This window comes from Alteribacter aurantiacus DSM 18675 (assembly GCF_000429705.1).
In the GTDB taxonomy this organism is placed as follows: Bacteria; Bacillota; Bacilli; order Bacillales; family Salisediminibacteriaceae; genus Alteribacter; species Alteribacter aurantiacus.
The window spans coordinates 862,385-977,727 of the sequence record NZ_KE386941.1; the positions used below are offsets into that span (position 1 = coordinate 862,385).

The following is a 115,343-nucleotide window of genomic DNA, read 5'->3' on the forward strand; positions in this document are numbered from 1 at the left end:
GACGCAACACCACTCACTTTAGGTCAAGAAATGAGTGGGTGGGTTCATATGCTGAAAAAGAGTGAGCAAATGATTAAAGAGAGTACTGAACACATGCGAGCTCTTGCCATTGGTGGAACAGCTGTAGGTACAGGGATTAACGCACATTCTAAATTCGGTGACATGGTTGCAAGTGAGATCAGTTCCATAACAGGTCATGAATTCTATTCCTCTGAAAATAAATTTCATGCCCTCACCAGTCATGACGAAATCACCTATGCTCACGGGGCCTTAAAAGCGCTGGCCGCAGACCTCATGAAAATTGCCAATGATGTACGTTGGTTATCAAGTGGTCCGCGATCTGGAATTGGAGAATTGACTATACCTGCCAATGAACCGGGAAGCTCTATTATGCCAGGTAAAGTTAATCCGACTCAAAGTGAAGCCCTTACGATGGTCGTATCTCAAGTTTTTGGCAACGATGCTGCGATTGGGTTTGCCTCTAGCCAAGGAAACTTTGAATTAAACGTGTTTAAACCGGTTATCATCTATAACTTTCTTCAATCTGTAAGGTTATTGTCCGATGCGATGAACTCCTTTACAGACAATTGTCTAGTAGGGATTGAAGCAAATGAAGATGTCATTGAAAACCACGTTAAAAATTCGTTAATGCTTGTAACGGCATTAAATCCCCATATCGGCTATGAAAAGGCCGCTAAAATAGCGAAAAAAGCATTTGAAGAAGGTACTACGTTAAAAGAATCGGCAACAGAACTCGGGTTTCTGACAGAGGAAGAATTCGATAGTATGGTAAAACCGGAAAATATGATTGGACCAAATAAATAAAATCTTTTAAAAAGAGACGTCCAATAGGTTGTTGGACGTCTCTTTACCTGTCACCCCTGATATACTAGTAAAGATTTAGACTTATATAGAAGGAGTATGTTTATGCGCGTATTCGATTTACATTGCGACGCTCTTCTGAAATTGTGGGAGAATCCGGGTAGGACTTATGTAAATAATTCAGATTTCCATACAAACATGGAGAGGCTTGTTCGTGGTGACGTGAAGGTACAGCTCTACGCGGTTTTTGTTGAGCCTGAGATCCCGAGCGATCTGAAGTTTCAAGTAGCCATGGATCAAATTGATTTATTTTACACAAGAGTTTTGACGCAAAAAGGAGTTAGACACATAAAAGAATGGTCCGATTTAACGGAATTAGAACCGAATGAAATTGGGGCTATGCTTACTTTAGAAGGGGCCGATGCCTTTGGTAACGATCTAGGGAAGTTAAGGACGTTATACAGACTCGGCGTAAAGTCGTTGGGACTCACGTGGAATAACGCAAACCTTTGCGCTGACGGGGTTGGAGAGCCCCGTAACGGAGGATTGACGGAATTGGGGTTTGAGGTGGTTCGTTTAAACAATGAGTATAAGGTTTGGACAGATGTATCTCATTTAACTGAACCTGGTTTTTGGGATGTAATGAAAGTAGCAAAATACCCTGTGGCGACCCATTCAAATGCCAAAACTTTATGTAGTCACAGAAGAAATTTGACCGATGAACAAGCTCAAGCGTTGTTTCAAAGAGATGGTCTCCTAGGTGTAGTGTTTCATCCCCCTTTTATTAAAGATGACGCGGACTCCTGTGATATTGATGATTTAGTGAAACATATTGACCATTTTTGTGAGCTTGGAGGAAAGGATCATATTGCTTTTGGATCTGATTTTGATGGGATCGACCGAGTCGTTACTCGTTTAACCCATTCAGGAGAGTACCAAAATCTTATTGAAGAATTGCTAAAACGCTATAGTGAAGAAGAGGTTAAGGGGTTTGCATACAAGAACGTCCTCAATCATTTACCCATCTAACTTCCGTTAAACATGGCTATTTTTAAATAGGTTGTTGGTTTTAAAAAAGAGTATTATCCTCTTATCATTTTATAAAGCTCCGCTTCACCCCATTCGCTCCCTTTCTGCGGCGGTGTCGGCGGAGCCTTCTCGGGTAAGCCTTTGCGAAGTCTTGCTTGGCCCCAAAGCCGCAGGAGTGTCGCTGTTAGTGTTCAGCTACGCATAACAAAAGGACACAACACAACGTATGACATTACGTTATTTGCAAAGAAGTATACTCACTTTTTAAAATAAATGTAATATGGAGCACAAAGCGTCCGTTTGTTGTGTAATATACAACAATCTATAAAATTCAAATTGGTGTACCAGTTTACCCGGGAGGAGATTCTTCCCGGGCTTTTTTACGATTTATTCCACAATGGTTAAAGTGATCTGGGATGAATATAGTCTTTTTCCGATACGTTTATGGTTTGTTTGTTTAAACGGATCATATTCCACTCGGACCAGGGTCTGAAAATTGATGATTGTTCCATATAGCGATTAGGGTATAACTCCAATAAGTAAGCCAAAAAGCCAATTGCCTTTTTAACGTCTCTTGGATAGATGTCGTACTCTGAAGAAGAATAAGTTCTTGCTTCCTCTAGCATGGTGAAAAAAGAATGTTTTTCACTAAAAGTAGCTTCAGATTTAAAATAACCCCAAATATGCTCGAGTGTGTTTATGACGTCCTTATGTGAAAACGGCATACCTTTCTTCGTTTTAATGGTTTGATATACGTTAAAATAATCACTTACCGTTTGTGCTTCTTTGAGCATTTTTTGAATCTCTTTATAGTGACCATATCCTTTAGCCATCAATTCGTATTTATTGACTGACCAAAGTAGTTCCGTCACTTTTTTTACATGATGTTCGATTTGAATCACCTCGTAAAATATTCTACTAGATAGGAAATGATAAAGGAAATAGATCCTAATTGAAGCATAGACATGATGAGAGGGGTATCTTACATGCGTACATTCACAAAGCCCAGAATCGTCGTAAGCAAATGTCTTGAGTTCGAGGCTTGCCGATACGATGGTGCAAAGATTAAAAGCAATGCGGTTAGTCAGCTCTTTGACAACGCAGAACTTATTCCTGTTTGTCCTGAAGTAGAAATTGGTTTACCTACGCCACGGGAATCCATACGAATTGTCGAATCAAATGGAGAAGAGCGGCTTGTTTTGCCTTCAGAAAAAAAAGACCTTACCAATCAAATGAATCAGTTCTCCGATCTCTTTTTAAGTGAATTGAGTGAAGTGGATGGTTTTATACTTAAAGGACGGTCTCCGAGCTGTGGTATTTTTGATACAAAAGTGTACGCAGGAATAGAAAAGTCTCCTGTAGTGAAGAAAAGTGCTGGTTTATTTGCCAAAAAGGTAAGTGAACACTTTCCCGATTCGGTTATTGAAGATGATGGGAGGCTCCGTAACTTCTCCATTCGAGAGCACTTTTTAACAAGTGTGTTTACCCTTAGCGAATTTCGGGACATAAAGAAATCAAAGAGCTTGGAAGCATTAAATCATTTCCATGCAAGAAATAAATACCTTTTTTTATCCTACCACCCCGGCCTATTAAAAGAGATGGGAAAAAGTATTGCCAATCACGATGGTAAAAAAGTGGAGGAAATCTATTTTTACTACGAAAGAACATTGCTAAATATGATGAAGAAAAAGCCGAAATTCACAAGTCATATCAACGTATGTCAACATATACTAAGCTTCTTTAAGAAAGAATTAACGCCACTTGAAAAAGAGCATTTTATTACATTACTCGATCAGTATAAGGATAAACGTATCCCGTTAAGTAGTATTACAAGCTTATTAAAGTCTTGGGTCTTGAGATTCGACCAAGCTTATCTGTTTAATCAGACTTATTTCGAACCTTATCCGGAAAGCCTTGTTGAAATAACGGATTCAGGAAAGGGACGAAGCTACTAAACATACTTTTGGACGAAGACCGTTATGATTGATATACTACTTAACAACGAACATGAGATGAGGTGGTCACGCATATGAAAAAAGCAACGTTTGCGGGAGGGTGTTTCTGGTGTATGGTATCACCATTTGATGAACAACCAGGGATTGAGAAGATCGTGGCTGGTTATACGGGAGGGAAAACAGAAAACCCTACCTACAGAGAAGTTTGTACAAATACAACCGGACATTTGGAGGCTGTACAAATCACTTACGACCCGGACGTATTTAAATATGAAAAACTACTTGAACTCTATTGGTCCCAAATTGATCCAACTGATCCCGGCGGACAATTTCACGATCGGGGAGAATCATATAAAACCGCTATTTTTTTTCATGATGATGAGCAAAAAAAGCTAGCAGAGCAGTCACGTGAAAAGCTTGCTGCAAGTGGTAAATTTAAAAAGCCGATTTGTACGGAGATAAGACCGGCTTCTGTCTTTTTTGAAGCGGAAGAGTATCACCAAGATTACTATAAGAAAAACCCGACTCATTACAATATGTACAGAAAAGGAAGCGGTCGCGCGGATTTTCTAAACACTCACTGGAGGTAGATTCTAAAGATGACAAATCGAGCGAAAAAAGATAAAGGGACATTAACAGATATGCAATATAAGGTTACACAAGAAAACGGGACGGAACCTCCTTTTAAAAACGAATTTTGGGATCGGTTTGAAGAGGGCATTTATGTTGATATCATTTCAGGCGAACCGCTGTTTAGCTCTACTGATAAGTATGACGCTGGCTGTGGATGGCCAAGTTTCACTAAGCCGATCGACAAGTCTCAAGTTAAGGAACACGCCGATTTTTCACATGGCATGAGAAGAACAGAAGTAAGAAGTGATGAAGGAGACTCGCACCTTGGTCATGTTTTTACAGATGGACCTAAACCTGGTGGACTAAGATATTGTATTAACTCGGCAGCTCTTCGCTTTATACCTTATGAAAAGCTTGAAGAAGAAGGATATGGAGAGTACAAAAAACTATTCAATTAAAAAAAGTGCGGCGCGATTACAAAATCGTGTCGCACTTTTTAGTTGAAAACCAAAGAATTTAGATATGTGGCTAAAACTACTAATGTTAGCCATGCCTTCTGAACCTATTTAACGTCTGTACCAGCTCTTGTTTTCTTGGAAGTGCCAAATCACCAGGATGTTGACCTTTAAATGTACCTAGCACATCAAGACCTTTATGATCAATTTCTTCATATAAATGGTCAATGGCACGCATGACTGTTGTGTCGTTCTCTTTAAAAGTTGTAGATAACCGCTTGAGCATGACTGCCAGAGCCCGAGTCTGACTTTGATCAATGATTTGTTCCACATGGGACAGATCAATAGGTGTGCGATTAAAGAGGATCGTCTCTTTTCCTTTGGCATCCACCTTTTGCTTATGACCAAGCTTATTTACAAATGAAGGTCTATCAAATCGGCGTGGTTTCGGCAAAGATATGGGAGTGGGCGTTTGGTGCAATCTGTTGTTTTTTAATTCTCCGGCAATCTCTTTAGCTTGCTTCGTTTTATCAAAAGGCTTGTAATGGTCCATCTGAATAACATGGTCTGCAGCTTCAAAATAATCACCGGAACCCCCGATCGCAAGGATCGTAGAAATGTTTAAGGTGTCCGACAGCTGTTTTACATGATCCAAATAAGGAGTAATCGGCTCGTTTGCCACAAGTTTTTGCATTCTTGCGTCACGAATCATGAAGTTTGTGGCACTCGTATCCTCGTCCATTAACATCAGTGTGCATTTCATTTCTAAAGCTTCCACAATGGACGCTGCTTGTGACGTACTTCCACTTGCATCGTCTGTGGAGAAAGACTGAGTATCTTTATTAAATGGAAGGTTGGTAATGAAAGGTGTTATATCTACGTCGTGTACACTTCTTCCATCTTCCGCTTTTATTTTAACGGCGCTTTGTTCGGTCAATACATATTCCCGTCCGTCCTCTAAAATGTGATTGTAAACGCCTCTTTCAATCGCCTTTAACAATGTGCTTTTCCCGTGATAACCGCCACCTGCAATGAGAGTGATCCCTTGGGGTATTGCCATACCGGTGATGGTGCTACCATCAGGTAAGTGAACTGTGTGTTCAAACGCATCTGGAGAATGAAAAGGGACTGCATCTTTTAAAGGTTTATTACTTACCCCGCTTTCCCTTGGAAGGATAGATCCATTAGCAATGAAAGAAACAATGTTATGTTTTTTCATGTCTTTTCTGATCGCTTCTTGATTGTCTGCAAGGATCACGTAGTCTTTTACTTTAGTGTTAGTAATCTTTTCTAACGCATTAGTTACAATTACAGGTACAGTGTGGGTTAAGAGAGTTGCCGCGTCTTTTCCTCTGATTCTTCTACCATTAGCAGGTAGACCAATACTTAACCGAATGTCGATTTGATGAGGATTGACATTGACCGCTGTTCGATCAAGAACTTCTTGACCAGGTGAGTCAATGACAACCAAACCTCCTTTTCCGGTTCCCATTCTTGGTACTTGTTTTTTCTTAATTTCCTTGTTCACAAAGCGAGCGATCATATCTTCCACAGCTATTTTACGAACGTCGGTCGATAAACAGTCGGTCGATCGTTTTTCATGAGAAAAAGGAACAACTACCCTGACTTTAGAAGGGGAAGCAAACGGATCTCCTTGAACGTAATCAATATGTAAAGTGAAATCTCTTTCTTTATAAGATCCTTGAATGGACTTTAGCATTTTATAGCTCTTCCCATCCATTTGTGTAAGCTTTTTTCTAAGTTCATCCATTGGCATGAATAGCACACTCCTTTAAAACGGTACTAATTAACATTAAATCATAAGTGGTTAAATTAACAAAATCCTCTCCGAAGTTAAAAGGCTCCCTGATAAAAAGAATAATTATCCAGTGTAAAGGAGACATTATGGTTGTAAAAAATGAAAAGGAGATTGATCATCATGAAAAAATGGGTTGTATTAAGCTTCGCGTTTATGATTGCTTTATTATCAATGGGTGCAAGCGTGACACAAGGAGAAGCAAGTGAGGGATTTGTAAGAGCAATCCACGCGTCTCCGGATGCTCCAGCAGTCGACATCTATGTAAATAAAGATAAGGTTTTAGAAAGTGTAACGTTTAAAGATGTGAGTGACTACTTGCCGCTACAAGAAGGTGCTTACAACGTTCGCATTTTTCCAGAGGGGGCAAATCCTAAAAAAGATGAAGCCGTCATTGAAAAAAATGTAGAAGTTAAAGCAGGGCAAGCATATACGCTGGCTGCTGTCGGTCCTCTTAATCAATTGGATTTGGTAGCAGTAGGAGATGCTTTGGAGCCAGTAGAAGGTAAAGTAAAAGTAAGAGCAGCGCATTTTTCACCGGATGCTCCAGCAGTCGATATTGTTGCCGCACCGGATACAATCTTGTTTGAGAATGTAAGCTTCCCTCAGGTGAGTGATTATCTTGAAGTGGATGCAGGAACAGTAAACCTAGAAGTAAGACCGACTGGATCTGAAGATACTGTATTCCAAGTACCAAACGTAGGTCTTGAAGAAGGATCTGTATACTCTGCATTTGCTGTAGGTCAGCTCGAAGGAGAGCCGGCATTCGATATTATTCTTGTGAAAGATGCCATACAATAAACGTTTTTAGAGGTTAGGACAAATAGAATGTGTTTTGTAAAGAATCCAAACAATGAACGAGCGTTGCGTATGAAATGTGATCTCGAAAGCGAAGGGGAGGCCCTCGTAGTTCGCGTAACGAGGAGGGTAGCCCAGCTAGCGGGGTATATTTCAACAGTCATACGAATAGGATCGCGAATTGTTTGTACGGATTCTCTTACTTAAAACACGTTTGTCCTAGCCTCATTTTATTTTGGGTTCCTCTTAATAAATGAGACCTTCTCCTAAAACTCCAATGGTTTCGTTATGAACCAACAATTGATCTTAGAATGAAAAACCGCACAAAACGACAAAATAAAGGTCTGTAGTTGGTTTGTTACGCAAATGTCATCGGAAATTCGTTGTTTTGTGTCGAGAATATGTTTATCATAAAAGTAATAATGAAGAGACAAAGGTGATAGCACCATGAAAGCCAGCACTTATTTCATAATAATGATCCTACTTTTCCTAGTTTTACTTCCTAAATATTATATCGCAGCAGAGCCTAACCTTTTGCATAGTGAAGCTGCTGTTGTTATTGATCGCCAAACAGGGGAGATCCTTTACGAAAAAAATGCGGAACAAACCATGTATCCGGCAAGCATAACAAAAATCATTACTGCTATTGTTGCTCTTGAAGAAGCTGAATTGTCAGAAGATGTGAGCGTCAGTTTCGATGCCGTAAATGTTATAGGCACTCGAGTATATTTATTGGAAGGTGAAGTCTTATCATTGGAGCAGCTACTGTTAGGTGTGATGGTAAGTTCGGGGAACGACGCAGCTATTGCTATTGCAGAGCACGTGGACGGTTCAGTCGACGCTTTCTCTACACGAATGAACAAATTCGTTCAAGAAAAAGTAGGTGTGGACAATTCGAACTTCACAAACCCTCACGGATTATTCGAAGAAGAGCATGTAACCACGGCACTAGATATGGCTAAGATTGCAGCTTACGCTATGAACAATGAAGATTTCAGAACGATTGTAGGGACAAAAAGTTTGGATTGGAAAGGGGAAGGTTGGGAAACAACGCTTTTCAATCATCATGATCTTATGAGACAAAACGAACATATTACAGGTGTCAAAAATGGATTTGTCCAGCGTTCTGGATATACATTAGTGACGTCTGCTTTTGATGGGGATACGGAAGTAGTAGTAGTTACGTTGAATTCTCCTAACAGGCATCTTGCATACGAGGATACAAATAAATTAATTGATTATAGTTTGGGAAAGTTTGAAACAAAGACAATTAATCTTACCGGAGAAGATTTATTAATCGATTACATTTTACCAGATGAACTTTTTGTCACTTCATACAAAGGGGAAACAATCGAATATGAAGTCATGGATGAAGGCATTATTAAGGTTACAGGGGAAGAGAAAAGGGAAATTGCAAACGTTGATTTAGAGAAACGATATTTAACCAACCTTCCTTCTTACATTATTCCTTCTCATAAAGAATCAAAGGTTGCGAAAAAGTCGGTTCCAATCGGATACGAACGATTTGCAAGGTGGTTTATCTTGAGTGGATTTACTAAGTGGAGTATAGAGTAATTGAGGATGACGAGCAATCTGTTATCCTCTTTTTTTGCTCTAACACAAAATAGAAGAACGAGGTTAGGAATTAAAGTAAGTGTTCAAGGCGGAATCCGAACCATTTGCTAGCAGAGTGGATGAGATATACGCTCCTGCGGGAAGAAAAGCGAAGGTGAGACCCAGCAGTGACGAGCGTTAACATCTTGAGCGTCAAGTTGCTACGACGCAGACGTCTCGAAGCATATGCATGTAGAGGAAGAAGCACGCTCTTCGAAGGCATTGAAAAGTTAAAGATCAAACTTTTTCAGTGCCTTCGTCGTGCACGAGGAGGCTCAACCGCCTCCTGGGGAAAGTGAAGTATATTTCAGAAGCGGCTTGTTTCCACCGCATACCTTTGTTCGGATTTCCATTCATAACCATACTTATGCCACAGCCTCGATGAGGTAGAGCGTCTTTGTCACTGAGAAGTGAAAAAATGGAGTTAAGAGTAATCCTCCTTTACTGAATTTATTCAGTGCAAAACTGTTATAGAAACATGACTAACCTTATCCTTACATTTCCTTTAATTGAGAAAGCATTCGTTTGTACTCTTCTTCGTTTATAAACATAGCTCCGGTCCAATTTTGTTCAATCCATTGCCTCAATTCATATGAGGAATTAAACACTTCTCCCGATGTATCCGATTTTCGGATCATATATCTCCCGTTGTCCTCATCGCAAGTTACTTCACAAGGGTATGCACTATCTTCACTATGTAACTGGAAATCCATATGTTCATTCGCCTCCATCTTATATCTATGTTTAGTCTAATACTTAAACGTAAGACTTCTTTATTGTTATAGGATCACCAGAAAAATCAGGTTTACACAAATGTGTTAAATAATTCAATGTCCCGTGCTGAAGATCCAAAGGTTACATGATATTGAGACATATAGTGATTGAACGTAGCGTTTGCCTTTATCACTTTGGATGAGTGAAAAGTATATCTTGCGGACTTTCTTTTCGTTTCTGAAATAATGGAAGTAAATTGGAAATTATTTGTTTACATAAGAACGTAGCGGTAAGGGGTTTTTCTTATTATAATAATAAGAGAAGTCGAATTTTTCCGATAAAGATGTGGAGGGCTGTTCACCATGAGATGGGCTAAGCGTATTTTACAAAACTTAGTACTTCTAAGCTCGTTAGCATTAGCTGTTGTTTTGATCTCTGTAGCAGTTGCTGTTTATCTGTGGCAGTCCACTGATGCAGGGCGATTACCTGCTAAAACGGCTGTCGTTTTGCATGCCATTAATAATAATTTGGTTACGCTTGATATTGATATACGACCTCCACGAATTGTAAGTGGAGGTGGGGGAGGAAGTCCTTTACTCCGTGAAGACTTATACGTTCCTGTAGTGGGAGACGTTCAAGTTCCTGTAAGAATTTATCGCCCTAAAGGGGAAGGACCTTATCCGATTGTGATGTATTATCATGGTGGTGCCTTTATGGAAGGGTATGGAAGTATTGAGACACATGATAACATCGTTCGTTCGTTGGCCACAAGAACAAATAGTGTAGTCATTAGTGTTGGGTATCGTGTCGCACCTGAACACATCTTCCCGGCTGCGGTTGAAGATAGCTACGCGGCACTAAAATGGGCGCAAAAAAATGCAGATACCTTTAACGGTGATCCTAATACAATTAGTGTTGCAGGAGATAGTGCCGGAGGGAATATTGCTACAGTAATGACATTAATGGCAAGAGATCGCCAAGGACCGGATCTTACTTCCCAAGTGTTATTCTATCCTCTCACAACGTTTCAAGATGTGGAGCTTCGTTCACGGGAAGTGTACGATAGTGGCTATTACTTGTTATCCCGGCAAGTCATGTATCGGGCGAGAGATTTGTATACACCTGAGGAAATGATGTGGGGCAACCCCTATACTTCGCCACTCCAAGCGGATAATTTAGAAGATTTACCGCCCACACTCATTATCACAGCTGAGTTTGACCCTCTCCGTGATGAAGGGGAAGCATATGCAAAACGGTTGGCTGATTCGGGTGTCCATGTAAGAGCAACGAGGTATCGCGGTGTGATGCACGGGTTTGTCTCTTTCTATGAAGTGATGCAAAGCGGAAGGTATGGTTTACAAGAGGCATCTAGCTTTTTAAGGCAGGCTCACGGGGGAGTACTCCAAGAAAGTCCGTACCAACTGCAAGTTCGACAATCTCCGCAAGGTATTGATCGTATGAGAGAGCAGGCTGAAGCGTTTGCGATTGCTGCTTATTTATTGGGCAGAACAGGAGCAAACCTTTTAAATCCTTAAGGACATATTGAGAGTAGGAGAGATAAGATGAGATCAGCCTTTTTTGCGAGACTCTTGGCCATTGGACAAGCCTTATTCACGGTCGGTTACTTTAGTTACATGTTTTATATCGCTTTTTCATGGGGATTTACCCCACGAATTATTCAAATCCTTGTAACAGATAGTATTTACTTGTTTTTTTTAATTAGTTCAGTCGGCTTGTTCCTATTCAAATCGTGGGGATGGTGGGTGACTGTCATCCTTTATGGAAAGCTACTTTTAAGTAAAGTCATTGGTGCGGGTAGCGAATGGTTTTTACTTCTCACAGGTACGATTGCGGAGCGATGGCAGTGGGGAATGTTTTTTGCTGATTTTTTTATTATGCTATTGTACGTACTGGTTCTTGTCGTTCTTTTTACAAAGCAAAGAGAGAAGTTTAAGATCGAGGACAGAGGTGTGAGGTTGGCGGTTCTTGTTTGTGTCGGTGTGGTTCTTTTGTATTCGCTCTACTTTATCGCCGCGCTGTGGTTGATCATTCAACTAGGGGTGTAAATAAAAGGATGGCCGCTTAGGTGCTGAAACACCTAAGCGGCCATCCTTTTTTAAATTGCATTTAAAATAAGTTGAAGGTTGAATGGAACCTTTTTTCACAAACGTCATGTTCAGTTGTTAAGGAACTTGTATGTGCAGGCGGATACTGTTAGACTTTTTTAATAATGAACGATGTTTATTCAAGTATCGTGTGATTAAAGGGGATGCAAGAAGATGGAACATAAATTAAACACCCGTGTGAAAAACATTCAAATTTCAGGAATCAGGCAGTTCTTTAACAGAGTTGCAGCGTTTCCTGATGCCGTACAACTCACGTTAGGTCAACCTGATTTCAGTACACCTGAACACATTAAGGAAGCTGCAAAAACGGCAATAGATCATAATTATACTCGGTATACAAAAAACCAAGGTGATGATGAACTTGTAGAAGCTGCTGCTGCCTTTGTGAAAAAGAAATATGAGCTTAACTACAACCCTAAAGACGAAGTGATTACAACAGTCGGTGCATCCGAAGCCATTGATATTACGATGAGGACCATCCTTGAAGAGGGGGATGAAGTAATCTTGCCAGGGCCTGTTTATCCGGCCTATGAACCGATTATTCGCTTGTGCGGAGCTGTACCTGTATATGTAGATACGACTGACTCTGGTTTTAAGATAACGCCTGATAAATTAAAGCAGGCTTTGTCTGAGAAGACGAAAGCGGTGATGCTTCCATACCCCTCGAACCCGACAGGCGTGACATTAACACGAGAAGAGCTCGACAAGTTAGGTATTGTACTGAAAGAAAAAGAGATATTTATCATTGCTGACGAGATTTATTCAGAGCTTAATTTCGAAGGGAAGCATTATTCTATTGCCAATGTTCATGGTATGAAAGAAAAGACGATCGTGATCAATGGGGTTTCAAAGTCTCACTCCATGACAGGATGGCGGATTGGTTTTGTGTTCGGTCCAAAACCAATTGTAAAACACATCTTAAAGGTTCATCAATATAATGTGAGTTGCCCGTCTTCCATTTCGCAAAAAGCAGCTACACAGGCTTTGACTGTAGGAATGAATGATGCAACTCCAATGAAAAACGAATACATGAAGCGCCGTGATTATATGTATAAGAGGCTAAAGGAAATTGGACTTGATGTTGAATACCCAAAGGGAGCTTTTTATATTTTTCCGTCTATAAAAAAGTCGGGCATGAGTTCTTTTGAATTTGCCATAAACTTACTCGAAGAAAATCAATTGGCAGTTGTACCGGGAAACGCTTTTTCGGATTATGGTGAAGGGTACATTAGACTCTCATATGCGTATTCAATGGACAACCTTGAAGAAGCCTTAAACCGGTTGGAGCTTTTTTGGCATAAACATACGTAATTGAAATGAGGGGAAACGATGATACACAATCGATTGTTTGTATACGGTACGTTAAGAAAAGGTGCAGTGAATGATCATTTTCTTAAAGATGTTACGCGAATAAATGAACAAGCATGGGTCAAAGGAGAACTATTTGACACAGAATTAGGCTACCCCGCCTATTCTATAGAAGGAGATGGGCGTGTCTACGGGGAGCTGTACGACATCCCAGATCAGCTTTGGGATAAGTTACACGTACTTGAAGGATACGACGGGAGTAAGAACAGCTTATTTATCCCCGAGGAAGTAACTGTAACGACGGATACCGATCAAAAACAAGCATTCGTTTATGTAGCAGGAGATCCTTCCTTGTTGAAAAAGAAAATTTCACAATCTGATTGGATGCGTTTCTTATTTGAGGAGAAACTCGGTGAGACGTTTTATTATTTTGCATTCGGTTCTTGTATGGACAAGGAAAGAATGGAACAAGCGAATGCGGATCATTATTTTCATGAGATAACCGGAGCATGTCTCCCGGGCTATGAGCTTCGTTTTACGATCGCTTCACGAGTTGACGGAATGGGTAGAGCGGATATTGTAGAAGATGGAGGATATTCCGAAGGTCTTCTTTACCGAGTCAATCGAACGGGCCTTGATTATTTGTATAAAAGAGAAGGCGTGTTTACTGGTATGTATCGCCCAGCGGTGATTTCCGTTGAAGGGTTGGACAACAACCACTACACAAATGTACTCACGTTTTTAGTTTTGGATAAAAAAGAAGAAATGGCTCCACCAGATCATTATGCCAATGAAATTCTAAGGGGAGGCAATGGGTGGTTGACTGAAACGTACTTGGATCGTTTGAAGTTGAAAATTCAAAAGCTACAAGAAACAGAAGTATCCAACACCAACAAGACAAATGAGGTGTAACCAATGTGCGGAAGGTTTACGCTATACGCAGATCCTGATTTCTTAAAGGAACAATTCGATCTTGAAAACGAAGAGGTCCTAAAAGAGATAGAGCCAAGGTATAACATAGCACCAAGTCAAGACATTCTCACGATTGTTCGTGGTAAAAAACAAAATCGAGCAGGCTATATGAAGTGGGGCCTTGTCCCTTCTTGGGCTAAGGATCCGAGTATTGGTTACAAAATGATTAACGCTCGTTCAGAAACCGCCCATGAAAAACCAAGCTTTAAACACCTGTTGAAGAAAAGGCGTTGCCTCATATGTGCAAGCGGGTTTTACGAATGGAAGAAAATTGACGGCGAAAAGCACCCTTATTATATTCAGCTTCCTTCTCAACAGCTTATGGTTTTTGCCGGACTGTGGGATCGTTATGTAACAAGTGATCAGACCTTAATCACATGCACAATCCTAACTACTAAAAGCAACGCTGTGATGAACCCTATTCATCACAGGATGCCAGTAATGTTAAGTGGCTCAGAACAAGAGGATTGGCTTTTGGGGAAAAAACCGGTTGAATTGTTTGAAACCAAACCGGAATCACTCGCCATTTCGCCTGTGTCTCAGTATGTGAATTCACCAAAACATGAAGGAGAGCGGTGCGTGGAGAGCATTTAGTTTACATGCTTTTTGATCTCGGTAATTAAAATCTTCAGGTTCGTACTGTTCGTTTTTTTATAGTCATTAGGAAAATGAAAGGGGCGATGTTTCTCACGGGACATCGCTTCTTTCATTGTGAAAATAGAAGGAGAAAGGTCTTTTTCTACCTCATCCCACATTAACGGATAAGATACGAGCCCCTCATTAACTGCACGAAGGGAATAAGGGGCGATAATGGTCTTGCCTCTCCCGTGTTGCAAGTAATCGATATACAAACGATTGTGACGATTCTTCTTTAGCCTTTCAACGGTTCTTGTATACGGATCCATCTCAACAAGCATGGAAGCTAAGAATGACAAAAACCGATTTGATTCCTCATATGATAAAGAGCCTTTTTCAATTGGAATAAAAACTTGCAACCCTTTTCTTCCCGTTGTTTTAACAAACGAATGAAGGTGCCACCTTTTAAATATTTCTCTCACGTCCAATGCCGTTCTTAGAGCAAGGTCAAATGACATTTTGTCTGGAGGATCAAGATCTAAAAAGAGCTCATGCAACTGGCCATGTATGTCTTCAGGTGGAATGTGGAATTCCAATGCACTTTGATTGCCTAACCATAAAAGGGTCTCTAAATCATGTACAACAATCGCCTGATGGCCTTCCCAAACTGCCGTCTTGACGAATTTGGGACGTGAAGCAGGGGCATTTTTTTGATAAAAGGACGCTTCTTCAATTCCTTCAGGGTAGCGAATGACAGTTAAAGGCCGATTTCTTAACATAGGCAAGATGGCTTTTGACATGACTTGCAAATAATAAAGGTAATCTCTTTTGGTTATTCCTACTTCTTGGATCAGTAATTTATCTGTGTTCGTAAACGTCACTTGCCTCGGTAAAGGTTCTAAATCATGGATCAGTTGATCGTGTGTAATCGCAAGAGGATCCTCTTGAAGCAAAAACTTCGTAAATCTCGGTTCTCGTAACTCGTTTCCTGTGAGACCTAAACAGCTTAACTCGCAACAAAGTGGCTCAACTAAACAATAGTGTCCATTCTTTTTAGTGCTGTTTTTACGGATAATTGTCTTTAACACATCACGCTCGTCATTTTTAAGCCCATGTAAAAAAGATCCAAGTGAAATAAGCTCTTGGTCATTATAGACACCAATAGAGAAGTATCCATTCTTTTTTTCTCCAGTAATAAGTACTCTGATCACTTTGAGGTTTTTATATTTCAACCACGTTTTGCTTCGTTCAGGAACCCACTGGCTCTGTAGCTTCTTTAAAATGATACCTTCACCGTTATGTAAAGTCACAAGGTCCCATACTGTTTCAAATGAAGAAAATGAAGGAACGAACTGGATGGGAATAGGGTCGTCTTGATCTGGCTTTAAAGGCCACTCTAGGTCTTTGAAAACTTGTTGTAGCATTTCCTTTCGCTCTGAATACTGCTTCATTCTTACATCCTTTCCCCTTAAGGTAAGGAGATCGAAAGCAAGAAAGGTAGCTGGGAATGCTTTGATATGATTTTGAATAGATACCGGGCTCTTTAATCTTCCACGTTTTTGACATGCTGAAAAATCGGCTCTGTAACCACTTTCAAGCATCACTAATTCGCCATCAAGTTGTAATGGTAAATGTGAAAAGTCCGCTTGCTCTGTTAAAAAACGCACGATTTCGGGGAAATGATCATTTAAAAGATGACCATTGCGGCTAACCAGTTGAACGCCTGATTTTTTTACAAACAACACACATCGAAAACCATCATATTTCACCTCGTAATTCCAGCTTTGTTTAAAGTCCGGGAGAGATTCAACTCGTGTAGGTAGCATTATTTTCATTTTTTTCACATCCTTTACCCAGTATTATCTACTCATAACCTTTACGATTTTTGCCGACATTAATACTAAAACCGTTGGTAAATAAGGGAGAGGATTAAATGCATACGATATGGAAAGGGACGATCAGTTTTGGCCTTGTGAATATTCCGGTCAAACTCCACGCAGCCACTGAAAACAAAGACGTTTCCCTAAGGCAACTTCATAAAGAGTGCCACACGCCCATTAGATATGACAAGGTATGTCCAAATTGCGAGAAAGAAGTGGGAAAAGACGACATTGTAAAAGGATTTGAATACTCAAAAGACCAATACGTCATCATTGAAGAAGATGAATTAAAGCAAATTCAAAAGGCTCAAGCGGAACGTTCGGTGGAAATTCTCGATTTTGTAGACTTAAAGGAGATCGACCCGATCTATTTTGACAAGAGCTATTACCTCTCTCCGAATGAAGGAGGAGCAAAAGCCTATGTGTTATTGCGACAGGCGTTGGAGGAATCGGGAAAAATTGGGATTGCGAAAATCATGATTCGTGCAAAAGAGCATTTAGCCGTGTTAAGGGTTTATGAAAACACATTACTTATGGAAACGATTCATTTTCCGGAGGAAGTACGAGCATCAGATCAAGTGCCGGGTATACCCGAGGAAAACGATCTTTCAAAAAAAGAAGTAAGCACGGCAAAGATGTTAATCGAGCAATTGACTACTACATTCGAGCCAGGTAAATACACAGATGAATATCGAGAACAGTTCTTAAAGCTCATTGAAGAGAAAAGAAATGGTGAAGAAATGGTTACTGCCAAAGAGCCGAAGTTGGATACATCTAATGTGACCAACTTGATGGATGCCTTGCAAGAATCCATTGAAAAAACAAAGAAAGCCAAAAAGAAAAAGCCAGCAACGAAAAAAAGAACAACGCAGCAAAAAAAGAAAAATGCGTAACCTTAACCGCTTCGTTAGCGGTTTTCTTTTTTAAAAATGGGGAAAAGCAATATTGCTTACTCGGTTCATTGTATGGAATTGGAAAACTCACTATTTCACAAATGACATAAGATCCCTCTTATTTTTTACAATAAAAGACAAATTATATCGGTATTTGATCAAAAATGAAGAATTTATTAAGAAAAATTCTAAAAAATCTACAATTTCTTTTGAGGATTATTTCCTATAGTGATAAAATAACGATGTAAGCGTTTCACACGCTTTAAAGCACTACTACTTTTTTTATCCTTCTAACCATTTACATATTACATGTACAAAAATTCGGTTGTACAAATGGAGGTACTGGATTCATGAGCTCAAAATACGTTCAATTGGATGAAGGCTGGTCCCAATTTCACGGACCAAACCTTGGATATTTGCTGGAGATGTATGAGCTTTATAAAGAAGATGCAGATTCAGTAGATGAAGAATTAACACTTTTCTTTGAAAAATGGGGTGGCCCACCAGAAACTGAAAATACTCCTACACAGTCAGGTACGGGTGGCGATATCCATGCAGCCATTAAAGCTGCGAAACTCACTGACCACATTCGTAGAAATGGTCATTTAATGGCCGACATCTCGCCGGTTGAAAAGCGCGAGACGAAAAATTTGTTTGATCTAAAGAATTACCATTTAACTGAAGAAGCCCTTAGGGCAATCCCAGCACACTTATTAACTCCACATGCACCGAAATCCGTAGAGAACGGTCTTGATGCGGTTAACCACTTGAAAAAAGTGTACAGTTCGGCTTTGGCGTTTGAATTTAATCAAGTGCATGACTTGGAAGAGCGTGAGTGGCTTTACAAAATGGTAGAGTCGGAAGAATACCGTCCGACGTTTACGGAAGACATGAGGAAAGACCTTCTAAAACGACTCAATCATGTAGAAGGGTTTGAACACTTCCTTCACAAGACTTTTGTTGGACAAAAGCGCTTCTCAATCGAAGGTCTGGATTCTATGGTACCGATGCTTGACGATGCGGTTAAAGAATCGGTTACGGACGGTGCTAAAAATGTCATGATCGGGATGGCTCACAGAGGGCGTTTGAACGTGCTCGCACATGTTCTTGGAAAACCGTATGAAATCATCTTTTCTGAGTTTGTGGACGCACCAAATAAGGAACTTGTTCCATCAGAAGGTTCAGTAGGGATTAACTACGGTTGGACCGGAGATGTGAAATATCACCTTGGGGCAGATCGTGAAGTAGAAGAGCAAGAAGAAAAAGCAACGGTTTCCCTTGCGAATAACCCAAGTCACTTAGAGTTTGTCGATCCTGTGGTTGAAGGGTTTGCTCGAGCTGCCCAAGATGATCGTAGCGAGCCTGGTTACCCTAAACAGGACAAGTCTAAAGCAATGGCAATTTTGGTTCACGGAGATGCAGCTTTCCCTGGCCAAGGAATTGTTGCTGAAACATTAAACCTGTCCCAACTTACAGGCTATGCTACTGGCGGAACGATTCACGTCATTGCCAACAATAAGATCGGTTTTACAACGTCTAGTCACGATTCCAGATCCACTAACTATGCAAGTGATTTGGCAAAAGGTTTTGAAGTACCTGTTATTCATGTTAACGCCGATCACCCAGAGGCTTGTGTTGCAGCGATGCACCTTGCTTATGAATACCGTAAGCGTTTTGAAAAGGATGTATTGATCGACTTGATCGGTTATCGTAGGTACGGACACAACGAAATGGATGAACCGGCAGCAACCCAACCACAAATGTACAAAGAAATCCGTAAGCATAAAACCGCATATGAACTTTATGCAGAACGCTTACATGAAAAAGGAATTATCGAAAGCGAAGACGGGAAGAAAATGCGCCAAGAGCTTTTAGATGATTTGCAGTCTCAATATGAAGCGATCAAAGCAAATAAACGAGACCGTGCAGGCGAGATGAACCCACCTGAGAAGGTTGTTCAATCCCTTGATAATATCGATACAAAAGTAGATTTAAAGACCCTTAAGCAAATAAATGAAGAATTACTTAAGTTTCCTGAAGGATTCAATGTGTTTCCGAAGCTAAAGAAAATTCTTCAGCGAAGAGAAACGGCATTGGATGGGGATGGAGCAGTAGACTGGGCACTTGCGGAGACCCTTGCATTTGCTACTATTCTTCATGACGGAAATCCAATCCGCCTTACCGGTCAAGACTCCGAACGAGGAACATTCTCACAAAGACATATTGTGTTGACAGATAGCGAAACAAATGAAAAATATTCGCCCCTTCACACGATGCATCACGCGAACGCTTCTTTCGCTGTTTATAACAGCCCGCTATCAGAAGCGGCAGTCGTAGGCTTTGATTACGGTTATTCCGTACAAGCGCCGGAAACCCTTACGATTTGGGAAGCACAATACGGAGACTTTTCTAACGGAGCTCAAGTCATTTTTGATCAATTCGTGTCAGCTGGTCGAGCCAAATGGGGCCAAAAGTCTGGACTCGTCTTGCTCTTACCTCACGGCTATGAAGGACAAGGACCTGAACACTCTAGTGGAAGAGTGGAGCGGTTCCTTCAACTTGCAGCTGAAAATAACTGGCATGTAACGAACGTGACAAGTGCGGCTCAGTATTTTCACCTTCTTCGTCGTCAGGCAAGCATCTTAGGTAAAGACGAAGTGAGACCACTCGTCGTTATGACACCGAAGAGCCTTCTTCGTCATAGCAAAGTCATCTCAACTAGTGAAGAAGTGGCAAACGGCAAGTTCCACTCCATTCTTGAACAACCGGGTCTTGCTAGAAATCCGGAAAATGTGAAAAGAATTGTGTTTGCTACAGGGAAATTAACCATTGATTTGGCTGAAGCGGCTGAAGAATTGGAAGACAAAGATACGGTCCACGTGGTCAGAGTAGAAGAGATCTATCCTTTCCCAAGAGAGGCCGTAGCTGAACTTAAAGAGAAGTATCCTAACGCTAAAGAATGGGTTTGGGCTCAAGAAGAACCGAGCAATATGGGTGCTTGGCACTATGTATTCCCACACCTTAAACACTTGGCAGAAGGCCATGCTGAAGTGAAATATATTGGACGTCGACGTCGATCGGCTCCTGCAGAAGGCGATCCAAAAGCGCACAAACAAGACCAGAAAAAAATCGTAGAAGATGCGTTGTCGTTAAATAGCGAAGGGAGAGAAGAAGAATGATCGAAATCAAAGTTCCTGAACTAGCAGAATCCGTAACAGAAGGTACAGTAGCACAGTGGTTAAAACAACCAGGGGATCAAGTAAACAAAGGGGACGATATCGTAGAACTGGAAACGGATAAAGTCAACGTGGAAATTAGCGCTGATGAGTCCGGTACGCTTAAAGAAGCTCTCTTTGAAGAAGGGGATACAGTTAAAGTAGGGGATGTTATCGCCATGATCGAAGAAGCCGGTGGTGCATCTGCTTCTGAAACAAAAGAAGAGCCAAAAGCTCAAAATGAAGATTCTCAAAGTAAGAGTGAACCTAAAGGGCAAGCTTCTACATCCGAAGAGTCAGCATCTGACTCTACTGGTCGTCCGATTGCATCTCCATCTGCACGCAAGTATGCTCGTGAAAAAGGAATCGACCTTAGTGAGATTTCGGCACGTGACCCACTTGGTCGTATCCGTAAGGAAGATATCGAAGAACACGAATCCAAGCAGAAAAAAGCCGAGTCTAAGCCAGCTCCAGCAAAGCAGGAAAAGCCAAAAGATGATCCAGCGAAGCCGGTTGAGCGTGTTAAAATGTCCAGACGCCGTCAAACGATTGCAAAGCGTCTAGTTGAAGCTCAACAAACGGCTGCGATGCTAACCACGTTTAATGAAATTGATATGACGAACATTATGGAACTTCGTAAACGCCGCAAGGATCAGTTCTATGATAATAACGGAGTAAAGCTTGGTTTTATGTCATTCTTTACGAAAGCTGTTATCGGTGCGTTGAAGAAATATCCACTCTTAAATGCTGAAATTCAAGGTGACGAAATCGTCATGAAAAAGTTCTATGATATCGGAATGGCGGTATCTACAGACGACGGTCTTGTTGTACCGGTCGTACGTGACGCAGATCGCCTCGATTTTGCTGGAATTGAAAAAGAAATCGGCAACCTGGCCGGAAAGGCGAAAGAGAAGAAACTCACTCTAGGTGATCTTCAAGGAGGAAGTTTCACCATTACTAATGGTGGTATCTTCGGATCCCTTTGGTCTACACCAATTTTAAACACACCACAAGTTGGTATCTTAGGTATGCACAAGATCCAGATGCGCCCAGTAGCCATCGACGACGATACATTTGAGAATCGTCCAATGATGTATGTTGCTCTTTCCTACGATCACCGTATCGTTGACGGAAAAGAAGCGGTTGGGTTCTTAGTAAAAGTAAAAGAGTTAATTGAAGATCCAGAATCTCTTCTTTTAGAAGGATAATTTATATTATTGAGAGTCCGCTTTTATTAAAATAGCGGACTCTTTTTATACTCTTAAGGGTAAAGTATAAAAAACATTAAGGGCGTTTATGAGGTGACGTGATGGAAAAAACAAGAGTGATTGTAGTAGGTGGTGGAATCGGTGGACTGACAGCCGCTGCTTATTTATCAATGGAAGAAAAATGTGATGTGACGTTACTTGAAGCATCTCTTGAATGGGGAGGGTGTGCAGGAAAGTTCTCAAGAGGAGCATATACTTTTCCTGTTGGCGCTACACTTGGCTTAGGATTTGAAGCTGGGGGCATACACGATCAAATTCTAAACGATTTAAACATAGAAATAGATTGTGTTCTCTTAAATGAAGTAATGACGGTTAACATAGGCGAAAAGAAGATTGTCTATTTTAAAGAAAGAGATCAGTTCCTCGTGGAAATGGAGAAGCATTTTCCGGAAGATATAGAAAACATCCGAGCTTTCTTTAAGCACTGTTGGAAGATGGCTTCCCCAATCTATGAAATGACACGCCATTTTCCGGTGTTACCACCTGTTACACCTAGCGAGTGGCTTCGTCTCCTCGCTTTGGCCCGCCCAAATCAATTGAAGTTAATTCCTTCTTTTAACCAAAGCTTGCAAGGTGTATTAAAGAAATATGACCTGGATAAAAATAAACTCTTTGTCCACTTTATTGACGGTTTAATTATTGACAGCTTGCAGGCGACTAGTAAGCATGCTTCTTTTCTAATGGCGGCTATTGCCCTTGACGTTTATCATCGAGGGGCTTTTTATTTGAAAGGCGGTTTATATAAAGTAGCTGATGCCATGGTAAAAAAGGTTGTTGAAAATGGTGGAACTGTGAAAAGGGGACGACGAGTGGTATCTGTAAGTAAAAAGGATGGTCGATGGCTAGTTGTCGATCAGCGAGATCGAGAGTATGTAGGGGATCATGTGATCCTCAACACTCCTCTTGAGAGTCTTGGAGAATTACTTGATCCATCTTTATACCATAAGCTTCCAAGAAAAACGAAAGTAGAAAAAGGAGAGCAGTGGGGAGCTTTCACCTTGTATCTCTCGGTTAAGGAAGAGGTGTTTCCTGAATATTTCCCTTTGTTTTCACAAGTCGTACCAGATCCATTAAAACCGGTTACAGAAGGGCACCACCTATTCGTATCTGTTTCTTCCGATGAGGATCGTTTAAGGGCGCCTAAAGGATTTAGGACAATGACAGTCTCTACTCATACAAACCTTAGTAGGTGGGGAGAACAGGAGTCATATGATCAATTAAAAGAAGAGATGACAAATTTCATATTGTTGCAGTTAGAGACCGTATTACCTAATGTAAGAAAAGGGATTACTCAACTATACCCTGGTGCACCAAAAGCGTGGGAGCAATTTACAAATCGCCCGAGCGGTGGGGTAGGCGGATATCCACAAACAGTCAAATCTAGCCTGTTTTACGACAAATCTCACCGTTCGAACATAAAGGGTTTGTGGTTTTGTGGTGACACCGTTTTTCCAGGGGCAGGGACGATGGCTGTGTCCAGCTCAGGATTTCATGTGGCAAGGTCAATAAAAACGGACTTAAAATTAAAGTGAATAATCAGAATTTAAACGATTGTTTAAATAGTGGCCAGCAACTTCATGAAAACTACGTTCAACATGTTTGTGCGATTACTTAATATGAAAGCACCTGGGTTGATACATGAAAATGAGTATGCCCCTTGGGCAGTAAGTTTTGTCTTTGATTATGAAAAATGATGGGGCGTGTTGTTATGCGGGCCTTATATTGTATCAAGAATATATTCATTTAAAGGAAAGTGGACTCACCTTGAAAACCTCATGGTATGAAATATAGTTTGTGTTAAATTACTCGTTCCTTAACCCCTTAACCATTAAAATCAGAATGAATCATGGGTGATGTGGCAGGCGTCGAACTGAAGAAGTGCCTTGGTAGGTGGTGCAATTCATTCTCTCGCCATGTTTACGGAAGAATGATTCGTGGAAAAAGGACAAAGAATATAGATAAAGGAGTGTTAGAATGTCTAAAAAAATGCTTATGATTGTAACGAGTGCAGACAAAATCAATTCAGATAACAAAACTGGCATTTGGGTATCGGAGTTCGTTGAACCGTATTTGGCTTTTGTTGAAGCAGGGTACGACGTAACCGTAGCCAGCCCTAAAGGAGGCAAAGCGCCCCTTGATCCGAATAGCGCTGAAGACGAGCAGCTAAAAGAATGGGAAGAGCCCCTCAAACGTTTGGAAGAAACAACACAACTTCAGCAGGTTTCCAAAGAAGCCTACGATGGCGTGTTTTTACCAGGAGGGCATGGAACGATGTTTGATTTCCCTGATGACCCTTCCTTAAAATCCATACTCAGCCATTTTGCTGATCATGATTTGCCGATCGGAGCAGTCTGCCACGGACCTGCAGGATTTGTAAATGTGACCAAATCGGATGGAACATCCCTAGTTGAAGGGAAGAGAGTAACGGCATTTACCAATGAGGAAGAAGAGTCAACCGAACTTGATAAGCACATGCCATTTTTACTTGAAACAAGTCTACGAGAAAAAGGAGCTCAATTTGAAATGGGGTCCATGTGGTCTGACTTTGTAATCGTTGATGGCAATTTGGTAACAGGCCAAAACCCTCAATCTAGTTTAACAGCGGCAAAAGCTTTTGTGGATGTTGTGGAAACAAGACGTAAAGCGGTATACGAATAAACGCAAACAACCAGGCTCATTGAGCCTGGTTGTTTGCGTTTTCCGCCATTTTTCTAAAGCGAATTTCATCTTCAACTAGTCCGCAGCTGCCACATTGAACACGTTTATCCGGACCTTGATAAGCCAAATGAAACGGTGCTTGCCTCTCAACTTCTTCATAAGAGCCTTCTTCTCCATTCCACATTACGGATGTAACGACTTGATCGATGACATTAAACCTTGTTTTCGCCTTACATGACGGACACATATACGTTTGTTGCATACACAACTCCCTTTCAACATGTTATGCAAATAGTATAACCATAAAGCTGTGATTTCATCTTTCTTGTACTTACAGGTAAAAGGGTTGTATGGTACATTTATAGTTCTTGTACCGACTAAAGAGGGAGCCTCTAGAAAAGAAAGGAATCAACACCATGAGATACGATACACATTTGGCAATGACTATGGCAGTTGGTAGTGGCTTAAGTTACTTTCAACAGGACACGACCTTTACCGCCCTTTATATAGGTGGACTTGTTTTAGGAAGCTTACTTCCTGATATTGATGAACCAAGTTCTTTCATTGGAAGGAGGCTACCTTTTTTCTCCAGACCAGTGAAGCGTTTGTTCGGACATCGGGGAATCACACACTCAGTACTCTCGTGGCTTCTTTTGGTATATGTATTATCCTCATATACAAATTTGTTTGTCCTAGGGCTAGTTACTGGTTATGGGGTCCACCTTTTAGGAGACTTATTTTCAAAGAGAAGTATCCCTTTATTGGCTCCATTAAGTGGGTTTCGACTAAAAATGCCGATCACATACAAGTCTTCAGGATTGTTTGAAAATACGGTTTTATTTATCAGTGTCATCGTGACCATTTACTATTTTTTTCAAGGCTCATTACTAGAAGAGTTATTAAAGAATATAGGTATTTAATCCACTAGTTCGTCGTGGTATGATAAAAGGAAGAACGTATGATCGTATATTTGTAATGATAGGGGGAGTACGCCTGATGTCACCGGAATTCTTCGAACAGTTAAAAGCCATTATGAAAAGCCACCCCATTGAGGAAAAAGTGTTAGTTGTTCCTTCAAAACGAGATGGTCGTTTGGCAATTGATGCTTTAGCGAAAAATGGTACGCCTGTCGTTAATGTACATACAAAAACAATTGAGGACCTTGTAAAAGAAAGTGTTCTTTGGAAGGTTGAAAGAGACAATAAACACGAGATTCCAGAAGAAGTCGGGAGACAGATGGTCTTTCAGATTATGAAAAGCTTAAAGGATGGGGGAGCTTTTAAGTATTTTAGCAAAATCAAACTAACCCCTTCTTTAAGTGAGGCCGTTTTTAAGGGGATTCTGGATATTAAACGGAATGTTTTAAACGTAAAAGATCTTTCGCCAACGTGCTTTCAGCATAAAGATAAAGGTCAGGACTTCTTGCAGATCTTATCACGGTATGAAATGGAAAAAGAAGAAAAAGGCTATGTGGATCGAGCAGACCTTATTCAAAAAGCTCTATACTCGGAAGAAAAAGCGGATAGTAACATTATATTCATATACTTTCCCCATGACGCTTATCAGGCACTTACAGCTTCGTTTTTAACTCGTTATGTGAAAGAGGCCAAGCTTTATCGTCCACAGTTTTCGAATGTTGCGAACAGTGAGCAAAACAGACAGATGCTAAGCGTTGAAAGGGATATCCAATCCCAAACAATTGAAGAAAAAATAACCACAAATAAACCGATGACAACCCTTGGTGTTGCCTTTAGTGCTGAAGATGAAATCAATCAAGTACTTGCTCATTTGAAGCGAAATTCCATCCCATTGGATCAAGCAGCAATCTATTATCCAGCCTCTAACCCCTATCATCATTTACTGTTTCAACTCAAAGAGAAAGAAGGCATCGGTATAACTTTCGCTGAAGGTGTGCCTATATCATACTATCCTTCGGGGAAAGCACTTTTTGCTCTATTGAATTGGATTAGGTCCGACTTTACTTTACTTGAACTTGAACGATTACTAGAAGAGAGGCTGATTTACGAAGCAGAGGGCATGTCTGCTAAACAGATGGTCACAGCTTTGAAACAATATGGAGTCCATAAGGGGCTCCACTCCTATAAAAGAGTGACGGAACGTATGGTGGAAAAAGGGAAAAGGGACTCTCTCACCGACTGGTTAACCTCTCTTCTATCATTAATCCCCATCCAGGGGAGATATGAATCTGTTGATTACAGTGAATTTTTACAATCACTAACAATGTTTTTGAAGAGTTGGGTCAGACACTCAGGTCAAGAAGACGCCTCTTGCCGATCGCACATCGAACTTATGGTTGATCAAATTGCACCTCATATGCGCATGCACGTGAAGGGGAGTGAAGCAGTTACTCAAGCAGAGTATTGGCTATCAAAGATGAACGCGACAGCTTCCATGCCAAAGCCCGGACATTTGCATGTAACACCAGTAAGAACGAGTTTATATTATCATTTTGATCATGTATTTGTAGTGGGTATGACAAGTAAAAATGTACCTGGTACACAGAAAGAAGACCCGATTTTACTCGACCAAGAGCGAATGGCTATTCATCCGCATATGATGACATCTGTAGAACATATGAAACGTCAATCGTGGAAAACAGTGACGTTAACGACTTCTCTTAGTGGGGAGACGTTCTTTTCGTACCCGCTGATGGATATCGCCGGGAACAGAAAATCAAGCCCAGCGTATGCCTTTATCCAATTGTATCGTGTTTTGTACAACAAGCGTGATGCGACAGGGGAGCAAGTGGAGTCCGATCTCGGAAAAGAAGTAGCTATTGTGAGTCTGGCGAGCACGGAGATAAGCGAAATGTCTTGGTGGTCGGACAAGCTCTTCGGTGGAATGGCACTAGATAGTCGTTTTTACAAAAGCGATCTTTTTGCTCATTTGTTGCAAGGAGAGGTGGCAGACAATAAGAGAAGAACCAATGATTTTACGGCCTATGATGGTCATTTAAGAGGGCTTACAAGTCACTTAAGTCCCCTGAAAAACGAAAACATGGTTATGAGTGCCAGTAAGCTGGAAACCCTTGCTCAATGCCCTTACAAGTATTTCTTAAAACACGTTTTGGAAATTGAGGTCGAAGATGAGGTTGAAGAAGATCGGTACGTATGGCTTGATCCAGCTACAAAGGGAACCCTTCTTCATACAATCTTTGAACGATTCTACCAGAATCTCTATGACAGAGGAAAAACATTTGAAGTCGATGGTACATTTGAATGGATTGAACCCATTGCTAGAGAAGCTATTGAAGAAGTAAGAGTCGTTTTACCGCCTCCAAACGAAGTGATCTACGAACTGGAAACAAAGGATATTTTAGATGCTTGCTTTATCTTCCTTAGACTGGAAGAGACATTCTCTCAGAATCGCAAACCGGTTTATTTTGAATACGAATTTGGTTTTAAAGATCAATATACCGTTAAAATTCCTATTGAAGATAAAGGGCAATTAGAGGTCAGAGGAAAAATTGACCGGGTTGATCAATTACCAGATGGTACGTATAGTACAGTCGATTATAAAAGTGGAAGCACTTTCGGTTTTGACGAAGATCGCTATTATAACGGGGGAAGAAAGGTTCAACACAGCTTATATGCCTACGCATTTGAGCTTTTAAATCATGGGAAGCTCGTGTCCTCCTCTCACTATCTGTTTCCGACTAAAAAAGGTCAGGGCGAGCAAGTGGTTCGTGATTTCGGTAGAGAGAGAAAAGAAGAACTTGTAACCATTGTTAAGCATCTTTCTGCTTTTCTTGAAGAAGGTCAATTTCCTTTCACAGATGACCCTGATGATTGTAAGTTCTGTGACTTCAAACCGGTTTGTATGAGGCACGACTATGAAGAAGAGCTGGTTAAAGAGAAACTAACAAGTGACCGTACAGAAGGAGCCAAGCTTTTAAGGGAGGTACGCAAGCATGACTAACCTTATCGACCAACACCAACGAGATCTGATCAACCACGATTTAGACCGGAACTTCCTTGTGGAAGCGGGGGCAGGGTCCGGCAAAACGCGGAGCCTGGTTACCAGAATGACAAACCTTATTGTATCAGGGAAGTACCAGATTCATGAAATCGTGGCTATTACGTTTACTCGTAAAGCGGCAGATGAGCTCAAGGAACGGTTTCAGGCATCGTTGGAACAAACGGCCAATGAGCCATCGGAAAACTTGGAAAAAGAGAGAGTTGTAAAGGCGTTGGAGCATTTTGACCAATGCTTCTTAGGGACGGTACATTCCTTTTGCTCTAAGTTACTAAGAGAAAGGCCCGTTGAAGCAGGGCTGGACTTCGATTTTAAAGAATTGGACGATGTGGAAGACGATAAGCTTCTCGATCAAGCGTGGGAAAGGCATCTCATTACGACTCGCCTCCATGAACCGGAAAAGCTGACTGAGTTTCACGGGATTGGTATTGATGTAAAAGAACTTAGAAATGCTTTGAAAACCGTAAAAGACTATGAAGATGTGAAGTGGTTTACAAAAGGAAAAGATAAGCCTGATATTGAGCATGTGTTTAAAGAGCTGGTCCACCTCATAGAATACGCCAAGCGCTCGTTACCAGACCAAAAACCTCCTAAAGGCTACGATGCTCTTCAGAAAAAGCTAAGAGAAGTGATGAAGGTTCTCTCGTATTATGACATGGCTCAAGAGCGAAACAAAATTGCGATGTTTAAACTCTTTTCAAGTAAGTTGACAATTGTACAAAATCGTTGGTCTTCCAAAGATGATGCAAAAGACATTTTGGAAAAGGCTCAAAGCTTTCAAGAACTTGCCAAAACATTTTTGGATGAGTGGGCAGAATATTGTCATCAACTCATTATTCCCTTTATTCGACCTGCACTCAGCGCGTATAAAGAGCTTAAAGCCGACCTTTCTCAGCTGAATTTTCAAGATTTGCTTTTGTTAACAGCGAAACTGCTACGGGATAACCCTGACATCAGACGTTACTTCAAGAATAAATACCGTTGTCTTTTAGTAGATGAATTTCAAGATACAGACCCGGTGCAAGCGGAAATGATGCTTTTTTTAACCGGAGATCAAGTTGAAGAAAGGGACTGGACGAAGCAAGTACCTAAACCGGGTTCTTTGTTCGTTGTAGGAGACCCTAAGCAATCGATTTATCGATTTAGACGTGCTGATATTGATATCTATCAAAAAGTGAAGGAAATGATTTCTCAAACAGGTGGAGAGACGCTGGACTTGGTCATGAATTTTAGAACCACAAGCCGAATTACAGAACGAATTAACCCGGTTTTTAAAGAGGCTTTACCTGAGAAAGAGAATTCATATCAGGCTGCCTATCGCCCACTCGTCTCTTATAAGCAGGATCAAGAAGATGAAGATATGCTTGGTATATACTCACTCACTGTACCAGATGGGAACAAAGGTACTGTTATGGATGAAGAAGCCCATCGAATTGCAGCGTACATTTCCGATAAAGTAAATAGGGGAATTGCTAATCCGAGCGATTTTATGATTCTTACTCGTTACAACGAAGGTGTATCAGAATACACAAAAGTGTTACAAAAATTCAACCTTCCTGTAATGACTTCGGGAGAATTTACCCTAGATCAAGACCGGTTATTGTCTAGTTTTTCTCACCTTTTGATGTATATAGCCAAGCCGTCAAGCTCGTTTTACTTTACTGCAGTGTTAAGAGGACCTTTTTTTGGAATTAGCGATGAGCTTCTCTTTAAATTTAAAGAAGAAGGTGGAAGCTTCCATGCATACTCAAAAATCCCGAATACACTTACTGGAGAAGAGCAACAGCTTCTTGTTTATGCTTTTGAGAAAATAAGACGTTATTTAAAGTGGTCAAAAGAAAAAATTCCAACTGCGACCATTTCACTTATCGCAGAAGATGTATGCTTATTAGGAAAGTATATGATGGACAAACGGACAAAACGTGAGGTCGTTCATTATTATCAAATAGTCGAAAAAGTACGGGATAAAGAAATGCAGGGGAGTATACTCTTTGGTGACTCTGCAAGAGCCTTTGCAGAACTTGTTACTGAATCAACGCATGAAGAGATGCTGTTACCTGAAGATGCACAGGCTGTAAGGGTGATGAATGTTCATAAATCTAAAGGATTAGAAGCTCCTTATGTATTTTTAGTACACCCGAAAAAATGGACAGATGCGGGAAAATTCGTAGATAAGCATATTCAACGCTCATCTTCAGGTTCAATTGGTTACTTTACATTCAATCGCGCCATCGGACCTCATAATCGTAAAGAGCGAATGGCACAACCGATTGGTTGGGAAGAAAAGCATGCAGAAGAGACCACCTATTTAAAGGCAGAGGAGGACCGATTGTTATACGTGGCTGCTACAAGGGCAGAGCGTATGCTTGTGGTCGGCCGGACAGACAAAGAGAAAAATACTGCAAATCCATGGACAAGCCTTCATAATGGAATCACCCAGCTAAAGGAATTAGAGCTACCGGAATCTTTTGAGGCACCAGCGCTTCACGACAACATAAAAGAGGTTATTCCATACGATTTGTTTGCCTCCTTTAAAAAAGAAAAAGCAGATTGGCTCGTCCATGCAAAAAAAGAGACGTTTACCTATGCAACGCCTTCAAAGAAGGAAGCGAACGGACTAGAGTTGGAAAGAAGCGCAGGTGGGGGGAAGGAGTGGGGAAGCTTTGTCCATGACCTTTTCGAAGAGCGTATTAAACATGGACAACAAGCACTGGATAAAATTCCTCACTTATTAAAAAAATACAGTATAGATTCAAAACGAGAAGGTGAAGCCAGAGAGCTCGTGGATGACTTTGCAAAGAGCACCTTGTTTAGTCGCATCTCTCAGGCTGATCACGTTCTAACGGAGGTACCTTTTACTTATCAAGAGAATGCAACTATCCATAACGGGATTATTGACCTTGTATTCAAAGAAGGTGCGGAATGGGTCATTGTGGACTATAAGACGGACCGATTGAAGAAAGAGGAAGATTTGTCCGACCTTACAAAAATATATGAAAGCCAGTTAGACTCGTATGTGGAAGCTTGGACGAGATTAACAAAGGAGTCGGTAAAAGAAGCGACCCTCCACTTTGTTTATTATCAATAAATAAAGATGAATTCTTAGGTTTTCACTATTACGCCCGGTAGGAGAAAACACCACTCTACCGGGCTGTTTTTAAGTGCGGGAGCTGTGGAGCTGACGGAGGGCACTGAAAACGATCGATCTTTACCATTTTTCATGCCTTCAAACCCTGTTGTTCCTTACATGATAACAAATTTCTTTTCGGGATCTGTTTTATGATCTTTATAGTAAGATACCATTGGACGAAGAGTTTCATTAAAAGGTGGAATTTCAATGCCAGAAGAAGAGAGATCTTCACTGGCTTGTGTCGTATCGTATTGTGCTTTGCACACAAGGTAAGCCAATGCTTCTTTCTCAACACCAACCCATTGCCTCAGCTTCCTAAAGGTTAAGAAATAAGTGACGGGGCGTAGAGGAACTTTTCCTAATGGCCTTCTTCCCAGGTATTCGACCATTAGCATTCGGTATATCTCCTTCATTGGAAGAGGTGCGGGATCTGTAAGGTGGTAGGTCTTTCCCTCTCCGATCTCTGCATGACTTAAGTAAGCTGTTGCTTTTATAACATAATCCACTGGGACAAAGTTCCCGTCAGCCTCTCCAGATCCTAAGTATGGAATAACAGGAAGAAAAGAGAGCCGATCGAACATATTTAAGATGAAGTATGGGCCATCGAATTTGGTGGTAGCTCCAGTTTCAGAGTTCCCTCGAACTATACCGGGTCTTATTATAGTAGTGGGAACAGTATCTTTGAGATCATTAACTAAGAGTTCTGCTTCAAACTTCGTACTCTCATAATGATTTTTAAATTCTTGATTTTTATCCAGTTCACTTTCATAAATAATCCCTTCACGCTTGCCGGAAACATAAGCTGTGCTAAAATATACATATCGTTTTAGGTCCGATAATGATTTCACCCATTCATTTACATGTTTTGTTCCCAACACATTTACTAGGTAAGCTGTTTCAAATGGAACAGCTAAGTCATAAATAGCGGCGAGATGAAAAACATAATCGATGTGATGAAGCTCTTGCTTTTCTTTGAAAAGAGAAGGTGTTGTGATGTCTCCAGTGATGACCTCATAATGAACGTGATCAAAGGTGATCTGTTTTAAATCACTAATGGTCTTCTGAGCAGCTTCAAATTGGGATTCCAAAACGAGGAAGTAAAACGTTTTTTGTTCATCGGATGGACTAAGAGCAATTTCTTTGACTAATTCCTTAGCAATAAAGCCGGGAAAACCTGTGAAGAAATATGTTTTCATTGATGTGTGCCTCCTTTGGCATGAGGATAACATATGATATTTTTTCGTGAAATCTTTTATTGTAGTAAAAAAGTATGACTAATATTCTCTGAAAAGGGTGAATTGTTTGATTAACATAATTTATACTAGGTATTTTATATCTAATTCTTTGAAGCCAGCTAGTAAGCCTTGGGATTTGGTGTATAATGTTGTTAACTATCTAAACATTCAGATTCAGGTGGTAAAATGATTGGAGACAGAATTAAATTACTTAGAAATGAAGTGGACATGACCGTCGAAGAACTTGCTGACGGAATCTTATCTCCAAAGTACATACAGGACATTGAAAATAATGTTCGTCATGTTCCTGACGATATCCTGCCTGAGTTAGCAGCTCGGCTCGGTACATCAGTAGATTCTCTTCTTGGGATCGAAAAGGAGACTAATATTCGAAAGGCAAATGAATTGCTTGATTCAGCTTTTCGATATACGTACCGAGATTTGCTCGAACTCGCCAAAGAAAACATAGACAGAGCGAAGGAACTCGAGGATCATTTTTCTTTAGAGTTAAAAACCAAATTAACAATTTTAGAGTGTCAAGTATTTATTAAAGAACGTAAGAAAAAAGAAGCGATTGAAAAGATTAAGAGTATTAATGAAGAAACTGTAAAAGCGTTTAATGATTTATATTTTATTTATCTTCGTGTTTATGGAGCTCTTTATTTTCAGGAAGAAGAATTCTGGAAAGCAATTATGAGTTTCCATGAAGCTATTAATGTGAAGGTTAATTTTGAGAAATACCCATTCGAAGTGGGGATTTGTTATTTTAACTTGGGAATTACTTATGCCTTCATAGGAAATCTCAGTTGGGGTGAACAACACCTGAAAAAAGCAGAGAGTATTTTTCAAGATATTGGTGAGATCAAACAATTAACAGACACCTATATCAACTTAGGTAACATCTACTTTCAAAGAGATGATTTTGAAGATGCATTAGACATTTACAAAAAAGCACAAAATCTACTTATATATAATAGTGATCTAAAGACGTCTTCATACATCTTTCATAACATTGGACTTGTATATCTTCATCTGAAAAATTACAAAAAATCAATAGAGTATGGCAATAGGGCATTAGCACTTAAAAGAAAAGTAAACGCCTTCCCGAATGATTTAATAAACACTATAGAACTTCTCGCGAGGTGTAACCTCGAATGTAAAAACTTTGATTTAGCTGAAATTTTCACAAAAGAAGTGATATCTTTTATACCCAAAGTTTCAAATTCCTTAATAAGAGGAACTTGTTATTTAACCGTTGGATTATATCATAAAGCGGTCGGGGATATTGATAAATATATACAAAACACAAAGCAAGCCCAAGAGGTTTATAAAAATGCAGAGCTATATTTTAACGCTGCTAGAACAGCATATGAATTAGGAGAAGAACTGAACGACCAGGATCTCCTGGTTGAATCTGCTAGGTTGTACCATAAATACCATATAAAATTAAAAGAAAAATAAGGAGGAAGAGCAATGAAAAAAATAATTGCATTCGCTTTGATTACAGCGGCACTAACTGTAGGTACGTTAGACGTAAGTCTAGCAAACCCTGACTGGGTTATCCCGTTCTCCACATCAAGTTCAAGTTCTTTAATGTAATTAAACCAGGATGAGCGCTTATGCTCATCCTTTTTCTTTTTCTGTTGAAGTTGGATTAGTCTGTAATTCGGACTAACTAGTTAAAAAGAACAGTTCAGTTCATTCCTGTTTTTACATGTACTGAAACATAACCACACTTGATATACTGTACTATCTTTAGGTAGACAGGCAGGTGGTTACGATTACGGATTTTCTTATAGGAAGCGCGATTGCAGCGGGAGCCACAGGAATAGGAGCACTGCCTGCACTGATTTTTAAAAGAGGGACCCACAGGTTTAGGGATGTTTTGCTGGCTCTTTGTGCAGGTGTCATGATGGCTGCGGCAGTATTTGAACTCATTCCAAATGCGTTAGTTTTATCCGACTTTATCATGGTTACACTCGGGTTATTAGCCGGAGTGGTAACACTGACATTACTTGAAACAACCGTGCCTCACCATCATTTGGAACATGGTTACGGAGTGAAAGTGAACAAAAAGACAATCTTGGTTGTTTCTGCTATAGCCCTTCATAATATGCCAGAAGGATTGTCGGTGGGAGTTAGTTATGGTAGCGGTGTCGAAGGGTTAGGTCCTTTAATTGCTTTAGCAATTGGGTTGCAAAATATGCCGGAAGGGTTTTTGATTGCCCTGTTTTTAATACAGCAAAGAGTGAGGCTTGCTGTAGCCTTTTTAATCGCTTTATTGACAGGTGTGTTGGAATTTCTTTCGTCACTCATCGGCTACTTTCTGACAAACTTTGTTGAAGGAGTTGTACCATTTGGTTTAGCTTTTGCTGCAGGGTCCATGCTCTATATCATATACAAAGAATTAATACCAGAGAGCCATGGTGATGGAAATGCCCTTGCTGCTACGTATTCCTTTATTTTAGGATTACTTGCCATGCTGTTTCTTATTTCAATGTTTTGATTTGATAACATACCACAATCATGGTATGTTTTTTTGTATTGGCATTAAAAAGTGATGAATAAGGGAATAAAACGAATAGGTCGGGCTTTAGAAGGAGTTATCAATGTGGAAAAAACTTTTACTTAGAATGTCTATTCTTATAATTGTAGTTTTTCTTTTGTATACGTTAAATCAATCGTTCTTCCAGATCGATCCTGATTCAATTCAAAGCTGGATCCTTTCATTCGGAGTGCTGGCGCCTCTTTTTTACATTTTAATTTTTATGTTGAGACCACTTACATTGTTTCCTGCATCCATTTTGGCAGTAGCAGGAGGACTTGCCTTTGGACCATGGCTTGCTCCGTTGTTCACGTATGTGGGCTCCATGCTTGGTGCGACTTTTTCATTTTGGCTGGCAAGAAAATTAGGTAAACGTATGGCAAATAAAGAATGGAGAGGGAGAGCGGAGGCATTACAGGAGCGTGTGGAGAAACATGGTTTCTTTTACGTCCTCGTCCTCCGAATACTACCTGTTGTGAACTTTGATTTAGTGAGTTATCTTTCGGGAATCTCACGTATAGATTTTAGGACATATATTGGAGCGACCATGTGCGGAATCATTCCGGGTACATTTGCCTTCACATTTTTAGGGGCCAGCTTTGGCGGGGATTGGCGAATAATTGTGGTAACGATTTGCACATTTATCATCGCTTTTCTTGTTCCTATTTATGTTAGAAGTAGGCTCGGCAAAAGAAACATTACACTTGATCCTGATTTGGAGCCTGCTGAAAATAAATAATAACTCATCCATCACAAAACCCCGAATGAGATCAACTCTCCTCGGGGTTTTAGATGTTGGTCAATGCTGTTCCTGAAGCTGATCTAAAGGGACGGTCATTTCTTCATTAGGGTCTTTTGCATTAAAGATTCTGGCTGTGTTTTGTTCCGAATCAACATGCTGAATCCAGATTCTCGTTCCATTGAAAAAAACGTTATGTTCTTTCGCGGAATCAACAATATCTTGTGCTCTTAATGCATCCATTTTTATCACCTCCGCTTTATGTTCATTATCTGATGATGGGCTTTCGTTTATACTGCCTTTCCAAACGTTTACCTCCTTTTAGAATGGGGAATTATTTAAAAAGCTAAAGGTGGTGGATGGTTTGGATTACGACGTTCTCATTATAGGTGGCGGAGTCGGGGGGCTTACACTGGCTTCCAAATTGGCTCGTTGCGGTATAAAGCACTTAGTGGTGGAAAAAGAAGTAAAAGGCGGCTTGATTTATAAAGGGGAACTTCTGCAGCCAAAAAGTTTGCAAATTCTTGATGGTGTAGATGTTTTAACCGAATTGGAAGCCCATTCCTATCAGCTTGATAAGATACACACCTATGAGGTGGAACTGAGAAAGGGATCATCTCCAAAGACCCTGTATCACAGTCGGTTAAACTATGATTGGCTTCCAACTAAATACAACCACGCAAGAATGGCACCTCACGAAAAAATTCGGGACTTATTATTGAATAAAGCAAAGGAATACAGCGCTTTCGATTATTGGAAGCCGGCTTCCTTTGTTAGGATGAAACAAGCGGATAGCAAAGAGCAAATAGCGATCATAAAGAAGGACGGAAGAGAAATTGAAGTAAAGGCAAAAGTCATCGTTGGTGCAGAAGGAAGAATTTCGCCAATACGAAAGGAAATGGACTCAACATTACATTCAATGCAGTACAATCATCATTTTCTTACAGTAACATTTCCGAGACCACCAACACTTACTGAAGCTACGATTATGGCTACTAGAACTCACTTCGTTGGTTTGTTCCCGCTTCCAGATAATCAAGTGAGGTCTGTATACATGATTGAACCGGGCAGGTATAAAGAAATGAGAAAAGCAGGTCTTGATCCCGTGTTTCAAGCTTACTACGACTTTATGCCGGAAATGGAAGGGTACGTCGATCAAATAAAGAAGTGGAAAGACATTCAGTTGATGATTCCCATCAGACACAATACTTCACACTATACTGAAAAAGGAATGGCCATTTTAGGAGATGCAGCTCATAGTGTCCATCCAATGGCTGGGGAAGGTATGAATATGGCCATTCAAGATGCGGACGTATTGGGTGAACTTTTATGTTGGATGTTTACAAATAATCGAACAGAGTATGAAAACCTCCTTTGGTATGAAAGAGTGCGTAAGCCAAGATCGGAGTTTGTGTCAAGTCTAAGTCACCAAAGCGCTCTAGTTTATTCATTTCCATATAAACCATGGCAAAGAATACGAATGAAGGCATTGCGGCATTTGGAACATCACCCTAGACTCCACTTTAAACATTTGCTTAATATATCCGGGATGGGGATGTGGAAAATGAATGTACTTGATTGGGCGAGGCATATTGGGTTCCCGCCTGGTGAAAGCTTTCGTTATAAATTGGAAGAGGAACGTATGATTGATCATTTCTTCAAAAGAGAAGAAGATTATCCATGGGAAAAAATCTAATGAGAACAGACTGCCAAACGAATTGGCAGTCTGTTTTAGTAACAATTCTTAATGTGTGTGGAGTCGTCAATCAGCAAAGGGATCTTTCCTGTAACTTAACCTTCGCAGTTTATATGTTAACCAAACCTCATTCTCTATGAGTTACCCAAAATTCGAAAAAAATCCTAATGACAAGTAGTAATATTGGATTATTGTGAAAATAAAAGCCGTTATGATAAAATTAGAACATACGTTCGGAACAGGAGGACGCGAAAACTGCAAGAAGATCAGTCCTTGCAGCGCATTTAACGCTTGATTAACGCATAAGCGATCGTTGTACAGAGAAGTAAGGAACCGTATAAAAAGGATACCCAGATCCATCTCGTGTCACCTTCAAGTAAAGGAAGGAGGACTATGGTTATTCCATTAATGATAAGCAGTCTCATGAGCCATTTTTTCGTAATCACTTGTAAGAAAATAAAGAAAAGACCAATCGAGACTGCAACAACGATGGTGGATGTCAAAAAGTAAGGGTACTTATGAAGATCAGTTGCTGAATACATTAACACTCCGATACCTGAGAGTAGTAAAACAGAAAAAACAAAGCGATCGAGGTTCATGAATCAAACCTCCTTATATGGTCTTGTTTCTTGGTGCGATTTAGCCATTTAGCATTGGAAAAGGAATAAAGTAATAGTGCAATCCAAATGATACTGAACGCTACGAAGTGAACCGATTGAAATGTCTCTTGATAAGAGAATACGCCTAAAAAAAGCATGATGGTTGGTGCAATATATTGAAGAATGCCGATCATGGATAAGGGTATTTTCTTCGCACCTATTCCAAATAAGAGGAGGGGCACAGCGGTCACAGCGCCGGCACCTACAAGGAAGAGGACAGAGGATGGTTGTTCGGTCGTATAAAAAGCAGATTGTAAATAGTCATGTTGGAAAAAAAGATAAATCATGGCTACAGGCGTCAGTAATAGCGTTTCTAAAGTAAGTCCCGTAAACGCTCCAATTTGCGTCAGTTTTTTTACGAGTCCGTAAAAAGCAAAGCTCAAAGCTAGTAAGATAGCAATTGTGGGGATGCCTTCGAATGAAAAGGTTAAAATTAATACTCCTGCAGTAGCAAGGGCAAAGGAAATCTTTTGCCAAACATTCACTTTTTCTTTTAAGAAAACAACTCCTAAAAAAACACTAACGAGAGGATTGATATAATACCCAAGGCTTGCTTCAATAATTCTGTCATTGGCAACTGCCCAAATATACAGCAGCCAGTTTGTAGAGATAAAGAGACTAGCTAAGAGTAATCCAAAAATGATTTTAGGGTGACTACCTAAGTATCGAATATCTAAGAGAAGTTCCGATCCCTTTTTCATGATGAAAATCACAATGAACATAAAAAGGAGAGACCAGATGATACGGTGAGCCAATATCTCCATTGGGGGGACATGATTTAAGTATTTCCAGTAGATGGGGAGGAATCCCCACAATATGTAAGCTCCCGTTCCTGCAAATATTCCGATCATCGTTTGTTTGTCTATGGTCTTGTTGTTCATGTTTTTCCTCTATTCAACAGTTTTCATTTAGTGTATATCGAAATGTATTCCTTTGTAAATGATATTAATGTTACTTATGTAAAGTAGAGCATAGAAACTCATCTTCATAATTAAAGGTGTCCATGGAATGATAAAGACGTACGAAATCGTAATTCTGACTATTGAAGAATAGCACCTGTACAGGTATAGTTGATGTAAATACAACAACTATTAATTTGTTGATGTTTTTTTATCAACTAATAATAAGTTGATAGAGTAATGATTCTGAGGTGATGAATAATGAGAGCAGCCTTATGCTTTGCAATAGATATTAAACAGTCATCTAAATGTGATAAGCAACAACTCACAAACACACTGAACAAGGCGAAAGAACAGTTGAATAGTAAATACGAAAAAGGGTTGATCATTCCTTTTGACATTAGAGGTGGCGATGAGTTAATAGGCGCGATTACTTCGTTTTCTCAAGGGAGAGGTGTGATCGAATGCATAAGCCAGATAGTGGAGGAAAATGGTTTATCTTGTTATATGGGTGTAGGGATCGGTTATATTGAAAATAATGAAACGTCCATTCATACAGTCAATGGTAGTGCTGTTTTAGAAGCGATTTCAGCAAGAGATTTGGAACTGAAAAGCGGTGGAGAAGAGGGGAAACTATGGCAACAAAACAATGGACAGTCAATCTTTTTTTCCTCAAAAGAAGCTCCGTATTCTTCATTAAATAGTTTGTTTTTGTCCATTTCAGAAAAAAAACTTGCGTGGACTAAAAAACAAAAAGAAGTGATTCGTCTCCTTGAGGAAAATCCAACATTTACATTTGAAAGAGCGGGAAAAGAACTGGGCTATAAATCTCCCAAATCAAACGTTAGTTACTTGTTAGCTCGTTCTCAATATCTTAGAGTGAAAGCAATGGAGAAAAGTTTTGATGATTTAATGATCTTTATAGGAAATGTATTAAAAGAAAGGAGGGGGTAAGGTGTGGTTATGGATCTTATTTGGTCATTTTCTTTGTGACTTTATGTTGCAGAGTAATCGCCTTATTGAATTTAAAAAGAAGAATCCAGCAAAGGGGCTTCTTGCTCACAGTTTCATTCATGCTGGTGTAGCTATCATTATTATAGGTGTTTATTGGACAATCCATGGGGGGACCATTGGGATTCTGCTTTTAGGGGCGGTTATGATTGCCGGGTCTCATTTTGTCATTGATTTCATCAAGATGGCCCTAGTAACGAAGAATACATCAACCCCTTATCAAACAGGCTTGTTTTTAGGGGATCAAGCTTTACACATCATTGCAATTATTTTTATTCTACATGTTCTTGGATTAGAGTCCTTTTCATTTTCAGCAACGTATGAAAGTGCTGTTCAATTTACAGCTGGGACTTATGAGTGGAAGACAATGGATCGGGTAATGGCTCTAGGGTCCATTCTTATTGTCGGAACGTATGGAGCGGGTTATTTTTTAGGCATTTTACTTAAAGATTACGCTCCGAAAGACGACATACAAAAAAATCATTATACAATCTCAAATGAAAAAACGGAAGTACGAACGAGGTATTTACCAAATGGAGAAAAGGAGTCAGAGATGGTGACAGTAAAAACAGAGCACCTATTTAAAGACTCTCCACAAAAAATTGGACGCTACATTGGAATGTTAGAGCGTTTTTTAATCATCTTTTTACTTTTGGTGCAATTACCACACGGGCTAGCATTTTTGGCTGCTTTGAAGTCTCTTACTCGATTCAAACAATTCGACAATAAACAGTTTGCGGAATATTACTTAATTGGTACATTTTCAAGCTCATTAATCGGCTTTATACTTGGTGTATGTGCATTGGCGGTTATCAGATAAGAAAGGATGGGGAAAGATTGATCACTTTTACCCATTCTTTTTTGTATTAGGTAAAGTGAGTGGAGTCAGGTACGAAGAGGCTACTTTATTAAGTAGAAGTAGTTTTTAAGTTTACATAATATAATTACAGTATACAAAAAAGAGGATGGGACTCATTTAAGTGTTTAAAGTAAATTCGAACAACGTCCTACTAGAGGGGAGTCTATCTCAGTAGCGGCTTTTTTGCGCCGGTAGTATGTTCGGATACACTTTTATAAAAAACACTTTGTCCCAGCCTCTTTCATTTATTTTGTAGCTTTTGTTAAAGTAACATACTCATCGTAGGTCATCTCTTTATCAAAGACACCTTCTTCTTTGATCTCGATAATTCTGTTAGCGATCGATTGGTTGAACTGGTGGTCATGGGAAGTGAAGATCATGGCACCTTTAAAGTTGATCAAACCATTGTTTAACGCTGTGATGGATTCCAAGTCAAGGTGGTTCGTTGGATCATCAAACAAAAGAACGTTTGAACTTGATAACATCATTTTTGAAAGCATACAACGAACTTTTTCGCCTCCGGATAACACACTTGCTTTTTTCTTGGCTTCTTCGCCGGAGAAAAGCATACGACCCAAGAAACCACGAATAAATGTTTCGGTTTGGTCTTCGGGAGAATAGTCGCGAAGCCAGTCAACAAGGTTTTTGTCGTTTCCTTCAAAATACTTGGAGTTATCTTTCGGGAAGTATGCTTGAGAAGTGGTAATTCCCCATTTATATTCACCACTATCAGGCTCCATTTCCCCCATAAGGATCTTCATTAGAGTCGTATTGGCAATTTCGTTATCACCGACCAATGCGATTTTATCCTCACGGTTCATAATAAAGCTGACGTTATTAAGAACTTTTACACCATCGATGGTCTTTGTGAGTCCTTTAACTTGTAGTACATCATTCCCGATTTCCCGTTCAGGTTTAAACGCTACGTAAGGGTATTTTCTTGAAGACGGTTTAATGTCGTCAAGCTCAATTTTTTCAAGGCTCTTTTTACGTGACGTGGCCTGTTTCGACTTCGAGGCATTCGCACTGAAACGAGCGATGAAATTCTGAAGTTCCTTAACTTTTTCTTCCTTTTTCTTGTTTTGCTCTTGTTGTAGCTTAAGAGCCAATTGACTTGACTCATACCAAAAATCATAATTACCAACATAGATTTCAATTTTACCAAAGTCCAAATCAGCAATGTGAGTACAAACTTTATTCAAGAAGTGACGGTCGTGGGAGACAACGATAACCGTGTTCTCAAAGTTAATTAGAAACTCCTCAAGCCATTGAATCGCTTTTATGTCCAAGTGGTTTGTTGGCTCATCAAGTAAAAGAACATCAGGGTTACCGAACAGCGCTTGAGCGAGAAGGACTTTCACTTTTTCTCCACCAGTAAGCTCAGCCATTTTCTTTTGATGAAGGTCGTCTGTTATACCCAATCCGGAAAGGAGAACAGCAGCATCGGATTCCGCTTCCCAACCATTAAGCTCACCGAATTCTCCTTCAAGTTCGGCAGCACGCATGCCATCTTCATCTGAGAAGTCTTCCTTCATATAAATGGCATCTTTTTCTTTCATTACTTCATAAAGTCTTGCGTGTCCCATCATGACAACATCAAGAACAGTGTCTTCTTCGTATTCGAAGTGGTTTTGTTTAAGCACTGCCATACGGTGGTTCGGAGGTAAACTCACATCACCCGTTTGTGCTTCGATCTCACCTGAAAGGATTTTAATAAATGTCGATTTCCCTGCACCATTTGCTCCAATTAAACCGTAGCAGTTGCCAGGGGTGAATTTAATATTTACATCTTCAAAAAGCTTGCGTCCACCAAAACGCAAACTAACGTTTGATACATTAATCATGTTTTCCTCATCCTTCACTAAACAAAGTCTAGAAAAGTATAACATTTTACGAAGAGAAAAGCGATTCGTGTATATAAAAGTAGCTGCTTTTTAAATGAAAAGTTGCTTTAGAATATTAATGGGTAAAGTAGTATCATCTGAGATAGGAGTATGTTAGAAGCAAGGTCCACAGGAATTAGTCTTCAGATATAATCCAATGAGCGTTGCCAATAAAGGATGAGTATATATAGAGTAGAATAAGAAAAAAAGAAGAGTAAGAAAAAACTGCATCATCCATATTTTCATTGTTCCTCTTTTGAAGTAAGATGGAGGACAAAGGTTCAGCATTAATCCAATAATTGTGATAGAATTGACAAAGTGCAACAAATGAAGCGTTTTCATGCGTGTTATAGAACGTATATAAACCAACAGCAAGGGGTCATGCAAGTGATTTCAAACTATCCTACTCATAAACAATATTCACCTTACCTGACATTATTAAAGGACGAATGGGCTGCGTTGAGTCCTGGCTCAGTTCAGCCTCTAACTGCACAGGAAGTAAAAGACCTGCAAGGAATTAACGAGAATATATCTATGGAAGAAGTATCGAGTGTTTATCTTCCATTATCAAGACTCATACATCTGTATACGACAGCTTCTCAGGACTTACATTCTGTAACAAATTTGTTCCTACATAAAAAAACAAATAAAGTGCCTTATATAATTGGAATGGCTGGGAGTGTAGCCGTCGGAAAGAGCACAACGGCGAGGCTTATACAAGCGCTTTTATCAAGATGGCCAAACCATCCCAAAGTTGAATTGGTTACCACAGACGGTTTTTTGCACCCCAATCGAGTTCTTGAAGAGAGGGGAATCATGAATAGAAAAGGATTCCCTGAAAGTTACGATACGTCCAAATTAATAAATTTCTTAGCAGACCTCAAATCAGGGAAAGAACAAGTGAGTGCCCCCGTTTACTCTCACCTCGTGTATGATATCGTCGAAGGTGAAGAGCAAACCGTTACGAGCCCTGATATTGTCATTGTAGAAGGAATAAATGTATTACAGGTAGCTCATGACGGAAGAGAAATACCGGAAGTGTTTGTTTCGGATTTCTTCGACTTTTCTATTTATGTGGACGCAAAAGAAGAAGATATCTTCAAATGGTATATTGAGCGGTTTAAAACGTTACGAACGACAGCCTTTAAAAACCCTAACTCTTATTTTAAGAGGTATGCAGAATTAAGCGATGAAGAAGCGACGCAAGTGGCAACAAAGATATGGAAAGATATAAATGAAGTGAACTTGTACAATAATATTTTACCAACGAAACACAGGGCCGACTTAATTCTTCGAAAAGGGGATAACCACTCAGTAGAAAGACTTCACCTTCGTAAGATTTAATACTTTTGAATAAAAGGATCACTTGAGACGATTGTTATGGGCAATAATTCCCGTAATAATCGTCTTTTTAGGTTGAATTACAAAAAAAAGGGTAAGTAATAATTAATCACATTGCCATTAGATGTACTAACTTCGACAATATAGAATAGCAGTTCCGGTTTATACCTGGTACGTAACGTACCTATATTGAATCGTGTAGATCAACTCTGAGGAGGAGCAAGCATGAATAAGCAAAAACTGGAAAGTCTAAAAACAACACTGGAAGTCGTTTGTGGCAAATGGAAAGGTGTCATCCTTTTGGAACTTGTAGGGCGTACACTGAGATTTAGTGAATTAAAAAGTGAATTAAATGAAGCGTCTCACCAAACATTAATCAAGCAGCTTAAAGAACTAGAAGCGGATGGACTTATTGAAAGAAAAGCGTATCCTGTAGTTCCTCCAAAGGTGGAGTATTCTCTCACTCCATATGGACGAGAAGTGGAAGGGATGCTCGAAGATATGGTTCAGTGGGGGGCGATGCATCGTTCGAAAGAAAAGCATAAAGAATCTTCATAGATGTTCGTTCTAACTAATTTTATGCGAGAAGTGGAAGATGATGATGTTGTTTATGCACTTTGTAGTTATGTAGAAAGTAGTAGCGCTCTTTCTATATTCCAGCACACGTATATGAAGGACATTTATACTTCAACCTTAATTCTATTGATGAGGAAAATGATGGAAAATCATCATTTTTTTCGAATACAGCCTTTAAAAAAGAGAGTGTGAACCTACCTTACTAAGGTTCACACTCTCTTTTTATGTGACAAGACGATCATTCAAAAGTTAATGAGGTAAGAAAACGAGCTGGATTGCAAAGAGAATGGCGAAGATGAGCACCAGAGGGTGAACTTCTTTTCTCTTACCACTAAAGATTTTCATAATTGGATAAGTGATAAAGCCTAGAGCAATACCTGTTGCAATACTAGAAGTAAGAGGCATGCTGAGAATGACCAAAAATGCCGGGAAAGCTTCATCAAATTCATTCCATTTAATATGACTAACAGCTCCGACCATTAAGCTTCCTACAATGATTAACGTTGGAGCCGTAATCGCAGCAATTCCGGATACTGCACCAACAACTGGTGAGAAGAACGCAGTAATAATAAATAAAACGGCAACAGTAAGGGTAGTTAACCCTGTTCGACCGCCAGCTGCAACACCAGCACTTGATTCAATATAAGCCGTTGTTGGGCTTGTACCAAAGACCGAGCCCACGGTCTTTGCTACACTGTCAGCCAAAAGAGCCTGTCGTGCTTTTGGCATTTTATTTCCTTTCATAATACCGGCCTGTTGTGCAACGCCGATCATCGTGCCTGTTGTATCAAAGATAGTTACAAGTAAGAAAGAAAACACAACTGCATATAAACCATATTGAATGACGTTAACAAGTGCATCTAAAGGTGACCCAAAAATAAACCACTCAGGGTTTGATGGGATGGACGCCACGCCTTCTGTAAAGGAAAGCATCCCAAATAAATACGCCGCTACACCGGTAATCACCATTCCTAAGAACAATGCGGCACTGATTTTAAGTGACATTAAGATAATCGTTACTGTTAGTCCGAAAAGAGCCAGCATCACTTGGGGGCTTTGCAGATCGCCGAGGCTCACGAGATTCTCTGGGTGAGGGACAATCAGGCCAGTCAATCGCATTCCAATAAATGCAATAAATAATCCGATACCGGCTGTAATACCGTGCTTCAAGTTGCTAGGAATTGCTTCAATCAGTTTTTCTCTGAAACTTGTAAGTGAAAGGATAATGAATAAGATACCGGAGATAAAAACAGCTCCAAAAGCAACCTCATACCCGACAGCTTCATTAGCACCAACGACAGAGTAGGCAAAATACGCATTCAACCCCATTCCAGGTGCGATGGCGATAGGAAAGTTTGCCGCAAAAGCCATCCATAATGTTCCCACAACTGCAGCGATAATGGTTGCTAAAAAGACTTGCTCAAACGGTACTCCTGCATCGGCTAAGATAATCGGATTAACAACTACGATATAAACCATTGTTAAGAAAGTGGTCATTCCCGCTAATAACTCTGTTTTTACACTAGTTTTATGTTCTTCTAATTGAAATAAACGAGATAACATGTACTGCCTCCTAAATACGAACATTTTTGAAACACGAAATCTATAGTATTCGTTTTTGACAGTTAATGCAACTCCTTTCACAAATGTTGTACAAAGGGTAGATCTAAAGAATGATACGAATATAATACAAATATATATAGGGTGACGGGAAATAATTTCGAGACTTTGCTTTTTTTACTTCGGGAAATAATCCGATCATATATACAGCCGTTCTTTTTAGAGAATGAAATTATATTGAAAAAATATAGAGGGGAGTTCTGTATAAAGAACATAAATTTATATGCGAAGATATTGGGGTGTATGGAATAGATATAGTAAGGAGTATGGGAAGGGAGGGTCGGATGTGAGTGTGTATTTGGATTATTTAACGTCTTATGCAGTAGAGCAAGAGAGGGATTTACTACAACTCTTGAGGGCGGAGTCTCCGACATATCGAAAAGAGTTGGTAGACAAATGTAGCGGCATACTTATGAAAATGTTTGAAAAGCACTTAGGGGCAACGTCTGTGGTTTATCCCCAACTCAAGCGGGGGGATCATTTTAGAGTGAAGGTGGGTAAAGGGCGTAAACGAATCCTTATTTTAGTACATGTGGACACGGTTTGGGATCAAGGTAGGTTAGTGACATATAAAAAGGATGGAAAAATCTTTGGGCCTGGTGCAATGGATATGAAGGGTGGTATTGTTCAAGGAATATGGGCTGTGAAGGCATTAAAGGCTTGTGGAGGTTTGCAGGGAAAAGAAGTTGTGTTTTTGTGCACGAGTGATGAAGAGGTAGGGAGCCAAACATCAAAAAGCATTATTGAATCAGAAGCAAAAAAAAGTCAAGTTGTTTTAGTGCTTGAACCTCCTGTGTCAGAAACAGGTGCAATAAAGACATCCAGAAGTGGCATTGGTCTTTATGATTACTATATAAAGGGGAGGGGGGCTCATGCCGGAATTGATCACGAAAAAGGGGTTAGTGCAGTAAAAGAGCTCGCCCACCAGATTCTAAAGCTTGAAGAATTGACTGACTATCGAAGAGGAACCACAGTTAATGTGGGTGTGGTTTCAGGGGGGAGTCGTTTGAATGTGATTCCTGATACCGCACGTGCAAGGATAGATTTCAGGGTTAAATCAAACCAGGAAGCAAACCGGTTGATAAGAATTATAGAAAAACCGGTGCCGGTTACTGAAGGGATTTCAATATCGGTTAAGGGTCATTTAAATAGACCTCCAATGGAAAAAACAGACTCTACAGCTATTTTATTTGAGCGAGTAAAAGAAGCAGGGAGAAAGGTCGGACTATTGCTTGAAGAATCCCATGTTGGGGGTGGTAGTGATGGCAACTTCACTGCTGCTTTGGGTATTCCGACGATTGATGGGTTAGGGTGTTTTGGAGACGGTGCTCATGCGTTACATGAACACATCTTTCTCGATCAAATGATTGTTAGAACAGCGATGCTTTCACATTTGATCGGAGATTTATAAGAACAGGCTGCCTGAATAGTCAGACAGCCTGTTTGTTTAATAGAGTCATCGAAATCTCGTTACTTAAGGGGAGGGGTTATTCTTTCTACTTTGTGTACGAGAGAACCTACATAGTCGACGGCGTCTTTTATCGAATCGGGGTTTGATAAATCGACACCTGCATGAGTAAGGAGCTCTAAAGGTGTTTTCGTACCTCCGGCTTTTAGGACTTCAAGCCATTTGTCTACTGCAGGTTTCCCTTCGTTCTTTATATTTTGGGCCACAAGGGTGGACGCTGTTAGGCCTGCTGAATACGTATAAGGATACAACCCCATATAATAGTGAGGTTGCCTCATCCAAGTTAGGGCAGCGCCATCATCGAGTGTGACCACATCTCCCCAAAAGCCCTTTAATACCTCGAGCTTGGCATTTGACAAGGACTCGGCAGTGAGGGCTTCACCAGACTCGGCCATTTGGTAAACTCTTCTCTGGAATACGCCTTCTAAAAGGTGAGTGACAAAATTGTGATAATACGTTCCTAAAAGCTGTAAAGTAATCCAGCGCTCCATTCGTGGATCATTTGTGGATTTAATTAAATGATCGGCCAACAGTAATTCGTTTAACGTTGAAGGAGCCTCTACGAAATAAGTAGAAGGTCTTACGTTGGAGATGGACTGATATTTATTCGCTAAATAAAAATGTCCTGCGTGACCGAGCTCGTGGGTGAGTATCAGTGTTCCGCGCATCATATTTGTCCAGGTCAAAAGGATATAAGGGTGAGAGCCGTACGGGCTTGAACAAAAAGCGCCAGTCATCTTCCCGTCATTTTGAGCTCTGTCGACCCATCTTTTAGTGAGTGCTTTCTTCATAATCGCCATGTATTCCGGGCCCATAACTTCAAGAGATTCAAGAATCATTTCGCAAGCTTTGTCGTAGGACACTTCCGGGTTGAAGTCGGGATCTAGAGGAGCTTTTAAATCGCAAAATTTCAGCTCGTCCAACCCAAGCTCTTCTTTCTTTAGCTTCATTAAGCGTTGCATATGAGGGGCTAAATTGTTATAGATAATGTCAAGTTGGTTATTGTACATTTCTACAGTAACATCCTGTGGTGCCAGTAACATTTGAGTTACAGATTCATAACCTCTAATTTTAGCGGTTGTAACCTGTTTAGTTACTTCTTGGGCGTAAGTGGCAGCGTATGTGTTTTGATAGGCTTGAAGTCCTTTAGTGAACGAGTGGTAGGCGTTTCTCCTCGTATCTTTATTCGGGCTCAATTCGAATTGATCTTCATATAAAGCAAAAGACATGGATTGTTCATTGTTATCCCCATCAACGAAATCCTCAAACGTCATGTCACTCGACTTGCTTTGTGAATAAATGGAGTATGGAGCGTTGTGTACAGCTGTTAATGAAGCAAGTACTTTTTCTGTTTCTGGCGAAAGTGTGTATTCTTTTTGTTTCATAAGATCGTACAACCCTTTTTTATATGTAGCTAAATGAGGCTCCGATTGTATAAAGGCTTCGATTGTTTCGGTTGAAAGTTGGAGAATCTCCGAATCGACGAAACTCAACTCCGCTTGAATCTCAGCTAGTTTATTGGAAACTTTGGCATAATTTCCTTGGTTTTTAGGATTTGAACCGTCTTCGGCCAGTTTTAGGCTAGCATAAGTAGCTACTTTATAAGCCTTTTCGATAAAAGAATCTCTGGCTTGTAAGCATAAAAGGAGTGTTTTTGGATTTTCTATTAGATGCCCTTTAAATCTACTTATTTCTTGTCCTTCTTCTTCAAGTCTTTTAAGCTCGTTGTTCCAATGTGTATCATCTTGAAATAGATCGGTTAGATCCCACGTTTCACCTACGTGAACCTGATCTCTTGACTTTGTCTTTCTTTTTGTAGCTTCCATTATAATATATCCCCTTTCTTGATCTGTTGTTATTGTTCTATATTATACATAAAAATAAAGTGAATTATAAGAGAATTGTGAATAATAGATCGCTTAAATGAGTAATTGTTGAAAGTCACATCAAATAATCTTATTATAGTAGAATGGTGATTTTTAAAAGTTTGATATTGGGGGAAACGGAATTGGGACATACAATAACCAAAGATTTGTCGTTGGAAGTGATTATTCAAGCGATGGATTACACAAGGGCAGGAGTCATTATTACTGATCCCGACATGGAAGACAATCCGATTGTTTATGCGAATCGTGCATTTGAAGCAATATCAGGCTATGAGCCAAAAGAATTTTTAGGGAAAAACTGTAGGCTATTACAAGGTCCGGAAACATCAACGGATACGATAGCGGAGATGAAACGTGCAATAGATTTAAAACAACAAATCACCGTTACGATAAAGAATTATCGAAAAAATGGGGAAACCTTCTGGAATGAATTACATATTGACCCAGTCTATGTTGAAAAAGAAGCGAAGTATTATTTTATCGGAGTTCAAAAAGACATATCCGAGTACAAAGAATCAAAGGAAAAACTTCAATCTTACTTGGAGGAAGTGTCGAGATTATCTACTCCGATTGTACCTATTGAAGACGGGGTATCCGTACTTCCGCTAATTGGTAATGTAGATGAAGGGAGATTGGAGATCATTTTGCAAAATATTACTTCTGCTGTATCGCAATCGAAAGATCATACATTAATTCTTGACCTTTCAGGGCTTACAGACCTTAATGAACATGTTATTCGCGGAGTATTTAATTTAAATGACCTTCTACGCCTATTAGGCACTCAATTGCTCATAACCGGTATTTCATCTCGCTTGGCTATAAAAGCAACCCAGCTACAAATTGACCTTTCTTCAATCAGGACTTACGCAACGGTGAAAGAAGCAATTACACACCGGTAATCGTTTTGGACTTGATCTGTGAGCCACAAAACTAAGAAATGATGTTTCGTACTTACTAGTGGTAGTATCTGATAAGGTGTACCTGTTACGTTAATATCTTAAAAGGCGCTGAAAAGGTTTTTTCCTTTTTGGGGCCTTTTATTTAGGTCTATTGTACGCGAAAAAAAGCGAGGGGTCTTTCAAGTGCCTTTGTTTAATACTCATATTGTTTATTCGTATTCCTGTTAACGTAGATGTTAGGGCTTCGTTTTTGATAATCGTTAAATATGTATTGACACCGATTTAAATACTGTCATATACTAATGAAGATAATTCCGAGTAAGATGATAAGAATTAAACGTTTTTTGTATTTGGAGGTCTGTATATGGAGCGAGTGAGCATAAAGAATGTAGAGAAAACGTTTGTGAACGATGACAAAGAAAAAAAATCATTTACTGTTTTCGATGACATTAGTCTGGATGTGCAACCAGGTGAATTTGTATCCCTGCTTGGACCTTCCGGATGTGGGAAGTCCACATTATTAAATATTGTTGCAGGTCTTGATAAGGCTACAGAAGGGGAAGTGAAGGTCGGTGACAATATCGTATCGGAACCAGGTTCCGATCGTGGAGTGGTTTTCCAAGAGGCGGCATTGATGCCGTGGCTTAGTGTCGTTGAGAATGTGAAGTTTGCCCTAAGAAAGAAGATGGATAAAGATGCGGCACAAGCGGAAGCGGAAAAGTACCTTAAGCTTGTACATTTAAGCAAATTCATGGATTCTTATCCGCATGAATTATCCGGGGGAATGAAGCAAAGGGTTGCTATTGCGCGAGCATTAGCCATGAATCCCAAGATTTTATTAATGGATGAACCCTTTGGGGCACTCGACGAACAAACGCGATCGATGCTACACAAAGAAGTCCAATATATCTGGGAAGAAACGAAAAAGACGATCCTTTTTGTTACACATAATATAAGAGAAGCGATTCTCTTGTCTGATCGCATTGTGTTAATGGGCACTAGGCCTGGTGGGATTCGGAAAATCTATCCGGTTGATTTACCCCGTCCTAGGACGCCTGCTTCTGAAGAATTTATAAAACTTGAACAAGATATCATGTCCATTTTGGGCGGTGAAATAGAGAAAGTAATGAGGGAGGAGATGGGAGATGACTTCAACAGCCAGAAGGCTTCTCTTCTTTACGGCACTAATCGTAACATGGGAGATCATATTTAGAGTAAACTTACAAACGAATTTTTGGGCGACAACGTTGTTTCCTTCTCCGATTGGAGCAGTTGAACAATTATACCGAGGTTTCTTTGAAACAGGGATCCTTCGAGTTGCCCTTTTTGAAAGTATTCAAAGAATAACGGTAGGCTTCATTTTAGCTGTCATTATCGGTGGTGTTTTAGGCATTCTTCTTGCTACATCCAAACTTGCTGATGAAACGCTTGGCTCGCTCGTAATCGCTTTGCAGCCTGTGCCAAGTATTGTATGGCTTCCAATCGCCTTAATGATGTTTCAAGGTGGTGGAGGTGCCATTTTATTCGTAGTTGTCCTCGGTGGAACGTGGGCGATGACCCTGAACATGCGAATGGGTATTAAAAATGTTCAGCCTATCTTAATTCGCGCAGCTAGAACAATGGGCTACAAAAAAACAGAGCTAGTATGGAAAGTGATGTTACCCGCTTCCATTCCGTCCGCATTAACAGGCGCCAGATTAGCGTGGGCATTTGGGTGGCGTGCATTGATGGCTGCAGAATTGATTGGTCGTGGAGGACTTGGTCGTACGTTAATGGATGCTCGTGACTTTTATAATATGGACCTTGTTGTTGCAATCATGTTTATCATATCTGCAATCGGTTTAACGGTAGAATACTTTGTGTTCAGCAAAGTAGAGAAACGAGTGTTATCGAGATGGGGTCTAAACGCAAATCAATCATAAGTAATTGAAGGGGGAACTGAAATGAAGAAAACGTTAGGACTGCTAACCGGTGCTGCTGTATTGGTTTTAGCAGCTTGTGGAGGCGGAGGGAGCTCAGCTTCAGATGAGGTAAACATTGGGTACTTTCCAAACTTGGATCACGCTGCTGCGATCGTAGGAAAAGAAAAAGGTTATTTTGAAGAAGAAATGACCGGGTCTGAAGTTGATTTCGTAAACTTCCCGAATGGAAATGATTTTATTGATGCATTGAGTACCGGAAATATTGATATGGGGTATGTTGGACCTGGACCTGCGATCAATTACTTCTTGCAAGGGGGGGACGTTGTGGTTATCGGAGCTGCTGCAAATGGGGCAACGTTAATCGTGTCTCGTGAAGACTCGGGTATTCACACGTTGGAAGACCTTGATGGCCATTCATTCTGTACTCCTGGTAATGGATGCACCCACAACGTACAGTTGGAAATTATGTTAGAAGGGATTGGGCTTAAATCTAATCGTCTAGGTGGAACGGTAGAACACCAATCCAGAGTGGCTCCGGCAAATATGGTGGCGATGTTTGAACAAGGTGATATTGATGCTGCTGCAGCGCCGGAACCGTGGGGCACGCTACTTGTTGAAGAGCATAATGCAAACGTGGTTGTTGAGTGGGATGACGTGTTCCTTGGTGAAGAGCTTGCAAGTGTTGTCATTGTAACTACAAACGAATTTTTGGAAAATAATCCGGAAAAAGTGGAGCAGGCCTTGACTGCTCATAAACGAGCTGTTGATTACACAGTAGAAGATCCGGACGACACCCTAAAAACGATTAATGATTCATTATATAATTTGACTCAAACGAGACTTCCGGAAACAGTACTTGAAAATGCTTGGGAACGTATGGTTGTTACAACCGAAACCCACGCAGATGCTCTTCAATTTTGGGCGACAGCCTCTTATGAATTGAACTTTATTGAAGATGAGCCCGATTTGGATGGCTTTGTAGACACTTCGATCCTGGATCGGATTGTAGAAGAATAGTTGTTTAAAAAACCGTCACTCTGTGGCGGTTTTTTAAACAAAACCGCTGTTTTTGGAAGAAGCATTGCTTTTATACAAAGAAAAGTTAAAGGGGAAGGGCAGTGAAACAAACATTAAATAAAACATAAATAACCCCCCATAAAAAATATCTTTATATTCTGACATTAAACGACTGTTTAATTTTTTAAAAAGGGTGTTTATTGGACGACGAGATCGGCTTTTGTATGATAAACTGATAACGTGCTAAATGATACTATGATGTTAGGTGATTATAATGACTTCACGATATGAAACAGCAACGTTTGCAGGCGGTTGCTTTTGGTGTATGGTTAAACCTTTTGATGAACTACCGGGGATTATCGATGTTCAATCCGGTTATACGGGAGGACATGTGGAAAACCCTAGCTATACACAAGTAAAAGAAGGAGAAACAGGGCATTACGAAGCTATTCAAATAACCTATGACCCTGAAGTTTTCTCTTATGACTGCCTATTAAATTTATATTGGCCACAAATTGATCCGACAGATAGTGATGGCCAGTTTATTGACCGTGGGCCTCAATATCGAACTGCTATTTTTTATCATAGCTCGAAACAAAAAAGAGCAGCAGAAAAATCAAAAAGAGTATTGGAAGAAAAGGGTCCTTTTAAAGAACCTATTGTAACTAAAATCCTTCCTGCATATGATTTTTATCCTGCTGAAGAAGAACACCAAAAGTTCTATAAGAAAAATCCGGCCAAATATAAGCTTGAAAGAGTAAGTTCCGGAAGAGATGCCTTTATTGATAAACATTGGAAGTGAGTGGTTTTATTTTAATCTCTTTGAGGAATAGTAAAGATATCTTTCTCAAGGAGTGGTTGAAACATGAATGAACATGCACTAAAAGATCGGATTCAAACGTTACTTGACAACCATAAAGTGGGGACACTGGCAACGGTTAGAAACAATCGTCCCAATTCCAGGTACATGACATTTTTTAATGATGGATTAATGCTATACACACCTACTAATAAAGAGACTCATAAAGCCGAGGATATTCGGGAAAACCCTTATGTACACATTCTTCTCGGATACGACGGGGAAGGGTATGAGGATCCTTATTTGGAGATTGAAGGAAAAGTTGAAATTAAAGACGATCAAGCCATGAAGGAAAAAGTATGGCATGAAAAAATGTCAAAATGGTTTGATGGACCAAGCGATCCTGAGTTTGTCCTTTTGCAAATCTCGCCGTCCGCGATCAGGCTGATGAATGATGGTGAAGAAACACCTCAAACACTGGAATTGTAAGCTAGACGTGATATGAAGACGGAAAGCGTATAATGTGTGCTTCAACGGTAGGAGAAACACTCCTGCCGTTTTTATTTTTTCTAAAAAAAGGTGAACCAGTAATGTGCGCCTAGCCCCAAACACGTTTCTTTCTTTGATGTAGTCGTTTTGTCTATTCATTTTCTGATATGACTTACAAAAGCGAGTGTGCAAATTTCCATCATGCAAGTGTATACTCATTGTTAACATTTAATGATTCAGATAAGGGAACAAGGAGTTTTAGTCGCTTATGGAAAATATGTACTGTAGGAGGTGCTTTTCCATGAAGGACTGGTTTGGTGATATTTATAAAAAACATGAGGGAAAAGGGGATTTTGACTACCTTGAAGGGAAAGGTAAGCCGTTAAAAAGAGAGGTTCTTGAAGGGGACGTATTGGATCGTACGTTTAAGAGTGCAAACGTCGTTCCTGACTGGATTGAAAGAAGAAGAAAGGTCATGAAAGAAATGGAGACTCTTATTGCATTGAAGGATCACATGGAACCCGATGATTACTCCCATAGAATTGAACAAATCAACGACTTAATCAGAAAATACAATAAAAAATGTCCGCCCGTCATGCAACGGGGGCTAATCAGTCCGAACAATCTTGAACAGCGTTACCGTAGTTGGCAATAAGTGAAGGATGAACCAAAAAACAAATAAAAAAGGGCCTTGATCGCGTAGGCGATGGAGCTTGACGGAGAAAAGGAATGTCCCTAAATGATTCGAAAAATATATTTAATGGGTTTTATAAATGACAAAAGCCGGAACCAAAAGAGAAAGGGTCCCGGCCAAATATGAATGCACTGAAAAAGTTAAAGATCGAACTTTTTCAGTGCATTCATATAAAATGAGGTGTTTTAATTTCCGGAGAATCGTACCTTTACCTTAACGAGGTCGTTGATTTCTCCATCCTTAGCACTTCTTGTATACACCCACAGTTCTCCCGTCTCACTTCTTGGGCGCTCATCAAAAGGGACACTTACCATAAAAGGACCGTATGCTGGACCTGCTAAGGCTGCAGTTGTATAACGTTCTCTTGAGATAATACGATCAGTGTCGTCTTTAACCGAATATAAGACATTTGCTTCGAAGGCACGTGCCAAACCGGTAATAAGACTTCCATCACTAAAGAGGCTTCCAGGCCTTGGTTCAAAAACGACGATATTCTTTGATGAAGGAGTAGGTACAATCAAATGCGTTCCTTCATAAATCAGATCAGGTGAAATGCTCATGCGATAACGATTAGCATTTAAAATTGTTTGTAACGAGACCCCCAACGAGCCGGCAATAGAAGAAAGAGAATCACCTTCTTCAATTTCATAAATGACAGCCGGAATGATCACTTGTTGAAATGGATAAACAAAATGAGGGTTTTGTATGGTGTCATTCATGCCTGCTAAAAGATCCGCTCTAGCATGAATGAGACGACCGATGGAGTATAATGTTTCACCTTGCACGATTGCGTACAAGGTTACACTGCGATCGAGATCCTTTTTCGGGATGACCAGTTGACTACCGGGATAGATGAGGTAGTTCTCCGTAAAAGGGGGGTATAGAGCATTCGCTTTTACAATCAAATCTACATCACTCTCATACCTAACGGCTAAAGAATAGAGTGTATCTCCATGTTGAACCGTATGAATAATATGAGTGCCTTCTAAAATAGCCATTTTAACCACCTCCTATCTACATAAATATGCCCCAAGCTTTCTTAATAGACTGGTTCGGAATTTCAATTCTTAAGATTTTCCAGCAAAGCTTTTAATACATTTCACGGTATTAGAGGTTTAAAAAATGCGAAATAAGTAAACATATACTCTGTGTAGATTAAATACGAGGAGTGAGATAATAATGTCAGAAGTCATGTTTACATCTAAAGCAACAGCAAAAGGTGGAAGAGAAGGGCATGTGAAGTCCGTTAGTGGCGTTTTGGATCATAATTTAGTTATGCCTAAAGGAAATAATGCCACAACGGAAGGGACAAACCCTGAAGAACTGTTTGCGGCAGGTTATGCTGCGTGTTTTGATGGCGCATTAAACCTCATTGCTTCAAACGCCGATAAAGAAATCGAATCGGACATTACAGCAGAAGTAAGTTTAATGAAAGATCAATCAGATGACGGCTTCAAGCTAGGGGTCACTCTTCAAGTTAATATTCAAGGCGTTACCCAAGAAGATGCTGAAGAATTGGCTCATAAAGCCCATGATTTTTGTCCATACTCCAAAGCTACGAGAAACAATATTGATGTGTCGTTGAATGTAACCGGAAGAGAATAACTAAACAAACCCTCCTGAACATACACATTTAAAAAACGTGTGTTCAGGAGGGTTTTTATGTACCAACATATTGTTAAAGCAGGAGAAACGCTATTTTCGATCTCGGAAGATTACCGAACTCCCTACCAAGTCATACTACAAGCAAACCAATTACCAAATCCGAACCTTATTTTCGTAGGACAGGCGATCATCATTCCTGGAATTCCTGATCCTGACCAAATCCCATACTCCATTCTTGTGTCTATTTCGAATCGGACTTTAACGTTATATGAAAACAATAGAGTTGTAGCTGTTTATCCAATAGCTGTAGGTAGAATGCTGTTTGACACACCTATTGGAGACTTTATTATTGTTAATCGCGAACCCAATCCAGGTGGCCCTTTTGGTGCACTTTGGCTATCTCTTTCTAAAAAGAGTTATGGTATTCATGGCACCAATGACCCTTCTTCAATCGGGCAGGCTGTCTCTAGAGGGTGCGTAAGAATGTTTAACAATGATGTTTTGGAGCTTGGATCGATTGTTCCTAATGGTACGAGGGTGAGCATAAGACCATAGAAAGAAATAAAGCTAAGGTGAGTAGGAGCACTCCTGTAAGGGTATAGAAAACTAATAATGTTTACCGGGAGTGTTCCTTATGACTGAATATGTAGAAGTAGAACCGATGCTAAAGCAAATAAAGACCACAAAAGAACTTTCAGAGCTTGGTTTTCATTGCTTAAGCCATTTATATGATCATGGTGATGAAGAGGAAGAGTTTGATGAAGGGCGTTTTTCTCATTGTTGGATTTGGACAAATGGATTCTTAAGAATCGTTGTCAAAGATTTAGACGATGAAAATTGCGAAATTGTAGGAGAGTTTACGGAGGAGACGATCCAAGATATTATTCGAAATCAATGGAAACGAGCCGACGAAAAACGTCTTGTTAATACGAGCGATTTTTCTGAATTGGATGAAGGGGAATTTATGAAAGTGTCCGTCGTGTTTCGTTTAGGGAGAAAGTATAAAATCGAGACGAAAGTAGAAGTTAGCCATTATGATGACAAAACGACCGCGATTGACATTGCAAAAGTCATGCTTTCATCCGACTTAGGACTCAATATTGATTTCATTTGCGAGTCATTGAATATCAACTCGTATGATGAGCGATATGTCAAAGTACAAAAGCTTGAAAAATCAACCATGTAACCCTGAAGCCGTTCAAAATTCGGCTTCTATTGTTTTTTTACGCTGATTTCGTAAGGATTGTTGCATATATATAAGAAAAGTTGAAGAAGAAGGACTTGAGACTCCTGTGGTCATGGGGGCAATGGAAGATACGAGGGATCACATCACAAATAAGCTTCGAGGCAGACGTCTAAAAGCATAGGCAGCAGAGGAAGAAGCACGTTTGTGCCTATTGAGGCTTTCTAGCACCGCCACGGAAAGCGAAGGGCTCGTACTTCAACCACCATTCTAGTGTGATAAAGCAGGGATAGGAAGGTTTATGTCGAATGGAATAGGGAGACGTTACAAAAGAAGGAGCGATCACAATGCAGATTAAATCTCACTACCTACAAAAAAGAAATGTTAAAACAGTTGATGAAACAATGAATGTTAAGGAAACACTGGATTTTATACAAAAGACAGGCTTCCGCTGTGTACCTGTATTATCAGGTGACGGTAAATACCTAGGAAACATTTATAAAACCCACTTATATGAACACCTATACAGAGATTCTCTTGATCCGAATGAACCGGTCACCTCTTTGTTATCAGATAAAGATAAAGCAATTAATGAGAAAGCGTCCTTTTTCAGTGTTTTCTTTACGATTCGCCAAGTTCCATATTTAGCTGTTATCGGTGAAGACAATGAATTTAAAGGCATCCTTACTCACGGTAAGATTTTGGATATCCTTGAGAATGCTTGGGCCGTGGGACATAGTAGCTATGCCATCACGTTATCATTGGAGGAGTACAAAGGGTCCCTTCATGATATTGTAACCACACTCACGAAAGTAACGGATATAAGGAGCTTCATCACACTTGATAGTGATCGTACGTTTATGCGCCGATGTGTCGTCACTTTGCCGAGCGAAACAACGGAACAAGAGCTAGAAAAAATTGTTCGACATATCGAAAACAATCACTTCAGAGTGATACACATTGAAAATGAAAAATCCTATGCGGCAGAAAGTAAGTAAAAACAAGTTGCACGAGATACAAGCGTCTGATAGCTGGCGTGAAATAAACTTGGATCTGTTCGTTGGAGCTAAACGTGAAAAAAGCTCCACCAAAGAAGTTGAGATGGACATTGCTGAACATTGAAAAAGCTGAGAGAAGTGGATTTCCACTTTTCTCAGCTTTTTATGTTTGTTTATGTGAAGGAATTTACGTAAAATTGGCAAATGATTTGATTAATCTCATGCTTTACATTCTAGTTTAATGTCTTCGAGCAATGACTCGTCTGTTAAAATACGTAACCCGGTCAAGGCCATTGCTTTTGCTCCTGTATACATACCTTCAAAGCCGCTTCTACTTAGGCTAGCGTCTCTAAACTCTCTTGTATGGCCTATAATAGGGGTTTCACTAATCTTAATATAAGGATGAATGGAAGGAACCTTATGACTTACATTCCCCATGTCCAAGGATCCTCCGCCTACTTTTTCTTTAATTTCTTTTTTATCGACACCAAGCTCAAGTAAGCTTTCTGTGAATGCATCTGATAACGCGTTGTTTGTGATCATGTTGTCATAGGAGTACTCGTAATTGGAGATTGAAAGCTGAGCCCCTGTTGCGAGAGCTGCTCCTTTTGCACAGTTTTTAACTTTTTCCACCACTTGATTAACGGAATCTCGGGTAGACGCGCGAACGTAAAAGTGGGCTACCGCATAATCCGGCACCACATTGGCAGCTTTGCCTCCTTCGGGAATGACACCGTGAATTCGAACATCTGGCGTAACATGCTGTCTTAACGCATTGATTCCGTTAAAAGTTTGAATCACCGCATCAAGAGCATTGATCCCTTCTTCCGGAGCCGCTGCTGCATGGGCGGTTTTTCCTGTAAAAGCGAATTCAATTGCATCCATTGCAAGTGAACTACCACTTTCCCGATAGTTGCTACTTGGGTGACACATGATGGCTGCATCCAAATGGTCAAAAATCCCTTGTTCGGCCATTGTTACTTTGGCTCCTCGCGTTTCTTCGGCAGGGGTTCCATAAACATAAACAGCACCGCCTGTGCGGCTTACTTCTTTACTTAAAGCGATTCCTGCAGCCATCCCCATCGTTCCGATTAAATTATGTCCGCAGGCATGACCGATCTCAGGAAGGGCGTCGTATTCACTCATAAAGGCAATGCGAGGACCCGGTTTTCCACTATCATAAACAGCTTCAAAGGCGGTAGGCTGATCAACGATATTTGCTTTAACTTGAAATCCGTATTCTTTTAGAGTTTTTGTTAAGATCTCACAAGCTTTGAATTCCTCATTACCAAGCTCAGGGTTTTTTCCTATGTACTGACTGATTTCGTACATATGTTCTTTAAAATCTTCAAAATGACTTAAAAGTGTCGTGCTCATTTGTAAAATCCCCTCTCATAAAACAACCATTATCATTATTTTTCTTCGTAATAACATTACGAACATAAGTACATATGTTGTACATTTTATAATGCTAACCACCAAAAGAAAAGGAGTGAGGCGCAAGGGAGAAAAATAAATAAAAAAGTATGAACCTTATGCAAGATTCATACCAAAAAAGGGGTCAGACCCCGCACAATGACATTAGAGAAGGCATTGAAAAAGTTAAAGATCGAACTTTTTCAGTGCCTTCTTTACATGGCGGGGGTCCAATATATTTTTCCGTGCTTTTCATGTTTGGATAACTTCACTTTGAAATAGTGTTTTTCGTAAAAATGTACGAGACGATCAATATGATCCCAGTCTCTTTTAACAATGTTTCCTTTTATTGCGTGAACATTTTGGTTAGTGGCATGTTGCTTAAGATAATCCATACAAACTGAGCCGTATCCTTTGTTTTCTTCACCGCGGATGTCATCAATTTGGATTGTATGATGGTCTGTATACTGTGCGTGAATAGAGAAGTCCCAATTTCCGAGAAAAGGAGATGTGCAATCGTGCAACATGATCTTGCATGTATCATTATTTTCACTTGCATATACGATAACCCAATTTTCATCTTTGGTTTGATCGATGCCTAATACAGAAAAGCGTTTCGCAATTTCTTTTACGTTTTCTTGCATCCTGAAAAGTTGGAATTCAAGCTCGGATTTTTCTTTTAAAAGTTCGTCCTTGGATTTCTCAGCTTCTTGTTGTAGAAGTAACATGAAATCCTCCTCACTATAAATTAACTCTCACAGTTTTTGTATTTTACTAGAGTTTAACCCTAATTTCAAACGTTAGAAAATACTGAAAAAAGTATTAAAACTCCATTCACACTAATTAGCTTGGAATGAAAGAATTAAGCTTCCAATCGTTAAAGAAACCGTGAAGGTGATGTTAAAAAGTACTTTGTTGGATAGGGGAGCTTCTTCAATTTTTTAAAAAGAAATCAACACAATAAAAAGCCGTCAAGCATACATCACTTGACGGCGATCATTTTCATATCTAAATGTTTCGATAAAATCTCGATCCTACCTAGTAATACAAGCTATGCTCCATGTATTACTACTAGATCCTTTTATTGCTCAACTTTTACAACCACACCACAAGCAGCTCGATCACCGGCATCACCGGTTTTTAGTGTTTGTTCATCAGGTCCTGGTGTATCTTGTTTTGAAGACTGATAACGATCGGGAATGTGGGCAAAGTTGTCCGGGTCTTCATGAATAATGACAGCTACATCGTCTTCAATCAGTTGTTCAGGAGTAAAGCGATCGAGTTTTGAAACAAGGTAGCCTTTTCCATTTTCCGTTACAAAAATGGAAGGCATGTCTCCTGAGTGCCGATCATGTGAATGAGAACCAGGGTTATAGTGTCCACCTGCGCTCATGAACGCTCCTTCTTCTGCATCCGCTTCACAGATACCGTTTTCATGGATGTGGAAGCCATGGAATCCAGATGAAAAGCTTTCCACATTAGCTTTCACCATAACGGCGTTTTCAGTTGAATAAAAAGAAACCGACCCAACATTCTCCCCATCCGTATTTTCCATAACTGCCTGAGCCTTAAGCTCTCCTTTGTGGTTTCCAGATGAAAACGTTTCTACTACATCGGCATCAGTCTTGGAAATTCCATGATCCATGACGCCATGACCGTTATTTGGTTTATGATCGACGTCACTTGTCTGATCGTTGTCCCCTCCGCATCCTGACAACACAACAAACGAGAGAACTGAAAGTATAAAGATGGCTCCATTGATTTTCATTTAGGTCACTTCCTTGTATGTATTTTTACGTTAGCAGGATTGACCATGATTATAAAAATTAAACGGTCTCCACCATATTAGAGCATTTTTGTTTTCATTTAAGTGGGGTAGACTGTAGTATAAATAGAGTGGAAAATAATAACGTGAAAAGGTGAACACATACAATGAAAATACAAGTGGATGTTGTACAAGGAAGAGGTTCTCCTTTCGAATTCGGAAAAAAACAAGGAATAAAATTAAAAGAGATGCCTCTTTTTAGAACGCATGAAAAGAGACGGAAACGATCGATGAGATCATATGATACCAAAATAGTAGAAGCGAAAAGATGGTTTATGGAATTGGCACCAGAATTATGGGAAGAACTTGAGGGCTTAGCTGAAGGAATCGGATGGTCTTTAGAAGATACCGTCCACGAATACGGAGGTTATCAGCAAGATTGGAAAAAATCAGGCTGTTCGACATTCATGATTAACGGCATTTACGGTAGAAATTACGATTATCACCCTAAAACCTATGACGGGCGTTTTGTATTATGGCAACCGAGCACTGCCAACGGGTATGCGTCGATCGGGTTTGCTCAACGAATGATCGGAAGAATGGACGGTATGAATGAAAAAGGGCTTGCTTCTGGCTACCATTTTGTCAATCGAGTGAGGCCGGGAGATGGGTTTATTTGTACAACTATTAATCGGTTTCTGTTAAATCATTGCAGGGATGTAAACGAAGCAACAGCGATGTTAAATGAAATTCCACACCGTCACGCCTTTAATTACTCCCTTGCAGACGCTTCGGGAAATAGTGTTGTTATTGAAGCTTCATCAAAAGGAGTCCGTGCATCTGAAAATCGGACAAGCTGTACAAACCATTTTGTCTTAAAACAATCAGAGAATCGACATCGAATCGAAGAGTCAGTGGAAAGGCTCAGTAAATTAGAGAAGTATGTTGAAACTAATCCAGATGCAAAAACATGCTTTTATTATTTAAATCATGAAACATACGGTATTGCTAAACGAGATTACGAAAATTGGTCTGGCACAATCCATACAGCCTGCTATGATACCACGAATAGACAAGTTTATTGTGGAGTAGGGGTTAACGCACAGCCCGTTCATTTTTCTTTTGATGAGTGGTTGAACGGTAGAAACAATTTAATTAAAAAAGTAAAAGGTAACATACCCGGTTCCAAAACCGGTGACCATTTGCAATTAAACGTTTGAGGTGAAAATATGCTTGCAGAAAAAAACATATTAAAAGTATCCGTTTACGGGGCACTTGTATTTGCACTTGTAGCTATAGTTTGGGGAGTATTGGGCAACTCTCAGATGATTTTATTTGACGGTCTCTATTCATTAATCAGTGTGGCATTGTCATTCTTCTCTCTTTTATCAGCATCCTTTATTCAAAAAGCGGATTATAAACGTTTTCCGTTTGGAAAAGAAATGCTTGAGCCGATTGTTATTCTTTCGAAATACGTAGTGATACTACTACTATGTTTGTACGCTTTATCATCTGCCCTATCTGATTTATTAGCAGGTGGCCGGGTAGTAGACCCTGGAATGGCATTGATTTATGCCATACTTGCCACAATTGGGTGTTATATTGTTTACGTTTACCTGAAAAAAAGAAAAAAGAAATTGAACTCAGGATTTGTTGAAGCTGAGGCGAATCAATGGTTAATGGATTGCTATTTAAGCTTTGGTGTCATGCTTGGATTTTTAGTGGCCACTTTAATGACATTTACACCTTTTCAATCCCTCATTCCTTATGTTGACCCCCTTATGGTCATCATCGTTGCGGGTTACTTTGTCAAAGTACCACTTGTGTCTATAAAAGAGCAGCTAAGAGAAGTGCTTGAAATGGCTCCCGAGCCTTTTATTCAAGAAGAAATCGAGCGAGTGACTTATGATCTCGAAAAAAAATATAACTTTGACGAAACCTTCATCAGAGTGGCGAAAGTCGGTAGCAAACTGTTCATAGAAATCGATTTTATCGTAGACCCAAAAACGTGGGAACCAACCGTAAAAGAGCAAGACCAAATTAGAGAGGAACTCTTAGTGAATATTAAAGATGTATCTTATACGAAATGGTTAACGATTTCATTTACTAGTGATCGAAAGTGGGCTGTATAAGGAGGCGTTAAGTTTTGGTAGCTGATAATAAACAAGTAGCTGGTTTTTTAGATGAAGCAAAGGCCAATCCGGTAGATACCTGTACTGTAACTGTGAATGGAGAGCAGGTGTTCGATTATGAAGCCGAAACAGGAGTCATGCAAAAACATCGGAAAATCAATTCCATAACAAAAAGTATCCTATCAATTCTTATAGGAATTGCTATAGATAAAGGGTACTTTGCAGATGAAAATGAGGGGATCACATCGATCCTCAATGCAAACCACTCATATCGATTTAATCAACGTTCATTGCGAGATTTACTTACAATGACGTCCGGTATTGAATGGGCGGGGAATGAAAAAATGGTAGCTTCCCGAAATTGGGTTTCTTATATTTTGAATCAAGATGTTAGAGAAGATCAGGGTTTTTCGTATGTATGCGGAAACTCTCACCTGTTAAGCGCGGTTCTTCAAGAGAAAACATCAATGACTACGTTTGAATTTGCAACCCAACATCTCTTTTCATTATTGGAGATTGATGACGTACGATGGAACCAAGATCCTCAAGGTGTAAATACTGGAGGATTCGGAATTCAAATGAAGCCTGAAGACCTATGGAAATATGGGTCTCTTTATTTAAATAATGGGTTTTGGGAAGGAAAGCGGATTGTAAGTGAGGAATGGGTACAAGAGTCTGTAAAGGGTAAAGTGAGTACCGACATGGGAAACCAGCGCTATGGTTATCATTGGTGGGTTAACCCAAAGAGTAATCGACTGCCCTATTTTTATTACGCGGCTGGAAGTGGCGGCCAATATATTTTTGTAGTTCTGGAAAAAGAAATGGTCTGCACCTTTACAGGCAACTTCTCAAGAAAAGAAGGAATTCAACCATTTACATTCTTTACTCGGTATCTTTTACATGCCTTTGATTGAAAGCACTGGATAGTACAAGCATAACCTTTGCAGTGCCTTTCACTAAAAGGACCTTGGCTCGATCAGATTTTAAAAGGTGAAACCCTTCAGCGCTAAAAAGGGGGAATGAAATGACTTGGTTTCACGGAAATCCATCTGAAACGCCGTTTACCATGCTGTCTTATGGACATTTGTTTATGATCATGATTTTAGTCATTGGAATCGTTTTGCTTTACCTGACAAAGAATCAATTAAAACATAAAAACCTTCGAAAATATGAAATTGGGTTAGCTGTAACGCTAATTGTTTTTGAACTGTCCTATCATAGTTGGCTTTTGTTTACGAACCAATGGGCAGAACGGCATGCGTTGCCTCTTGAATTATGTAATATAAGCTTGGTTCTTATTGTAGTGGTTATGCTCTCAAGACATAAAGCCACCCATTCGATCGTCCTATTTATCGGGGTTGCAGGTGCTCTTCAAGCAATTCTGACACCTGTTTTATCTTATGGTTTCCCCCATTTTCGATTCTTCCATTTTTTCTATACACACCTCTTTATTATATGGACAGCTGTTTATTTTACTGTGGTCCACGATTATCGGCCACGATTTATGGATGTCATCAAGGCGATGATTTTCTTGAACGTTTTATTACCTGGTATATTACTGGTTAACCGACTAGTGGATGGAAACTATTGGTTCCTTTCCGAAAAACCAGCCGGCGGAAGTATGCTTGATTATTTAGGGCCGCACCCGTGGTATATCCTCAGCTTGGAAGCAGTTGCTTTTATTCTTTTTATTGTACTTTGGATCATTTTCAGAAAACGAAAATAGAGGTGACGTATGATTACCCTAACAACCAAGGACTATCGGTTAACCCCAATTGAGATTCATGATGCAGATGCCCTTTTTCCCATTTTTAATGATAAAGACACGATGGCGTTCATCACTCCTCATCCTGTAGAGACGATTGAAGAGATGACAGAAAAAATCGAGAATATAAAAGCAAAAGTGAAAGAAGAAAAAGAGCTGGCATGGACAATAAAAACAAAAGAAAAAAACCTTGTCATTGGTGTTTTCCGCTTTCATAAATGGCATAAGTGGCACCAAAAAGCGGAGATGAACGCGATCATAAGCCATCATTACCAAAAAACAGGAGTGATGTCTCAGCTTCTTCCTGTTGTACTGGAGTACGGTTTCTGTAACCTCAACCTTAATCGAATCGTAGGAGATATCTTCGCAACTAATGAAGGATCCAAACGACTTCTTTTAAAACATGATTTTCACTGTGACGGGGTGTTAAGGCAAACGGATTTTGATGGAGAGAGGTTTCACGATACCGTTGTATATTCTTTGCTTAAAGATGAATACAGAGCCGTAAGGGAGCGTTGGACATGAAAACAACCATTTATTTGGTTCGTCATTGTGAAGCAACGGGACAGGAGCCCAAAGCCATACTGACGGAAGTAGGTAAAAAGCAAGCAAGTGCGCTTGCGGAATATTTCACGTACCGTAATGTAAAAACAATTATTTCAAGTCCATGGACAAGAGCAGTAAAAACGATTGAACCGTTAGCTAGACAAAAAAAGGTATCCATTAAAACAGATGAGCGACTACAGGAAAGAATCCTCTCATCAGAAGATTTAATAGATTGGTATGAAAAGCTCGGAGAAACGTTCAAGGATTACGATTTGAGTTTTAGCGGTGGAGAGTCCAGTCGCATCGCTCAGAAGCGCGTGGTTAAGGCGTTGCAATCCGCTATTGATAGTCATGAGGAACCGATCGTAGTTGTCACCCACGGCAACCTTCTGACTCTATTGTTAAACCATTATGATAAGAAATATGGATTTAAAGAGTGGGAGGAGCTTAGAAACCCCGATGTTTTCGTATTAACTAAAGATAAAGAGGATTTCACCCTCGATCGAGAAGGAGTATTGTAGATGTACAACGAAGACGATGTTTTTAAAGGCAACTTGCAGCCATACGAAGATCCATTAAGGTATGACGAAAAAAACGATCCTTTTACTAAAGATATTGCATTCTTTAAGAAATGGGCTTCAAAGAAATCTGGTCCAGTCGTTGAACTGGCCTGTGGTACAGGAAGGGTAACCATTCCACTTGCAAAATCAGGTATTCATATGATGGGAGTGGATATCCATCCAGGAATGCTAAAGAGAGCAGAGGAGAAAGGGAAAGAAAACAATGTATCTATTTCATTTTTGGAACAAGATTGTTGTGCCCTTTGTCTGCCCGTACAAACCGATTTTATGTTTATGACGGGAAATTCGTTTCAACACTTTTTAACTAATGATTCACAAGATCTTCTTCTACAAGCAGTAAAAGAGCATTTAGTAAAAGGCGGGATATTCGTTTTTGGGACAAGGTTTGCCCAAACTGAGGAGCTAAGGGAAGAAGTGAAGGAAACTGTACACGAGAAAAAAGGCAACACCGAGATTACATATGAACTAACCGAGCGGTATGACGCATTGAATCAAGTGTTGTATTGCGAAACGGATACACTTATAAAAGGTGAGGTTGTGGATGTCGATCGAATTAAACTCCGCTATGTGTTCCCTCAAGAACTGAAGCGACTTTTGGATGCAAATGGATTCAAATTAAAGGAACTCTATGGAGATTGGGACGAAACGCCACTTGCTGCAAATTCAACCAATATAGTGGTTGTATGTGAGAAAAAAGAGTCCCAATAAGGGCAATTCTTCATGTTACAATAGGAAGGATTGAACGATAAAGGAGACTTCAAATGTCACATAAAACATTGTTACTTATTGATGGATTTAACCTACTTAGCCGCGGCTATTTTGCAACTAGTTACGGCAGGACAGAAGAGCAATTAAAGAATAGTCAAGGCGTATATACGAATGCTTTGCGAGTGTTCTTTCAAAAGCTATTCAACCTTATCGACGAACACGGCATCACCCATGCAGCCGTTGCGTGGGATGTAAAAAGAGATGAAACAACCCGTAGCCAAACCCATCAGTTTTATAAATCTCAACGAACAGATTTGCCAGAACCGCTAATCGAACAATACGAAACATTGACTCATATGCTTGAAGAAATGGGAATATCCCAATTAACCGTCCCTTCTTATGAAGCCGATGATGTAATCGGTACGTTAGCAACAAAGTGGGCTAATGAATCAGACGGTCACTGCTATATATACAGTAATGACAAGGATCTCTTCCAGTTGCTTGGGCCGAATGTTTCCCAAATCATTAATCGAAAAAAAGAAGAGATTGTTTATACGAATAACCTCTTTGAAGAAGAGTTTGGAATTAAATCAGCTCAATGGGTAGATGTAAAAGCTTTATTAGGAGACCGCAGCGACAATATACCGGGATGTCCGGGTATAGGAGAAAAATCGGCCCTACCCCTTATTCAAGAGTATGGGTCCATCGATAAGGTTTACGAGAAAATAGAAGAATTGGATAAAAAGTATAACCGTTATAAGAAAAAGCTCGTTGAAGGAAAAGACACCACGTATGTAAGTAAAGAACTATCTCAAATTATTTGCAATATCGAACTGTTGGAAAGTTTTTTGTTCGATGAATTGAAGCTCGACCTTACAAAAGAAACAATACTTTCTGAATTAAATCAAAAAGAAGTAAGAATTCGCTTAAGTATGTAAGGGTTAAATTAGGCATGAAAAAGCAAAGACCCTCCCTTTTGATCATTGAATGATACGGATTACACAAACAAAAAGTTGCCTCCTGCAAGGGAAGGCAACTTTTTTGATTGTTAGAAGCGATATCTAATTCTTAATATGGTCCATCATCTTAAGCCATAAAACGTTTTATCGATGACCTTAAATGCTTGATGCTTTTATCAAAGCCCTTTTGGTTGTATATTTTATGGCATAACAGTCGGTTTTCTTTTTTTCTTCTCTAACAGTATTAATATTACAAAAACCACGCCAGATATGGGAATGGCGTATAGCTGACCTACGAATATCTTCCAAGCAAAAGTGTTGTATCCTTCAGAGGCGGGTAAAATGAGGGCAATGAAGCAAGCTAAAAGATAAACTACAAGTGATACCGTCATTTTTTTCATAAACATCCCTCTATTCGTTTGTTTCATCCTATCATACCAATGAATTGAATACACACATCTGTCATAAGTCCTATTCATTGACAGTCGATCAAGTAATACATATAATTAACTTACAAAAAGTAAGTTAATAATTTTATTATAGAACATTAGGAGGATCATGATGAAACTTAAAGGAATTCACCACATTTCAGCATTAACGGCAAATGCACAAGAAAACTTCAAATTTTATACTGAAGTAATTGGCATGCGCCTCGTAAAGAAAACAGTTAATCAAGACGACACTTCTGTTTATCATCTTTTCTATGGTGATGAAAAAGGAAATCCAGGTACGGAATTAACTTTCTTTGAAATTCCCATGGCTGCAAAAAATCACCATGGTGTGAGCAGTATTTCCTCAATTGGGCTAAGAGTCGATAACGATGCAACACTTGAATATTGGAAAAAAAGGCTGGATGATTATCAGATTAAAAGAGGAGAAATTGTTGAACGTTCCGGTAAAAAATATCTAGACTTCGAAGACTTTGAAGGTCAACGGTTATCTTTTGTATCGGATCAAACAAACAAAGGAGTAAAATCAGGTACTCCTTGGGTACATTCGCCTGTTCCTCAAGATAAAGGGGCAACAGGGCTTGGGCCGGTAAAATTAACTGTACGAAAACCTGAAACCACGATCAAAGTTCTTACGGAGATACTTGGATTTGAGAAAACAGATCGTTCTTACCCTTCTTCTGTTGACGGTCAACCAGATGTGATTGTCTTTGAAACAGGGGAGGGAGGTAACGGTGCAGAAATTCACCTTGAAGAACGTAATGATCTACCTCCCGAAAGGATGGGCAGAGGTGGCGTTCACCATGTAGCATTTAGAGTTGAAGATGATAATGAGTTGCATCAATGGGTCGAAAAGATCAATCGCCTTCAAATTCCAAACTCCGGCTTTGTCGATCGTTTTTATTTCCGGTCACTATATTTCCGTGAACCTAATGGAATTTTATTTGAACTAGCTACTGACGGACCCGGATTTGATACAGATGAAGATTTGGATAAGTTGGGAGAGAGCTTAGCATTGCCGCCATTTTTCGAATCGAAGCGGGAACAGATTGAAGCGAAACTTAAGCCACTTCATACGAAACGAAATTAGCACAATAGTTGAAAAGAAATGACTTGGATCATGCAAAGCTTGCCAAGGAGCCCACACTTTTTATAAAGTGTGGGCTTTTTTATACAGAGAATATAAATCTACTAATTTAAAAAACTAATGTTTACTGAGCTGGTTGCCTATAGGGCAGGTTGATCCTTTCAAAGGGGGATCACATATTGGAAGTATCGATTTTGAAAGTGTAGTCTTGTCAATCAATCTCTTAAACCAACGTGAGATGCTCGTCCCTTTGTTATGCTTGGATAACCGCTAGGAGAGACATTCCCTCTGAAGTGACGTGCGTTTGCATTCTTAAGGTATTGCACGATCTGCTACGAGGCATAGAGAAAGAAGTAGGGTTTTATCTACTGGCAATACGCGAATCTCTTAGAGATGATCTTAATCAATGATCTCTATTATTCATTAAAGGAGACGATTCCAGCAGGACTTTTAAAGCTACTGTCGAACGGAGAAAAGAAGGAGGTATGTGCATATGTACAGTTTCCCATTTCCTTTTGAAGAAGGACAATCTCATTATTTTTATAAAAATAACGCAGTACAAATGAAAAACAGGACCACCGTCCAAATTACGCCAAACTACCTAAAAGAGATGAAGCTAAAGAGGGATACGATCATAAAGAATCCTGAACGTTGTTTTGTAGCCCTTGACCATACATACGAAGCTCAATGGGAAGCGACTTTGTATATAGCTAAAGAACTAGCTTTACGTTACCCAGATACATTTACGATGACGTCAAGAAAATACGGATTTACATTAAACAATCATCTTCTTAAGGAAGAAGTACGTTTTGATTACAAAGTCAATAAGGAGCCTTTAAACGATATCGGAAAACATGTACAAGAAGATCTTATTCTCATGTTTCAGCGGGAAGGCCAATTGTTCTTAGATGCGGGGCAATTATGCTTTCCTTCCAATTGGTCTCTGGCTTTTAATAAAGGCATGGCATTTATGGATATTCATAGACCTGTACCAGGGTTTCAAGAAGGACAGCTAGATCGAAGAATTGAACGATTTCTTCTACACTTGTGTCCAGGTGACCCCTTTGAACGCTCCAATTGGTCTTTAATGGCTGGTGAAACCTTGAATACCCATTTGGAGACGTTTCCAGAGTGGGGAAAAAAGAGGTACAGCGTGACTGAAGATACGGTAGGAAATTACGTACACGTAAGGGTAGAAGTACAGAAGCTCCACCGTTTGCCGAAAACCTATACAATTTTGTTTACAATTCACACCCATTTACTTTCCTTGAAAGAATTAAGTAAAGATCTCAATAAGGCAAATCAACTTTACACGATCCTTCTTTCTTTGCCAAAACCAATTGAGGAATACAAGGGGATTACCCCTTATAAGTCTCACGTCATGAACTATTTGGAGGGGGTTTTATGAGTTGGCACATCGTTAGAGGAAAACAAAAATACATTATTTTGTACGAGGACTATGTTGACATTACAAAACTCGTAAGGGAACTTTGTTTTCACCGTTCCCTTCTTTCATTAATAAACGTAGGAGAACCTGACCAATTAGCTTCCATATTAAACAAGGAATTGATGGGTACTTATATTTATTTATCATTGAAAGTGAAAAAAACACGAGAAGTGTTGAGCCTTTTATATGACCTCGGATTCTCTCCATTGGATCTGCAAGTTGTAAAAGAAGAAAGTGAGCGTGCAATTTTTTGTGCTCATTGCCATACGGTTTTTATTACAGATGATCACCCTCATGCAGTTTGTGAAAAATGCAACATCACTTTATCAGTAACGAATCATTGGTCTACTTTTCACCACGCATTCCTTGGCTCCTTTGAATTTGAGGGTGATTCACTATGAAGATTCCGGTGAGTGTAGAGAGCGTCGCTATGGAAACTAACGATATCAAGCGATTCCGGATAAAACATAGATTTAATGAACCCTTACCGGAGATCCATCCCGGTGCTCATATATTAACGTACTTACCTTCAAATGAAGGGGTAATAATAAGGCCTTATTCGTTAACAAATCGAACGACAGATGGGCGGTATGAGATTGCAATTAAACTCGTACAGAAAAGTAGGGGAGGCTCATTTAGATGGCATCATTCAGTAACCGTCGGAACAGAGCTTGAAATCAGCTTCCCAAAAAACATTCTAAAGCCTGAACTACTTGGGAGACACCATGTTTTTTACGCTGCCGGAATTGGTATTACACCTTTTCTAACCATGTTACATTGGTGTAAAGAAACGGGGAGGTCTTTTGAACTGCATTACGGCGCTTCGATAAAAGAAGAGTGTCTCTTTTATGGTTATTTAAAGGAAAGCTTTAAAAGTGAAACGAGGTTTTACTTTTCGAGAGAGAGAAGAAAAGAGCGAATTGACTATTATTGTTCCCTTCAACGTCATCCTATTGGTACGCATGTCTATATATGTGGCCCTCCTTCTTTTATAGAAAATATAATAAATGCTGCAAAAAATTTAGGATATCCCAGAGAAAGGATTCACTTTGAAGCTTTTCGATCTAACCAAATAAAGACAAAAACAAGCCCTTTCAAAGTCAAAATAGAGAAAAAATGTGTACCTGTAAAAGAAGATCAGGTGTTACTTGACGTACTAAATGAGAATGGATTATCGATCCCTTACTCATGCAGAGTAGGTCAATGTGGAACATGCGAAATCACAGTGAAAAAAGGAGATGTCCTTCATCAAGATTCCTTTTTAACAGAAAAGGAAAAGCTTTCTTTCATGCTCCCCTGCGTTTCTCGAGGAAAGGGGCTCATTGAAATCGATCATAACTCATTAAATTTAATATAAGTACACCTTTTCCTCAGTGCGTAAGGCTTTTCTTCACCTCATCCGCTCCCGTCCCGCGAAGGTGCCTTCCTCGAGTAAAGCACTTGCGGTGCCTCTCCTGGCTCACACGACCGGAGGAGTGCGACTTTCTAGCGTTCAGCCACACATATCAAATGGATACGGCACTTCACATAAAATGAAAAGGGTCAAAAACTAAGAGGGACACTTATTTAAATTAAAGTTAAGATACATGAAATAGAGAGATTATCCCAAACTAACAGGTGAATAAAGAAAGGGGTAATCACATGCAAACTTTTGTCCTTTACGCCAGTATGAATGGTCATACAGAAGTTTTAGCCACCGCAGTCGCTGACGGTGCAAGAAAAGTGGAAGGAATGGACGTTGTACTGAGTTCAGTTGAAGACATCGATCCTGATTCTCTTAAAGAAGCAACGGCTATCATTTGGGGCTCTTCCGGATATTTCGGCGAACCGAACCCAAAGATGTCAAACTTCTTATCCAAATTAGGAGGTCTTTGGTTTTCAGGCGCTCTTCAAGGAAAGATTGGCGGCGTTTTTGCTACCACATCTACACAGCATGGCGGAGTCGAAAACATTTGCCGTGCCTTGCAAACACCAATGCAGCATCATGGGATGATTTTCGTTTCCAATACGGGTCCTTTAGATGATAATCGAGTCAAGTATGGAAATCCTTATGGTGCAACAGCTGTTATTCCAGTTGAAGAATCTAAAGATGCTCCATTGAACAAGCCAGTAGAAGGAGAAATGAAAATCGCAGAAGATTATGGAAGGCTAGTCGCTGAGATCGCGACTAAGCTAAGCAAGTAAAAGAACATGTAAAAGCTGTTTGAAAAGGTAGTTGACCTTTTTCAAGCAGCTTTTTTTTTAATGTAGGAATTTATAATCATACGAAATGTCATTAAGTTTCTTTATTACTGTATAAAATGTTAAATTTACGCAATTATTTACAAAATTATGTTTATTCTTTCGTCCTATGAGGAAAAGTCTAGTAGACAGAAAAAATAGGCTACCTAAGAGAGTTCTTAAAAATGAAAAGGGAGAGATGGTTTTGTTAAACAAAAAGAAATTAACTGTGTTTTCGGCTTTGACAATGTCAGCGTTGGTTGTGGGGTTGGGAACGAATCAAGGTGTACTTGCGAATAATCATTCTGACGCAGAAGGTGTTTTAGATCAATCAAACCAAGCGATGGAAAGCTTATCGAGCTTTTCGAGTACGATGGATATTCACCAAACGATTACAGATGATTTAAGCGGTGAGATGGAGTTACATTCTATGGTTGAACAAGATGTTATTCTTGATCCATTCAAGCTTCGCCAGACGATGACGACAAGTATGGAAGGTATGGAGAATATCTCTTTAACGGCCTACTGGACTGAAGAAGGTTATTTTCAAGAAGATCCTGAAGGTGGTTGGATGAAAATCTCGGAAGGAACGGCTGATTTTGATGGAATGACATACCATCCAGGGGATCAAATAGATGAGATGGCATTAATGGGTGAAGACGTGACTCTATCTGAAGAAGGCAACTATTATGTGATTACATATGTTGGAGATGGCGAAGCGCTCACAGACCTTATAAATGAAACCATGAATGGTAGTATGGAAGATGACGATATGGCAATGATGGATGAGCTGATGGGAGATATTGAGGTTAATGATTTCTCATATGAGCTATATATCGATATGGACACATATTATGTAAGTGAAATGATGCTAGAGATGGACATGGATGTTCATATGGATGGAGAAACAGCAAACATTTATCAAATGATCGACATGTCCTTCCATAATTACAATAATGTCGAAGATTTCGATGTTCCAAATGAAGCAAAAGAAGAGGCTGAAGACATTGAAGACATCATTGAAGATGAAATGGAAGAGGCTGAAGAACATGAAGAAGGCGGGGAGCTACCTGCTACTGCAACGAACACACCAATGATGACTCTTGGTGGACTTGTACTTGCTCTCGTTGCTGGAGCTTTTCTTATCGTAAGACGCAGATTACAGCAGGTTTAACTTAACTTTTAAAAGGGTATCTGTTAACGTTTGCAGATACCCTTTTATACATTGATGCTCAAGAAAGGGAGAGAATAGATGGAGCGGATGTTAGGAATATTAATTTTCAGCGGACTTATTATTTTTACTTTTTATGGAATTGAATGGTATCAAAGCAAACAAGAAGTTGTGACCTTATCAGCTGAACAAATTAGCAAAGTTGAAGCCACGATAGAACATTCCAGTATTTCAAAAGATGAACTTATCAATAAGGAGACTTTTAACCAGGCAAACAAAGAGATGTCTGATCAAAATGAAAACTACAAATTAGGTGAAGATGTCGCTTCACTTCTCCTCCCATCTATAGAAGAAGGTTACTCTGTCTATTGGGGGGCAGATGATGATACACTGAAACAAGGTGTTGGGATGTATGTTAGCCAGTGGACGACTGCACCTGATCAAGGAGGACACACTGTTGTTAGTGGGCATCGTGATTCTGTATTTACAAAGCTAGGTGATGTAAAAAAAGGACACCGGGTATTTATGGAGTTTGAGGGGGGGACCTATGAATACGAGGTCACCGATATCTGGGTTACAGACGCGAACGATCGGACCGTTATCGTTGATAAAGAAAACCCAACTTTAACAATTACCACGTGTTATCCTTTGGATTACCTTGGCAGAGCTCCGGATCGTTATATCATTCAAGCTAAACTCATCGGCGTCCACAAATAATTGTGGAACGTCTTTTCTTTTTTATGATATATAATAAGTGTAGAGAAATAGTTAAAGATCTGGCATAGTTACAGGTACAGTATCTTTACATATCGTTAGACATAGGAGTGGGAACAGATGACAAAACGTACACTTGGAATTATTTTTGGAGGTAAATCCTCCGAGCATGAAGTATCATTACAATCGGCTAAAAACGTCTATGACGCTGTTGATAAAGAGAAATATGAGGTTGTTTTAATTGGAATCGATAAAGAAGGACAATGGCACTTAAATGATGCAGCAAATTTTCTTGAAAATCGCGATGATCCAAAAAACATTGCTTTGCACAAGTCGAACAAAGGTGTAGCTGTTGTTCCTGGTGAGTCCAAGGACCAATTAATTAGTAAATCAAATGGAGAAGCTCTTAAACAATTGGACGTGGTTTTCCCGATCTTGCACGGTCCTTTAGGTGAAGACGGGACGATGCAGGGCATGTTGAAGCTAGCGGGCCTTCCTTTTGTAGGACCTGATGTACTTGGCTCCGCAGTTAGTATGGATAAAGATATAGCGAAGCGTCTATTGAAGGATGCGGGTCTTAGAGTAGCAGATTCAATTACGCTAAAGAAACACAATAAAGACACCGTAACATTTGAAGAAGTAGAAAAAAAGTTGGGGCTGCCGGTCTTCATCAAACCTGCAAACCAAGGTTCTTCCGTTGGTGTAAGCAGAGCATACAACAAAGAAGAGTATCAGAGAGGCATTCATACAGCGTTTCGATTTGATAATAAATTAATTATTGAATCAGCAATAAAAGGAAGAGAGATTGAATGCGCTATTCTCGGAAATGAAAACCCGTTAGCTTCGGGTATTGGAGAGATCTTGCCCCAAGGTGACTTCTATTCTTATGAAGCAAAATACATTGACGAGAAAGGCGCTCTACTTCAAATTCCTGCATCTTTATCAGACGAGATGGTAAAAAAAGTTCAAGCAGAAGCCATTAAAGCATTTGAAGCCTTAGAATGTGAAGGGATGGCTCGTGTCGACTTTTTCTTATTGGAAAGCGGTGAGCTAGTTATCAATGAAATTAATACGATTCCAGGCTTCACAAAAATCAGTATGTACCCTAAGCTTTGGGATTTGGAAGGGGTAAGCTATCCAGAGCTCATTGATCGCTTAATTGGGCTAGCTATTGATAGGCATAATCGTAACGTAAGTCTTGAAAGTAAATACTTTTAAATGTTCAAAACCGTTGAGGAAAGTTCTGCCTCAGCGGTCTTTCATTCCTTGTGTTTTTAGAAATATGAAAAGGGGAATGGATATTTAGAGGTGAGAGTGATGGGAAAATTAGCGGTGTGTCCGAAGAACAAACGTAACTGTGTATCTTCATTAGATCAAGAATCGAACAAATTCAAGGTTGATCCTTTTCCGTTTAAAGGTCCAACAGAAGAAGCGCTACAAAAACTTTATAAAATCCTTTGTGAGACCGATCATTGTGAGATTATTTCTCAAGAAGAAAACTACATTCACTGTGTTTTCCAAACGAAGGTGTTAAAATTTAAAGATGATGTGGAATTTTATGTTAATGAGAATAAAAACGCTATTGATGTACGTTCAGCATCAAGGCTAGGGCATTATGATTTCAAGAAAAATCGAAAACGAGTAAGGGATATTCGCGCGGCATTTTTAGCAGAAAAATAAACGTGCTCGCAATTTAATTGCTAGCACGTTTTTCTTCTGTATTTGGTTTTGTTTCGCCCATTTCATATACTTGATATGTTGTTTCCTGTTTTTTGTTCGCTTTTTTTGTAGAGCGTTTCAAAAAGAAGACGGTCAACCACGTAACAAAAAACAACACAATCATAGCGAAGTAGGCATATGTGAAATCTTCTGTTCCGTCAGGAAAAGTGAAAGCATCCATGTTCAGTCACACCCTTTCGATCAGGCTCTATCTAAGTATACCAGAGAGGAAGCGTTCTTTCACTCCTCAGAAATTTCATCCAATGTTTTGTCAAAGCTTGGAGCGAAATGAGTAAGGAAGTAGTCGACTTCTTCCATCTCAAGAGAATATAGCGTTTCTTCAATTTGATTTTTAGCAACTGCAAACTCTCGGTTTCCTGCTTGGAGTTCACTCATGCATTTTAAGTAGGCATCCAGTAAATCTGCGGCTTTAATGTAGCGATTTAAGGAAGACTTCTCCTTGTCTGCAATCAACTTTTCGTAGATGTGTTTTAAATCTTCAGGAGCTTTGTTTACAAGTTTTTTTGCAGCTAAGTGCTCAATATCTCTGAAATTTTTTAGCATATCACTATTATGGTGTTTGACCGGTGTAGGGATATCACCGGTAATTACTTCAGTCACGTCATGAAACAATGATTTTGTAACGGCCTTTTCAGTATCAATTTCTTTATGAAAGACCTCGTTTGCAATTGTACATAAGGAGTGTGTAATAATTGAAACGTGAAAGGAGTGTTCCGCAACATTTTCTTTCATGACATTTCTCATTAAGCTCCATCGCTCGATATAGCGTAGTCGATAAAAATAAGCTAATAAATGGCTTTCCAACAAGCTCACGTCCTTTTTATGTTGTTCCACGAATAATCGTACACCAGTTCGCAATTTGAAGCAATAAACAACGTGTACAAACATTGGTGAAGACGAAAATAAAGAGAAAATGTCGAAAAAACGTCGTAATGGTTGCCAATTCTAAAGAAATGCATAATACTAAAATAGATAAATTAATGATGGTTAGAGGGATTGTTCTATGACAAACAACGAAATTTATGAAGAATTACTTTCTATATGTGAAAAAGAAAATGTTTTAAAAGATGAACCAATGAAAAATCATACACTTACAAAACTAGGTGGTAAAGCAGACTTCTTTGTCACCCCTGTTTCATATGACCAAATGAGTCGCATTGTGGCCTTCACTTACAATAATAAAATTCCATTCATGCTTCTTGGCAATGGATCCAATATGGTTGTGAGAGATGGCGGGATTCGCGGAATTGTGGTGCAATTTAGTAAATTGAATGGCTTAAAAAGAGAAGGTAATACCATTGTTGCCCAAGGAGGGGCCAATATTATTGATGCCTCAAGGCTCGCATTGAAACACTCACTTACAGGGTTCGAATTTGCTTGTGGGATACCTGGGTCTATTGGTGGGGCAATGGCAATGAATGCTGGCGCTTATGGTGGTGAAGTGAAGGATATCATCAACCACGTTATTGTAATTACAAAAGAAGGTAAGCAGCTTAAACTCTCCAAAGAAGAATTAGAATTAAACTACCGTTCAAGTATTATTGGAAAGAAAGGTCATATGGTAGTTGAGGCTGTATTTACACTTGAAAATGGGGACGAAAAAAAGATTAAGGAAAAGATGGATGACCTTACTTTTCAAAGAGAGTCTAAACAGCCTCTTGAATACCCGTCTGCTGGTAGTGTATTCAAGCGCCCTCCCGGCTACTTTGCTGGCAAACTAATTCAAGACAGTGGACTACAAGGAAAAGGCGTTGGCGGTGCCGAAGTATCTACTAAGCACGCAGGTTTTATTATTAATAAATCTAATGCTACTGCAACGGACTATATTTCGACCATAGAGATGGTGAAAACGAAAGTGAAAGAAAACTTCGGTGTAGACCTGGAGTTGGAAGTGAAGATAGTAGGGGAAGACCTTAACGAGTAGACTAAATATAATAACAACAAGAGGACGCCATTCTGTTTCTAGGTGTCCTCTTGTTCTTTTTCCATTAACATTTTAACAGCGGGTTTAGGATCCCAGCAATTAAACGTATAATCCGGTCGCGTTTCGAAACCTAACCTTTTACATCGATAAATCATTTTCTGAGGCACCTTGATTGATTGGAAATGGATGCAAGTAGCACAACAATGATAGTCTTTCATATAACAACCCTTTCGATATCGTTTGTTTCATTTTATAACCCTATTGAAAATCAATCAATCTTTAAAGGAGAATAAATATGAGACTCATTTCCGTTTGTCCAAGCAATACTGAACTACTACATTACCTTGATCTATCAGACGATCTTGTGGGGGTAGATGATTATTCAGATTGGCCTTTTCAAATCCAATCTTTACCTAGGGTTGGCCCGGATTTAAACATTGACTTAGATAAAGTGGAAGCGCTTAAACCAGATCTTGTATTTGCATCGCTATCGGTACCTGGAATGGAAAAAAATGTTGAGCAGTTGAAGGAGAGAAACATTCCTTATGTGATTGTACCTAATCCCAAAACGCTTACAGAGGTAGGAGATGCGATCCAGTTCGTTGCAAATGCGGTCAACTGTCCAGAGAGGGGGAAGGAGTTGAGGAACAAGTTCGATTCAATCCTTTCGCAGTATAGAGAAATTAAACAGGGCTTATCCACTACTTATAATATTTATTGGGAATGGTGGCCAAAGCCGGTCTTTACTCCAGGTCGCGATAATTGGTTAACAGAGATAAGTGACTTAGCAGGAGGATCGAATGTATTCGAAAGTCAATCTGCCTCGAGCGTTCAAACCGATTGGGAAGAAGTAAGGAGTACAAATCCAGACGTGATTGCTATTTGTTGGGTTGGAGTATCCAAAAATAAAATAAATGAAAAAAACATTTTGAATCGTGCAGGTTGGAAAGAGATATCAGCAATAAAAAACAAACAGTTATATATTCTTGAAGAACCGCTATTTTGCCGTCCGTCACCTAGGTTGTTACTTGGTTTAAGTAAAATAGCCAATCTGCTTCATCCTAATAGTTATCCTACTTATACCGGTAAAGACCTTTTGTTACAAAATGATTGAGGGGAGACGTTTTTATGAGTGCAAAAAGGATAGTTGTTGCTGGAACAGAGAGTGGTGTAGGGAAGACGACTGTGACGATGGGGTTAATGGCTGCACTACGTAAAAAAGGATTCGAAGTGCAGGGGTTTAAGTGCGGGCCTGATTTTATTGATCCAACCTTTCATACTGTAGTGACTAATCGATTATCAAGAAACCTGGATAGTTGGATGCTTTCAGAAGAAGTGATTCTGCATGTTTTAGCTAAAGGTAGCCGTAATGCCGATATCTCAATTATAGAAGGTGTGATGGGCATGTATGACGGTGATAGACCAGAGACAAATAAGGGGAGTACAGCCCACATCGCATCCATTACTCGTACGCCAGTACTCCTAGTGATAGACTGTAAGGCTCAAGCGAGGAGTGCGGCTGCAGTGGTCAAAGGGTTTCAACTTTTTTCAAAAGAGAACCGCATTGTTGGAGTCATTGCTAATCGAGTAGGAGGCAGAGGCCATTTCAAACTCATAAAAAAGGCGGTAGAAAAAGAATGTGGAATCCCGGTAGTCGGTTATTTAACAGAAGAAGAGAACTTTTCATTACCGGAGAGGCATTTGGGGCTTATTCCGGCTGATGAGCAGCTGGAATTGGAGGAATTCTCAGATAAGTTGGCATCTGCAATTGTGGAAACGGTAGACATAGATAAAATCGTTCGTCTATCTGAAGCAACACCTGTGATTGGTCATTCAAAGATAAAAAATGAAGCAGCATTTGAGAAAGTGGTCACAATTGCAATCGCACGAGATGAGGCATTCCATTTCTACTACGAAGAAAATATTGATTTGTTAAAGGAGTTTGGTGCTGAGTGTGTATACTTCTCACCTCTTCATGACCGAAAGCTACCTGAATGCGATGGTATATATATAGGTGGGGGCTTCCCAGAAGAGTTTGCCCAAACCTTGTCACGCAACAGCCTAATCAAGACCGCAATTGCTGATGCTATCAATAGAGGGACGCCAGTTATCGCCGAATGTGGTGGTTTCATGTATCTCTGCGAGGAATTGGTTCAAGTAAATAAAGCCCGTTATAAAATGGTAGGAATCATCGAAGGGGATACAATGGTCCATGAAATGCTTCAGTCTATTCGCTATGTTGAGTTTGATCATAACGACCTGTCATTAGTTCCATATGGTAAAACCGTAAGAGGTCACGAGTTCAGATACTCCTCTTATACTCAACCTTCAGTTCACACACCAAGTCATGTGTTCGCAACATTTACTCATCTTCACTTTGCATCTTGTCCTGAAGTGGCTAAAGCATTTGTTGCATTATGTTATAAAAGAAGATAACCATTAGAAGAGGGTGCCCAATTAAATGGACACCCTCACATGGTTTTAAGTTATTATAAAACCCTCGACTTAGAGCCGCGGTATTAAAGTCTGTGTTGCCTAACTGTATATCTTAGATAATGAAAACCCTACCTCTTTTTCATCCTTGCGACTCCTAGGTCGCGCCAGTGTAAAAAAGAATACATTGTTTTCACAGATGCCAGTTTTGAATTTGTTATATGGTTCCGTTCATGTAACATCCAAATGTGTTGCGAAGATTCGTTCATAACTTATGCTTGTCTAAGAAGCACTAATCCCTATCATACTGGATTACTTGCTGAAATGCAAGTCTTAATTACATTTAGTAAATTATGCTAAATTCTATAAAAGCCCTTTGCGTTATTTATCTTATCATGCTATAATAAGATTAATTATTGATGTTCGGAAATTATTCATGAAAAAGAACTTTCAGCAAGTGTTTTCATCTGAATCAAATTGAAGAGCAAAAATAGTAATACAATGTGGGAAGAACCCACGCAGGAGGCACATACCATGGTAGAAGGTACAGTAAAATGGTTTAACGCAGAAAAAGGTTTCGGATTTATCGAAGTAGAAGGACAAGACGATGTATTCGTACACTTCTCTGCTATCCAAGGCGAAGGTTTCAAATCCCTTGACGAAGGTCAAACAGTAACGTTTGAAATCGAGCAAGGTCAACGCGGACCTCAAGCTGCTAACGTTCAAAAGTAAGCAGCATTAAAGAATCCCCCTCAAGTAGTTGAGGGGGATTTTATTTTGCTTGTATAATGATTATGTAGAGGGGAGGGGGAGTAGAGTGCAAAAAGATGATCACCGCTTTTATGCAAAATGGATTGGTGTAAGGCATAATGGGAAAAGGAAGTATATCATTAAACAATCTCTTATAAATGGGACTGTTGCATTTGTGGGATTACTCTTACTTGCCGGTTTTATTCAAGACGGGCTTACAGTAGAATACCTAACAAGTGATGCATTTATGAGTAATGCTCTATTTTTTGGCATTCTCTCACCGATATATGGTTGGACTGCTGCGAGATCAAAGTGGAACCGTAATGAAGACCGGTTTCAAGATCTAGAGCGTTTGAATGCAACAACCAATAAAGAACATTTTTAAAAGGCAAGCCTCCATTTGAGGCTTGCCTTTTTCGTAATTAAGACTTTGTAGCTAATTTCTTTTTCTTTTCTTCACGCTCACGCATACTCTTGTTCAAAATCTTTTTACGAAGACGGATCGATTGTGGTGTAACTTCACAATATTCATCGTCATTCAAGTATTCAAGAGCTTCTTCCAACGTAAGAATTTTAGGGCGCTTCATCGTTACAGTACTTTCTTTAGTTGCAGATCGGATGTTTGTTTGCTGTTTTAACTTGGTGATGTTAACGGTTAAGTCATTGTCACGGTTATGCTCGCCTACAATCATTCCTTCGTAAATCTCAGTACCTGGCTCTAGGAAAAGAATACCACGTTCTTCAACTCCAAGCATGCCGTATGGTGTTGATTTCCCTGTTTCCATAGAAACAAGTACACCTTGACGACGACCGCCAACTTGACCTTCAGCAACAGGGCGGTACCCATCAAACGTATGGTTTAGGATGCCGTAACCTTTTGTTTGAGCCATAAACTCGGTTGTGTAACCAATTAGGCCACGGGATGGTACGATGAAGTCCATACGAACTTGACCGTCACCTTTGTTGACCATATCCATCATTTCACCTTTACGCTCGCCTAAAGATTCCATGATTGCACCAGTATATTCTTCAGGTACATCAACTTGAGCACGTTCAACAGGCTCACACATAACACCGTCAACTTCTTTGATAATAACTTCAGGTTTTGACACTTGAAGTTCATAACCTTCACGACGCATGTTCTCAATAAGGATAGACAAGTGTAGTTCTCCACGACCGGATACTTTCCACACATCAGGGGAGCTAGTGTTTTCAACACGCAAACTAACGTCAGTTTCAAGCTGTGTTTTTAGACGTTCTTCAAGCTTACGGCTTGTTACATAATCACCTTCACGACCAGCAAACGGGCTGTTGTTTACAAGGAACGTCATTTGAAGAGTAGGTTCATCTATGCGCACCGCTTCAAGAGGCTCTTGGGCATCGACGGGACAGATGGTATCGCCGACCATAATATCTTCAATACCAGCAATGGCAATTAAGTCACCGGCTTTTGCTTCTTCAATTTCAAGGCGTTTAAGGCCTAAGAAACCAAACAACTTCGATACACGGAATTTCTTTACAGATCCGTCAGCTTTAATAAGTGCTGCTTGATCGCCCGTGCGGATAGTTCCACGGAACACGCGGCCAACTCCGATACGTCCAAGATAGTCGTTATAATCAAGCATTGTAACTTGGAACTGGAAAGGTTCTTCGCTATTATCCTTTGGAGCTGGTACTGCAGAAACAATGGTTTCAAATAAGCAAGTCATATCTTCGTCTTGTTTTTCAGGGTTTTCACTTGCAGTCCCCATAATGGCGGAAGCATAAACAACAGGGAATTCAAGCTGTTCCTCATCTGCACCGAGTTCAATAAATAGATCAAGAACTTCGTCAACAACTTCTTCAGGTCTGGCTGCATCACGATCAATCTTATTTAAGACTACAACAGGTGTCAGTTTTTGTTCTAGAGCTTTCTTTAAAACAAATCGCGTTTGTGGCATACAGCCTTCGTAGGCATCAACGACTAATAAAACACCATCAACCATTTTGAGAATACGTTCAACTTCACCGCCGAAATCCGCGTGGCCAGGTGTATCCATAATGTTGATACGTGTGTCTTTGTAATTAACAGCTGTGTTCTTGGCTAGGATCGTAATTCCGCGCTCTCTTTCAAGATCATTATTGTCCATAGCACGTTCATCGACAATTTCATTGTCTCTAAACGTTCCAGATTGTTTTAATAATTGGTCAACCAACGTTGTTTTACCGTGGTCAACGTGGGCAATGATGGCAATGTTTCTTAAGTCATTACGTAAATTCATATTTTAAAATCACTCTCTCTTTTGATTTCACTAACTGTCCAATTGTACCACAAATTAGCGGTCAATTCCTACAATTGTTTAGTATTGGCGACTATCTCTCATTTTAAGCAGTGTTTAAGGAATTTGGAAGGTGTCCTATTATAAAAATAATTAAGATATTGTAAAGGTGTAACGTGTTGTCGGAGTATGTTAAGGTAGTCATTAACATCTAATTATTAGAAAAGTAAGACAACTCTGTTTAAAAATGAAAGATCTGGGGTATTTGTTTATAGTTCGTTTTTTCATGTGGCTATTTACCTACAGATTGTACCTGTTTACGTTTTTCACCCGTAGTCTAAAAGTATCGATGGCCTCACTATGTCTTCATGACGCGTTGATATTCCTTTATAGAAACAAAGTGTTATGACTTTTTGGTTCCGTTGTTTCCACTGTAAAGGCGATGGTACGTCCGGAAGATTGTTTCATAATAAAGAGTGAATTAAGGAGGTGATGAAGTGGAGGAGTACGGTCTAACCGGGGCTACAGCATTTTGGCTTTTTGTACCAATGATTCTTTTAGTTGCATTGTCAGTCATTACGTTTTTTACTGAGAGGAGAGAATAGTAAAGTTGAATATTGCTACGTTAGTTACCTTCATTGTTTACTTGGTCGCGCTTCTTGTAATCGGTCTCATTGCTTACCGCATGACTAACAACCTTTCTGATTATGTACTTGGTGGACGAAGACTTGGCGGAGGGGTAGCTGCCTTAAGTGCTGGTGCTTCCGACTTGAGTGGCTGGCTTCTTCTCGGCTTACCCGGTGCGTTGTATGCCTTTGGAATGAGTGAAATGTGGATTGGAGTAGGACTTGCTATTGGGGCATACATAAATTGGCAGTTTGTAGCGAAGCGATTAAGAATCTATACAGAAGTTGCTGGAGATTCCATTACCTTACCGGACTATTTTGAGAATCGTTTTCATGATCATTCAAAAATTTTAAGAGTATTGTCAGCAGCATTTATTTTGCTTTTCTTTGCTTTTTATACCTCTGCTGGACTGGTAGGGGGAGCGATCCTCTTTGAAAATTCCTTTGGACTGGAGTATACGGCAGCCCTGTGGATTGGCGCTATCGTAATTATCTCTTATACCTTCCTTGGCGGCTTCCTCGCCGTGAGTTGGACAGATTTTTTCCAAGGGATATTAATGTTTTTAGCTATTATTATTGTTCCGATTGTAGCCATCACTCAAATGGGTGGATGGTCTGAAACAATGGGGCACATTGGTAACATCGATCCGACTCATCTAGACGCATTTTCAGGGATGACTTTAATAGGGATTATTTCACTACTTGCATGGGGTCTTGGTTATTTTGGTCAGCCTCACATTATTACACGTTTTATGGCGGTCAAATCATCAAAGGAGATACCTAAAGCTCGCTTAGTCGGGATGACATGGCTTGTTATTTCTCTTGTAGGAGCAATGTTTGTAGGATTAGTGGGTATAGCGTATTTTGAGAGCTTCACCTCTCAGCCTCTTACTGACCCTGAAACGGTGTTCATTGCATTTACACAAGTGTTGTTCCATCCCATTGTTGCTGGATTCTTATTAGCGGCTATTCTTTCTGCTATTATGAGTACAATTGATTCTCAGCTTCTTGTATCTTCAAGTGCACTGACGGAAGACTTTTATAAATCAATGCTACGTAAAAATGCTTCGCAAAAAGAACTTGTACTTGTGGGGCGTCTCGGTGTGGTTTTGATTGCGTTCATTGCGATTGCACTAGCATACAATCCTGATAGTACAGTCCTTGATCTTGTCGCATATGCATGGGGTGGTTTCGGTGCCGCTTTCGGTCCTGTAATTATCTTGTCTTTGTTTTGGAAGCGCATGACTCGAAATGGTGCAGCAGCCGGGATCGTTGTTGGAGGTTTGACCGTTATATTATGGGCAAATCTTGATGCAATCGGTTTGAGCGGTGGTGTATGGGACTTATACGAAATCGTACCCGGTTTTGTTCTGGGATGGATTATGATTATGATTGTAAGTTTGATTGATACCCCGCCGTCTAAAAAAATCCAAGAAGAATTCGATTCAGTAAAAACCTCGAAGATTTAATTTCTTTAGCCTGGCATCTGGTGATGTCAGGCTTTTAAGTGGTTCATGAAAAAACACTAGATCAAACAACGTATGCAAATAAAGATAATATAAAAACATCATTTAAAGCACACGTGATTTTCTGTATACTTGCCATCAGAAAAGTCTACTCTTAAATGAAATCGGGTATATACACATAAAAGAAGAGATTTCTCCATTTGATTAGCATACAAAGACTAAGTAAAATAGAATGAACCAGACTAAGTAAAGCAGACAAAAGGTGGACTTTTCGTGTTAAGAAGGGTAGCGAAATTAACATTATTTTATGCCATCCTATTTTTTATACCGGTGGTGATATGGGTGAATGTATCTGGAACAACCATTTTTAAGCCATCTACTACGTGGGATGAGTATGATACTCCCGAAGAGGCGGGCTTTGATGAGGATAAATTGAATGAAGCTAGAGTTTACTTTAACTCCTTGAATTCAACTGCGGGTATAGCTATCTATAAAGGTAAAGTCCTATTTGCATGGGGGGATATAGCTTCAAATACAAACGCTCACAGTGTGCGTAAAAGTATCTTGAGCGGTATGTATGGCTCGTTCGTAGAAGATGAGACAATCAAACTCGATCAAAAAATCGGGGAACTTGGTGTAGTGGACTTTCCGCCGTTATCATCTGTAGAAAACCAAGCGAGAGTAAAACATCTATTAACATCAAGATCAGGGGTTTACTTACGAGCAGGAGAAGAGTCTTTTGCCATGAGACGAAAACGTCCTGATAGGGAAACCCACGAGCCAGGCTCTCATTTTTACTATAATAATTGGGATTTCAATGTCTTGGGAACAATTTTCAATAACGAAACGGGTGTTGATTTATTTGAGCACTTTGAAGAAACCATTGCAGAACCTCTGGAAATGGAAGACTTCTCCTTAAGAAATACGGAATATAGTGTGGAAGCTGGGAGGTCAATCCACCCTTCCTATTTGTTTAAGATGAGTGCAAGAGATATGGCGAGGTACGGCCAACTCTTTTTACAAGGAGGAGAATGGGAAGGAGAGCAAATCATACCGAAAGATTGGGTAGAAGAGAGTACGTCTGTTCAAGTGCCGGTACCAGGAAACAGCATCTATGATTATGGTTATATGTGGTGGGTTGCAACAGAGGAGCCTTATAAAAGTCTCGGTATGTATTCTGCTGTAGGAAGGTACGGCCAGTCTATTGATATCATACCCGAAAAAGATTTGGTGTTTGTTCATCGAGTCGATTCGGATCGACTTACGTTCCGTTTTCTTAGAAGAGGGGTAACCCAATCGCAAAGACTATACCTATTGAGAATGATTTTGGATGCTAAAATTGAAGAAGAACGCGATGTTCTAGATAACCGTTAATTTCTTAAGAAAAAGGAAGTCCTGCATCTGCAGGACTTCCTTTCTATCGTGAATGGATTATCACGTTCTTGGTTTTAATCGTTTTTCAACTTCTGTTTTAGGTGGGGCGGGCTTCTTGCCGTTCTTTCCAACACCGATCTTACCTACAAAGTATTGTCCGTGCTTCCATCTTGCTGCGATCATTACGGTACCCATTGAAGAAAAGAGGCTCAAAAAGAATAAAATATAGATGTAAAATACACCAAAACTTAGACCAGCTTGAGCCACAAAGAAGTCAATGAGATGAATAAAAAACATGTGAAGCAAGTAAATCCCGAATGAATATTGACTGATTTGAATTAGAAATGGCGGAATTGTCTTCATTTTTTGTCCGATATACATAACGAAAAACATAACAGCTACCGTATGAAGTAAAATGTCTACTCGTTTCGAACTGTGAACGAGTAGAACGTTCGTATGGTAAAAGAACAGGAGTAATGTTGTTGAAATGATAGGAGCTGCAATAATAATGGTTTTATGTTTAGCCAACCAAGCTCGAAACTGTTCATAGTAAATACCGCAATAATACCCCAAGGCAAAGTAAAAGATCCATCCGAAAAAAGGTACCCAGTAAAACCGTTCCCAAATATAAAGGATGACAGGGTGTGAAATTGGTGCGGCGGTTATGTTAAAGAGTGTTAAATAAGCTACGTTTATACTTAGAGCCAAAGGCACTACAACTCTCGGGTTTGCATCTTTTAAGTAACGATGAAAGAGTAAGTGAAGGATGTAAAATTGAAATATGATAAGAACAAAATAACCGTGAAAATCCCCGATAAGGGCGTTCATGAGGAACTTTTGACCCCAATCACCAAAGGATGTTGCGTATGGAAGGGAGTAAAAGAAAGCCATGAACAAGAATGGTACAAAAATATATATAAAGCGTTTTTTCATAAACCCATCGGGAATCGGTCGATTCCGGTATGAATACGCAATTATTAGCTCAGATATAAAAATAAAAACAGGTGTCCCGAAGTATAGAAACACTTGAATGGAATCAAAAAGCGTGACCATGAACGGGCTAATTCCTTGCATATAAGAGGAGCGTAGGGCAATGTCTATAGAATGAAGAAAGACAATACACATACAAGCAATACTTCTAAGCACAAAAATTTCATCAATCATCCTGCTCGTTTTCATGGGAATCCACCTCCTCTTGAAAAAAGTAATGAAACTAGAACACTTTTATGTCAACCCATCATTAGTAACCGTCATTATCATATGTTTTCCCGTTATGGTCAATGAATGACATTAAATTTAGATAAAATTACAAAATCATTTTATTACTGTTTGTTGTCACTACGTGCAATTCCATGTAAGATTATTTAGATAACCGAATGAAAGGGGCTGGCACAGGTTGAACACATTTTCTCGTTCCTTTTCAGATCGCTTACTAAGTGATTATAATTATACGTTTAACAAAAATGGTGTATGCGGAGAACGATTGGCAAATCGTCTGGCTTTACTATCAGGGATTGGGTTGACTTCAGATTCCGGTACTAATCGTATGGGTTTTTCAAAGGAAGAAAGGTGCGCAAAGGACCAAGTAATTGAATGGATGGAAGAGGCTGGTTTAACTGTTCAAGAGGACGGGGCAGGTAATGTTATAGGTACGCTATACGGGGATGACCAACAACATGTTATCATGGCCGGTTCCCATGTTGACAGTGTGCCAAATGGCGGGCATTTTGATGGCCCACTTGGTGTTCTTTGTGCACTTGAAATTGTTGAAGCATGGAAGGAAACAGGATATAAACCACAAAAAACCTATGAGGTCGTTATCTTCTCAGACGAGGAGGGTTCCAGATTTAAATCAGGTCTTACAGGAAGTACAGCGATGACCGGTAACGCAGATGAGGTAAAATTACGATCTGTAAAGGATGTTAATGGACAGGCCTTTGGAGACGTTTTACAAAATGTTGGCTTGAATGCAGATGGTTTTTTCCGTGCAAAACGAGATTTAAATCGAGTAGAGGTTTTTTATGAAGTTCACATTGAACAAGGAAAGAGACTGGAACAAAACAACCTTCCTGTAGGGATTGTCACAGGTATCGCTGGACCTTGTTGGCTTGAAATATCGTTCAAAGGAAAGGCCGGTCATGCTGGGAATACCCCAATGAATGATCGCCAAGATCCATTAGTCGCTGCGGGGGATTTCACACGCCAAATTCCAAAGCTTCCTCGAGAAGTGAGTGAGTCTGCTGTTGCAACAGTGGGCCAGTTACACGTTTACCCGAATGGGATAAATGTCATACCGGGTGAAGTCGTTATGACTGTTGATATTCGAGATATAAAAAAAGAGTCAAGAGACTTTCTTGTGTCAAAAGTGAAGAAGTTGGCTGAGAACATAAGCGAACAACATGGTGTAAAATTATCATTTCAAGAGAAAGTTCGGATTCCGCCTGTACCAATAAAGAACTCTGTCCTTATGACTGTGGAAAAGGCTGTAAAATTGGAACATATTCACCCCTTTTATCTTCCAAGTGGCGCAGGCCATGACGCGATGATGATGGGGAGACAGGTGCCTGTAGGGATGATTTTTGTCCGAAGCAAAGACGGGATCAGCCATCACCCTGACGAATGGTCTTCTTTGAACGATTGTGTTCAAGCCGTACATGTGCTAAAAAAGAGTGTTGAAGCAACAATGGAAAGAGGAGTATAATGTCTCGATCATTTACTTATTTGTTATTAACCTTAGTGATGGTAATCTGGGGGCTTAATGTAGTCGCAGTGAAATATCTCGTAGAATACATTTCCCCTATCGCCATGCAAGGTGGTAGGATTTTTGTAGCCGGAATAGCTGCCATGACTACCCTATATTTATTAAAAGAACTGCGAAAGCTTACTTTAAAAGAAGTGGCCGTAATCACGCTGATTGCAGTTTTTGGTCAATTGAGTCACCATGCACTGTTAGCTGTGGGACTAGTTGAAACAACAGCTTCTAATGCCTCCCTGATATTGGGACTGATTCCAATTACAACAGCCTTATTGGCAGTGATTTTTTTAAAGGATCGTCTGACAATATTAAGGTTATTAGGCATTGGAATTGGTTTTACGGGTGTCGCTCTCGTAGTGATGCAAAATGGAGAAGGCATGGGTATCTCGCGAGGAGATCTTTTTGTTTTTATCTCCATGATTTGTCAAGCAATCAGCTTCATCTTAATTAAGATAGTTTCGGCTACCGTTTCATCAAAACAGCTTACTGCTGTCATGCTCCTCAACGGGTCAATGATGCTTTTTGCAACTAGTTTTATCATTGAACCACAAGGGTTCTCCACTTACTCAAATCAAACGCCAATCGTTTGGATTGTATTCTTTTCTTCAGCGATCTTTGCGACAGGTTTAGGTCATATCCTGTATAATGCTGCCATACAGAAGATTGGCGCTGGACAAACAGCCATTTTTAATAATTTGGTTCCTTTCTTTGCATTGATCGGGTCTTATTTATTTTTAGGAGAACGTATTTATGGTTATCAAATAGCCGGATTCTTACTTATTGTATGCGGCGTTCTTCTAGGGACGGGGTTTGTGGACCATAAATTAAATAAACAACGGTTGAATAGAGCCGCTTGAAAAGGGTTTTCCAACATGGTTCAAATGAATGACGGTTACAAAAAGAAAAAACAGTTGATCCAACTTGAACGGATCAACTGTTTTTCTTTTGGTGCGCGGGATTATATAAGGATCTCATTTAATAAAACATCCTCTTTAACAAAAGTGGACGCTTTTTCCCTGTATTGTTCGTCATGCAAAAAGGTATGACGGTCAGGTTTAATTTCTGGTGAAAGGTGGATGGCTTCTGAGAGTTGATCTTTTGAAATTCGTAATGATTTAACATAGTCAAAGAAGCCTGTTCGAGAAAACACCTTTCTCATACGTTCACCACGGTGGTTTTGAACGTGAGCCATGATATAGGCGCCTAAGCCTACTTGAATTCCGTGCATCTTAGGCTTTTCTAAAATTTTGTCCAAAGCATGGGAAATCAAGTGTTCTGATCCGCTAATTGGAGACGTATTCCCGCTAATCGCAGTGGAAACCCCGCCCATCGTAAGGGAACTAATCAGCTCTTTTAGGAATACAGGATTCTTTAAGTCATTCATCGGTGTTCTGACAAAACTGTTCACGGCTTTCTTACTAATCATTGCTGCAAAAGAGTTAACTTGCTCGTTACGCGTTAAGCTCTCAAACTCCCAATCGTAAAGGGCAGTGATATTTGACATTAAGTCTCCGATACCCGATAAGATAAACGGGGTGGGAGCTGTTTTAATTATGTTTAGATCTGCAATAATACCAAATGGGATATGTGCAGGTACGGTTGTTTTTCGACCGTTAACCAATAGAGAACAGGTGCTGCTTGAAAACCCATCGTTTGATGGGGAAGTGGGAATACTAACAAACGGTACTTTTCTAATCGATGCCATGTATTTTCCACAATCAATAATCGCTCCGCCACCCATAGCAATGATCACATCTGGACTATTGAGTTGGAACGCTTCATTTGTAAGGTCCAGTACATTATTAGGGCGACTTAACCTTCTGAGATCCAAGTCTATCTTCTGTAAAGAATGCTTTATCTTATTCCTGTAATGTTCATTCGTATAATCATCAACGTACATGACCACTTTCTTAAAAGAATAGGGTGCCAATATTCGGTCAAGATCGAAGGCAAGTTCATATCCGATTTCAAGTATGGAAGGTATAGGAATATTAGTTGGTTGCATTCTCTAGGACCCTTTAGGCAATTTTTTATTCTCAATTAAGTGTTTTTTTACATCGTCAAAAGAAGAAACAGGAACATATGTGACGTGTCTCTCTTTTAGGATATCTTGTAAGGCACCGATCGCATAAGTGGTATCAGCATAAGCAGCCGGATGGGAATCGGGTTCGCTGTCGCCTACAAAATCGACTGTTTCGTATTGTTCTTTTAATTTCATTATGACTTTTGATTTATCGATACCATAACGTTCATGGAAGTGCCAGTTCGACTCTTTAACGTTCATATGTACATTGCGTTCATGATAATATCCCTCGTTGGAAAACACGGGCACATCGGTGATGCCATATTTTTTTAACGTGTGTTTAATGTAGTAATCTGTGCCTGCACTTAAAACATAAAAATCCCCGCCATTGTTTTGAACAGAGCGAATGAATGCCGGGACATGAGAGTCGATGGCCATGTCATATATATCTTGAATAATTTGCTCTTCTGTTTGATTGATTGACTTAAAAACATGACTTAGAAAATCAATGTCTTTTACTTTTTCTGCTTTCCAATCTTTAAAGAGTTCCCTGCCTTCTGGAAAGTACTTTTCAATCACCAGCCAGTAAAAGTCCTGCTTTGAGATCGTGCCGTCAAAGTCGGAGACAAATGCCCATTTTTTCATAGTAATCCTCCTAGTGATTAAAGTTGTGATTAGTTTATCATAAATAAAAGATGTTTTTGGTTAAATGAAGGAAAAGTACGAAGTCTTTTAATGATGTAAAAAAAGTGACCCTAGAGAGGTTTTTTCCTCAAGGGTCACACTGCTACATTTATGCTTCATTAGCAAGAACAATGCCTTCTTCTGCCATTGTTCTCATTGTGTGAAGGCTATACATATCCTTTGAGATCTCAAATAGATCATACTTGTATTCGCCTTTGTTGATTTGACTTACTAAAATTGGGTGAGTATGGGTTACCTCTTGGGCGTAAGGAAGCTTCATGACCGCTTTTCTAGAGCGCTCATTCGTATTGCGAACTTTCATAAAGACGCGTTCAATATTACATGAGAAAAAGAGTTCATCAAAAAAGGCCGTTTTGGCTTTCTCATTGTAGCCCTTGCCATGAAAAGGTTTGCCAATCCAAGTACCGAGAAACCCGGCTTCATTTTGGATATCAAATAAATTAATCGTACCAATAGGGGTACCCCATTCATCAAGGATCGTTCTTGATATTAATTCTCCTTGTTCTTCAGCTTCAATCATTTGTTTTGTTACGAATAGATATTGTTCAACGTTCGTTGTCCGATGACGCACAAAAGGGAAGACGTCAGGATGCACCATCAAGTTGAACAATGCTTCGCAATCGCTTAGATCACGTTTAATAAGCATGTTTACCCCTCCTGTGAGGGTAGCTCAACAGATGTCGACCACCCTCGAAATTTTTAATGAAAAAAATTCCGGGGTGGGAATCGAACCCACTAGAACCAGCTTGCTGGTGGCGCACCATTTGCCTTCCCTAAATAATCCGTTTGATTATTTAAGTGATATTCAGTTAATCTCACTTACCATTTGTATCATACTAAAATATATATGAAAAAGATACTGCTTTTTTGTTTGATTTTTATAAATTTTTTTGATGAATTGTCTGGTGAATTGAAGATGAAAGCCTTCTCAATTACAAGAAAATTCGTTATAGTTGTAAGGGAAAGAAAGGGGTTGTCCCATGACCATCATTGTGAAAGACCTAACACAGAATAAAAGTCATATTCCATACACCATTGAAGAGAAATTCCGTTTACAAAAGCTTGAAAACAAATATGCTTCACCTTCTTTTGAAGTAGCGTTTTGCGGGCACTTTTCTGCCGGGAAATCTACGCTGCTAAACAGCCTTGTCGGTGCAGAGATTCTTCCTACAAGCCCGATCCCTACAAGTGCAAATATTATCGCCATCGAAAACGGAGAGCTTGGACTAACTGTTAACACAAGAGACAAAGGGGATGTTCAAACGTTTAAAGGCGAAATTCCCTGGCCAAAAGTCCGGGAATGGGGAATGAACGGTCATGATATATCGGGTCTTACGATAACAGGGCCTTTTCCATTTCTCGGTGAAAAGAGCCGAATTCTTGATACACCAGGTGTTGATTCCACAGATGCTGCTCATGAAGCAGTAACGGTCGAACAATTATATACTACAGACGCCATTGTTTATGTGATGGACTATAATCATGTGCAATCGGAAACCAATTTGTATTTCTTAAAACAATGCTCCGTCGAACAAAAACCGATCTTCCTTGTTATTAATCAAATCGACAAGCATAACGAAAAAGAAGTGACGATTAAAGAATTTAAACAATCTCTTGAGACGGTTTTAGCAAAATGGGAAATTGAAACCGAAGATGTGTTTTTCACAACCATGAAAGAACCGGATCATCCATTAAACGATTTCAATCGCCTTGAACGTATGTTGAAGTCACTTCTTTATCATGGGGAAGAGCTTTTTAAAGCATCAAAAGTCCGCTTGGAACAGGGGTTCTCACATGCTGTTTATCAACGTCTTGAAGAAGAGAAACAAGAAAAACTAGACGAAATAAATGAGGAAATGGAAAAGCAAGGGTACGGATTAGACATGCTTGCTGAGAAAGAAAACGTAGTAAAAGAAATCCATCGTGTATCCAATTATGAAGATTGGTTACTTGATTCTTTTCACTCTCAATTTCAGCGAACATTCTCAAACGTTACATTATTTCCATACACAACCACAGAGCTTGCTACTGAATGGATCGAATCCTTGAAGCCGGGCTTTAAAGTGGGTATTTTGTTTACAAAAAAGAAAACCGAAGAAGAAAGAGAACAGCGTTTGATAGCTCTTGTAAATGAGCTTGAGGATAAGACAAAAACGTTACTATTTTATAAGGTAAAGACGTACCTACAAGAGTTGGACCGATCAGCGCTCTCAAATAAAGAGCGATTTGAATCGGAGCTCTCCACCTTTCAAATTCCTCCATTAAGAGAATGGCTAATGGAAAGTGTGAAAACGGACCATACGGATCGCCAATATGTTCGAACATTTACGAGTCAGATCACCGATAAAGTCGTTCGCTACATTCAAGATGAAGCAAGTAAACGACTTCGCTTTTACGCGAGTGAGATGGAACAAAGAAATAAAGAACAACTAGCTACCCTCAATGCACAACAAGAAAAGTTGGACGCACTTAAAGTTTTTGAATTAAAGATAGATAAGGTGAAGGAAGAATATGATCGGATCCTCGCATTGGTGAAAAACCATGTAAGTGATACCCAGGAGGTAAGTGAGTACAAAACAGCGTTCAAAGAGGCCACGAGAAAAACGTATCCTAAAAATATGGAAGAGAGCGACCTTTTAGGAATTGAACTACCAGAAGAAAGCGTGATTGCCACGACAGGAGATGAACAAAGAAAAACTGAACGCCATTCCTTTGATGAAGAAGAAGTGAACATTTGGTTATCAAAAGTAAATCATGTTTTAACGTCTAACAAACGTCACTCCTTACTTGAAAATGAACGAAAGCAACTGATGGAACGAATTAATCGATTTAACAACCAGACGTTTGTTGTATCGCTATTTGGGGCATTTAGTGCAGGGAAGTCAAGTTTTGCAAATGCTTTACTTGGAGATGATGTTCTCCCTGTATCACCAAACCCGACAACAGCTACAGTGAATACCGTTCAAAAAAGTACAACAGAAAACCCCCATGGTACTGCGGCTGTTAAAGTCAAATCGCAAGAAACAATTGAAAATGAAATTAAGGCGATCGCTAAAGAATTAGGTACCGAAGTAAACTATCAAACGCTTAGTCGATGGAAGCCTAATAAAAGGTCTTACGTTACAAGCATTCAAAAAACGTACGCTGAATACTTGGAAACACTTAGAGACAGCTTACAACATACCGAGTGGACGCTAGGGACTACCTTTACTCTTTCACAGAGTGAGTTGAAACCTGTAGTTGCTGAAGAATCCTATGCCTGTCTCGTCGATCAAGTTGATTTGTATTATGATTGCACCATAACTAAGAGTGGCGTCGTTTTGGTCGATACTCCGGGAGTGAATTCGATTCATGGCCGACATACGAATGTAGCGTTCAAACAGATGAGGCAATCGGATGCCATCTTTTATCTAACCTATTATAATCACGCGTTTTCTAAGGCAGATGAGTATTTCTTACAACAGATGGGGAAGGTGAATGAAAGCTTCTCAAAAGATAAGTTGTACTTCGTCATTAATGCTTCAGATCTAGCCTCGAGTGAAGGGGAACTTTTCGGCGTGAGAAGGCATGTTCAAGATCAATTAGTTCGAAATGGTATTGATTCTCCTCGTTTGTTTCATTTGTCAAGTAAACAAGGATTGTTAAATAAAAAAAGCGACACACATAAACAAGAGGATCCATTCCAAGCATTTGAAGATACCTTTTATTCAGAAACCATTGATGAATTAAAGCGATTAAGTGCAGAGATGATTACTTTGCAACTTTCCAAATTCGTAGACAAAGCTTCGGAAAGTCTTGCATTTATGTCGAGAGAGAAAAAAGAGCAACAGAACGAACATGAGCGTATTGCTAAAGTAGTATCGGAGGAAAAGAAGAGAGTCGAAAAAGCGGACTTCACCTTTGTGAAAAAAGATACAGTCGAGGAATTCGAACAGTTAACGATTTATTTGAGGGAAAGAATGCGCTATGTTCTTACTGATTATTTCCCCGCTTCCTTTAATGTGACCGTGCTTACAGGTAGTACGAAACGAGTGCTACATGAGCAGTTCAAAGGGGCGGTTCGAGAGTGGATCGGTTTTGCGGAGCAGTTTTTATCCCAAGAGCTTGAAGCTACTTTCATCAGAATGGAACAACGGATTGCACGGAGAGTGTCGGGATGGTTAAGAGATGAATTAGGAACGATTCAACAACAGCTGCCTTATGCAGACGCAGATCTTAACGTAGAGCCTGAACCTGTCAGTATTTCCCGTCACGATATTGCTCTATTTGTTCAAGAAGAAAAGTATGCTACACAGATGAAATCCAAAAAAGAAATATTTGAAAATGGTGGATTGAAAGAAGTGAAGGAACAACTGATTTCAGAAGGCCACGACAATGCTTCATCCCTTCTACGTTCTTTGATGCCAGAATTTGAACGTGTGATTGAAAAAACAGTCTCTAGCATGGAAGAGTCCGTAAAACAACGATTGATTCAATCAATCGATATGGAGTTGGCTCGATTTGAAGCGTTGTTTGATTCAAGTGAACAACAGGCCTTAATGGAAGAAAAACAACAAATACAAAACCTTTTATAACATCATGGTTAACCCCCCTTTCTCATATAGTCTTTTGAGGAGGGGGTTTTGTGTTCCGTCTGTATGGTTGGCTTAGCGAGATGTTTCATTCAGTACAAAATGAAACGCTTAAAACGAACGTGGCACCATTGAAAGTTAATGATGAGTCACTTGCAATGCTTCAACGCTTATTGAGCAAACAAGTGGAATCACCTGTCATTACAAATCAAATAGAACGAAAAGAACTGGCGCGCATTCGTCAGTTGACAAGGGGATTGAACCTTAATAATGTCACTCGTACAATGGCTTACCTGCAATTTTTCAATCAGAATCCTGAAGTTCACTGGGCTTTTTTAGCACATATGGTCTCACGTAACGGGGGATGGAACATGACCGATCTTAAAGGTAGTCTGTTAACTTCCTTTATGTCCAAGTCTGAACAAATATCTTACTTTTCTTTTTTGGAAAAAGCAAATGCCCTCATTTTCTCCGATGCCTATCCTCAGCTTCTTTTGTACGAATTAGCTAAAGAAAAAGGACCTCATCTATTCTCCCACTTAAGGTTGCTTAACGTTTCTTGTTTCATGGAAGCGGTATGGAGAACGTTTATGCATACAGGAGACCGGGCTTTTCTAACCATTGGTCTCATCATTAACGAACAGCATTTTATTGAAAAGCCTGTTCTTTTAAATCCTATCTTTAAAACAAATGTGCTTGAAACGTGGCAATATCAGCTGCAAGACCTATTTCAACTGACGCAAGTCATTTTTCCTTACATGAAATCGGGAAAGATACGGTTGAGTGGACTGGACGTTAACCAATTTAGACAAGTCTCCGAACGAATTAAAATTGGAAAGAAATTATATACAATCTTGTTCGGAGTAAAAGAAATGACCGATGGCACGATTCAATTTGCAAAGGAGAGAAGGCACACAGGGTCTAGGGAAGATTATTGGCCTCAAGTTTTCTCAAAAAATGAAAACAAAATAGGAGATGAAAAAAGGCACAGTTGTAGATCAAACGGCGCCCCTTTCATTTATAGTCCGACATTATCGGTAGCTTGGTCAAATCAAGAGGTTGAAGAAACAGGGAGGATAGATTGGTACAAAGGTAAGGACGTTCTCGATTATTTTTCAACTCAATCTCTATCTGAATCCATTGACATAACAGAAGTGTACTGCGAATCCCTAAACCATATGATGGTGATTAAAAAAGCTAAATCAAAACTGTTTAGGCCTGAGAGCGAAGAATAGGCATCGTACAGCAACGGAAAGAGCCACCTGATTTAATAATTTCTGAAATGTCGACTTCGATGACTTCGTATCCCCGTTCACGAAGCTGTTTATTAACATCTTTGTTTATCGGTAAACTAAAGACTTTTTTGTTTCCTATAGAAAGGACGTTTGTACCTAGAGTAAATTGTTCTTCGGAACTTACACAAATACAATCATAGCGTGAAGTAATCATTTCTTCGTCAAACTCATTCATCGCTCCGGGATATATAATCGCATCGCTGGGACTTAAAACATTAAAAATACAATCAAGGTGCAAATACTTATGTGGGAACGGGATCGATGTAACAGCATACTGAGGAAGGAGGCTCTGTAAGTGTTCGATCGCACGTTCGTTCGTTCGATCACTCACTCCGATATAGATGTTCTGTCCATCGATTATCACATCTCCACCTTCAATTTTGTCACCGAGGAGGTTGTAGTAACTCACTTTTGTCTTCTTAAGCCAGTCTTTCAAATGATCTTCTTCTCCTTGACGTACTTTTTGAGCCATTTCTGCAACAAAGATGGTTTGTCCGAGTGTGAATCCGATGTCACGAGTAAAGACTTGTTCTGGGAAATGTTCTTTCGGTTCCAAGTGGACAACATCAATACCATGAGTTTCCATTTCTTTTGTGAAGTCTTCGTGTTGCTTCATTGCAAGCTCAACATCGAGACCTTCTTTTTCATATTTTTTTTGTGTTTCATTTATTACCTCTCGAATAGCAAGATGAACGGGTTTACAAACAGCAACTTGTTTTAGCGTCCCATACTCTGTATCGCAAAAGGATTGTTTTTTCTGTTTCATTTTATATTCCTCCTAAATCAACGTTTCCTAATTCCTAGCATTTCCTTAAATGAATACAATACACACTTCCTTTGATTGTTACTGGTAAGAAGGGACCTGATTGCGCTATAATACAAAGAGTTGAAAACAAACGGTGAAAGAAGGCTTATTATGACATTTGAAGTAGGATCAGTTTACACGTTATCAGCAACACAGGAAGTGGGAGGCGACTTTGTTTTATCAGATGGAGAAGAGATCATTGTCCTTCCAAAAGAAGAGGTGAAAGGTCACATAAAGCCGGGGGACGAGATACCGGTTTTTATTTATCAAAATAAAAAGAATGAAATGATTGCTACGATGCATGTACCGCATGTTACAAGTGATACATACGATTGGGCCGAAGTGGTCGACGGTGTAAGAGGGCTTGGTGTATTTGTGACCATTGGTTCTAAACAGGATGTTCTTGTTTCAAGCGATTACCTCCCATTACTTGAGAAAGTATGGCCAAAAAAGGGAGATGAACTATTCGTTACATTAGAAACAGATAAAAAAGGTCGTTTGTTAGCAAGACCTGCTACTGAAACTGTAGTAGAAGACTCGTTCAAAAAAGCTCCACCGGAACTTAAAGGATCTGCCATAGAAGGAAGGGTGTACCGTTCGACAAAAGTGGGCTCATTTATCATAACGGAATCTGGTTATCGCGGATTTATTCACTTTACAGAGAGAAAAGTGGAACCGAGATTAGGCGAATGGGTAGAAGGGCGTATCATTGATGTAAAAGAAGACGGCTCTATTAACGTAACATTGAGACCGGTAAAAGAAGCGGTATTGAGCGATGATGCTGAAGATATTTTCAACTATCTCATTCGTACCGGTGGAGAAATGCCTTTTACTGACAAGAGTGACCCTGAAAAGATTAGAGAAACCTTTAACATTAGTAAAGCATCCTTTAAACGTGGAATCGGTAGGTTAATGAAAGAAGGAAAAGTTACCCAAAAGGATGGGGTAACGAAGGTTGTAACTGAGGAAAAAGGTGACGAGTAATTCACTAGAGCATGGCTTACGCTGTGCTCTTTTCTGTTAGCCTGATTCGTTATGAATGTAGGATATAAGATAAAAAGGAGGAGAAAGTGTTGGAGCAGGAATGGGTTTACTATGCATTACTTTTTATAGCTGTTCTCGTGATGACTTATCTTCCAGGTGTCGGCGTGTATTTCAGGCTTTTTAATACATTTATTCATGAAAGTGTAGGCCATGCACTAGTGGCGAGGATGACAGGGGGGAGAGTTGTATCGATCTCTTTATTTCAAAATACAGGAGGATTAGCTGTTTTCCAACACCATTGGTTCGGTAAGGTCATCACTATATTCAGTGGTTATCCGGTCAGTTCATTGATGAGTGTTGTCGTTGTTTATGCAATTATGCAAGGTCTTTATGAATATGTTGCGGTTGGTTTATTTAGCTTGCTCGTTTACGGTCTAGTGTTTTGGGTGAGGAACGTGGCTGGGTGGTTTTGGGTACTTTCCGTCATAGGAGGAATCTCAATTGCTTACATGTATCTGGATTCTCTCTATTTTGAAATTCTGATTTCAACGATCGGCTTAACACTGCTTATTCAGGCATTTTCAAGCTCATGGGGAATTTTTATTTTGAGTGTTATTTCTAGTAAGAGAGCAGGGGATACAACACTTCTTGCAGAAGCAACTAAAATACCAGCAGTTGTATGGGGAATTATTTTTATGATACAAGGGACTGTTTTCTTTTTAACTGGAGTACTTATCTGGTTCGGTTACGACCTTTTAACAGTAATGAACGAGTTGATTGTAGAATAGAAAGATGGAAGAGATGCGGGGTAAAAGCGGTGCCTTCGCCCGCTGCTTTTTGGAAGGTGACAAAGTCCCTTATATAAGGCAGCGGCTCGGCTATTGCAGTCCAGTTCATTGCTTGCTAAGAAGCTTGACTCGGTGTTTCCATAGGTACCTTTGGTTCATTCGTGATGGAGATCTTACCTTTTATCATACTAACAATCATAGAGATCATGAATACAGATAAAATGGAGTAAAACCCTCTAACTAATCCGACTGAAAAAAGTCCAGTTAAGATAACGAGTGAATCAAAAACAAACATCGTCTTACCAGGGTCCAATCCAAATTTCTTTTGTAGAAACAAGGATAAAATGTTGGCACCTCCGAGTGAGGATCCGTTTAAAAATAATACAGCAAGTCCCATTCCTATAATCAACCCACCTATGACAGAACCGAGTAAAGGAGTAAGGTGAAAAGATGGAAATAGCTGTAATAATTCAGTCATAGCTGACAAGGTGGTAACAGCAAAAATAGTAGATAACGTAAATTTTGTTCCCATTTTTAGATAAGAGAGAATATAAAACGGGATGTTAATTAATATGAATGCCAGTCCGAATGATGAGCCGATCATGTAAGATAAACTCAAGGCAAGACCTGCTGTTCCACCGGTAATCACTTCTGAACTTTGTAAGATCAACACACCAAAGCTCACAACAGCACAGCCTATTATCATGTATAAAATTCTCAAGCAAATGTCACTTCCTTCAATAATCTCATCGTGTGCTTTTGACACACAAAAGTGATTATACCTTGATTGTGAAATCTGCACAAATACTTACGTAGACGCGTTTTAGCTTTACTGTGAGAAAGTTCGTGACTTTGAGCTTGAGCAGGAAAGCAAAATACTTTCTCCCTGCCAAGCCAGCATCAATAGGGAAAGGGAAGGGCGCGTATGCTTCAACTCCAATTCTAGTGTTGAAGATAATAATAAAGAAATAATTGAAACGAAAACAGCCTTAATTTAAAACCTGATGACGAAAATACCATTTCAGAAATGGTGGAACACAAATGATAATCACTAATAGCCGAGTAAGTTGCAACGAACTTACAACGGCAGGATCTCCTCCAACAAGGGAAGCAGTGAGAACCATTTCAATTAAACCACCCGGAGCCACGCTTAATAACGCAGTTGGTAAATCCAGTGTAGTGACGTAGGACAAAATGCCGCCTAAACCAAAGGAAATGATGATAAGTAAAAGGGTAACGCCACCGTAGACCAAAGTATACTTCCCTCCGACCCTCAAATCTTCAAATGATATTCTCTTACCTAGACCAATACCCACAGCTACTTGAGCACAAATCAACAGTGTTTGAGGAATATGAGGTAGCTGATGGATGAAAATATTAATTAGTGCTGTTAAGATTAATGGGATAATGACAATTCCTGCAGGTATTAAATCTCTTTGCCAAGTTCCAATAAGGATTGGTATTAGAAACCACAATGCAGATATCCCCCATGGAGTAGACTCTATATTCATAGAAACGCCAATGTCAGACTGTCCATTTGAGAATGCGAAGACTATGGCAAACGGTACGATGAATAATACAGTCAATAACCTTACTGTTTGAAAAATAATAACCATGGAAGAGTTTGCTTTTAAGGCTTCACTTGCAATGGCCATCTCTGTTAAACCGCCTGGGATCGCGCTGAACACACTTGTAATGCGGTCTACTTGTATAAATTTTGATACATAAGTGGCAATTAAGATGCTCATAAAAATGAGGAACACAGTTACTATGATGTATGGAATAAAGTAAGGACCGACAATAAGGAAGGTCTCTTTTGTGAAATATAGACCGAAATAAATACCAAGTGTAAGAAAACCAGAGTTCTTTACTGGTTCTGGAAAAAGTGCTTCTCGTTTAGTAAGACCTTGCCATATGAGTACAAAGGTTAACGCGCCAAGGACCCAAGGAAGTGGCAGGTTTAGTATGGAAAAAATAAATCCACCAACGAATCCAAGGAAAAGGGTTTCTAAAAACCGAAAGATAGAATGAGAACGCATACGTAGACTCCGATCTATTTAGAGTTTCGAATTATTTTAATTGTATCATAATTTAATAGAGGATCTTACGATCGAGTATGGAACTTTAAGCGTGTAGATACAGATACATAATGGAGGTTTGACTGGATGGATAGAGTTAGAATTAAAAAAGCAATCAGTACTATTTCAAATCATGACAAAGTAAAGCGTGCACTTAATGAACTAAAAGAAATAAGAGAATTAACTTTACGAGAACAAATTGCCATTACTGAAATCGAGGCACCTACATTTGAAGAAGCGAAACGGGGAGAGTATTTCGCCAATATGCTGAAAGAGGCCGGGGTTCAAGATATATCTACTGACAATCACGGGAATGTTTTCGGTGTTAGGAAAGGGTCAAAAACCAATAGTCCTCGTCTTGTGGTTTGCGCTCATTTGGATACTGTTTTTCCTGCAGGAACATCGGTAAAGGCAATTAAAAAGGATGGTAAAATATTTGCGCCGGGGATTGCAGACGATGGGAGGGGGCTTGCGGTCGTCCTCACCCTCGCTCGTATCATGGATCAATTGGAAATCTCTACAATTGGGGATGTCATGATTGGAGCAACCGTTGGAGAAGAAGGGCTTGGAGATTTATACGGGGTGAAGGGACTGTTTAAAGATAGAGATGACATTGATGGCTTTATCTCTATTGAACCAGGTTCTCCTCAGAGGATTATCTTCTCCGGAACAGGAAGTCGCCGTCATCGCGTAACGTTTACGGGACCCGGGGGCCATAGCTTCGGAGATTTTGGTACACCGAGCGCCATTCACGCCCTGGGCCGTGCGGTCTCTGAAATAGCGGATATCATTGTCCCCTCTGAACCAAAAACCACGTATAATGTTGGTGAAATAAAAGGTGGAACAACCGTGAATACGATTGCAGAACAGGCTTCCATGATTATCGATTTAAGGTCTACCGATCAAACAGTGTTGACTTCTTTAGAAAAGGACGTCATGGCGGTGATTGACAAGGCTGCCCGGATCGAAAGCAACAGAGGTGGGGATGGAACAATAAGTGTTTCTAAAGAGTTGGTTGGTGACAGACCAGCAGGCTCTCAAGAAGAGTCCGACCTTATCGTGCAAGTGGCTGGAGAGTGCGTAAAGCAGATTGGCCTTGAACCACTATTTAGCGCTCCAATAAGTACGGATTCAAATGTTCCCATAAGCCTAGGGGTACCGTCTCTTACGCTAGGTGGAGGGGGAGGTTTCGGCGGGGCTCATACAGTAAATGAATTTTTTGACCCGACCGATGATTTCTTAGGTCCAAGGCAGATTTTGTTAACGGTTCTAGCTCTATCAGGTGTTGATAAAGTCAGTGAACCGTTATTAGAGAAAAGAACATAAAAGAAACCGAACCCCGGTTGCGTTTCAGGGGTTCGGTTTTTTGTGAACGGACTTTTTCCTTATTGTGCCGTGTATCCGCCGTCCATAATAACAGGTTGGCCAGTGATGCCTTTCGCACTGTCGCTTGATAGAAAGATGGCGAGATCAGCAATTTCTTCAACTTGAAGTAAACGGTTTTGGGGAACTAATGGATAAATGACGTCTTCTAGCACTTTTTCAAGTTCAATTCCACGACTTTTGGCCAAGTCTTCGAGTTGATTTCGAACGAGTGGTGTATCCACATAACCGGGGCAGATCGCATTTACGGTAATGCCATGTTCTGCCCCTTCAAGAGCCGCTACCTTTGTTAGCCCGATCACACCGTGTTTTGCACTGTTATAACCAGCTTTACCGGCAAATCCAATGACGCCGTTAATAGATGCCATGTTTAAGATGCGACCAAACCCTTGCTTTTTCATATGAGGGAAAGCAATTTTGGTGGCTATGAATGGGCCGACTAACATGATTTTTAAGAGAAGTTCATATTTTTCAGTAGGGAACTCTTCAATATTGGCTACGTGTTGAACACCGGCATTATTAATCAGTACATCAATTCTCCCATGCCTTTCAATCACTTCGTTCATTGCACGTGTAATGTCTTCTTCATCTGTTACATTACAAGTGACACCGTCCACTGTAAATCCTTTATCCGCAAGACTTTTTACCGCTTTGTTTAATTCGTCTTCTTTAATATCTGATAAAACTACCTTTGCTTTTTGTTCTGCGAATCGTACCCCTATTTCAAGTCCGATCCCTCCTGCAGAACCAGTAATAAAGACCACTTTATCCTCTACCATTAAGTCCATCCTCCTTTTATTTAGTCCTCGGTTAAATGATTCCAATCGCTGCCATAACAATGATTGCTGCAACTGCTAATGTAGGAATGATGAGCCCAACTGCAGCAATATCGCCGTAAGAGTCTTTGTGACCAAGACCCGTTACTGCAAATAACGTAAGCAAGGCACCATTATGTGGCAAAATACTTGCACCAGAAGCTACAGCCGCAACCCGGTGAAAGGCTTCAGGGTTAATTCCTTGGTCTTGTGCAATCTGATAGTATTGTTCCCCCATCGCTTCTAGACCTATTCCCAATCCTCCGCCTGCTGAACCCGTTATGGCGGCAAGAACTTGAATAGACACCCCTTGCGAAATAAGAGGGTGACCAGGTATGTTGAGTAGCATAGCACTCATATCATCAAACCCTGGTGTAGCGGTTACGACAGCACCGAACCCTACAGCCGCACTAGTATTTATTACTGCCATTACCGAACCAGCAGCACCATCGTTAATGGAAGAGCTAAACTCTTTATATCGCTTAATATTAAAAGCCATCAGTAACAAGCTTCCTGCAATCAATGCTGGGATAATGGGCCAATCAAAGACATTCAACGTAATTACGACAAGCACTAAAGGAAGAATGGATAACCAAACGTTAGGGAGGTCATCCTCATCCACACCTTCTACAGCATGCTCCTCATCAGGTTCGGTGAATCTTTCATCTTTTTTAGTTAATCGATTTTCTCTCCATTTTAAGTAAAAATAGCCTCCTACAGCCATGATTAGCGCGGCAACAATCCCCATAAATGGTGCAGCCATAGGGGTGGTATTGTAGTAGACCATTGGAATTAGGTTTTGAATCTGTGGTGTACCAGGTATGGCTGTCATTGTGAATGTAAATGCACCGAGAGCAAATGTACCTGGCAAAAGTTTACGAGAAATATTAGCTTCTTTAAATAGAGCGACTGCCAATGGGTAGATGGCGAAAACAACTACGAATAAACTTACTCCACCATAGGTTAAAACAGCTGCAGCAATGAGTACGCCCAATATGGCCCGTGTTTTCCCGATTACCCTTGTTATGGAGAATGCGACAGATTGAGCTGCCCCTGTGTCTTCCATTAACTTCCCAAATATTGCACCAAGTAAAAATACAGGAAACCACTCTTGGGCAAAGTCTACAAAGCCTGTCATATACGTATCTCGATAGGTAGGCAAAACATCCATTCCGCTCATTAGAGCTACCAGTCCACTAATTAACGGAGCAATCCATATAATGGACCATCCTAAATAGGCTAACGTTATGAGAAGTAATAATCCGATAATAATACTCGTCATCTGCCATCACCTTTTTCATTGTTTGCAAATAGTGTGAACAAAGAGTGAAATGATATACCGATTTTGCAAGATAAGGGAAAACAACCTCCTTCTTAATAAGCAATAAAAAAGAAGCTGTGCTAAAGACAGCTTCTCTCTTGTTATTTTTTTTGTTGTTTTTGAATTTCTTCACTAACCACAAACGCTAAGTCATCGTTTCCAAACAAAGATAAAACACCTAACACAGTTTGATTATCGATGTGGCCGGACTCTTCTTTTGGAACAGTCAAATCAATGCCTTGCAAGAGAGCGGTATTTTTACTTTGATTTGGATAGGCTTTGGTATAGAGGTCAACAGGGTCTAGATCATTGTTTACACACCATTGGGCAAACACTAGTATCATCATGTTCTCATCTTTTTGATAGTTTTGGATAATTTGTTCTTCCATTTCTTTTTTGTTCATGAATTATGCTCCTTTACATTGCGCCTATCTCCCATTATATCGGACAAGATCTGTTAGTTCCATGATATAATGGACGAATGTAAATTGAAGGCTGGGGGAACAAAACTATGGATTTTACGATTGATTTTGCCTCCTTTTACGTTGTCCAAGTAAGTGGGCAAGGTGAGCAGGCAGAGAAAACATATAAGCATTTTCAAACATTAAACAGTGAACAGTATTTCACAAGCCCGTTAAAAGACTTCTTGGATGGAGAACTTATGAAAATTGCCAAGAGGAAAGTGGAAAAAAACCCAAAAAGTGAACAAGTTCCTACGAAAATTGGTCAATTCGTTGTGGAACCAGGTCATGAACTGGACTCCAATCCGAACTATAATTTGTTTAACCGCATCCGAACGGCAACAGCGTCTGAAGAATTTAAAACAAACAGTGACCAATTAGTAAGAGCGTACACGAATACAAGCGCTATTCGTGGTGGAGCCCTTCTTGTGATTCGCGCGAAATTGACAAAGTATATGGACGATAAATTCGTGTTTGTACTTAAATGTGACTTTGAGCCGAAAGTCGCTACCATTACAGATGAACAAACATTAATTCGCCATGTGGAGATGGCGATTACGACGAAAAATATGAAGTCAATACAGTATCCATACATGCCGGAAGAGGGAATGACGGAAGAGTGGGAGTTGAAAATTCATCAATCTTCACATGCTAGATATTTTGAAGATTTCTTGAAATATGTAGAGTACAGCCAGTCCATGCCTGAAATCGTAAAAGGTCAAATGATTGAAGCGGCTAAACAACACCTAGCTGAGACATATGAGCCTGAAAGTGAAGAGTGGCTGGAAGAAGAACAAAGTTTAGAGGCATGGTCAAATACTGAGAGCAGGCAACTTCAAGAAAAGTGGACAGAAGATCAGGTGATTGAAGCTTCGGCTCCAATATTGGATAGGCAACCTGAGATCGAGATGAAGTTAAAGCTTGATCATATAGATGTAAAAGGATTGTTATCTGATTTTGGTGATACGATCCACATTGCAAAAGTGAATGGAAAATACGTTATCATTATTGAAGGAGAGTCTTTCTCATTTGAAAAAGGAGCTTCACCGGTAGAATTTCTACAACCGGACACTTTGGATAATGTCCTAAAAAGAATAGGTCGAGGATAAATAGATGGTGTGCCAATAAAACTTTTGGCATGCCTTTTTTCAATTTGAGAGGAAAAAATACCCATCTCAGATTGAATATAAAGACTAAAATACATGATCAGTTAATGAAAAAACTATTTAGTAGATCGAAGTAATTATTTTTGAAGTAATATTGGCATCTGTTCATATTAAGAAATGTCATTTCGACAGAAAAGAAGAATGAAACTGATTAAGATGATACAGTTCTTGAAGAATTATGTCGAATGATGATGAAACGTATAGCTTTTCTGTTCCAACTAAGGCGATATACTAATAGTTGTTAAAACATTCTGAAAAGTAAGGGGAGAAGAATATGAAAAAGAAAAACCAAGTGGTCTTAAAATCGGTCGTAGCAGGAGCGTTAGTGTTTACAATCTTAACACCTACCGCTTTAGCTCACGATGCATTTGAAGGAGGAAATAAAGGGGAGGGTATAGTATTTGATCACGATGCCATTGAACAGTTAGGAAGTCCTGTAGAAGAAGGTGAAAAAAATGTCAAACACCTTCACGAGGCAGCGGCTGTTCAATTAGCAGAAGTGGATGGTGTTCAAAATAACACTGCCGACGTTTACGCTCATAAAGGATATGCATATCTAGGAACTCATACAGCCAATGGGGCTAATGGTGGGGTGAGGGTGTTTGATTTGAAAGATCCGTCGAACCCGGTTGAAATTGCTCAATTTGCCCACGATATTCCTCACACCTGGCAAGAAAAAGTCATTGTTAAGACCGTAAACACACCTCAATTTAAAGGAGATTTGGCAGTAGTAAGTTTACAGCAGACATCAAGAAATAATGCGAACCGCCCTGATAGCAGAGGTGGTATGCTGTTATATGATGTAAGTAATCCTGAAAATCCGGAACGCTTAGGTTTCTATGAGCTGGATCGTTCTATTACAGGTACACATGAATTGTATTTAACAACGCAAGGGAACCGTGCGATTGCTTTGCTTTCCAATCCATATGCCGACTATTACACCGGAGGTGAGGAAGAAGATTTTCAAATTATTGATGTAAGCGATCCTGCAAATCCTGAAAAGCTATGGGGCTTTGATCCACGTCAACTTGATGAAGTGGCTGAGGACTTTAACGGATACCATTGGGACTCTCCCGACGGAAAAACGCGACCTGTTTTCAACCATAGTGTTATTACGGACAACCGTGGTCACTATGCATATGTATCAATGTGGGACTTAGGGACAGTCATTTTTGATATTCGAAACCCTGAAGAACCGGTTTATCTTGGTCGCACTGAATATGCCGATGATCAAAAGGGAGCTGCCCACTCTGCTGCATTAGCACGCGGTGGAAATGTGTTAATCGAAACGAGAGAAGTGGCAAATCCTCATGGTGAAGGGTACGAAGATGCATACGGATACACTCGTATCTTCGATATCAAAGATAAGTCCAATCCGGTTTTACTTAGTGAATTTACGACAGAGTTAACTTTTGATTTTATAGGTTCGACTTTTGCCAATACGGTCCACGATCCTAAAGTACATGGAAATACTCTTTACCTTTCATACTATTCGGGTGGTGTGTTAGCCGTTGATATTACAGATCCAGCAAACCCTGAAGAAATTGGCCGCTATACGCCAGATCAAGGGAATGTTTGGGGTGTGTTTGTAGATAGAAATTATGTTCTCGCTTCCGACATGGGACAAGGGTTAAAAGTATTGCAAAGGAACAATGGTAACCAATCAAACTCTTCCAACGGAAACGACCGTCGAAATTTTGAGTAATGTAAATTCTGCTTTGGTTCTTAAATAGTTATTAGAAGGGTTAACTCACAAAGGTACGATAAGTGAGTTAACCTTTTTTGTTTCCTCCATTTCCTCTTACTACCCTTCCCGTCAAAAAATTACCACCAATATATTTTCCTCCTAAATAAAGAATATAGGTGATGATGATATTCTAAAGGAGGATTAAAAAGTGAACAAAAAATTAATATTGACGTTAATTGCAGGCCTCTTGATGGTCGTCTTTACTGCTTGTGGTGGTGGGGGGGACATGGGAGATGATATGGATGAAGGTGCCCGAGGCTACCGTGAAGGAAGGTTAACCGGCTACTATAATGATTTGTACCAACCCAATCCTAACCAAACGTTTGAAATTTCAAGTGACAAAACAACTGTAGACAGCCAAAGCTTTCCTCATACAAAGGCGATTCAAATCCAAGACGCAAAATTCTTAACGGATGTCGATCCAGATCAATTACATCCAGATGACCTTTACGATATCGTAAGAGACGAGTTAAACATTGAACTCCCAAATGCTCCGGAATTTGAAAGAGGAACACCTGATGTGGATGGTCCGCAACAACCGCAAAACCCACCCGTCTCCGATCCGGAACAAGAGCAAGCTAGGCAGCCTGAAGCACCACAAGAGCAACCGGCACCTGAACAGCCCCAGGAAGAAGCTGAACAGGATACATCAGACGTAGACATGGATGGTGACCTTAAGGACTTCGAAAGACAAGTGATTGAATTAACCAATGCAGAAAGACAAAATAACGGGTTAAGCACCCTTGAGACAAATATTGATCTTTGCATGGTTGCCCGTGAAAAATCCAGAGACATGAATGAAAACAACTATTTTTCTCATACAAGCCCAACGTATGGTTCACCTTTTGATATGATGCGGGATTTTGGTATTGAGTATAATGCAGCAGGTGAAAATATTGCACAAGGACAACCAACACCAGAGCAAGTGGTTCAACAGTGGATGGCAAGCCCTGGTCACCGTGAAAACATATTGAGCAATAACTACAATCAAATTGGCGTCGGATATGTATCACAAGGAAATCACTGGACCCAGATGTTTATCAACAATTAAATAAAAATTCCAACAAAAGCATGTGCACTTACAAACGCACATGTTTTTGTTATAGTAATGAAGGTAGCTTTTTCATAAAAGCGGGTAATGTAGTTACAGGTACTGATTTCGTTAAGGAGGTTACACATTATGGCAGACCAAAATACTAATAAAGAAAAAGAAACAAACAAAGAAGCAAGCAAGGAAAAGGAAAGTTTGATTAAGGTAGAAGTAGGGGAAACTGTAGATGTCATTAAAGGTGAATTTAAAGGAAGCAAAGCTGAAGTTATTGCAGCCTACACAAATTCCATTGCAGTTGAGCTAGATAAAAAACAATCCGACGGCAGCAAAGCCAGAACGGTTTTACATCATACAGAATTCAAATAAGAAAAATACCGGAACTATCACGCTTGATAGCTCCGGTTTTCTTATGTCTTTTTGAGGGCCCTCAACAAAAATAAAAAAGTAATTTAAGTTTGTCCCCGTGCATAGTGTTCAGAAGTCGTACATAAGTTGGTAGTGGTTAAGCCATCATTCTTCCATTTATAGTGCACCGTAGGTTTCACAGCTGAAGAAAAGGAGGGGGAACCTGGTGATACCTTCAATCGTTATTACTATTGCATGGGTCGTTGTTGGGGTTAGAAGCTTGCTTAAACTCGTTAATTTATTTAACGGCGGCACTAAAAATTGGCTTGAAGTCCTATTTCACTTGTCCGTCATTCTTATCGCGCTTTCATTTATATTTTAGTGAAGATAGAGGACCATCATATTTCTAAGGCTTTCAGACTGTCGAAAAAGTCTCTTTTCGGCAGTCTTTTCTTATTGTGTTAATTGTGGGTAATACTTTAGCATAAAGAAACCCACGATTTAAACATAGGTTTCTTCGAGGTTGATTATAACTACAATCATACTTTGAATTATTATTATACAGCTTCCGCATTTTTATCTATATTTGAACTAAGCTCTACATAAAAGGCTGCAACTGTAGCGTACATATAAGGGAATAGCCATATAAATCCAATTCCAAGCGTAAATACGGATACAAAAAACCAGCCAACAAAACTAAGTAACATTAAAAAGTATTTCCACTTATAGCCGTCCATCATCTCTCTACTACGAGTAATAGCTTCAAGAGGTTTGATATCAGGATGATCTCTTATAATATAATATGACTGAGAGTAGGCAATTGCTTTTATAATACCAGGAATTATAAGAAGGAGCGTCCACAGGGCAGTAAATAAAGTTGTTAATAACCCAGTACCTAACACTTTAAAATAAAACGGTTTAGAAAATCCTGTAAATGCAAGTTCAAACGAGGCATCTTCTTGCCTTATGAGTGTTAAGAAGTAAACAAACCCACCAAAGTATAAAGGGAGTAATGCAATCTGAACAAGAAGTACAATCGTTTCGACCCAAAGTGGCGCTGTTTCTTGAGCAAGCCACTGGGAAACATCACCGGTGAGTGCAAGTTCAACAAATGTAGGAACAAATCCTCCTATAATAAAGAATAAAAATAGAATACCAATGGATTTCCCCCAACTACCTGACAAACTAGAAAGAGCCTGTTTCTTTAATTGTTTGATTTTCAACATTTCCCATCCTTTCATTATATTCTCAATATCTATACATTAAAAATAATAGTTGAAAAAATAAAAACATTCTACACTCTTTTTGTGAATTATTGTGTAAATAATAAATCAGAAAATTCATACAATTATCCTAGTCATTGTTAACTATAATCGTTGATGGAACGATCTAAACAAAGGCATTATGTACCGTATTTTGGAATTTAAAAGGATTTCCCTCTCGAAGGTGAAATAAATCCATGTGAAGAACACGTATTAAAAACCTTTACAGGGAGGGAACAAATGAAAAAGAAAGTAGTATTTGCATTGGCGGTGATGTTACTCATGTCTGTTTACAGTGTTGGAGCGGCTCATTTTCACGAAACGATTGGAACGCTTGGTGAACCCGGAACGATTATGATAGGAGAACTTCCTGCAACACCAGATCCGGATAAGCCCGTTTTGCTTTTTGTACAAGGCCTTACAAACGATTCTACAG

The 115,343-nt window shown here is 39.8% G+C and carries 109 protein-coding genes (2 of these 109 running past the window's edge); 78 read left to right on the forward strand and 31 right to left on the reverse strand.

The annotated features are described in order from the left end of the window. Together fumC and G476_RS0107650 are read left to right on the forward strand one after the other, a co-directional pair. On the forward strand, positions 1 to 825 hold the 3' portion of the coding sequence (fumC, locus tag G476_RS0107645; protein WP_026689582.1) for a class II fumarate hydratase. The gene continues 561 nt to the left of window position 1, outside the view; only the last 825 of its 1,386 coding nucleotides appear in the window; the start codon falls outside the window, past its left edge; it ends in the stop codon at positions 823 to 825. 102 nt (positions 826 to 927) lie between these two features. Then, entirely contained in the window at positions 928 to 1,851 is a 924-nt protein-coding gene (locus tag G476_RS0107650; RefSeq protein WP_026689583.1) for a dipeptidase, read from the forward strand. 401 nt (positions 1,852 to 2,252) lie between these two features. Here G476_RS0107650 and G476_RS0107655 read toward each other — a convergent pair whose 3' ends face one another. Continuing rightward, positions 2,253 to 2,753 (reverse strand): DUF1722 domain-containing protein, encoded by a 501-nt coding sequence (locus G476_RS0107655; RefSeq protein ID WP_035186263.1) that lies wholly within the window; start codon positions 2,751 to 2,753, stop codon positions 2,253 to 2,255. 84 nt (positions 2,754 to 2,837) lie between these two features. Between G476_RS0107655 and G476_RS0107660 the strand changes: the two genes are divergently transcribed. The 3 genes from G476_RS0107660 (at position 2,838) to msrB (ending at position 4,837) form a co-directional block, all read left to right on the forward strand. Beyond that, positions 2,838 to 3,806, forward strand: a complete 969-nt coding sequence (locus G476_RS0107660; RefSeq protein WP_026689585.1) for a YbgA family protein — start codon at positions 2,838 to 2,840, stop codon at positions 3,804 to 3,806. 74 nt (positions 3,807 to 3,880) lie between these two features. Next, positions 3,881 to 4,396 carry a peptide-methionine (S)-S-oxide reductase MsrA gene (gene msrA / locus G476_RS0107665; RefSeq protein ID WP_026689586.1) on the forward strand — a complete coding sequence of 172 codons (516 nt, stop codon included), beginning with the start codon at positions 3,881 to 3,883 and terminating at the stop codon, positions 4,394 to 4,396. Between the two features lie 9 nt (positions 4,397 to 4,405). Further along, positions 4,406 to 4,837, forward strand: a complete 432-nt coding sequence (gene msrB / locus G476_RS0107670) for a peptide-methionine (R)-S-oxide reductase MsrB (RefSeq protein ID WP_026689587.1) — start codon at positions 4,406 to 4,408, stop codon at positions 4,835 to 4,837. Between the two features lie 85 nt (positions 4,838 to 4,922). On the opposite strand, the gene G476_RS0107675 is transcribed toward msrB, so the two are convergent. Beyond that, positions 4,923 to 6,611: an ABC-ATPase domain-containing protein gene (locus G476_RS0107675; protein ID WP_342664048.1), complete on the reverse strand. Its 1,689-nt coding sequence runs from the start codon at positions 6,609 to 6,611 to the stop codon at positions 4,923 to 4,925. Positions 6,612 to 6,773: 162 nt separating this feature from the next. On the opposite strand from G476_RS0107675, the gene G476_RS21470 reads away from it, so the two are divergent. Both G476_RS21470 and G476_RS21475 read left to right on the forward strand, forming a co-directional pair. Continuing rightward, complete coding sequence (locus G476_RS21470; protein WP_051314699.1) at positions 6,774 to 7,451, forward strand: DUF4397 domain-containing protein; 678 nt, start codon at positions 6,774 to 6,776, stop codon at positions 7,449 to 7,451. Between the two features lie 444 nt (positions 7,452 to 7,895). Then, complete coding sequence (locus G476_RS21475) at positions 7,896 to 9,023, forward strand: D-alanyl-D-alanine carboxypeptidase family protein (RefSeq protein ID WP_051314700.1); 1,128 nt, start codon at positions 7,896 to 7,898, stop codon at positions 9,021 to 9,023. 533 nt (positions 9,024 to 9,556) lie between these two features. Here the strand turns inward: G476_RS21475 and G476_RS0107690 are convergent. Further along, positions 9,557 to 9,775, reverse strand: coding sequence for a hypothetical protein (locus G476_RS0107690; protein ID WP_026689589.1), 219 nt, complete (start codon positions 9,773 to 9,775; stop codon positions 9,557 to 9,559). 363 nt (positions 9,776 to 10,138) lie between these two features. Here G476_RS0107690 and G476_RS0107695 point away from each other — a divergent pair, with 363 nt between their 5' ends. The 5 genes from G476_RS0107695 to G476_RS0107715 all read left to right on the forward strand — a co-directional run bounded on the left by G476_RS0107695 (position 10,139) and on the right by G476_RS0107715 (position 14,776). Beyond that, entirely contained in the window at positions 10,139 to 11,311 is a 1,173-nt protein-coding gene (locus G476_RS0107695; protein ID WP_026689590.1) for an alpha/beta hydrolase, read from the forward strand. A 27-nt stretch (positions 11,312 to 11,338) separates the two neighbouring features. Continuing rightward, positions 11,339 to 11,842, forward strand: a complete 504-nt coding sequence (locus G476_RS0107700) for a hypothetical protein (protein ID WP_026689591.1) — start codon at positions 11,339 to 11,341, stop codon at positions 11,840 to 11,842. Positions 11,843 to 12,055: 213 nt separating this feature from the next. Beyond that, positions 12,056 to 13,213 carry an aminotransferase A gene (locus tag G476_RS0107705; protein ID WP_026689592.1) on the forward strand — a complete coding sequence of 386 codons (1,158 nt, stop codon included), beginning with the start codon at positions 12,056 to 12,058 and terminating at the stop codon, positions 13,211 to 13,213. 18 nt (positions 13,214 to 13,231) lie between these two features. Then, positions 13,232 to 14,122, forward strand: coding sequence for a gamma-glutamylcyclotransferase family protein (locus tag G476_RS0107710; protein ID WP_051314701.1), 891 nt, complete (start codon positions 13,232 to 13,234; stop codon positions 14,120 to 14,122). A gap of 3 nt (positions 14,123 to 14,125) precedes the next feature. Then, positions 14,126 to 14,776, forward strand: a complete 651-nt coding sequence (locus G476_RS0107715; protein WP_026689594.1) for an SOS response-associated peptidase — start codon at positions 14,126 to 14,128, stop codon at positions 14,774 to 14,776. Here the strand turns inward: G476_RS0107715 and ligD are convergent. Continuing rightward, entirely contained in the window at positions 14,773 to 16,593 is a 1,821-nt protein-coding gene (gene ligD, locus G476_RS0107720; RefSeq protein WP_026689595.1) for a DNA ligase D, read from the reverse strand. The genes G476_RS0107715 and ligD overlap by 4 nt on opposite strands. Before the next feature lie 98 nt (positions 16,594 to 16,691). Between ligD and ku the strand changes: the two genes are divergently transcribed. The 5 genes from ku to G476_RS0107750 all read left to right on the forward strand — a co-directional run bounded on the left by ku (position 16,692) and on the right by G476_RS0107750 (position 24,672). Beyond that, the gene (gene ku / locus G476_RS0107725; RefSeq protein WP_026689596.1) at positions 16,692 to 17,531 is read left to right on the forward strand and encodes a non-homologous end joining protein Ku; all 840 of its coding nucleotides are present in this window, start codon (positions 16,692 to 16,694) and stop codon (positions 17,529 to 17,531) included. 350 nt (positions 17,532 to 17,881) lie between these two features. Next, the gene (locus G476_RS0107730) at positions 17,882 to 20,710 is read left to right on the forward strand and encodes a 2-oxoglutarate dehydrogenase E1 component (protein WP_026689597.1); all 2,829 of its coding nucleotides are present in this window, start codon (positions 17,882 to 17,884) and stop codon (positions 20,708 to 20,710) included. After that, on the forward strand, positions 20,707 to 21,954 hold the full coding sequence (gene odhB, locus G476_RS0107735) for a 2-oxoglutarate dehydrogenase complex dihydrolipoyllysine-residue succinyltransferase (protein WP_026689598.1): 1,248 nt from the start codon (positions 20,707 to 20,709) through the stop codon (positions 21,952 to 21,954). Before G476_RS0107730 ends, odhB begins: the two co-directional genes overlap by 4 nt. A gap of 101 nt (positions 21,955 to 22,055) precedes the next feature. Then, the gene (locus G476_RS0107740; protein ID WP_026689599.1) at positions 22,056 to 23,546 is read left to right on the forward strand and encodes a phytoene desaturase family protein; all 1,491 of its coding nucleotides are present in this window, start codon (positions 22,056 to 22,058) and stop codon (positions 23,544 to 23,546) included. Positions 23,547 to 23,988: 442 nt separating this feature from the next. Then, complete coding sequence (locus tag G476_RS0107750; RefSeq protein ID WP_026689600.1) at positions 23,989 to 24,672, forward strand: type 1 glutamine amidotransferase domain-containing protein; 684 nt, start codon at positions 23,989 to 23,991, stop codon at positions 24,670 to 24,672. 16 nt (positions 24,673 to 24,688) lie between these two features. On the opposite strand, the gene G476_RS0107755 is transcribed toward G476_RS0107750, so the two are convergent. Beyond that, complete coding sequence (locus G476_RS0107755) at positions 24,689 to 24,934, reverse strand: hypothetical protein (protein ID WP_026689601.1); 246 nt, start codon at positions 24,932 to 24,934, stop codon at positions 24,689 to 24,691. A 154-nt stretch (positions 24,935 to 25,088) separates the two neighbouring features. Here G476_RS0107755 and G476_RS0107760 point away from each other — a divergent pair, with 154 nt between their 5' ends. The 3 genes from G476_RS0107760 (at position 25,089) to G476_RS21480 (ending at position 31,756) form a co-directional block, all read left to right on the forward strand. Continuing rightward, positions 25,089 to 25,592 (forward strand): metal-dependent hydrolase, encoded by a 504-nt coding sequence (locus G476_RS0107760; protein WP_026689602.1) that lies wholly within the window; start codon positions 25,089 to 25,091, stop codon positions 25,590 to 25,592. 76 nt (positions 25,593 to 25,668) lie between these two features. Continuing rightward, positions 25,669 to 28,611, forward strand: a complete 2,943-nt coding sequence (locus G476_RS0107765) for a PD-(D/E)XK nuclease family protein (protein ID WP_026689603.1) — start codon at positions 25,669 to 25,671, stop codon at positions 28,609 to 28,611. Next, entirely contained in the window at positions 28,604 to 31,756 is a 3,153-nt protein-coding gene (locus tag G476_RS21480) for a UvrD-helicase domain-containing protein (RefSeq protein ID WP_035186265.1), read from the forward strand. Before G476_RS0107765 ends, G476_RS21480 begins: the two co-directional genes overlap by 8 nt. A 155-nt stretch (positions 31,757 to 31,911) precedes the next feature. Here G476_RS21480 and G476_RS0107775 read toward each other — a convergent pair whose 3' ends face one another. Next, the gene (locus G476_RS0107775) at positions 31,912 to 32,994 is read right to left on the reverse strand and encodes an SDR family oxidoreductase (RefSeq protein WP_026689604.1); all 1,083 of its coding nucleotides are present in this window, start codon (positions 32,992 to 32,994) and stop codon (positions 31,912 to 31,914) included. A 225-nt stretch (positions 32,995 to 33,219) separates the two neighbouring features. Here G476_RS0107775 and G476_RS0107780 point away from each other — a divergent pair, with 225 nt between their 5' ends. From G476_RS0107780 to G476_RS21485, 4 genes are all read left to right on the forward strand, one after another. Further along, complete coding sequence (locus G476_RS0107780) at positions 33,220 to 34,494, forward strand: helix-turn-helix transcriptional regulator (protein WP_026689605.1); 1,275 nt, start codon at positions 33,220 to 33,222, stop codon at positions 34,492 to 34,494. Positions 34,495 to 34,506: 12 nt separating this feature from the next. Next, the gene (locus G476_RS24030; protein ID WP_281170445.1) at positions 34,507 to 34,632 is read left to right on the forward strand and encodes a hypothetical protein; all 126 of its coding nucleotides are present in this window, start codon (positions 34,507 to 34,509) and stop codon (positions 34,630 to 34,632) included. 181 nt (positions 34,633 to 34,813) lie between these two features. Further along, entirely contained in the window at positions 34,814 to 35,539 is a 726-nt protein-coding gene (locus tag G476_RS0107790) for a ZIP family metal transporter (protein WP_026689606.1), read from the forward strand. 103 nt (positions 35,540 to 35,642) lie between these two features. Further along, on the forward strand, positions 35,643 to 36,317 hold the full coding sequence (locus tag G476_RS21485) for a TVP38/TMEM64 family protein (protein ID WP_035186266.1): 675 nt from the start codon (positions 35,643 to 35,645) through the stop codon (positions 36,315 to 36,317). A 60-nt stretch (positions 36,318 to 36,377) separates the two neighbouring features. Here G476_RS21485 and G476_RS0107800 read toward each other — a convergent pair whose 3' ends face one another. Continuing rightward, on the reverse strand, positions 36,378 to 36,560 hold the full coding sequence (locus G476_RS0107800) for an H-type small acid-soluble spore protein (RefSeq protein WP_026689607.1): 183 nt from the start codon (positions 36,558 to 36,560) through the stop codon (positions 36,378 to 36,380). A 121-nt stretch (positions 36,561 to 36,681) separates the two neighbouring features. On the opposite strand from G476_RS0107800, the gene G476_RS0107805 reads away from it, so the two are divergent. Continuing rightward, positions 36,682 to 38,013: an FAD-dependent oxidoreductase gene (locus tag G476_RS0107805; RefSeq protein ID WP_035186268.1), complete on the forward strand. Its 1,332-nt coding sequence runs from the start codon at positions 36,682 to 36,684 to the stop codon at positions 38,011 to 38,013. A 284-nt stretch (positions 38,014 to 38,297) separates the two neighbouring features. On the opposite strand, the gene G476_RS0107810 is transcribed toward G476_RS0107805, so the two are convergent. Both G476_RS0107810 and rarD read right to left on the reverse strand, forming a co-directional pair. Next, on the reverse strand, positions 38,298 to 38,612 hold the full coding sequence (locus tag G476_RS0107810) for a hypothetical protein (protein WP_026689609.1): 315 nt from the start codon (positions 38,610 to 38,612) through the stop codon (positions 38,298 to 38,300). Next, positions 38,609 to 39,553: an EamA family transporter RarD gene (gene rarD / locus G476_RS0107815; RefSeq protein WP_026689610.1), complete on the reverse strand. Its 945-nt coding sequence runs from the start codon at positions 39,551 to 39,553 to the stop codon at positions 38,609 to 38,611. The genes G476_RS0107810 and rarD overlap by 4 nt, the downstream gene beginning before the upstream one ends. Positions 39,554 to 39,832: 279 nt before the next feature. Here rarD and G476_RS0107820 point away from each other — a divergent pair, with 279 nt between their 5' ends. Together G476_RS0107820 and G476_RS0107825 are read left to right on the forward strand one after the other, a co-directional pair. Further along, on the forward strand, positions 39,833 to 40,525 hold the full coding sequence (locus G476_RS0107820; RefSeq protein ID WP_026689611.1) for a hypothetical protein: 693 nt from the start codon (positions 39,833 to 39,835) through the stop codon (positions 40,523 to 40,525). Position 40,526: 1 nt separating this feature from the next. Then, the gene (locus G476_RS0107825) at positions 40,527 to 41,402 is read left to right on the forward strand and encodes a DUF3307 domain-containing protein (protein ID WP_026689612.1); all 876 of its coding nucleotides are present in this window, start codon (positions 40,527 to 40,529) and stop codon (positions 41,400 to 41,402) included. Positions 41,403 to 41,686: 284 nt separating this feature from the next. Here G476_RS0107825 and G476_RS0107830 read toward each other — a convergent pair whose 3' ends face one another. Next, positions 41,687 to 43,285 (reverse strand): ABC-F family ATP-binding cassette domain-containing protein, encoded by a 1,599-nt coding sequence (locus G476_RS0107830; RefSeq protein ID WP_026689613.1) that lies wholly within the window; start codon positions 43,283 to 43,285, stop codon positions 41,687 to 41,689. A 420-nt stretch (positions 43,286 to 43,705) separates the two neighbouring features. On the opposite strand from G476_RS0107830, the gene coaA reads away from it, so the two are divergent. Then, positions 43,706 to 44,668, forward strand: coding sequence for a type I pantothenate kinase (gene coaA / locus G476_RS0107835; RefSeq protein WP_051314702.1), 963 nt, complete (start codon positions 43,706 to 43,708; stop codon positions 44,666 to 44,668). Positions 44,669 to 44,890: 222 nt separating this feature from the next. Beyond that, positions 44,891 to 45,223, forward strand: coding sequence for a winged helix-turn-helix transcriptional regulator (locus tag G476_RS0107840; RefSeq protein WP_026689615.1), 333 nt, complete (start codon positions 44,891 to 44,893; stop codon positions 45,221 to 45,223). 267 nt (positions 45,224 to 45,490) lie between these two features. On the opposite strand, the gene G476_RS0107850 is transcribed toward G476_RS0107840, so the two are convergent. After that, entirely contained in the window at positions 45,491 to 46,804 is a 1,314-nt protein-coding gene (locus G476_RS0107850; protein WP_026689617.1) for an NCS2 family permease, read from the reverse strand. 343 nt (positions 46,805 to 47,147) lie between these two features. Here G476_RS0107850 and G476_RS0107855 point away from each other — a divergent pair, with 343 nt between their 5' ends. Continuing rightward, on the forward strand, positions 47,148 to 48,272 hold the full coding sequence (locus G476_RS0107855) for a M20 family metallopeptidase (RefSeq protein WP_026689618.1): 1,125 nt from the start codon (positions 47,148 to 47,150) through the stop codon (positions 48,270 to 48,272). Positions 48,273 to 48,331: 59 nt separating this feature from the next. On the opposite strand, the gene pepF is transcribed toward G476_RS0107855, so the two are convergent. Further along, complete coding sequence (pepF, locus tag G476_RS21490) at positions 48,332 to 50,155, reverse strand: oligoendopeptidase F (RefSeq protein WP_035186271.1); 1,824 nt, start codon at positions 50,153 to 50,155, stop codon at positions 48,332 to 48,334. Positions 50,156 to 50,337: 182 nt separating this feature from the next. On the opposite strand from pepF, the gene ytvA reads away from it, so the two are divergent. The 7 genes from ytvA to G476_RS0107895 all read left to right on the forward strand — a co-directional run bounded on the left by ytvA (position 50,338) and on the right by G476_RS0107895 (position 55,996). After that, positions 50,338 to 51,114, forward strand: coding sequence for a YtvA family blue-light photoreceptor (gene ytvA / locus G476_RS0107865; RefSeq protein ID WP_035186273.1), 777 nt, complete (start codon positions 50,338 to 50,340; stop codon positions 51,112 to 51,114). A gap of 364 nt (positions 51,115 to 51,478) precedes the next feature. After that, the gene (locus G476_RS0107870; RefSeq protein WP_026689620.1) at positions 51,479 to 52,327 is read left to right on the forward strand and encodes an ABC transporter ATP-binding protein; all 849 of its coding nucleotides are present in this window, start codon (positions 51,479 to 51,481) and stop codon (positions 52,325 to 52,327) included. Beyond that, positions 52,260 to 53,036, forward strand: coding sequence for an ABC transporter permease (locus G476_RS0107875; RefSeq protein ID WP_026689621.1), 777 nt, complete (start codon positions 52,260 to 52,262; stop codon positions 53,034 to 53,036). Before G476_RS0107870 ends, G476_RS0107875 begins: the two co-directional genes overlap by 68 nt. Positions 53,037 to 53,057: 21 nt before the next feature. After that, the gene (locus tag G476_RS0107880) at positions 53,058 to 54,053 is read left to right on the forward strand and encodes an aliphatic sulfonate ABC transporter substrate-binding protein (RefSeq protein WP_026689622.1); all 996 of its coding nucleotides are present in this window, start codon (positions 53,058 to 53,060) and stop codon (positions 54,051 to 54,053) included. A gap of 274 nt (positions 54,054 to 54,327) precedes the next feature. Further along, entirely contained in the window at positions 54,328 to 54,855 is a 528-nt protein-coding gene (gene msrA / locus G476_RS0107885) for a peptide-methionine (S)-S-oxide reductase MsrA (protein WP_026689623.1), read from the forward strand. Between the two features lie 63 nt (positions 54,856 to 54,918). After that, on the forward strand, positions 54,919 to 55,341 hold the full coding sequence (locus G476_RS0107890; protein ID WP_026689624.1) for a pyridoxamine 5'-phosphate oxidase family protein: 423 nt from the start codon (positions 54,919 to 54,921) through the stop codon (positions 55,339 to 55,341). 301 nt (positions 55,342 to 55,642) lie between these two features. Further along, positions 55,643 to 55,996 (forward strand): DnaJ family domain-containing protein, encoded by a 354-nt coding sequence (locus G476_RS0107895; protein ID WP_026689625.1) that lies wholly within the window; start codon positions 55,643 to 55,645, stop codon positions 55,994 to 55,996. Between the two features lie 224 nt (positions 55,997 to 56,220). On the opposite strand, the gene G476_RS0107900 is transcribed toward G476_RS0107895, so the two are convergent. After that, positions 56,221 to 57,033 (reverse strand): LysM peptidoglycan-binding domain-containing protein, encoded by an 813-nt coding sequence (locus G476_RS0107900; protein WP_026689626.1) that lies wholly within the window; start codon positions 57,031 to 57,033, stop codon positions 56,221 to 56,223. Between the two features lie 181 nt (positions 57,034 to 57,214). Here G476_RS0107900 and G476_RS0107905 point away from each other — a divergent pair, with 181 nt between their 5' ends. The 4 genes from G476_RS0107905 (at position 57,215) to cbpA (ending at position 59,821) form a co-directional block, all read left to right on the forward strand. Beyond that, entirely contained in the window at positions 57,215 to 57,640 is a 426-nt protein-coding gene (locus G476_RS0107905; protein WP_026689627.1) for an organic hydroperoxide resistance protein, read from the forward strand. A 57-nt stretch (positions 57,641 to 57,697) separates the two neighbouring features. Continuing rightward, complete coding sequence (locus tag G476_RS0107910; protein WP_026689628.1) at positions 57,698 to 58,195, forward strand: L,D-transpeptidase family protein; 498 nt, start codon at positions 57,698 to 57,700, stop codon at positions 58,193 to 58,195. A 79-nt stretch (positions 58,196 to 58,274) separates the two neighbouring features. Next, positions 58,275 to 58,826, forward strand: a complete 552-nt coding sequence (locus G476_RS0107915; protein ID WP_026689629.1) for a hypothetical protein — start codon at positions 58,275 to 58,277, stop codon at positions 58,824 to 58,826. Positions 58,827 to 59,170: 344 nt separating this feature from the next. After that, a complete protein-coding gene (cbpA, locus tag G476_RS0107920; RefSeq protein ID WP_026689630.1) occupies positions 59,171 to 59,821 on the forward strand; it encodes a cyclic di-AMP binding protein CbpA in 651 nt (216 codons plus the stop codon). 219 nt (positions 59,822 to 60,040) lie between these two features. Here cbpA and G476_RS0107930 read toward each other — a convergent pair whose 3' ends face one another. From G476_RS0107930 to G476_RS21495, 3 genes are all read right to left on the reverse strand, one after another. Continuing rightward, positions 60,041 to 61,198 carry a M20 family metallopeptidase gene (locus tag G476_RS0107930; protein WP_026689631.1) on the reverse strand — a complete coding sequence of 386 codons (1,158 nt, stop codon included), beginning with the start codon at positions 61,196 to 61,198 and terminating at the stop codon, positions 60,041 to 60,043. A 254-nt stretch (positions 61,199 to 61,452) separates the two neighbouring features. Continuing rightward, the gene (locus G476_RS0107935) at positions 61,453 to 61,965 is read right to left on the reverse strand and encodes a hypothetical protein (RefSeq protein WP_026689632.1); all 513 of its coding nucleotides are present in this window, start codon (positions 61,963 to 61,965) and stop codon (positions 61,453 to 61,455) included. Positions 61,966 to 62,318: 353 nt separating this feature from the next. Further along, entirely contained in the window at positions 62,319 to 63,005 is a 687-nt protein-coding gene (locus G476_RS21495; RefSeq protein ID WP_051314703.1) for a superoxide dismutase family protein, read from the reverse strand. A 164-nt stretch (positions 63,006 to 63,169) separates the two neighbouring features. Here G476_RS21495 and G476_RS21500 point away from each other — a divergent pair, with 164 nt between their 5' ends. The 8 genes from G476_RS21500 to G476_RS0107980 all read left to right on the forward strand — a co-directional run bounded on the left by G476_RS21500 (position 63,170) and on the right by G476_RS0107980 (position 69,672). Next, positions 63,170 to 64,222 carry a C45 family autoproteolytic acyltransferase/hydrolase gene (locus tag G476_RS21500; RefSeq protein ID WP_051314704.1) on the forward strand — a complete coding sequence of 351 codons (1,053 nt, stop codon included), beginning with the start codon at positions 63,170 to 63,172 and terminating at the stop codon, positions 64,220 to 64,222. 9 nt (positions 64,223 to 64,231) lie between these two features. Beyond that, the gene (locus tag G476_RS0107950) at positions 64,232 to 65,134 is read left to right on the forward strand and encodes a cation diffusion facilitator family transporter (RefSeq protein WP_051314705.1); all 903 of its coding nucleotides are present in this window, start codon (positions 64,232 to 64,234) and stop codon (positions 65,132 to 65,134) included. Between the two features lie 14 nt (positions 65,135 to 65,148). Next, positions 65,149 to 66,048, forward strand: coding sequence for a serine hydrolase domain-containing protein (locus G476_RS21505; RefSeq protein ID WP_051314706.1), 900 nt, complete (start codon positions 65,149 to 65,151; stop codon positions 66,046 to 66,048). 110 nt (positions 66,049 to 66,158) lie between these two features. Next, entirely contained in the window at positions 66,159 to 66,860 is a 702-nt protein-coding gene (locus G476_RS0107960; RefSeq protein ID WP_026689634.1) for a YwaF family protein, read from the forward strand. A gap of 9 nt (positions 66,861 to 66,869) precedes the next feature. Then, positions 66,870 to 67,424 carry a GNAT family N-acetyltransferase gene (locus G476_RS0107965; protein WP_026689635.1) on the forward strand — a complete coding sequence of 185 codons (555 nt, stop codon included), beginning with the start codon at positions 66,870 to 66,872 and terminating at the stop codon, positions 67,422 to 67,424. After that, entirely contained in the window at positions 67,421 to 67,966 is a 546-nt protein-coding gene (locus G476_RS0107970; RefSeq protein ID WP_026689636.1) for a histidine phosphatase family protein, read from the forward strand. Before G476_RS0107965 ends, G476_RS0107970 begins: the two co-directional genes overlap by 4 nt. Next, positions 67,967 to 68,734, forward strand: coding sequence for a class I SAM-dependent methyltransferase (locus G476_RS0107975; protein WP_051314707.1), 768 nt, complete (start codon positions 67,967 to 67,969; stop codon positions 68,732 to 68,734). Between the two features lie 53 nt (positions 68,735 to 68,787). After that, a complete protein-coding gene (locus G476_RS0107980; RefSeq protein ID WP_026689638.1) occupies positions 68,788 to 69,672 on the forward strand; it encodes a 5'-3' exonuclease in 885 nt (294 codons plus the stop codon). 221 nt (positions 69,673 to 69,893) lie between these two features. Here the strand turns inward: G476_RS0107980 and G476_RS0107985 are convergent, their stop codons facing one another. Beyond that, positions 69,894 to 70,094: a DUF4017 family protein gene (locus G476_RS0107985; RefSeq protein ID WP_026689639.1), complete on the reverse strand. Its 201-nt coding sequence runs from the start codon at positions 70,092 to 70,094 to the stop codon at positions 69,894 to 69,896. A gap of 160 nt (positions 70,095 to 70,254) precedes the next feature. Between G476_RS0107985 and G476_RS0107990 the strand changes: the two genes are divergently transcribed. From G476_RS0107990 to G476_RS21510, 9 genes are all read left to right on the forward strand, one after another. Beyond that, positions 70,255 to 71,232, forward strand: coding sequence for a ring-cleaving dioxygenase (locus G476_RS0107990; protein ID WP_026689640.1), 978 nt, complete (start codon positions 70,255 to 70,257; stop codon positions 71,230 to 71,232). 490 nt (positions 71,233 to 71,722) lie between these two features. After that, positions 71,723 to 72,637: a heme-dependent oxidative N-demethylase family protein gene (locus G476_RS0107995; RefSeq protein WP_035186278.1), complete on the forward strand. Its 915-nt coding sequence runs from the start codon at positions 71,723 to 71,725 to the stop codon at positions 72,635 to 72,637. Then, complete coding sequence (locus tag G476_RS0108000) at positions 72,634 to 73,077, forward strand: hypothetical protein (protein ID WP_026689642.1); 444 nt, start codon at positions 72,634 to 72,636, stop codon at positions 73,075 to 73,077. The genes G476_RS0107995 and G476_RS0108000 overlap by 4 nt, the downstream gene beginning before the upstream one ends. Next, positions 73,074 to 74,033: a PDR/VanB family oxidoreductase gene (locus tag G476_RS0108005; protein ID WP_035186280.1), complete on the forward strand. Its 960-nt coding sequence runs from the start codon at positions 73,074 to 73,076 to the stop codon at positions 74,031 to 74,033. Before G476_RS0108000 ends, G476_RS0108005 begins: the two co-directional genes overlap by 4 nt. 284 nt (positions 74,034 to 74,317) lie before the next feature. Continuing rightward, the gene (locus G476_RS0108010) at positions 74,318 to 74,860 is read left to right on the forward strand and encodes a flavodoxin domain-containing protein (RefSeq protein WP_026689644.1); all 543 of its coding nucleotides are present in this window, start codon (positions 74,318 to 74,320) and stop codon (positions 74,858 to 74,860) included. Between the two features lie 241 nt (positions 74,861 to 75,101). Further along, on the forward strand, positions 75,102 to 76,070 hold the full coding sequence (locus tag G476_RS0108015; RefSeq protein WP_026689645.1) for an LPXTG cell wall anchor domain-containing protein: 969 nt from the start codon (positions 75,102 to 75,104) through the stop codon (positions 76,068 to 76,070). A gap of 78 nt (positions 76,071 to 76,148) precedes the next feature. Further along, the gene (locus tag G476_RS0108020; protein ID WP_026689646.1) at positions 76,149 to 76,784 is read left to right on the forward strand and encodes a class D sortase; all 636 of its coding nucleotides are present in this window, start codon (positions 76,149 to 76,151) and stop codon (positions 76,782 to 76,784) included. 117 nt (positions 76,785 to 76,901) lie between these two features. After that, positions 76,902 to 77,999 carry a D-alanine--D-alanine ligase gene (gene ddlA, locus G476_RS0108025; protein ID WP_026689647.1) on the forward strand — a complete coding sequence of 366 codons (1,098 nt, stop codon included), beginning with the start codon at positions 76,902 to 76,904 and terminating at the stop codon, positions 77,997 to 77,999. 99 nt (positions 78,000 to 78,098) lie between these two features. Beyond that, positions 78,099 to 78,461 carry a DUF1499 domain-containing protein gene (locus G476_RS21510; RefSeq protein ID WP_051314708.1) on the forward strand — a complete coding sequence of 121 codons (363 nt, stop codon included), beginning with the start codon at positions 78,099 to 78,101 and terminating at the stop codon, positions 78,459 to 78,461. Between the two features lie 13 nt (positions 78,462 to 78,474). On the opposite strand, the gene G476_RS0108035 is transcribed toward G476_RS21510, so the two are convergent. Next, the gene (locus G476_RS0108035; protein ID WP_026689648.1) at positions 78,475 to 78,681 is read right to left on the reverse strand and encodes a hypothetical protein; all 207 of its coding nucleotides are present in this window, start codon (positions 78,679 to 78,681) and stop codon (positions 78,475 to 78,477) included. A 59-nt stretch (positions 78,682 to 78,740) separates the two neighbouring features. Next, positions 78,741 to 79,325 (reverse strand): 5'-deoxynucleotidase, encoded by a 585-nt coding sequence (gene yfbR / locus G476_RS0108040; protein WP_026689649.1) that lies wholly within the window; start codon positions 79,323 to 79,325, stop codon positions 78,741 to 78,743. 199 nt (positions 79,326 to 79,524) lie between these two features. On the opposite strand from yfbR, the gene murB reads away from it, so the two are divergent. The 5 genes from murB to G476_RS0108065 all read left to right on the forward strand — a co-directional run bounded on the left by murB (position 79,525) and on the right by G476_RS0108065 (position 84,013). Next, entirely contained in the window at positions 79,525 to 80,445 is a 921-nt protein-coding gene (gene murB / locus G476_RS0108045) for a UDP-N-acetylmuramate dehydrogenase (RefSeq protein WP_026689650.1), read from the forward strand. A 295-nt stretch (positions 80,446 to 80,740) separates the two neighbouring features. Continuing rightward, positions 80,741 to 81,559, forward strand: coding sequence for a cobalamin-binding protein (locus tag G476_RS0108050; RefSeq protein WP_026689651.1), 819 nt, complete (start codon positions 80,741 to 80,743; stop codon positions 81,557 to 81,559). Positions 81,560 to 81,573: 14 nt separating this feature from the next. Further along, on the forward strand, positions 81,574 to 82,881 hold the full coding sequence (locus G476_RS0108055; protein ID WP_026689652.1) for a cobyrinic acid a,c-diamide synthase CobB: 1,308 nt from the start codon (positions 81,574 to 81,576) through the stop codon (positions 82,879 to 82,881). A gap of 531 nt (positions 82,882 to 83,412) precedes the next feature. Then, the gene (locus tag G476_RS0108060) at positions 83,413 to 83,610 is read left to right on the forward strand and encodes a cold-shock protein (protein ID WP_026689653.1); all 198 of its coding nucleotides are present in this window, start codon (positions 83,413 to 83,415) and stop codon (positions 83,608 to 83,610) included. An 85-nt stretch (positions 83,611 to 83,695) separates the two neighbouring features. Beyond that, on the forward strand, positions 83,696 to 84,013 hold the full coding sequence (locus G476_RS0108065; RefSeq protein ID WP_026689654.1) for a hypothetical protein: 318 nt from the start codon (positions 83,696 to 83,698) through the stop codon (positions 84,011 to 84,013). A gap of 37 nt (positions 84,014 to 84,050) precedes the next feature. On the opposite strand, the gene typA is transcribed toward G476_RS0108065, so the two are convergent. Then, positions 84,051 to 85,889 carry a translational GTPase TypA gene (typA, locus tag G476_RS0108070; RefSeq protein ID WP_026689655.1) on the reverse strand — a complete coding sequence of 613 codons (1,839 nt, stop codon included), beginning with the start codon at positions 85,887 to 85,889 and terminating at the stop codon, positions 84,051 to 84,053. 607 nt (positions 85,890 to 86,496) lie between these two features. Here typA and putP point away from each other — a divergent pair. Then, entirely contained in the window at positions 86,497 to 87,981 is a 1,485-nt protein-coding gene (gene putP / locus G476_RS0108080) for a sodium/proline symporter PutP (RefSeq protein WP_026689656.1), read from the forward strand. 270 nt (positions 87,982 to 88,251) lie between these two features. Then, positions 88,252 to 89,352 (forward strand): serine hydrolase domain-containing protein, encoded by a 1,101-nt coding sequence (locus tag G476_RS21515; protein WP_051314709.1) that lies wholly within the window; start codon positions 88,252 to 88,254, stop codon positions 89,350 to 89,352. Between the two features lie 60 nt (positions 89,353 to 89,412). On the opposite strand, the gene G476_RS21520 is transcribed toward G476_RS21515, so the two are convergent. Further along, complete coding sequence (locus G476_RS21520) at positions 89,413 to 90,531, reverse strand: acyltransferase family protein (RefSeq protein ID WP_051314710.1); 1,119 nt, start codon at positions 90,529 to 90,531, stop codon at positions 89,413 to 89,415. Between the two features lie 217 nt (positions 90,532 to 90,748). Here G476_RS21520 and G476_RS0108095 point away from each other — a divergent pair, with 217 nt between their 5' ends. Both G476_RS0108095 and G476_RS0108100 read left to right on the forward strand, forming a co-directional pair. Then, positions 90,749 to 92,053, forward strand: coding sequence for a M20 family metallo-hydrolase (locus tag G476_RS0108095; RefSeq protein ID WP_026689657.1), 1,305 nt, complete (start codon positions 90,749 to 90,751; stop codon positions 92,051 to 92,053). Further along, positions 92,053 to 92,964, forward strand: coding sequence for a DMT family transporter (locus tag G476_RS0108100; protein ID WP_026689658.1), 912 nt, complete (start codon positions 92,053 to 92,055; stop codon positions 92,962 to 92,964). Before G476_RS0108095 ends, G476_RS0108100 begins: the two co-directional genes overlap by 1 nt. 101 nt (positions 92,965 to 93,065) lie before the next feature. On the opposite strand, the gene G476_RS0108105 is transcribed toward G476_RS0108100, so the two are convergent. From G476_RS0108105 to G476_RS0108115, 3 genes are all read right to left on the reverse strand, one after another. Then, complete coding sequence (locus tag G476_RS0108105) at positions 93,066 to 94,112, reverse strand: iron-containing alcohol dehydrogenase family protein (protein WP_026689659.1); 1,047 nt, start codon at positions 94,110 to 94,112, stop codon at positions 93,066 to 93,068. A 3-nt stretch (positions 94,113 to 94,115) separates the two neighbouring features. Beyond that, positions 94,116 to 94,775: an MtnX-like HAD-IB family phosphatase gene (locus tag G476_RS0108110; RefSeq protein WP_026689660.1), complete on the reverse strand. Its 660-nt coding sequence runs from the start codon at positions 94,773 to 94,775 to the stop codon at positions 94,116 to 94,118. A gap of 148 nt (positions 94,776 to 94,923) precedes the next feature. Beyond that, the gene (locus tag G476_RS0108115; RefSeq protein WP_026689661.1) at positions 94,924 to 95,481 is read right to left on the reverse strand and encodes a GNAT family N-acetyltransferase; all 558 of its coding nucleotides are present in this window, start codon (positions 95,479 to 95,481) and stop codon (positions 94,924 to 94,926) included. A gap of 334 nt (positions 95,482 to 95,815) precedes the next feature. Here G476_RS0108115 and G476_RS0108120 point away from each other — a divergent pair, with 334 nt between their 5' ends. Both G476_RS0108120 and G476_RS21525 read left to right on the forward strand, forming a co-directional pair. Then, on the forward strand, positions 95,816 to 99,409 hold the full coding sequence (locus G476_RS0108120; protein ID WP_026689662.1) for a dynamin family protein: 3,594 nt from the start codon (positions 95,816 to 95,818) through the stop codon (positions 99,407 to 99,409). A 50-nt stretch (positions 99,410 to 99,459) separates the two neighbouring features. Then, positions 99,460 to 100,641, forward strand: a complete 1,182-nt coding sequence (locus tag G476_RS21525) for a DUF2515 family protein (RefSeq protein ID WP_051314711.1) — start codon at positions 99,460 to 99,462, stop codon at positions 100,639 to 100,641. Here the strand turns inward: G476_RS21525 and G476_RS0108130 are convergent. Further along, positions 100,619 to 101,467 (reverse strand): dimethylarginine dimethylaminohydrolase family protein, encoded by an 849-nt coding sequence (locus G476_RS0108130; RefSeq protein WP_026689663.1) that lies wholly within the window; start codon positions 101,465 to 101,467, stop codon positions 100,619 to 100,621. The genes G476_RS21525 and G476_RS0108130 overlap by 23 nt on opposite strands. A 150-nt stretch (positions 101,468 to 101,617) precedes the next feature. Here G476_RS0108130 and G476_RS0108135 point away from each other — a divergent pair, with 150 nt between their 5' ends. Together G476_RS0108135 and G476_RS0108140 are read left to right on the forward strand one after the other, a co-directional pair. Beyond that, entirely contained in the window at positions 101,618 to 102,490 is an 873-nt protein-coding gene (locus G476_RS0108135; protein WP_026689664.1) for a CvfB family protein, read from the forward strand. Positions 102,491 to 102,579: 89 nt separating this feature from the next. Beyond that, positions 102,580 to 103,278 carry a M50 family metallopeptidase gene (locus G476_RS0108140; RefSeq protein ID WP_026689665.1) on the forward strand — a complete coding sequence of 233 codons (699 nt, stop codon included), beginning with the start codon at positions 102,580 to 102,582 and terminating at the stop codon, positions 103,276 to 103,278. 115 nt (positions 103,279 to 103,393) lie between these two features. Here G476_RS0108140 and G476_RS0108145 read toward each other — a convergent pair whose 3' ends face one another. Together G476_RS0108145 and G476_RS0108150 are read right to left on the reverse strand one after the other, a co-directional pair. Next, a complete protein-coding gene (locus G476_RS0108145; protein WP_026689666.1) occupies positions 103,394 to 103,999 on the reverse strand; it encodes a YitT family protein in 606 nt (201 codons plus the stop codon). Between the two features lie 268 nt (positions 104,000 to 104,267). Then, positions 104,268 to 105,317 carry an AbrB family transcriptional regulator gene (locus G476_RS0108150; RefSeq protein WP_026689667.1) on the reverse strand — a complete coding sequence of 350 codons (1,050 nt, stop codon included), beginning with the start codon at positions 105,315 to 105,317 and terminating at the stop codon, positions 104,268 to 104,270. Positions 105,318 to 105,443: 126 nt separating this feature from the next. Between G476_RS0108150 and G476_RS0108155 the strand changes: the two genes are divergently transcribed. Beyond that, positions 105,444 to 106,682 (forward strand): M20/M25/M40 family metallo-hydrolase, encoded by a 1,239-nt coding sequence (locus G476_RS0108155; RefSeq protein WP_026689668.1) that lies wholly within the window; start codon positions 105,444 to 105,446, stop codon positions 106,680 to 106,682. Between the two features lie 59 nt (positions 106,683 to 106,741). On the opposite strand, the gene G476_RS0108160 is transcribed toward G476_RS0108155, so the two are convergent. From G476_RS0108160 to G476_RS0108170, 3 genes are all read right to left on the reverse strand, one after another. Further along, on the reverse strand, positions 106,742 to 107,518 hold the full coding sequence (locus G476_RS0108160; protein WP_026689669.1) for a 3-hydroxybutyrate dehydrogenase: 777 nt from the start codon (positions 107,516 to 107,518) through the stop codon (positions 106,742 to 106,744). A gap of 31 nt (positions 107,519 to 107,549) precedes the next feature. Further along, positions 107,550 to 108,836: a GntP family permease gene (locus G476_RS0108165; protein ID WP_026689670.1), complete on the reverse strand. Its 1,287-nt coding sequence runs from the start codon at positions 108,834 to 108,836 to the stop codon at positions 107,550 to 107,552. Positions 108,837 to 108,976: 140 nt separating this feature from the next. Beyond that, positions 108,977 to 109,279: a hypothetical protein gene (locus G476_RS0108170; protein WP_026689671.1), complete on the reverse strand. Its 303-nt coding sequence runs from the start codon at positions 109,277 to 109,279 to the stop codon at positions 108,977 to 108,979. A gap of 107 nt (positions 109,280 to 109,386) precedes the next feature. Between G476_RS0108170 and G476_RS0108175 the strand changes: the two genes are divergently transcribed. The 5 genes from G476_RS0108175 to G476_RS23515 all read left to right on the forward strand — a co-directional run bounded on the left by G476_RS0108175 (position 109,387) and on the right by G476_RS23515 (position 114,027). Then, positions 109,387 to 110,445 carry a DUF3900 domain-containing protein gene (locus tag G476_RS0108175; RefSeq protein WP_026689672.1) on the forward strand — a complete coding sequence of 353 codons (1,059 nt, stop codon included), beginning with the start codon at positions 109,387 to 109,389 and terminating at the stop codon, positions 110,443 to 110,445. Positions 110,446 to 110,776: 331 nt separating this feature from the next. After that, positions 110,777 to 112,207 (forward strand): LVIVD repeat-containing protein, encoded by a 1,431-nt coding sequence (locus tag G476_RS0108180; protein ID WP_026689673.1) that lies wholly within the window; start codon positions 110,777 to 110,779, stop codon positions 112,205 to 112,207. Positions 112,208 to 112,397: 190 nt separating this feature from the next. Further along, positions 112,398 to 113,300, forward strand: coding sequence for a CAP domain-containing protein (locus G476_RS21530; RefSeq protein WP_051314712.1), 903 nt, complete (start codon positions 112,398 to 112,400; stop codon positions 113,298 to 113,300). A 129-nt stretch (positions 113,301 to 113,429) separates the two neighbouring features. After that, positions 113,430 to 113,666, forward strand: coding sequence for a hypothetical protein (locus G476_RS21535; RefSeq protein ID WP_035186286.1), 237 nt, complete (start codon positions 113,430 to 113,432; stop codon positions 113,664 to 113,666). Positions 113,667 to 113,871: 205 nt separating this feature from the next. Further along, entirely contained in the window at positions 113,872 to 114,027 is a 156-nt protein-coding gene (locus G476_RS23515; RefSeq protein ID WP_156906535.1) for a hypothetical protein, read from the forward strand. Between the two features lie 175 nt (positions 114,028 to 114,202). Here the strand turns inward: G476_RS23515 and G476_RS0108200 are convergent, their stop codons facing one another. Next, the gene (locus G476_RS0108200) at positions 114,203 to 114,871 is read right to left on the reverse strand and encodes a DUF975 family protein (RefSeq protein ID WP_169720881.1); all 669 of its coding nucleotides are present in this window, start codon (positions 114,869 to 114,871) and stop codon (positions 114,203 to 114,205) included. 276 nt (positions 114,872 to 115,147) lie between these two features. On the opposite strand from G476_RS0108200, the gene G476_RS0108205 reads away from it, so the two are divergent. Continuing rightward, positions 115,148 to 115,343 carry the beginning of an alpha/beta fold hydrolase gene (locus G476_RS0108205; RefSeq protein ID WP_026689675.1) on the forward strand. Its footprint extends 1,340 nt past the window's final position, so only the first 196 of its 1,536 coding nucleotides appear in the window; the start codon lies at positions 115,148 to 115,150; its stop codon lies beyond the right edge, outside the window.

Coding starts and splice junctions, on each gene's coding strand:
- G476_RS0107650 (WP_026689583.1), top strand. CDS start 928: ATGCGCGTATTCGATTTACATTGCGACGCTCTTCTGAAATTGTGGGAG.
- G476_RS0107660 (WP_026689585.1), top strand. CDS start 2,838: ATGCGTACATTCACAAAGCCCAGAATCGTCGTAAGCAAATGTCTTGAG.
- msrA (WP_026689586.1), top strand. CDS start 3,881: ATGAAAAAAGCAACGTTTGCGGGAGGGTGTTTCTGGTGTATGGTATCA.
- msrB (WP_026689587.1), top strand. CDS start 4,406: ATGACAAATCGAGCGAAAAAAGATAAAGGGACATTAACAGATATGCAA.
- G476_RS0107675 (WP_342664048.1), bottom strand. CDS start 6,611: ATGCCAATGGATGAACTTAGAAAAAAGCTTACACAAATGGATGGGAAG.
- G476_RS21470 (WP_051314699.1), top strand. CDS start 6,774: ATGAAAAAATGGGTTGTATTAAGCTTCGCGTTTATGATTGCTTTATTA.
- G476_RS21475 (WP_051314700.1), top strand. CDS start 7,896: ATGAAAGCCAGCACTTATTTCATAATAATGATCCTACTTTTCCTAGTT.
- G476_RS0107690 (WP_026689589.1), bottom strand. CDS start 9,775: ATGGATTTCCAGTTACATAGTGAAGATAGTGCATACCCTTGTGAAGTA.
- G476_RS0107695 (WP_026689590.1), top strand. CDS start 10,139: ATGAGATGGGCTAAGCGTATTTTACAAAACTTAGTACTTCTAAGCTCG.
- G476_RS0107700 (WP_026689591.1), top strand. CDS start 11,339: ATGAGATCAGCCTTTTTTGCGAGACTCTTGGCCATTGGACAAGCCTTA.
- G476_RS0107705 (WP_026689592.1), top strand. CDS start 12,056: ATGGAACATAAATTAAACACCCGTGTGAAAAACATTCAAATTTCAGGA.
- G476_RS0107710 (WP_051314701.1), top strand. CDS start 13,232: ATGATACACAATCGATTGTTTGTATACGGTACGTTAAGAAAAGGTGCA.
- G476_RS0107715 (WP_026689594.1), top strand. CDS start 14,126: ATGTGCGGAAGGTTTACGCTATACGCAGATCCTGATTTCTTAAAGGAA.
- ligD (WP_026689595.1), bottom strand. CDS start 16,593: ATGAAAATAATGCTACCTACACGAGTTGAATCTCTCCCGGACTTTAAA.
- ku (WP_026689596.1), top strand. CDS start 16,692: ATGCATACGATATGGAAAGGGACGATCAGTTTTGGCCTTGTGAATATT.
- G476_RS0107730 (WP_026689597.1), top strand. CDS start 17,882: ATGAGCTCAAAATACGTTCAATTGGATGAAGGCTGGTCCCAATTTCAC.
- odhB (WP_026689598.1), top strand. CDS start 20,707: ATGATCGAAATCAAAGTTCCTGAACTAGCAGAATCCGTAACAGAAGGT.
- G476_RS0107740 (WP_026689599.1), top strand. CDS start 22,056: ATGGAAAAAACAAGAGTGATTGTAGTAGGTGGTGGAATCGGTGGACTG.
- G476_RS0107750 (WP_026689600.1), top strand. CDS start 23,989: ATGTCTAAAAAAATGCTTATGATTGTAACGAGTGCAGACAAAATCAAT.
- G476_RS0107755 (WP_026689601.1), bottom strand. CDS start 24,934: ATGCAACAAACGTATATGTGTCCGTCATGTAAGGCGAAAACAAGGTTT.
- G476_RS0107760 (WP_026689602.1), top strand. CDS start 25,089: ATGAGATACGATACACATTTGGCAATGACTATGGCAGTTGGTAGTGGC.
- G476_RS0107765 (WP_026689603.1), top strand. CDS start 25,669: ATGTCACCGGAATTCTTCGAACAGTTAAAAGCCATTATGAAAAGCCAC.
- G476_RS21480 (WP_035186265.1), top strand. CDS start 28,604: ATGACTAACCTTATCGACCAACACCAACGAGATCTGATCAACCACGAT.
- G476_RS0107775 (WP_026689604.1), bottom strand. CDS start 32,994: ATGAAAACATATTTCTTCACAGGTTTTCCCGGCTTTATTGCTAAGGAA.
- G476_RS0107780 (WP_026689605.1), top strand. CDS start 33,220: ATGATTGGAGACAGAATTAAATTACTTAGAAATGAAGTGGACATGACC.
- G476_RS24030 (WP_281170445.1), top strand. CDS start 34,507: ATGAAAAAAATAATTGCATTCGCTTTGATTACAGCGGCACTAACTGTA.
- G476_RS21485 (WP_035186266.1), top strand. CDS start 35,643: ATGTGGAAAAAACTTTTACTTAGAATGTCTATTCTTATAATTGTAGTT.
- G476_RS0107800 (WP_026689607.1), bottom strand. CDS start 36,560: ATGGATGCATTAAGAGCACAAGATATTGTTGATTCCGCGAAAGAACAT.
- G476_RS0107810 (WP_026689609.1), bottom strand. CDS start 38,612: ATGAACCTCGATCGCTTTGTTTTTTCTGTTTTACTACTCTCAGGTATC.
- rarD (WP_026689610.1), bottom strand. CDS start 39,553: ATGAACAACAAGACCATAGACAAACAAACGATGATCGGAATATTTGCA.
- G476_RS0107820 (WP_026689611.1), top strand. CDS start 39,833: ATGAGAGCAGCCTTATGCTTTGCAATAGATATTAAACAGTCATCTAAA.
- G476_RS0107830 (WP_026689613.1), bottom strand. CDS start 43,285: ATGATTAATGTATCAAACGTTAGTTTGCGTTTTGGTGGACGCAAGCTT.
- coaA (WP_051314702.1), top strand. CDS start 43,706: ATGCAAGTGATTTCAAACTATCCTACTCATAAACAATATTCACCTTAC.
- G476_RS0107840 (WP_026689615.1), top strand. CDS start 44,891: ATGAATAAGCAAAAACTGGAAAGTCTAAAAACAACACTGGAAGTCGTT.
- G476_RS0107850 (WP_026689617.1), bottom strand. CDS start 46,804: ATGTTATCTCGTTTATTTCAATTAGAAGAACATAAAACTAGTGTAAAA.
- pepF (WP_035186271.1), bottom strand. CDS start 50,155: ATGGAAGCTACAAAAAGAAAGACAAAGTCAAGAGATCAGGTTCACGTA.
- G476_RS0107870 (WP_026689620.1), top strand. CDS start 51,479: ATGGAGCGAGTGAGCATAAAGAATGTAGAGAAAACGTTTGTGAACGAT.
- G476_RS0107875 (WP_026689621.1), top strand. CDS start 52,260: ATGACTTCAACAGCCAGAAGGCTTCTCTTCTTTACGGCACTAATCGTA.
- G476_RS0107880 (WP_026689622.1), top strand. CDS start 53,058: ATGAAGAAAACGTTAGGACTGCTAACCGGTGCTGCTGTATTGGTTTTA.
- msrA (WP_026689623.1), top strand. CDS start 54,328: ATGACTTCACGATATGAAACAGCAACGTTTGCAGGCGGTTGCTTTTGG.
- G476_RS0107890 (WP_026689624.1), top strand. CDS start 54,919: ATGAATGAACATGCACTAAAAGATCGGATTCAAACGTTACTTGACAAC.
- G476_RS0107895 (WP_026689625.1), top strand. CDS start 55,643: ATGAAGGACTGGTTTGGTGATATTTATAAAAAACATGAGGGAAAAGGG.
- G476_RS0107900 (WP_026689626.1), bottom strand. CDS start 57,033: ATGGCTATTTTAGAAGGCACTCATATTATTCATACGGTTCAACATGGA.
- G476_RS0107905 (WP_026689627.1), top strand. CDS start 57,215: ATGTCAGAAGTCATGTTTACATCTAAAGCAACAGCAAAAGGTGGAAGA.
- G476_RS0107910 (WP_026689628.1), top strand. CDS start 57,698: ATGTACCAACATATTGTTAAAGCAGGAGAAACGCTATTTTCGATCTCG.
- G476_RS0107915 (WP_026689629.1), top strand. CDS start 58,275: ATGACTGAATATGTAGAAGTAGAACCGATGCTAAAGCAAATAAAGACC.
- cbpA (WP_026689630.1), top strand. CDS start 59,171: ATGCAGATTAAATCTCACTACCTACAAAAAAGAAATGTTAAAACAGTT.
- G476_RS0107930 (WP_026689631.1), bottom strand. CDS start 61,198: ATGAGCACGACACTTTTAAGTCATTTTGAAGATTTTAAAGAACATATG.
- G476_RS0107935 (WP_026689632.1), bottom strand. CDS start 61,965: ATGTTACTTCTACAACAAGAAGCTGAGAAATCCAAGGACGAACTTTTA.
- G476_RS21495 (WP_051314703.1), bottom strand. CDS start 63,005: ATGAAAATCAATGGAGCCATCTTTATACTTTCAGTTCTCTCGTTTGTT.
- G476_RS21500 (WP_051314704.1), top strand. CDS start 63,170: ATGAAAATACAAGTGGATGTTGTACAAGGAAGAGGTTCTCCTTTCGAA.
- G476_RS0107950 (WP_051314705.1), top strand. CDS start 64,232: ATGCTTGCAGAAAAAAACATATTAAAAGTATCCGTTTACGGGGCACTT.
- G476_RS0107960 (WP_026689634.1), top strand. CDS start 66,159: ATGACTTGGTTTCACGGAAATCCATCTGAAACGCCGTTTACCATGCTG.
- G476_RS0107965 (WP_026689635.1), top strand. CDS start 66,870: ATGATTACCCTAACAACCAAGGACTATCGGTTAACCCCAATTGAGATT.
- G476_RS0107970 (WP_026689636.1), top strand. CDS start 67,421: ATGAAAACAACCATTTATTTGGTTCGTCATTGTGAAGCAACGGGACAG.
- G476_RS0107975 (WP_051314707.1), top strand. CDS start 67,967: ATGTACAACGAAGACGATGTTTTTAAAGGCAACTTGCAGCCATACGAA.
- G476_RS0107980 (WP_026689638.1), top strand. CDS start 68,788: ATGTCACATAAAACATTGTTACTTATTGATGGATTTAACCTACTTAGC.
- G476_RS0107985 (WP_026689639.1), bottom strand. CDS start 70,094: ATGAAAAAAATGACGGTATCACTTGTAGTTTATCTTTTAGCTTGCTTC.
- G476_RS0107990 (WP_026689640.1), top strand. CDS start 70,255: ATGAAACTTAAAGGAATTCACCACATTTCAGCATTAACGGCAAATGCA.
- G476_RS0107995 (WP_035186278.1), top strand. CDS start 71,723: ATGTACAGTTTCCCATTTCCTTTTGAAGAAGGACAATCTCATTATTTT.
- G476_RS0108000 (WP_026689642.1), top strand. CDS start 72,634: ATGAGTTGGCACATCGTTAGAGGAAAACAAAAATACATTATTTTGTAC.
- G476_RS0108005 (WP_035186280.1), top strand. CDS start 73,074: ATGAAGATTCCGGTGAGTGTAGAGAGCGTCGCTATGGAAACTAACGAT.
- G476_RS0108010 (WP_026689644.1), top strand. CDS start 74,318: ATGCAAACTTTTGTCCTTTACGCCAGTATGAATGGTCATACAGAAGTT.
- G476_RS0108020 (WP_026689646.1), top strand. CDS start 76,149: ATGGAGCGGATGTTAGGAATATTAATTTTCAGCGGACTTATTATTTTT.
- ddlA (WP_026689647.1), top strand. CDS start 76,902: ATGACAAAACGTACACTTGGAATTATTTTTGGAGGTAAATCCTCCGAG.
- G476_RS21510 (WP_051314708.1), top strand. CDS start 78,099: ATGGGAAAATTAGCGGTGTGTCCGAAGAACAAACGTAACTGTGTATCT.
- G476_RS0108035 (WP_026689648.1), bottom strand. CDS start 78,681: ATGGATGCTTTCACTTTTCCTGACGGAACAGAAGATTTCACATATGCC.
- murB (WP_026689650.1), top strand. CDS start 79,525: ATGACAAACAACGAAATTTATGAAGAATTACTTTCTATATGTGAAAAA.
- G476_RS0108050 (WP_026689651.1), top strand. CDS start 80,741: ATGAGACTCATTTCCGTTTGTCCAAGCAATACTGAACTACTACATTAC.
- G476_RS0108055 (WP_026689652.1), top strand. CDS start 81,574: ATGAGTGCAAAAAGGATAGTTGTTGCTGGAACAGAGAGTGGTGTAGGG.
- G476_RS0108060 (WP_026689653.1), top strand. CDS start 83,413: ATGGTAGAAGGTACAGTAAAATGGTTTAACGCAGAAAAAGGTTTCGGA.
- typA (WP_026689655.1), bottom strand. CDS start 85,889: ATGAATTTACGTAATGACTTAAGAAACATTGCCATCATTGCCCACGTT.
- G476_RS21520 (WP_051314710.1), bottom strand. CDS start 90,531: ATGAAAACGAGCAGGATGATTGATGAAATTTTTGTGCTTAGAAGTATT.
- G476_RS0108100 (WP_026689658.1), top strand. CDS start 92,053: ATGTCTCGATCATTTACTTATTTGTTATTAACCTTAGTGATGGTAATC.
- G476_RS0108105 (WP_026689659.1), bottom strand. CDS start 94,112: ATGCAACCAACTAATATTCCTATACCTTCCATACTTGAAATCGGATAT.
- G476_RS0108110 (WP_026689660.1), bottom strand. CDS start 94,775: ATGAAAAAATGGGCATTTGTCTCCGACTTTGACGGCACGATCTCAAAG.
- G476_RS0108115 (WP_026689661.1), bottom strand. CDS start 95,481: ATGCTTATTAAACGTGATCTAAGCGATTGCGAAGCATTGTTCAACTTG.
- G476_RS0108120 (WP_026689662.1), top strand. CDS start 95,816: ATGACCATCATTGTGAAAGACCTAACACAGAATAAAAGTCATATTCCA.
- G476_RS0108130 (WP_026689663.1), bottom strand. CDS start 101,467: ATGAAACAGAAAAAACAATCCTTTTGCGATACAGAGTATGGGACGCTA.
- G476_RS0108135 (WP_026689664.1), top strand. CDS start 101,618: ATGACATTTGAAGTAGGATCAGTTTACACGTTATCAGCAACACAGGAA.
- G476_RS0108150 (WP_026689667.1), bottom strand. CDS start 105,317: ATGCGTTCTCATTCTATCTTTCGGTTTTTAGAAACCCTTTTCCTTGGA.
- G476_RS0108155 (WP_026689668.1), top strand. CDS start 105,444: ATGGATAGAGTTAGAATTAAAAAAGCAATCAGTACTATTTCAAATCAT.
- G476_RS0108160 (WP_026689669.1), bottom strand. CDS start 107,518: ATGGTAGAGGATAAAGTGGTCTTTATTACTGGTTCTGCAGGAGGGATC.
- G476_RS0108165 (WP_026689670.1), bottom strand. CDS start 108,836: ATGACGAGTATTATTATCGGATTATTACTTCTCATAACGTTAGCCTAT.
- G476_RS0108170 (WP_026689671.1), bottom strand. CDS start 109,279: ATGAACAAAAAAGAAATGGAAGAACAAATTATCCAAAACTATCAAAAA.
- G476_RS0108175 (WP_026689672.1), top strand. CDS start 109,387: ATGGATTTTACGATTGATTTTGCCTCCTTTTACGTTGTCCAAGTAAGT.
- G476_RS0108180 (WP_026689673.1), top strand. CDS start 110,777: ATGAAAAAGAAAAACCAAGTGGTCTTAAAATCGGTCGTAGCAGGAGCG.
- G476_RS21535 (WP_035186286.1), top strand. CDS start 113,430: ATGGCAGACCAAAATACTAATAAAGAAAAAGAAACAAACAAAGAAGCA.
- G476_RS0108200 (WP_169720881.1), bottom strand. CDS start 114,871: ATGTTGAAAATCAAACAATTAAAGAAACAGGCTCTTTCTAGTTTGTCA.